The sequence below is a fragment of the Nocardia violaceofusca NBRC 14427 genome, from assembly GCF_963869435.1.
GTDB lineage: Bacteria > Actinomycetota > Actinomycetes > Mycobacteriales > Mycobacteriaceae > Nocardia > Nocardia aobensis.
On the sequence record NZ_CAWMPM010000035.1, the window covers coordinates 1 to 115343 of the forward strand.

Sequence of the window (115343 nt, forward strand, 5' to 3'; positions counted from 1 at the left end):
TCTGGCAAGGTGGTGCCGGATCGACAGCCCGGCTCGGTGTCGGGCAGGATGTACGGCGCGGACAGCTACTGGGAGGAGCCCGAAAGAATGCTGCGGTTGATCATCGGCGTCGCAGCCGGTTACGTGCTGGGGGCCAAGGCGGGGCGGGCTCGCTACGAGCAGATCAGCAAGACCACCCGTGCTGTCGCCGCCAGCCCGGTCACCCGCAAGCTGGTCCAGGCCAGCCGCCAGAAACTGTCGGATCGACTCAATACCCAGCCGCGGCTCGAACCCATGGAGCCGATCGACGAGCGCACCACCGTCCTCGTCCCCCAGGACCAGCTCCGGCGCTGAGCCGCCCGACCGGCCCGCGGCCGGCGTCACCGCCGGACCGCGTGCCACCGACCGCGCCCTACCTACCGGTCGAGCCGATCTCCTCAGGCTTTTCCTCGGTCCGCGCCACCGCGGCGGCGATGTGCCGGGCGAGCAGGTGCGGTGCCTGTGCGTGGGCCAGATGCCCCTGCCCCGGCAGAAGGTCGATGCGGGCCTGCGGCAGTGCATGGGCGATGCGGCCGAAGGCGGTGCCGTAGGGTTCGGCGTTCGCGTTGAGTTCGCCCAGCAGCAGGGTGACCGGAACGGTCAGGGCGCGATATCGCTGTAGGTCCGCCCGACATGCGTTGACGGCCTCGAGTTCGGTCGGCAGCGGCGCGGCCAGCGGCCGCAGCACCGCCCATGTCGGCGATTCCCGCAGCGCGGCAACATATTCCGCGGAGAAGCCCGACACATCGGTGTTGACCAACCGGACGGCGGCGTCCAGATCGCCGCGGTCGACGGCGGCGCGCAGCGCGGGGATCGCGGCGGGGGCGAAGGGCGCCGATACCGGTTCGTAGGCGATCAGCGAGCGCAGATCCGACCGCTCACAAGCCGCCTCCAGGGCGATCAGCCCGCCGTAGCTCCATCCGAACAGCTCCACCGCACCGCCGAGAGTGTCGAGGATATGGTGCAGGTCGTCCACTTCGGTACGTACGGAGTAGTCCGCCCCCAGCGGACCGCTCGGCACCCGCCCGCGGCGATTGATCGTCACCACCGGATTGGGCAAACCGAGCCGCTCCACCACGGGCCGCCAGGCGGCGGCATCGGACATCACCCCCGGAACGATCACCAGCGGCGGGCCGTCACCGTCGACGATCTCGGCGGTCAGTGCGGTCCCGGAACGATGGAAAGACGTCGATCTCATTCCGGTTGGAACGATCAGGCGACGTTGAAATCATCCGAGTTGCCCATGGCCTGGGTGAGCAGGCTCTTGCGGTACTGCTCGAGGGCGACCAGATCGCCGAACAGGGCCATGTAGTCGTCCGGCTGTTCGGTCGACGAGACCCGCTGCAATTTCGACTTGAGCGCGGCGACCTGACGGCCGACCCATGCCTCCTGCACCCGCGCCAGCACGCCGGAGATGAATCGGGGGATGTCGTCCATCGATTTCACCGGAAGCGGCTCGGCGGCCAGTTCGGAGACCAGTGCGCGCAGCATCAGGTCGTCGGTGTGGTCGGCGACGCGCGAAACCCATTCCGCGCCACCGAGTCCCGCCGCGGTGCCACCGGCGGCGGCGAGGGCGGCGCGCACGGCGGTGTAGGCGGGATGGGTGAACGCCTCGGGCTCGAGGCTGTCGAAGATCGGGCCCGCGGTCGCCGGATACTGCAGCGCGGCGGCCAGCACCTGCCGCTGCGGCAGTAGTACCGGGTCACCCGGGTTCGGCCGGGCGGCGGCCGACTCCGCGACCACTGTCTCGGTGGCCGCTTCCCGGCCGGGCACACCCTTCACCGGCTTGCCGCGGCGGGCGTGATCGCCGACCCGGCGCACCACCAGCTGGATGTCGTCCCAGCCGACCCATCCGGCGAGCTTCGTGGCGTACGCCTTGCGCAGCGCGTTGTCCTTGATCTGCGCCACCACGGGCACCGCACGCCGCAGCGCCTCGACCTGCCCCTCGGGGGTGTCGAGGTTGTGGTCGGCGAGCAGACCGCGAATCACGAACTCGTACAACGGGACTCGCCGGGCCACCAGATCGCGGACGGCTCCGTCGCCGGAACGCTGCCGCAGTTCACACGGGTCCTGCCCGTCGGGCGCGACCGCGATATACGTCTGCCCGGCCAGTTTCTGGTCACCGGAGAATGCCTTCAGCGCCGCGGCCTGACCGGCGGCATCGCCGTCGAAGGTGTAGATGATCTCGCCGCGCCAGAAATTGTCGTCCATCAGCAGCCGGCGCAACATCGACAGATGCTCGTCACCGAAGGCGGTGCCACACGAGGCGACCGCGGTCGTCACACCCGCGAGGTGCATGGCCATCACATCGGTGTAGCCCTCGACCACCACCGCCTGATGGCTCTTGGCGATCTCCCGCTTGGCGTGGTCGAGACCGAACAGCACCTGGGACTTCTTGTACAGCACCGTCTCCGGCGTATTGATGTACTTGGCGGTCATCTGGTCGTCGTCGAACAGGCGCCGCGCGCCGAAACCGATGACATCGCCGCTCAGATTCCGGATCGGCCACAGCAGCCGCCGGTGGAACCGGTCGATGGGACCGTGCCGGCCGGGCTTGGACAGCCCCGCCGCCTCCAGCTCCTTGATGTCGAAACCCTTGCGCAGCAGGTATTTCGTCAGCGTGTCCCAGCCTGCCGGGGCGTAACCACAGCCGAACTGCCGCGCCGCGTTGGCGTCGAAATTGCGGTCGGTGAGGTATGTGCGCGCCACCTCCGCACCCGGTTCCCGCAGTTGCGCCTGATAGAACTCGTGCGCGGCCGCATTGGCGGCGACCAGCCGGGAGCGGGTGCCACGGTCGCGCTGCACCGAGGTCCCGCCACCCTCGTAGTTGATCGTGTAGCCGATCCGGTCGGCCAGCTGCTCGACCGCCTCGACGAACCCGACGTGGTCGATCTTCTGCAGGAAGGCGAACACGTCACCGCTCTCACCGCAGCCGAAGCAGTGGAAATGGCTGTGATTCGGCCGCACGTGGAACGACGGCGACTTCTCGTCGTGGAACGGGCACAGCCCCTTCAGCGAATCCGCACCGGCACGCTTGAGCGACACATATTCACCGACGACATCCTCGATGCGTACGCGTTCACGTATTGCCGCGATATCGCGATCCGGAAGTCGACCTGCCACGAAATCCGAGTCTAGCCGCGTGCCGGTCGGCCCACGCCGACGACCGGGGTCATCGGGCCGCGATCCGCTCCAATCTGCTCTCGGTGTAGGAGGCGATCTGGTCGACGATCACGCGTACCCGGGCGGTGTCGTCGGTGGCAGCCTCCCACCACGGCAGCAGGATCGGGTCGAGGCCCTGGGGGGCGCCGGCCAACAGGCGGTCGGCCACGTATCGGATGCGCTCGCGCTGTTCGGCCTGGCGTTCGTGGTGTTGGGGATCGGACATCACATATCGCAGCGCGACCGTTTTCAACAGCGCGACCTCCGCGGCCACCACGGCCGGCACCTCCAGATCGGCCGCGTAGCGGCACAGCGACTGCCCGGTCCACGCCGCGCGGGTCGCCTCCACCGCCGCGGTCGCGAATCGGCCGACCAGATCGCTGGTCAGCCGCTTGAGGGCGACCGAGGCGCGCAGGGTGCCGTCATATCCGGCGGCCTCGGCGATCACCTGCAATTGCGACAGCCGCTGACCGGCCGCGATCAGATCGTCGGCGGACAGGTCGCGGTGCTGGCGTTGGCCCAGTTCGGCGAGGGCGGCCTGTTCGGCCGGATCGGCGAGCGCTCGCAGATCGATCCGGCCCGCGATCACCCCGTCCTCCACGTCGTGCACCGAATACGCCACGTCATCGGACCAGTCCATGACCTGCGATTCCAGCGACTGCCGACGCTCGGGCGCCCCCTTGCGGACCCAGTCCAGCCGGTCCAGATCGGCATCGTAGGCGCCGAACTTCGCACCGGAAGCCGTTCTGCCCCAGGGGTATTTGACGGTGGCGTCGAGGGCGGCGCGGGTCAGGTTGAGGCCGTAGCTCTCCCCCGCCGTGTCGAAGACCTTCGGCTCCAACCGGGTCAGAATCCGCAGGTTCTGGGCGTTGCCCTCGAACCCGCCGTAGGCGTCGGCGAATTCGTCGAGGGCGCGTTCGCCGTTGTGGCCGTACGGCGGATGGCCGATGTCGTGGGCCAGCCCGGCCAGATCGACCAGATCCGCGTCGCAGCCCAGCCCCTCGGCGATGCTGCGCCCGATCTGGGCGACCTCCAGCGAATGGGTGAGCCGGGTGCGTGGCGTATCACCGTCGCGCGGCCCCATCACCTGGGTCTTGTCGGCAAGTCGCCGCAGTGCCGCCGAATGCAGCACCCGGGCCCGGTCCCGCGCGAAGTCACTGCGGCGGGCGGGTGACGGCGACCACCGCAACCCCGCCGTGGGCGAGGTCTCGGACACCATGCGCTCGTGATCGCCGTCGACATACGGGCATTCGGGCATCGCGTCGAAACTCATGAGGGATACCGCCTGATACGTGTCTCACTGCTCCGCGGTGTATTTGAAATCCGCGGAGAAGTGGGTGAGCTGATACCACAGCAGGGCGCCGGTTTCGCGGGCGATGCCGTGGACCTGGGACTCCCGGGTGTAGACCGCCGGGCCGGTGCGGGTCGGCGCGGTCCACGCGTCCAGACCGGCGTCGCGGGCCATGGTGCGGGTGCGCAGCGAATGCCACGGATCGCTGACCAGCACCGCCGACGACAGATCGCGGGCCCGCATCGCGGAGGCGACCGCCTCGATACTCTGCAGCGTGTCCGATCCGGTCTCCACGGCCAGCACCCGGTCGGCGGGCACGCCACGATTCTTCAGATAGTTCTTACCGGAGGCGGCCTCGGTGTAGTTGTCGCCCACCTGTTTGCCGCCGACCGTGATAACCAGCGGCGCAACACCTTTGGTGTACAGGTGGTAGGCCTGTCCGAGCCGGGCCTCGAACACCGAGGACGGCGTGCCGTCGTATTGCGCGGCGCCCAGCACCACGATCGCGTCGGCACGGCTGTAGTCGTCGATCCGTGCCACCTGCCAGACCCGGAAGGCGGTGCCGCCGACGAGGACGACCCCGATGACGACGGTGCCGGCGATCACCCGGCGCACCCACCGCACGACCGCCGATCCGCGCGGACGGCGCGGCGCGGCGGGCGGGCGGGTCGGTGCGGGATGGGTGAGGGCCGAGGGCATTCCCCGAGTTTGCCAGTGCTCGGTCACGCCACGATTGCGGAGCGCCGGATCGTCACGGTCGCAGGGCACCGGAACCGCTCACCAACCGCGTTGCCGCCACTGCTCGAGCTGCGGCCGCTCGGCACCCAGGGTGGTGTCGTCGCCGTGGCCCGGGTAGACGACCGTATCGTCGCCGAAGCGGTCGAACACCTTGCTGGTGACGTCGCTGTAGAGGGAATCGAAATCCTCCGGGGAGGTGGTGCGGCCGACACCACCCGGAAACAGGCAGTCGCCGGTGAACAGATGGGTGCGGCCGGAGCCGTCGGTGAGCGCCAGCGCGACGGATCCCGGGGTGTGTCCGCGCAGGTGGATGACGTCGAACCGCAGGTCGCCGATCGAGACGGTGTCACCGTCGGTGAGCAGCCGATCCGGCGGTACCGGAAGCGGTTCGGCGTCCAGGGCGTGCGCGGCGGTCGGTACGCCGGTGTCGGCGACCACGGCGCTCAGGGCCTGCCAGTGGTCGAAATGCTGATGGGTGGTGACGATCAGCCGCAGCCGCCCCGGCACCTCCTGGTCCAGCAGGGCCTGGATGCGTTCGGATTCGTTGGCGGCGTCGATCAGCACCGCGTCGCCGGTGGCGGCGTCCTGCACCAGATAGACGTTGTTGTCCATACCGCCGACCGACATCTTGACGATCCGGGCGCCCGGCACGTCGCGCTGCTGCGGATTCGTGCCCGGCGCGACGTGGCCCGTATAGGGGATATCCAGCGTGATCACCCTGCCGATCGTAATCATCGGTTCCGACACGGGTCGGCCGGATCAACGCCCCTCGCGCCGTGTCGGCGGATACATTCGTGCTATGCCGCCGCACTCGCGTCCTCGACGATCACAGCCGCCGACGCTGCTCGCGTTGCTGCTGTCGATCGTGTTCGGGTTCGTGCTCGGCTGCTGCGGCCCGGCCGTCGCCGACGAGCCGATGCGGCTCAACGAATACGTCACCGATTCCGCGCAGGTTCTCGACGGTCCGCAGCGCGACACCGTGCGCGCCTCGGTGGACGCGCTCTACACCGCGCATCGGGAGCGGCTGTGGGTGGTCTACGTCCGCGATTTCGGCGGCCTGGACCCGCAGACCTGGGGTCAGCGCACCGCGACCGCGTCCGGATTCGGCGACCGCGATGTGCTGCTGTCGATCGCGACCAGCGACCGCTCCTATTCCTTCACCGGCGCGCTCCCGCCCTCGGTGAGCGACGCGGAACTGAATTCGCTGCTCACCGATCAGGTCGAGCCGCGACTGCACAACGGTCAGTGGGCCGAGGCGGCGGTGGCCGCGGCGGACGGATTGTCCACGGCCATGGGCGATTCCGGTGGTGTCGGGATCTGGCCGCTGATCGTGATCACCCTGATCGTGCTGGGCGTGATCGGTGTGGTGCTGGGTTATTCGCAGTTGCGCCGGCGGGCCCGGGGCCGCGCCGAGACCGACGCCGCCCGCGCGGTCGACCCGACCGACACCGCCGCGCTGGCTCGGCTGCGCCCGGATCTGCTCGAGTCCCGCTCGGCGCAGGTGCTGGTCGACACCGACAACGCGATCCGGGCCAGTGCCGAGGAACTGCGGCTGGCCACCGACGAATTCGGCGCCACCGCGACCGCTCCGTTCGCCGCCGCGCTCGAGTCGGCGAAACGGGCGATGGCACATGCCTTTTCGATCCGCCAGCGGCTCGATGACGACATCCCCGAAACCCCTGATCAGCGCCGCGATCTGCTGGTCGAGCTGATCGCCACCTGCGGGCGGGCCGATGCCGAACTCGACGACAAGGTGGCCGAATTCGACGCGATGCGCAATCTGCTGATCGACGCGCCACAACGGCTGGACACGCTGACCCGCGATGTGGTCGATCTCACCGTGCGGCTGCCGCGCTCGGAGGAGACCCTGCGCCGGCTGCTGGCCGCACAACCGGAATCGGTCACCGCGCCGGTGCGCGACAACGTGGCGATGGCACGGGAGCGAATCGGGTTCGCCGAGAACACGATCGAGCAGGGCCGCCGGGCCGCGGCCGAGCCGGTCGGTCGTCAGGGCGGGGTGGTCGCGGCGATTCGCGGCGCGGAGGCCGCGGTGACCGCCGCCCGCACCCTGCTCGACGCCGTGGACACCGCCGAAACCGATATCACCCAGGCGCGGGCCGGCCTGCCGGCGGCGATCGACGAACTGGGCCGCGACCTCGAGACCGCGCAGGGCCTGACCGAACACGGCGGCCCGGAACTGGCGGCGGCGATGTCGGGCGCCCGCACCGCATGGGAAGCGGCCCGGACCACCGGGGACCGCGATCCGCTCGGCACGTTCCACCGCGCGGTCGCGGCCGATACCGCACTCGATCGCGCGGTCGCCGCGGCCGGTGAGCGCAAACTCGCCGCCGAGCAGCTGCGGCGCCGCCTGGACCAGGCCGTGATCGCCGCGCAGAGCCAGGTCCGCGCGGCCGCCGATTTCATCGACACCCGCCGCGGCGGTATCGACGCCGCGCCCCGTACTCGCCTGGCCGAAGCGCAGCGCAATCTCGATCGGGCGCAGGAGCTTTCGGCCACCGACCCGCAGGCGGCGCTGAGCAGTGCGCAACAGGCCGCCGATCTGGCCACCCGCGCACTGCACGCCGCCGAGGCCGATGTGCGGGAGTGGCAGACCCATCGCCCGGCTTCCGGCACGTCCCAGGCCGGTGCGGTACTGGGCGGCATTCTGATCGACAGCCTGCTGCGCGGCGCGGGGAGTGGCTATCGCGGCCGTTCGATGGGCGGATCCGGGTGGGGTCCGGCCTCTTTCGGCGGCTCCGACAGTTCCCGCCGGATCAGCCGCGGCGGGCGATTCTGATCTGCTCGTCTCACCGCGCCGGTGGCACGGCCTCGCCGGTGCGCGTCGCGAGCCACTGCTGCAGTTCGATCAGGTTGCCCTCGGGGTCGCGCAGATAGGCGCAGCGCACGCGTCCGTCGTATGCGACGGGCTCGCCCGAGATTTCGGCGCCGCGGGCGGTGATCGCGGCGAGATAGTCGCCCAGGTCGTCGACCCGCAACGACACCATCGCCGCGTCGGCGGGCGGGACCGGCGCCACCTCGCCATTTGACGACGAGCGCGAGTCGACCCCGGACCGCAAGGTATCCCCCAGCGCCGCCGCGAGATTCGCGCGCTCGTGCAACGCGAGCGTGCTGCCCAGCTCCGGTTTGAACGCCGCGTAGGGCGGGCGCGGGTCGTCGGTTTGCGGTGTCAGTCCGAGAACGTCGCGATAGAACGCCACGCAGCGGTCGAATTCGGACACGATCAGGCGGATCTGCGTCAGATGCACATCGGCGAATCTACGCCCGCCGCGGCGGGGGCCGCTCACAACCAGCCGAGACGTTCGGCCGCGCGGACGGCCTCGGCACGAGTGCGGGTGCCGGTCTTGCCGATCGCTGCCGAGAGATGGTTGCGGACGGTTCCCTCGGACAGATGCAGCCGCTTCGCGATGACCCCCGCCGTCGACCCGTCCGCCGCCGCGGCGAGCACCTCGCGCTCGCGTGCGGTGAGCGGAGAGGTTCCGGCGGTGAGGGTTTCGGTGGCCAGTGCCGGATCCACCACTCGCAGGCCCATGTGCACGCGCCGCACCGCATCCGCCAATTCCCGTGCGGGCGTGTCCTTCACGACGAATCCGCCGGCTCCGGCGTCGATGGCGCGACGCAGGTAGCCGGGGCGGCCGAATGTGGTCACCATCAGAATTCGGATACGCGGGAATTCGGCGTGCAGCTGCGCCGCCACCGAAATTCCGTCCATTCCGGGCATTTCCACATCGAGCAGCACCACATCCGGCGTGGTGCGCCGCACGGCGTCCAGAACCTCGTCGCCCCGGCCCACCTCGGCCACCACCTCGAGGTCCGCCTCCAGCCCGAGCAGCGCCGCCAGCGCGCCCCGCACCAGCGCCTGATCGTCGGCGAGCAACAACCGGATCACCGGCGTCGCCCCCGTCGCGGTTCACCGATCGACATCATCACACGCACAGCTGCGACCCTAATGCGGCCGGTGGGGTATCCGCCGCCCGACCGGCGAAGGCATCTTCGTCCGCCCGCCCGGGTGCACATCCGCGTGACCTTCGCCGGTCCGAGTTGCCGAATCCCCTCGCCCTGCTCAACTCCGCCTGTCGGCCGTCGGGAACTCCGCGGCGATCAGCGTTCCCCCGCCGGACGGTGTCTCGACCGTCAGGTTGCCGCCCCCGGCGCGCACCCGGTCGCGCAAACCGGTCAGACCGGAACCGAAGGTACTGCCGGACAGCCCTTTTCCGTCATCGCTCACCTCGATCCGCGACTCGCTCACCCACACCCGGCAGTGGCCGGCGCCGCTGTGGCGCACCACATTCGTCACCGCCTCGCGCAGGACCCATCCGAAGATCACCGCATGGCGCGCGGGGAGCTCGGCGGGATCCGGGAGCTCCGCCTCGATACCGGCGGCGCGCAGGGCGGTCCGGGCGTTGACGAGCTCGGTCGAGAGCGACACCTCGCGCAGGCCGCCGACGGTATCGCGCACCCCCGCCAGCGCCTCGCGGGCCAGGCGCTCCACATCGGCCAGCTCCTGCCGGGCGCGGGTGGGATCGGTGTCGAGCAGCCGTTGCGCCAGTTCGGTTTTGACGGTGATGACGGTCAGCGAGTGCCCCAGGATGTCGTGCACGTCGCGCGCCACCCGGTTGCGTTCCTCCACGATCGCCAGCTCGCCCTGCTGGCGGCGAGTCAGTTCCCGCAGCTGTCCGCGCCGCCGGCCGACTTCGCGGCCGGTCCACATCACCACCGGAATGAACGCGAAATACAACGGGGCACTGCCGTAATGCAGCGACAGGCCGATCAACAGCGCGGCTGTCCCGGCCACCACCGCACCGGATTTGGCCGGGGGCAGGACGAATACGGCGCCGGCCGCGACGTAGATGGCGGTGCCCAGACCGGTGACGCCCAGCAGCACCGTCAAACTCGCGGCGAGGGCCGCCAGCCCGCCCACCACCAGCCATCGCGGCCATTCGTAGGAGACCGGCAGCCCAGCGTGCGCGTGTTTCTCCTCCCAGTCAGGTTGCCGGAAGGGACCGAAGCACGAGGCCGTCAGCACCCAGAAGACCGCGAGGCAGACGGCCGCCGCGACGGCCCGCCCGCGATGCCCGTCCTGCCATTGCGAGACGATCGGCGCGATCAGATACAGCAACCAGACCAATGCCAGCACCGCGCCGAAGAGCAGGCGTCGATGCTGGATGGCGGTCTGCGGGGCGGGTTCGTGATCCATTCTGCGGGCGATCCGGTCCAGCGCTCCCGAAATCGGCCGATCGACCGGAGGTACCCGCATCGTCACCCTCCGTCTCCCGCCTCGGCCGGCGCCGCCGGATTTCGACGCTACCGCACCGTCCACCGGGGCGGACGGTGCGGCGCGTCGGTCAGCGAGCGGTATCACGCCGGAACAGAACCGCGGCTCCGAGGGCGAATACCGAGGCCCAGACCACGATGTTCAGCACCGCCAGTGCGGCGGAACCGGCAGTGGTGTCGCCGAGCGGCAACCGGGCCAGCGTCGCGACGCCGTTGGTCGGGAAGAGCTTCGACACCGTTTCGAACCAGCCGTGCAGCGGCATGAACAATCCACCGGCGAACGACAGCAGTGCCAGAACCGGGCCGAGGATCTGCATCACGTTCTCCGAGGGCAGCACATATCCCATGAACAGTCCGAATGCCGCGAAGACCACGGAGGTCAGCCACGCGATCAGGAAGCAGCCCACCCACGCGCCGGTGGTCAGATGCGCGCCGGTCACCGCGCCGGCGACGAAAACGACGACGACCGAACACAATCCGAGCACCATCGCGCCGGCCACTTTGGTGGCGACGTAGGCGGCCGGGCTCAGCGGCGTGAGACGCAACTGACGCACCCAACCGGCGGCGCGTTCCACCGCCACCATGGCGCCGCCGCTGGTGGTGGCCAGCATCGCCCCGTAGACGGCCATCGACACCATCACGTAGGCGGTGACATTCGCCGAGCCGTAGGTCTCGTTGCGGTAGGAGTTCTGGGCGCCGAAGATCACGAAGAACACCACGGGCATCACCAGCGCGAAGATGACGGTGCGCCGGTTGCGCAGCATGCGGCGCAATTCGAGCAGCAGGAATCCCCAGCTGAATCCGCCGGCGCTCGGACGGATGGCGCGGGGCACGGTCGATGTGGTCATCTCAGTTGTCTCCGGTCAGTGCGAGGAAGGCGTCTTCGAGATTGCGGCCGGTGATTTCGATGTCGACGGCCGGTGTCCGGGTCAGCAGATAGCGGGCGACCGCGTCGGAGTCGTTGCCGTGCACCAGCACTCGATCACCGCGCTGCTCGACCCGGTCCACGCCGGCGAGGGCGAGCAGGCTCGCCGGGTCGGCATCGGGCAGCGTCGCCGAGACCGTGCGACCGGAGGCCAGATTCTTCACCGACGCGGCACTGCCGTCGGCCACGACCCGCCCGCCCCGCACCAGCACGATGCGGTCGGCGTAGGCGTCGGCCTCGTCGAGATAGTGGGTGGCGAAGACGACGGTGCGTCCGAGACCGGCGTCGGCGCGGATGGCGTTCCAGAAATCGCGGCGTCCCTCCACATCCATGCCGGTGGTCGGCTCGTCGAGGATCAACAGATCCGGATCGGGCAGCAGCGCGAGAGCGAAGCGCAGGCGCTGCTGCTGACCACCGGAGCATTTACCCACCATGCGGTCGGCGATGCCGTCGATTCCGGCGCGGACGAGCACCTCCCGGGCGGGGCGCGGATGACGATGCAGGGACGCGACGACCCGCACCGTTTCGCCGACGGTGAGATCCGGAAGCAGGCCGCCCGATTGCAGAACCGCCGAAACACGGCCCGCCGCAACCGCTTCCGCCGGTGTTCCGCCCAGAATACGGGCGGTGCCGGCGTCGGGGCGCAGCAGGCCGAGCATCATGTCGATACTGGTGGACTTCCCGGCACCGTTGGGTCCCAGGAAGGCGACCACCTCACCCGCGGTGACGGTCAGATCGAGTCCGTCGACCGCGCGGACGGGCCCGGCGGAGCTGCGGAAGGTTTTGGTCAGTCCGCGAAGCTCGATCACCGGTGCGGCGGCGACCCGTTCCGCCGAACCGGATGTCATTGCTGATGTCATGGTTCCACTGTCGCGTGGAGCCGGGCGTCGTACCTGGCCCGAGCGTCACGACTGTGCCATGACAGATGTCATGGCAGCAGGACGATCTTGCCCCGGGTGTGGCCGCGCTCGAGTTCGGTGAACGCCGCGCGCACCTCGGCGAGCGGATATGTGGCGGCGATCGGAATCCGGACGGCCCCCGCGGCGGCCAGTTCGGCCAGCTGGGCGAGCACGTCGATGGTGTCGGCGGCCGCATTGCCCTCCGCCTTGACGCCGTATTTCTCCACCGCGGCGAAATCGATGATCGTATCGATGCGTTCGGGCTTCACGCCGAGATCGAGGGCGAGTTCGACGTAGCCGTTGCCGTGCGTATCGATGAAGGCGTCGATACCGGCGGGCGCCGCCTCCCGGAGGCGCTCGGCGAGACCGTCACCGTACTCCACCGCGACCGCCCCCAGCTCGCGCAGATAGTCCTGGTTGTCCGGGCCCGCGATGCCGATCACCGTCACCTCGCGGGCCCGAAGCAGTTGCACCACAATGGATCCCACTCCACCGGCGGCGCCGGACACCGCGATGGTGTCACCGGCCTCCGGGCTCACCGCGCGCACGGCGGCGAAGGCGGTGGTGCCCGCGACGTACAGCGATCCGGCGACCTCCCAGGACAGACCCACCGGCTTCGGGGTGACCTGCTGGGCCGGCACCACCACCCGGGTGGCGTGGCTGGAGCGCTTGTCGCTGAATCCGAGCACCTCGTCGCCGACGGCGATCCCGCTCACCCCCTCGCCCAGGGCGACGATGCGCCCGGCGAAATCGGTGCCCTCGCCCTCGGGGAAGGTGGCGGGCCAGCGCTCGTGCAGCGAGCCGTTGCGGATCTTGGCCTCACCCGGGTTGATCCCCGCGGCCACCACCTCGACCGCGACCTGTCCGGGCCCGGGCTGCGGATCCGGTATCTCGCGAACCTCGAGCACATCGATATCGCCGTAACGATCGAACTTGACCGCCTGCGCCATGATCAGGACCTTTCGTCGCACCTGTGGGCCGGGCCCGGCAGCGCCCCGGGGGCGCGCCGGATCTCGGACTGCTCAGTGCTCGGAACGACCCGGACGACGGCGATATTTCCGCCGATCCCACTTCGGCGCGCGATTCGCCCCGATAACGCCCGGGTCTTCGGTTATGTCCGAATACGAATGCGGTATGCCCGTCCGCGCCGCGGTGAACTCAGGCGCCCAGCAGGCGCTGCGCCAGGTAGCCCTCCACCTGGTCGAGCGCGATCCGGTCCTGCGCCATCGAGTCCCGCTCGCGCACGGTGACGGCCTGGTCCTCGAGGGTGTCGAAGTCGACGGTGATGCAGAACGGGGTGCCGATCTCGTCCTGGCGGCGGTAGCGGCGGCCGATCGCGCCGGCGTCGTCGAAGTCGACGTTCCAGTTCCTACGCAGTTGCGCGGCAAGGTCTTTCGCCTTCGGCGACAGATCGGCGTTGCGCGACAACGGAAGTACGGCGGCCTTCACCGGCGCGAGGCGGCGATCCAGGCGCAGTACGGTCCGCTTCTCCATGACGCCCTTGGCGTTGGGCGCCTCGTCCTCGGTGTAGGCGTCGATCAGGAAGGCCATCAGCGAGCGGGTCAGGCCGGCCGCGGGTTCGATCACGTACGGCGTGTAGCGCTCGTTGGTGTTCTGGTCGAAGAAGCTCAGATCGGTGCCGGAATGCTTGGAGTGGGTCGACAGGTCGAAGTCGGTGCGGTTGGCGACACCCTCGAGCTCACCCCATTCGCTGCCCTGGAAGTGGAAGCGGTACTCGATATCGACCGTGCGGGTCGAATAGTGCGAGAGCTTCTCCTTCGGGTGCTCGTAGAGCCGCAGATTCTCCGGGTCGATGCCGAGTTCGGTGTACCAGGCCAGGCGGGTGTCGATCCAGTACTGGTGCCACCGCTCGTCCTCACCCGGCTTGACGAAGAATTCCATCTCCATCTGCTCGAATTCGCGGGTGCGGAAGATGAAGTTGCCGGGGGTGATCTCGTTGCGGAAGCTCTTGCCGATCTGCGCGATACCGAACGGCGGCTTCTTGCGCGCGGTGGTCATCACGTTCGCGAAGTTCACGAAGATGCCCTGCGCGGTCTCCGGACGCAGATAGTGCAGGCCCTCCTCGGACTCGATCGGCCCGAGGTAGGTCTTGAGCATCATGTTGAAGTCGCGCGGTTCGGTCCACTTACCGACGGTGCCGCAGTCCGGGCAGCCGATCAGCTCCATGGACACCGAGTCCGGATCGTCGATCTTGTGCTTCTCGGCGTACGCCTCCTGCAGGTGGTCCTGCCGGTGCCGCTTGTGGCAGTTCAGGCATTCGACCAGCGGGTCGTTGAAGACGCTGACGTGCCCCGAGGCCACCCACACCGGCCGCGGCAGGATGATCGCGGAGTCCAGGCCGACCACATCGTCGCGGCTGGTGACCATGGCCCGCCACCACTGCTTCTTGATGTTCTCCTTGAGCTCCACACCCAGCGGACCGTAATCCCACGCCGACCGGGTCCCTCCGTAGATCTCGCCGCTGGGGTATACCAAACCCCGGCGCTTGGCGAGATTCGCGACGGTGTCGATCTTCGACTTGGGTGCCACGGTGGAAGCTCTCCCTCTGGATGATGGGTCCGAACGATTCGCCCCAGCCTACTGACACCGGATCGAACACCGCGAGGCAGTATCGCCCCGGCAACGACTGATTTCGCATGCACATGGGTAACTCGCCGGGAACGCCCAAAACCCGGCCCGACACAGACCGCCGGCCCGACACGAATGTCGTGGAGCACCCGCGACACGCTGAAGACGCGGAGAGGCGGTACAGCGCGCTTCCTTGACATGCGCACGTGTGCATATCAATAATGGCATCGGTTTCCAATAAGGAGTTGGTTCGATGACCGCCGACAGCGGTGTCCCCGCGCGTCGAAGCCGCGTCGCCGTCGAGGCGCCCACGCCGATCCCGCACGACCCGTATCCCTATCGCGCCCCGACCGCCCCCGCGGTCCCCGCCCGCACCACGCTCGACAACGCCGGCGAACTGCTGCGCGCGCTGGCCGCGCCGGTGCGGATCGCGATCGTGCTGCAGCTGCGCGAATCGCCGCGCTGCGTGCACGAGTTGGTCGATACGCTCGGCGTCACCCAGCCCCTGGTCAGCCAGCACCTGCGCATTCTCAAGTCCGCGGGCGTGGTGCGCGGTGAACGCACCGGCCGTGAGGTGATCTACGAATTGGTCGACGACCATCTGGCACGCATCGTCGTCGACGCCGTCGCACACGCCGAGGAAGGATGACCGTGCCGGAGAAGACGGACACCGCCGAGAAGACCGTCGGAATTCGCAGCACCCGCCAGCGCAGCGCGATCACCGCACTGCTGGGCGATATCGAGGAATTCCGTTCAGCCCAGGAGCTGCACGACGAACTACGCCGCCGCGGTGAGGGCATCGGCCTGACCACCGTCTACCGCACCCTGCAGTCCCTCGCCGACGCCGGCAAGGTCGACGTCCTGCGCACGGACACAGGCGAATCCGTGTACCGGCAGTGCTCCAAGGGCCACCATCACCACCTGGTCTGCCGCCAGTGCGGGCGCACCGTCGAGGTGGAGGGCCCCACCGTCGAGGCCTGGGCCGCGGCGATCGCCGGCGAGCACGGATTCACCGACATCAGCCACACCATGGAGGTGTTCGGCACCTGCCGCGACTGCGCCCACATCGCCCGCTGATTCGATCAGCGGCACACCGGGCCGGTCAGGGCACCAGGCCCTGGCGGGCGCGGCCCGCGCCGGACAGGACGAGCAGCAGCATCGTCGCCAGGGCGTCGTCGTCGAGGCCGGCTGCCGGGAAGGTATAGCGCAGCAGGACGTCGGCGAGCTTCTCGTGGGCGATGATCGTCAGCGAGCCGAACTGCAGGGCGTTGTTGCGATCGGCGACTCGCTTGTGCAGTTGCGGCTTCAAGGGGCGATCCCAGGCGAGCACGCAGGTCAGCGTGAGGACGTCCAGGCCCGGCGCCAGTGTGACGCCGCGCAACGAGCACAGCGCGCCCTCGTATTCGAAGCCGAGGGCGTCACCGTCCTCCTCCCGCACGGCGATATCGCATCGACGCAGGCAGGCGGCGGCTTGGGCCTGCAGTTCCCGGGCGACGGTCAGATCGTTGCTCACTTCACACCACCGAACCGGCGATCGCGCTTGGCGTACTCCACACAGGCCTCCCACAGGTCGCGCCGGTCGAAATCAGGGAACAGGGTGTGCTGGAAGACGAACTCCGCATAGGCGGACTGCCAGATCAGGAAGTTCGAACTGCGCAGCTCGCCGGAGGGGCGCAGGAACAGATCCACATCCGGCATATCCGGCTCGTCGAGATACTTCGCGAAGGTCGATTCGGTGACCTTCTCCGGATCCAGCTGTCCGGCCGCCACCTTCCGCGCGATTTCCCGTGCCGCGTCGGCGATTTCGGCGCGGCCACCGTAGTTGACGCACATCGTCAGCGTCATCACGGTGTTGTCCTTGGTGAGCTCCTCGGCGATCTCCAATTCCTTGATCACGCTGCGCCACAGGCGCGGTCGCCGGCCCGCCCAGCGCACCCGCACGCCCATCTCGTGCATCTCGTCGCGGCGGCGCCGGATCACGTCGCGGTTGAAGCCCATCAGGAATTTGACCTCGTCCGGACTGCGCCGCCAGTTCTCGGTCGAAAAGGCATAGGCGGAAAGCCATTTCACGCCGATCTCGATACACCCCTCGACGGTGTCCATCAGCACCGCCTCGCCGCGCTCGTGCCCGGCGGTGCGCGGCAGCCCCCGATCCTGGGCCCACCGGCCGTTGCCGTCCATCACCAGCGCCACATGCCTGGGCACGAACTCCGGCGGCAGCGCGGGCGGGGTGGCGCCCGACGGGTGCGGTGACGGCGGACGAATCGTGCGGGTGGTCTGGGAGCGGTTACCGATCACGCCACCTATCCTGCATCACCGCGCGCCGCCCGTGACCGGTGCCGTGGGATTTCCGCGCCGACCTGGGCCTACGCATCCGCTCAGGGCTTGACGCCGACCGCGGCCCAGATGCCGAACGCCTCGTCGGCCCACGCGAGCCGTTCCTCCGGGATGTAGAAGTCCGGATTCGGGTGCCAGCGGTGCATCGGAACCACGCCGGGCTCGACGAGCTCCAGCCCGTCGAAGAAGCGGGCGACCTCGCCCTTGTTGCGCAGGGCGACCTTCATCCCGGCCTGGGCGTAGACCGCCGCCACCTTCGCGAGTCGTTCCGGATTCACATCGCTGGAGGCGTGGGTGATGCTGAGGTAGGACCCGGGCGCGAACGCGTCCATATAGGTGCGCACGATGTCGTAGGCGCCCTCTTCGTCGGTGACGAAATGCATGATCGCGGCCAGGTTGAGCGCCACCGGCCGGGACAGATCGATCACCGCGCGGAACTGCTCCGAGCCGAGGATCACGTCCGGATCGCGCACATCCGCGGGAATGTATTCGGTACGCCCCTTCTCCGAGCCGATCATCAGCGCGCGGGCATGCGCCAGCACCAGAGGGTCGTGGTCGACGTACACGACGCGGCAATGCGGATCGACGGCCTGCACGGCGTTGTGCAGATTCGGTTCGGTCGGAATTCCGGTGCCGATGTCGAGAAACTGCCGCACACCATTGCGCGCCGCGAAACGCGCTGCCCGATGGACGAATTCGCGATTGGCCCGCGCGGCCTGCGCGGTCTCCGGAAACGCCTCCATCACCTTCGACGCGGCCTCGCGATCGGCCGGATAGTTGTCCTTGCCGCCGAGGTAGTAGTCGTACATCCGCGCCGAATGCGCCTTCTCCGTATCGAACTCGACAAGCTCGTGAGACATCGAAGCTTTCTCCGTAGGGTTGGTGGGACCTTCAAGTGAAATTACCCCGTCCGAGCCGCACGCAGGGCCCGCATTCCCGGAAACCTCTTGACCTGGAGTGCGCTCCAGGGCATAGCGTTCTCCACGGGAAGTCAGTCACTGACGAGGGAGAACTCCATGGAGCTCGGATTTCACATTCCTATCTTCGATATCGACGGCGGCACCCCCGCGATCGCGGGAGAGCTGGCGCGCGTGGGCCAGGCCGCGGAGGCGGCGGGCGCCACCTGGCTGTCGTTCATGGATCACTACTTCCAGATCGAGCCGACCGGCCTACCGGCCGAGGCGAATATGCTGGAGGGATACACCACGCTGGGATACCTTGCGGCACATACCACCTCGATCGATCTCGGACTGCTGGTCACCGGCGTGACCTATCGGCATCCGGGTCTGCTCGCCAAGATCGTCACCACCCTGGACGTGCTGTCGGGCGGCCGGGCCACGCTGGGGATCGGGGCCGCGTGGTTCGAGCGGGAGCATCGCGGGCTCGGGGTCGAGTTCCCGCCGCTGGCCGAGCGGTTCGAGCGGCTGGAGGAGACACTGCGGATCTGCGCGCAGATGTGGGATCCGCAGAACAACGGGCCGTTCGAGGGCAAGTACTACCAGCTGGCCGAGACGCTGTGCGCACCGCAGCCGATCCATCGCCCGAGTGTGCTGATCGGCGGCGGCGGCGAGAAGAAGACGCTGCGGCTGGTCGCACAGTACGGCGACGCCTGCAATCTGTTCGGGACGTCGCCGGAGGACGTCGCCCACAAACTGGACGTGCTGCGCCGCCACTGCGACGACGTCGGTCGCGATTTCGACACCATCCGCACCACGATCATGGCCAACAATCCGCGCCCGAATCCGGACGTTCGCGACGAATTCGTCCGCAGCATGGCCGATTACGCGAAACTGGGCATCGACGCGGTGCTGATCACCCCGACCACGGGCTCACCCGCCGCGTGGATCGAGGCCATGGCGCCGGCGGTCCCGCAGCTGGCCGACCTCGGGTAGCCGGCCGGTCTATCCCACCCGCGACGCCGGCGGCTCCGCCGCCTCGTGCGGACGAGAGCGCTCGATCAACGGCAACGTCCGCAACTGCCGTTCCAGATGCCATTGCAGATGGGCGGCGGTGAGCCCGCTGGCCTGGCGGCGGACGGACTCGGCAACCACGTCGAGTCCGGTCCAGTCTCCGCGATTGAGCGCACTCATCAATTCCAGGACCCCGACCGCGGGCGTGGCCGAGCCGGGCGGACGGCAGTGCACGCAGACCGCTCCCCCGGCGGCCACGTGGAAGGCGCGGTGCGGGCCGGGGGTGGCACACCGGGCACATTCGTCGAGAGCGGGCGCCCAGCCCGCGAAACCCATGGCGCGCAACAGGAATGCGTCGAGGATCAGTTCGTGCGGGCGCCGGCCGGCGGCGATCGCGCGCAGGGCGCCGGCGGTCAGGGTGTGCAGGCGGGGCGCGGGGGCGCGCTCCTCACCGGCGAGACGTTCGGCGGTCTCCAGCACCGCGCAGGCGGTGGTGTAGCGACCGTAGTCGGCGACGATATCGGCGGCGAACGCCTCCACGGTGTGCACCTGCGTCACGGTGTCGAGGTTGCGTCCGGGATACAGCTGCACGTCGATATAGGCGAACGGTTCCAGCCGGGCGCCGAACTTCGACCGGGTGCGGCGCACACCCTTCGCCACCGCCCGGACCAGCCCGTGCTGACGGGTGAGCAGCGTGACGATGCGATCGGCCTCACCCAGCTTGTGCTGGCGCAGCACAATGGCCTGGTCCCGATACAACAACACGTTCACAGTCTCCCACGCCACCCCGACGTGCCCGCGCCCCCACGCCACTCGACACCGCTCGGGCGCCACGTAACCGCCCCGGCCACCGAGTCGCCGGGCATCCGCCCCCGCGGGTGCGCCAGGCCTTCGTGGCCGCTACACGCTGCGCGGCAGTCCCTCGGCATACAGCTGCGCGATGCGGGGTGCGTGAATTGTGCGCAGCATCAACGTGGTCCAGCCGGTGCGGATCGGGTCGATCGCGCCGCGGTCGGCCTCGACAAGCATGCGCTCGGGCCCCTGCAGTTCCATGGTGACGGCGGGATGACCCAGCCAGACGTCGACCAACGCCTCCTGATTACCCCAGATGACGAGGCGCTTTCTGCTCATCCCGATGGTGCCGCCGACGATGTTCTCCCAACTGGAGGAACCGTAGTGCAGTGGCGTCCGATAATTGCGTCTGGCCAGCGATCCACTCACCGGGCCGAATACGACGATCCCTTCCGATTCCAGATCCGAACGCACTTGTGGCGGCAGCTCTTTCGAGCCGAACGCCCGGGACATCCACTTCACGCCAGGATCGTAGGCCCGTCTCACAATGTGCGTGCGCACACAGTTCGCCCGCTCCTGCGGAAATACCGGAATCGCACATCACAATTCGACTACGGCCCACCTGCGAATCCGATATGGGCGGTTACCCGGATGCGCGCCGCGTTTCGCGCGCGCCCCGAGACGGAGATCACAGAAAGCGACGGCATCGACGCGAGACCTGAGGTCGAACCCCGTAACCGCACCGGCTCGAGGCCGATCCCCGGTGGGAGCATCGATCAGAAGCCCAGCTTGCGCAGCTGCTTGGGATCGCGCTGCCAGTCCTTGGCGACCTTCACGTGCAGGTGCAGATAGATGCGGGTGCCCAGGATGTGCTCGATCTGCTTGCGCGCCGCGGTGCCGACCTCTTTGAGCCGCGCGCCGCGTTTGCCGATGATGATCGCCTTCTGACTCGGCCGCTCCACGTACAGCAGCGCGTGCACGTCGAGCATGTCCTCGTGTTCCTCGCGCGGCATGATCTCCTCGATCACCACCGCCAGCGAATGCGGCAACTCGTCGCGCACACCCTCCAGCGCCGCCTCGCGGATGAGCTCGGCCATGAGGGTTTCCTCGGGCTCGTCGGTCAGCTCACCGTCGGGGTAGAACGCCGGGCCCTCCGGCATCTTGGAGGCGATCACATCGACGAGCAGTTCGACCTGTTCCCCCTTGGCCGCGGAGACCGGAACCACCTCGGCCTCGGGGCCCAGCAGTTGCGAGACCGCGAGCAGTTGCTCGGCGACCTGCGGCTTGTCCACCTTGTCGATCTTGGTGACCACGCCGAGCAGGGTCGTCTTCGGCGCCATCTGCCGGACCTGCTGCACGATCCAGCGGTCACCCGGTCCGATCTTCTCGTCGGCCGGAATGCACAGCGCGATCACGTCGACCTCGGAGTAGGTGTCGCGCACCAGATCGTTGAGGCGCTGCCCCAGCAACGTGCGCGGCCGGTGCAGTCCCGGAGTGTCGACCAGGATCAGCTGAGCGTGGTCGCGATGCACGATGCCGCGGATGGTGTGGCGCGTGGTCTGCGGACGCGAGGACGTGATCGCGATCTTCTGGCCGACCATGGCGTTGGTCAGCGTGGATTTGCCGGTATTGGGCCGGCCGACGAAACAGACGAAGCCGGAACGGAATTCGCCCTCACCGGGCTGCTCGACGCTCATCGTGCCGTCTCGGTTCCGGCGTCGACGGTGCGGTAGGTCGCACCCTTGCGATCGGTGACGATGATCGCGGCCGAGGCGCTCACCTCGCGCACCGCGGCCACGCCCGGATCGGCATCCTGCCCGCCGACCAGCACCGCCGCCTCGAACCCTTCCGCACCGCTGGAGATCGCGGCCGCGACCGCCGCCTGCAGCGCCGACAGCGACAACGCGTTCAGGTCCACCGTGCCGGCGGCGTAGGTGCGGCCGTCGGTATCGCGGATCGCCGCGCCCGCCACCCCGCCGGTGCGTCCCATCGCACCGCGGGCCAGCACCAGCAGTTTGCCGTCCTCGGCGCTCAATTCGCCGGTGTTCGATTCGGCGGTTTCACCCTCGGTCATCGCCATCTCCGTTCTCGTATCTCGACGTCTCTTCCCGCCCCTGACGGTCGCCGCGCACCGCATCCGCGAGCGCGCCCGACAGTTCGCCCGGCTCCCCCGCCCGGCGCGCGACGACGGTGTGCACGCGCACCCGCCCCCTGGTATCGGCGCCGCCCTCGCCCTGCAGCAGCAGCCCGTGCGCGACGACCTCCGATCCCGGCAGCGGCACCCGGCCCAGTGTGTGGGCCAGCATGCCGCCGACGGTGTCGACGTCCTCCTCCTCGATCTCCAAGCCGAACAGCTCGCCCAGATCCTCGACCGGCAGCCGGGTGGAGACGCGGTAGACGCCCTCGCCCAGTTCCTCCACCGGCGCGATCTCGTCGGTGTCGTATTCGTCGGCGATCTCGCCGACGATCTCCTCGAGGACGTCCTCGATGGTGACCAGCCCGGCTATCCCGCCGTATTCGTCCACCAGCAGCGCCATGTGATTGCGGCGACGCTGCATCTCGTCGAGCAGAGCGTCGAGCGGTTTCGAGTCGGGCACGAACACGGCCGGCCGCATCACCGCCCGCACCTGCACACTGCGGCCCCGATCCGCATACGGCACAAGATCTTTCAGATAGACCACGCCGAGGATGTCGTCGACGTTCTCGCCGACCACGGGAATGCGCGAATGCCCGGACCGCACGGCCAGCGACATCGCCTGCGCCACCGTCTTGTCCGCCTCGATCCACACCATCTCGGTGCGCGGCACCATTACCGCGCGGGCCGCGGTGTCGCCGAGTTCGAACACCGACTGGATCATGCGGCGTTCCTCGGAGTCGACCACACCGCTCTGCTGCGCCATATCGACGATCTCGCGCAGTTCCACTTCGGAAGCGAAGGGGCCGTTGCGAAATCCGCGACCCGGGGTGATGGCGTTACCGATCATGATCAGCAACCGGCTCACCGGGCCGAGCAGCGCCCCGATCGCCTGCACCGGCAGCGCGGCCGCCAGCGAGATCGAATACGCGTGCTGGCGGCCCAGCGTGCGCGGGCCGACACCGATGACGACATAGTCGATCACGACCATGATCACCGCGGTCACGGCCAGCGCCCACCCCCAGCTGAGCACCTCGCCGAGTGCGGCCACCAGCAGGACCGTCGCCGCGATCTCACAGGTCAGCCGCAACAACACCATGAGGTTCACATAGCGCGGCCGATCGATCGTGATCCGGGCCAGCCGACGGGCACCCGGCCGGTCGGCGCGGACCAGATCCTCCACCCGCGCCGCCGAAACCGTCATCAACGCGGAATCGATCGCCGCGAAGACACCGCCGACGGGCACCAGCAGAATCGCCAGCAGCAGCGGGATCAGCGCATTCACGCTCTGCCCTCGGCCGCCCGAGCTCGGGCCCGGGTGGTGACGCTCATGCGGGATCCAGGGGATCGCCGGGGGCGGTGAATCCGGTCTTGCCCAGCAGGCGGCGGTCGCGCTCGGCCAGTTCGGCACGGCGGGCGGCCTCGCGCAGGCTTTCGTACCATTCGGCGAGCAGGCGGTTCTGCAGGCCGAACATCACCTTCTCCTCTTCCGGCTCGGCGTGGTCGTAGCCGAGCAGATGCAGCACTCCGTGGACGGTCAGCAGCGCCAGCTCGTGGTCGAGGGAATGACCGGCCTTACCGGCTTGAGCGGCGGCGAATTCGGGGCAGAGCACGATGTCGCCGAGCATCGAGGGGCCCGGTTCGGCGCCGTCGGGGCGGCCACCGGGTTCGAGTTCGTCCATCGGGAACGACATCACATCGGTGGGACCCGGCAGATCCATCCACCGCATGTGCAGGTCGGCCATGGTATCGAGATCGACGAGCACCATCGACAATTCGGCCGCCGGATGCACGTCCATCCGTTCGATCGCGAACCGCGCGACGCTGACCAGATCCGGTTCCGATACGTCGATGCCCGACTCGTTGGCGATCTCGATACTCACCCTGCCAGCCTAATGGGGGCCGCGCGGGGGCTCACCACCACATCAGCGGCGAGCCGCTCCTACAACTCAGCGGCGAGCCGCTCCTACAACTCAGCGGCGCGCCGCCTTGTCGGCCGCGCGGCGCTGGGCGCGGTTGCCGCCCGGGTAATGCCGCGCCACCTGCGGGCGGGCATCGGACTCGTAGCGCTCGTAGGCGTCGACGATGTCCGAGACCAGCCGATGGCGAACCACGTCACTGGAGGTGAGCTCCGCGAAATGGATGTCGTCCACATCGGTGAGGATGTCGCTGACCACCCGCAGTCCGGACCTGGTCCCGCCGGGCAGGTCGACCTGGGTGACGTCGCCGGTGACGACGATCTTCGAGCCGAAGCCGAGCCGGGTCAAAAACATCTTCATCTGTTCCGGCGTGGTGTTCTGCGCCTCGTCCAGGATGATGAACGAATCGTTGAGGCTGCGTCCGCGCATGTACGCCAGCGGCGCGACCTCGATCACGCCGGAGGCCATCAGCTTCGGAATCGCCTCGGGGTCCATCATGTCGTGCAGGGCGTCGTAGAGCGGGCGCAGATACGGGTCGATCTTCTCGTTCAGCGTGCCCGGCAGGAAGCCCAGCCGCTCCCCGGCCTCCACCGCCGGACGGGTGAGGATGATGCGGGTGACCTGCTTGCTCTGCAGCGCCTGCACGGCCTTGGCGACCGCCAGATAGGTCTTACCGGTACCGGCCGGGCCGATGCCGAAGACGATGGTGTGCTCGTCGATGGCGTCGACGTAGCGCTTCTGGTTCAGCGTCTTCGGGCGGATGGTCTTGCCGCGCCGGGCGATGATGTCGAGACTCAGCACCTCGGCGGGGGAATCGGAGGATCCCTCGGTCAGCATGGAGACCGTATGCCGGACCGCTTCCGGGGTGACGACGCGGTTGTGCGCGGTCAGCGCCACGAGCTGCTCGACCACCCGCTCGGCCAGCGCCACATCGGCGGCCTTACCGGTGAGGGTGACCGAATTCCCGCGTACGTGGATGTCGGCGTCGAGCAGACCTTCGAGTTCACGCAGGTTCGCGTCGGCGGAACCGAGGAATCCGAACACGGACTCGGGGGCCAGTTCGATGCTGGAACGCACCGTCCGGGCCGCTGGACCCGAACCGTTACCGTTGCCGGGGGCACCGGCTCCGATGCCGGTCGTGGGTGTTGTCGGGTCGCCGATATCGCCTGATGTTCGCAAAAGGAGCTATGGCCTGCTTTCCGGTCTCGAACGGATCCTCTCCTGTTCTCAAAGTCTATCGCGCGGCTCCGACACCGCCCACTTATTTGATCTCCAGCCGCAGCTCAGAGCCCGCTCACCCGGAAGATGAGGGTCGTCACCGTCCGTTCACCGGCCGCTGCGGCGCGCCCATTCGACGGCGAAGTCACGAAAGGTGCGCACCGCCTCGCCGGGCACGGTGTCGGCCGACCAGATCAGCCCGACCGCGCGGGCGGCGCCCGGATCCGACAGCGGAACCAGCACCGGCCCGGGCTGCGGTCCCCGCACCGCCGGCTCCTCCAACGGCAGCAACGCCACGCCGAGTCCCGCCGCCACCAGGCCCGAAACGGTCACCAGATCACTGGACTCCAGTGCGATCCGCGGGCGGAAATCCGCTGCGGCACACAGCTCGTCGAGAATTCTGCGCATCCCGTATCCGGTCGGCATGGCGATGAATTCGGCCTCGGCGGCCTCCGCCAGCCGGATCTGCCGCCGTCCCGCCAGCCGGTGGTCGACCGGCACGCCCAGGGCGAGGCGCTGCCGGAACAGCGTGCGCCAGCCCAGTCCCGGCAGCGCGGGTTCGGGCGAGGTCAGGCCCAGATCCGCCGTGCCGTCGAGGACCTCGGCGGCCACCACGTTCGCGGGCCCCTGATCGAGCCGGAACGTGATCCGCCCCGACACCCGCCGGAAGCCGGCGATCAACTCCGGCACCACCCGGCCGCCGAAGGAATGGACGAACGCCAGCCGCACCGACCCCCGCGCCGGATTCGCCAGATCCGCGAGCGCCCGGCCCGCGGCGTCCAGTTCGGCCTGGGCGCGGCGGGCGTGTTCGTAGAAGATGCGCCCGGATTCGTTGAGCGTCAGCCGCTTACCGTGCCGGTCGAACAATTGCGTGCCGAGCCGCTGTTCGAGCCGGGCGAGCATGCGCGACAGCGTGGGCTGGGCCAGATGCAGCCGGTCGGCGGCCGCGCCCACGCGCTCGAGTTCGGCGAGGGTCAGAAACCAGTGCAAATCGTCACTCGCCATCGGAAGGCTCCCCGCGCTCAGCTCGCCTAATGCAGCATTTGCATCAACTTACCGATCATTATGCATTTCCTTTTCCAGCCCCGCCGAGCCACGGTGGAGGAATGACCAGCGCGACCGTGACCACCGCTCCCACCCGGACGACCGAGGACGCGCGCCACGAACGCCGGATCACCCTCGCACTCTTCGCGGCCGGACTCACCACCTTCGGGTCGATGTACAGCGCGCAGGCGCTGCTGCCGAGCCTGTCGACGGCCTTCGGCGCGACGCCCGCGCACGCCGCACTGGCGGTCTCGCTGACCACGGGTCTGCTGGCGGTGGCGATCGTGCCGGTGAGCGTGCTGTCGGGGCGGTTCGGCCGCACCCGCGTGATGATCGCGTCCGCGGTGGCGACCAGCGTCATCGGCCTGCTGCTGCCGTTCAGCCCGAATCTGGACGTGCTGCTGGCGGGCCGGGCTGTTCAGGGCATCGCCGTGGCCGGCGTCCCCGCGGTGGCGATGGCCTATCTCGCCGAGGAGATCGGTTCGGCCGGATTGGGCGCGGCGATGGGCATCTACGTCTCGGGCACCACCATCGGCGGTCTGGCCGGTCGGCTGATCCCCGCCTTCACCCTGGAAGTGGCGTCCTGGCGTTGGGGCGCAACGATTTTCGCGGTGGGCGCCGCGCTGTGCACGGTGTGGTTCGTGCGGATGCTGCCGCCCTCGCGCCACTTCGTCGCACGGCCCCTCGGCGTCGGCGCGCTGCTGGGCGATCTCGCCGCACATCTGCGCAACCGCGCGCTGCTACCGCTGTTCGGGTCGGCCTTCCTGCTGATGGGCGGATTCGTCTCGGTGTACAACTTCCTCGGCTACCGGCTCATCCAGTCGCCGTTCGGTCTGTCGGCGGCCACCGCGGGTGCGGTCTTCCTGATGTATCTGTCGGGCACGGTCTCGTCCACCGCGGCGGGCCGATTCGCCGATCGAATCGGCCGTTTCCCGGTAGTGGCGATTTCCATCGTGACGATGGGACTCGGTCTGCTGCTGACCATTCCGGACCAACTCGCGATCCTGCTGCCGGGGCTGTTGCTGTTCACCGCGGGCTTCTTCGGCGCGCACGCGGTGGCCAGCGCCTGGGTGGGCGCCACCGCGACCGGCAATCGCGCGGCCGCCTCCTCGCTGTACCTGTTCGCCTACTACGTGGGCAGTTCGATCGTCGGAGCGCTGGCGGGCCTGGCCTACAGCTGGCACGGGTGGGCCGGATTGGTGCTGTACGTGGGCGTGCTGATCGTCGTCGCGGCCGGCTTGGTCGCGAGCCTCGGATTCCGTCCGCGCACGGACATCGCAGCTCGGCGATCGGCCGGGACGTTCGCCGGCATGCGGCGCGATAGCCCGGTGGAATGACCGCGCCGCCGATGGCACCTGCCATCCCGCCGACGAGATCTACCAGCGCGGAGTCAGGGCCCCCAGCGCACCGAGCGCGACCGCCGCGGCGGTGGACGTGCGCAGCACGGTCGGTCCCAACAGCGCGACGGTGGCACCGGCCGCGGTGAGCGCATCCAGCTCCGACTCGTCGAGGCCGCCTTCGGGGCCCACGATCAACACGATCGGCGCGGTCTGCGGGAACGGCAGCTCGGCGAATCGTGCCGCTGCGGATTCGTGCAGCGCGATCGCGATGCCGTTGTCCGCGATGGTTTTCCGGACCAGCTCGGCCACATCCAGGGTGCGGTGCAGATCGGCGACCTCGGGAATGTAGGGCCGCCGCGACTGCCGGGCCGCCGACCGGGCCGCCGCACGCCATTTGTCGACGCCCTTGCGCGCCTTGGCTTCCCAGTTCGCGACACACCGGGCGGCCTGCCACGGCACGATCACGTCGGCCCCCGCCTCGGTCATCGATTCGACCGCGAGTTCGGAGCGATCCGATTTGGGCAGTGCCTGCACCACTGTCACCGGGGGCGACACGGGCGGGGCGACCACCCGGTCGAGCACCTTCAGGTCCAGTCGATCCCGCCCGGTGGCCACGACCTCGGATTCGGCGAGCAGTCCCGCACCGTCGGAGAGCGTGATCGGCTCGCCGACCCGGATGCGGCGCACGGTCGCGGCGTGCCGTCCCTCGGGGCCGTCGAGCACCGCGACCGCGCCGACCGGCGGAATGTCGTCGAGGTAGAAAACCGTTGCGGCCACGGCGTTGTCAGCGACCGCTGAACGAGGCGCGCAGCCGCGCGAACAATCCGCTGTTGTGTTCGGACTGAGCCGAGAGCACCTCGGTGTGTTCGCCGTTGCGCATCGCCTGATACTTGCGCAGCAGATCGAACTGCTTGTTGTCCAGTTTGGTCGGGATCACGATGTCCAGGTGCGCGACCAGATCGCCGCGCGAGCTCGAGCGCAGCTTCGGCATGCCGTGGGCGCGCAGCACCGACACCTCACCCGGCTGGGTGCCCGGCGGAATGGTCAGTTCGGTGGGCCCGTCCAGGATGGTGTCGATGACCACCGTGGTGCCGAGTGCGGCATCGACCATCGGAACCCGGATCGTGCAGTGCAGATCGTCGCCGTCGCGGACGAAGGTGTCGTGCGGCTGCTCCACGATCTCGACGTAGAGGTCGCCGGCCGGTCCGCCGCCGGGGCCGATCTCACCCTGCGCGGCCAGCCGCACCCGCATGCCGTTGGCCACACCGGCCGGAATCGGCGCGGCGATCTCGCGGCGCGCACGCACCCGGCCGTCGCCACCGCATTTGCGGCAGGGATCGGGGATGGTCTCGCCGGTGCCGCGGCAGGTCGGACACGGCCGGGACGTCATGACCTGCCCCAGGAAGGACCGCTGCACGGTCTGCACCTCACCCGCGCCGCCACAGGTCTCACAGCGCACCGGCTTGGAATTGCCGTTGGTGCCCGAACCCTGACACAGATCACAGAGCACCGCGGTGTCGACGGTGAGGTGCTTGGTGACACCGACCGCGCATTCGGCCAGCGACAGCCGGGTCCGCAGCAGCGAATCCGCGCCCGGTTGCACCCGCCCGCGCGGTTTGCGCGAACTGGTCGCGTTCATACCGCCGAAGAAGGCCTCGAACACATCGCCCAGACCGCCGAAGCCGGCGCCGGAGAAGCCACCGCCCGCGCCCGCCGATTCCATCGGGTCGCCGCCCATATCGACGATGCGGCGCTTCTCGGAGTCGGTGAGAACCTCGTAGGCGGTGGATACCTCGCGGAACCGCTCCTGCGCGTCCGGATCCGGGTTGACGTCGGGGTGCAGTTCCCGGGCCAGCTTGCGGTAGGCGCGTTTGATCTCCTGGTCGGACGCATTGCGCCCGACGCCGAGGATTCCGTAGTAGTCCCGTGCCACTTGAGTCTCTAGTCCTGTTCCGAATGGGTGTCGTCCAGCATCCCTGCTCGCAGCCGATGCTGCCATGTTCACTGTGGCCGACCGGCGAACTCGGTTGCCGGCCGGCGCGGATCCCGGTTACCGGGGCGGGCTCATCGTTCCGCGAGCACCTCACCGATATAACGGGCGACCGCGGCGACCGAGGCGATCGTGCCGGGGTAGTCCATCCGGGTCGGGCCGACCACTCCCATACCTCCCAGCACGGTACCCGGCATACCGTACCCGGTGGATACCACCGAGGTGCCGCGCATCTGCTCGACCCGGGTCTCCTCGCCGATCTGCACCGTCACCGTGCCGGGCTGCTGCGCGGCGGCCAGCAGCTTCAACACCACCACCTGCTCCTCGAGCGCCTCGAGTACGGCACGCAGCGAACCCGGGAAGCCGAAGTCGCCGGCGTTGCGGGTCAGGTTGGCCGTGCCGCCCAGCACCAACCGCTCCTCCGGATGTTCCACCAGCGTTTCGACCAGCACGGTCGACACCCGGACCAGCACATCACGCAGCCTGGCGGGTGCGTTCTCCGGCAACGCCGCGACGGCGCTCGAGGCGGCGGACAGACGCTTACCGTCCATCGCCTTGCCGAGCATGCCGCGCAGTGCGGCGAGATCCTCGTCGTCGATCACCGCCCCCAGGTCGACGAGCCGCTGGTCGACCCGCCCGGTGTCGGTGATCACGACCAGCAGCAGCCGGGCCGGATTGAGGGCCACCACCTCCAGGTGGCGCACCGTCGACGCCGAGACCGTCGGGTACTGCACCATCGCGACCTGCCGGGTCAGCTGCGCCAGCAACCGCACCCCGCGGCGCAGGACGTCGTCGAGGTCCACGCCGCTTTCGAGGAACTCCATGATCGCGCGGCGCTCGGCATTCGACAGCGGCTTGACTTCGGCGATGTTGTCCACGAACTGGCGATAGCCCTTGTCGGTCGGAATGCGACCGGAGCTCGTGTGCGGCTGAGTGATGTAGCCCTCAGCCTCGAGGACCGCCATATCGTTACGCACGGTTGCGCTGGAGACACCCAGATTGTGCTTGTCCACCAGCGTTTTCGACCCGATCGGCTCCTTGGTCGCGATGTAGTCCGCGACGATCGCGCGCAGGACCTCCAGCCGCCGCTTCTCGGTGCTCGACATCGGCCCCACCTCCTCGCTCGCCTTCGGGGTCCACACGGCCGCAGACGGGCAGCGTCGACCGCGCGGATTCCCGGTTGATCCGACACCAGTTTAGTTCCTGTGCGGACAAGTTCCCGCGTGTGAGGTCGCACAGTGGTACCGGACCGGCACCTGGCACCCGGTCGCCCGGCGGAGCGGGGTGGAATCACGGCAGGCGCGGGCGACGACGTCCGATCGTCGCCCGACGCGCGAACTCAGTCCGATTCGGCGACGAGTTTGCCTGCCGCCGCGTCCAATCCGAGCATCGTCAGCAGCGCCTGGCAGTCGTCGACTCCGGTCGAATGACTGGCCACCGCCCGCGCGGCGAGCGCGCCGCGCCGCGCGGCCTCGGCTTTCTCCGCGGCACGCGTTTCGGCGAACTCGCTCTGCTCGTGGACAAGTGTGATGTGGCGTGCCTGTGACATGGATCTCCTCAAGTTGCCTCGAACCCTACGCTGTCCGGGCCCGTGCCCGGGCGGCAGCGCCGAATTCCGGGCGAAATCGGCCGATCCACCGGACCGCTACCAGGTGACGGGTTGCTCCTCGCGCAGGCGGCGCACGGCTCGGTCGATCCAGGTCTCGAAGTGCGCGGCCAGATCTCGGCTCGCCGCCGGGCGAATGGCGATGTGCTCGCGCGACTGCTCCCGCAGATAACGCCCGTCACCTGTGACGTCGAACCATCCGAGGATGTTCCAGGGCTCGGGGCGGCTGTGCAGATAACCGGCCAACAGGCCCGCCATACCGGTGCCGTCGAGGGGCCGGGCGGTGAGGCGGTGGAAACGGTCGCGCGCGGAGTTGCGGGTATAGCCGTCGTCCGGGCCGCGCAGGTCGTCGATGTGGAAGGTGCCCGGCTTCCCGTTTCCCGGAGGGCATCCGGGCACGATGGCGGCCAGGCGGCCGGCGAGCTGGTCGGTGGGGAACAGCCGGCAGCGGACGGGACCGTCGGCGTCGCCGTCGGCGGTCTGGGTCAGCATCACCGCGTGGTAGGGGGTGCGCGCGCCGATCACGCGGTACTCGCGCGGCCTGCCCTTGCCGAGAACCGCAGATTCGCCGTGGATTTCGATGCGGAGTTCGGAGGTGGTGAGCGTGTGCAGCGCCAGATTCAGCTGCTCGAACTCGTCGGTGCCGTATCGGGCGCGCACGGCGGCCCGGTGTGCGGTGACCTCGTCGTTGGTGGCCAGCTTGCTGGTGTAGCGCAGCGGCACCGGTATCCGATCGTTGGCATCGCTGTACCACAGGACCGCGAAATCGTCCGGGTCCCAACTCCATTCGGCCATCGTGGGGAAACGCTCCGATCATGCGAGACAGCACCGCCGGACTCGATGATCACGAGAACGGCGGCGAAACAGACGGATTCGGGTGACAGGGGCGAACCGGTGCGATCAGCCGGAACCGGCCGGCGGCTCGGCATAGTCGCCGCCGATCACGCCGCCCGGAATGGTTCGCGGTGCGGGACCGAGCAACTCCTCGGTGTTCTCCATGTTCCGCAGCCACTCGGGCAGATCGTGGGTCTTCTCCTCGCCCTCGGACTTCCCTTTGGCACCACCCAAGCCGCCCATACCGGGCATACCCGAGGTCCCCGTCTTGCCTCCGAGCGCGCCGCCGGTGGCGGCCGCGTTCGCCGCGGTGCCGGCCGGGCCCCCCGGGACGCTGCGCCCCGGACCGCCGGGTGTCGACCCACCGGGCAGCCCGCCGAGACCACCGCCGGGATAACCGCCACCGGACAGCCCGCCTGCTCCGCCCGACAAGCCGCTGGGCATCGTCGAGGCCCCCAATCCGGACGGGTCCACGGCACTGGGCGTGGTCGGAGAATTCGCCGGCGAACCGAGACCGGAGGCTGTCGTCGACGACGGAGCAGTGGACGACGGATTCGTCGACGGCGTGTTGTCGGTCGGACTTCCCGGCTGCCCGGGACCGGGAGTCCCAGGTCCCGGCCCGGGGCCAGGGCCCGGTCCGGGACCCGTCGGAGGCGGCGCGACAGACGTCCCCGGCGGTTTGTACAGCGGATCGGCCGGATTGTCGGGTACCGGCAGAACCGGGATCTGCCCGTCCGCGGCGACGAACTGCTTCACATAGTGATCCCGCATGGCCTCCCGGGCGGCGTTCTCGCAATCGCCCCGGACCGACGGCGAACTGGGACCGTGCATACCCAGCATCTGCCAACTCGTCGGATTCCACCCCGACGCGTGCGCCGGCGGTTTGTCCACGATGGTTCTCGTCTTGTCCACACCGTCGACCGTCGACGAAACCCGCTGCGCGAGTTGATTCAACGGAGTCACCAGATCCAGCGCCCGTTGCGCATATCTATTGATCGCGTCGCGCGTCGACGTCGCCGCCGGGCCCTCCCACGCCGCCGAACTGGAGTTGTGAATACGGGCCGCGAACAACTCCGCCGCCGAATTCCACCGCCGGGCGATCTCCTCGTATTCACCGCACCCATGGTTCGCCTCGGTGGTGTTCAGGCCGACGAAGGAGTCGTAGATCTTCTGATGGGTCCAGCTGTCGGGGTTCTCGCCGCCGTTGGTGATCCTGGGGTTTTCGTTGCCCGTGGCCACTACGGGGCTCCCACCGCGGGGCTCTGGGGAACGATGCCGGGTTGAATTTGCACGGTGCCGATAGGACTGGGCGCGGTGTTCGCCTTCAGGAGATTGTACTCGGCAGCGAATTCCTCATCGGTCTCCATGTACTTCTGCGCGATCGTGCGATGAAGAGTCTGTATTTGATCGACAATATCGTAATGCTGCTGAAGGATATCGAACACGTTATTGTTCGTGTCCCTCGATGAATCGACGACTTTAGCCTTCCCGCGGAACCAGCTCACCAGAACCCTCGATGACTCCAGACCATCCGTCGACTCGCCGAGCCCCCAATGTTGGCGGTCCGAAATGTTCTGCGCGATTCGTTGCAACTGCGATATTTCATCTTTGAAAGCTTGGCAATCGCGCTCGATGTAGACGAATTCGTCAGCGTTAACCTTGATAGCGTCGCCGAACTTTACGGTCAGTTTCCCGTCCGAGGCATCCGTGATCGAGGTCGACAGCGGACCATTTGCCTGCTGATCACCTGCAGTCATTGCTTGCCCTCCCCTCAATAATACGGCCGATGTCAGAAATCCGCTCAGCACTCAAAGATTGGAAGGAATAATCGGCGCGATGCCCTCTGTGAGACGTTTAGCGATCTCACAAGAGTCCTGTCCTGCAGATTTCCGTCGATTGGCCGGATTGTTGACACTGACTTCCAGGCTGCCGCCCTTGATTTCAGTACTCAGGATGCAGTGCGTCTTCAGATCCTGCCCTGTCTGCGCGTATGTCAAAGCCGGACGCCCAGCAATGGTCAACTCGTCGGCAACCGCGAAGTCTCTATTCGCACGGACCATCGCCAATGAAATGTTCGTCGAGTCGATCGTCACGCTGTAGCCGTCGGATTGAATCCAGCCGCAACCGCGCCACTTGACGCCCCCATCGCCATCCTTGATATCAGGCTCCGGCTTGACGAGTTCCTCGGACTGCACCAGCGACGGCGGCAATTTGCACGCATCGAAACCGGCTGGCACACCCGGCGCGATGGTCGACGTCTGCGAGACGTTCGTGGAAGCGCTGTGCGGGTCATCACCCGAACGGCATGCGCTCACGAGAGCAAGCAACCCGACACCCACAATGACACCGCGCCTTGCCTTCCCCCAGCTGGCCATTTCGTCCTCTCGCGTGCGCCGGTGTCACAACGCCGGGGCCGGACCGGCTCTCCCGCCCCCGTCAAGCTCGTGTAGACGGTACCGGGCGAGACGGTGGTGCGCAAAGGTAACGACTTGCCGGAACTGCGAAGCAGCGCAGGATTATTCGGAAACGCTGCGTACCTTCCGTCGCATCGCCCGAGAGATGGCGACTGTCAGCTCAGCAGATCGCGAACGACTCCATCGGCGAGCAGGCGCCCTCGATCGGTCAAGACGAGCCGACCATCGGCCACCCGGGCCAGTCCCTCGGCGACCACACCCTCGAGTGCCGCACGCCCATCGGCGTCCAATTCCCCGACCGGAAGACCGGAACGCAAGCGCACGCGCAGCATCACCCGTTCGGTGTACTGCTCCGCGTCCGTCAGCGCCTCCCATCCGGCGGCGGGTAGTCCGGCGCCGGAGGCGATGCGCTCGGCGTAGCGGCCCGGATGCTTGACGTTCCACCAGCGCACCCCGCCGAGGTGGCTGTGCGCGCCGGGGCCGGCGCCGAGCCAGTCGCCGCCGTCCCAGTAGCCGAGGTTGTGCCGGCAGCGGGCGGAAGGTGTTGTGGCCCAGTTGGATACCTCGTACCAGTCGAAGCCGGCGGCGGCGAGGCGGGCGTCTATGCGTTCGTAGCGGGCGGCGAGGGTGTCTTCGTCGGGTGCGGGGAGTTCGCCGCGGCGGACCTTGCGGGCCATGGCGGTGCCGTCCTCGACGATCAGGGAGTACGCGGAGACGTGGTCGACCCCGGCGGCGAGGACCGCGTCGAGGCTGGCGTCGAGGTCGGCGTCGGATTCACCGGGTGTGCCGTAGATCAGGTCGAGGTTGACGTGGTCGAAACCGGCGGCTCGCGCCTCGCGAGCGGCGGCCACGGCGCGGCCGGGCGTGTGAGTACGGTCCAGGATGCGCAGGACGTGGCTCGCGGCCGATTGCATGCCGAGCGAGACGCGGGTGTACCCGGCGGTTCGGATGCGCTCGAAGAACTGCGGTGAGGTGGACTCCGGATTGGATTCCGTGGTCACCTCCGCGTCGGCGGCGAGGGAGAATTCGGCGCGAATGGCGGCGAGGACGTCGGCCAGGCCGTCACCGCCCAGCAGCGACGGGGTACCGCCGCCGACGAACACCGTCGAGACCGGCGGTTGCGCGCTCGGCAGTTCCGCGAAAGCCGCTGCCGCCGTGGACAATTCTCCGCGCAACGCCTCGAGCCACGACTCCGGCGAGGCGCTGGAACCCAGCTCGCCCGCCGTATACGTGTTGAAATCGCAGTAACCACAGCGCGTCGCGCAGAACGGAACGTGCACGTAGATCCCGAACGGCCCGCCGCCGAAATCGCGCAGCGTCGGCGCGGCGGTGGTCTGTTCGGGAGCGGATGCGGTCACCCCACCAGTGTGCCCGGTGCGCCGCAGTGACCGGCGGCACACCGGTCAGTCGACCGCTTCCGGCGCCGGTCGCCCACCTTGGGTCCGATGCGAGCGGGCATATCTGCCGGGAGTGGTGCCGACGATCTCGGTGAACGCCGCGATGAAACCGCTGGGGTTCGCCCACCCGCAGGCGTGCGCGGCATATGTGGCGTCGTGTCCTTCGGCGAGCAGCACGAGGGCGTGCGAGATGCGCAGCTGGGTGCGCCATTCGTAGAAGGTCATGCCGAGCTCGTCGTGGAACAGCCGGCTCAGCGTGCGCGCACCTGCACCGACCGCCCGCCCGAGTTCGGCCAGCGGGGTGGTGTCGGCGGGATTGTCGTACAGGATCCGCGCGACGGCCTGCAATCGGTCGTCGCGAGGTTGCGGCAGTTGCAGCGGCTGCTCGTGGGCTTCCCGGAGTTCGTCGACGAGAACGCGATGCAGTCGGGCACGCGCGCCGCGGTCGTGGTCGCGGGGCCCGGTGAGACTGAGGAAGATCTCGCGGGCCAGATCGGTGGCCCCGAAGACGGCGGGGTGATCCGGTAGCAGCCGGGCCGGCGCCGCGGGGAGAAAGACGATCCGCATGTCGGTACGTCCGTGCGCGCGGTGCTGATGCGTGAATCCGGCTGGGGTCCAGCCGATTCGGCTGGCCGGCACGATCGACGTCCCGCGCTCGGTGTGCACCGACAGCACACCGCGGGCGGCGTACACCAGATGTCCGCGCGCATGGGCGTGGACCGAACTCGACGCTCCGGAAGCCCACTGGTGAACGCCACCGGAGGGCCACAGCCGCGACGTCGGACCCGTCTCGGCGGCGTGGCGGCGAACGGGCATAACGTGGCATTCTATCGGTGGTCGGCCGCCTCGGTGGTCCACGACAGTGAACGCATGAGCGAGACGACGATGCGTGCGGCGGTCTGTGTGCGGGCGGGCGGGCCGGAGGTGCTCGAGATCGGAGAGCGCCCGATTCCCCAGGTCCGGCCGGGATGGAGTCTGGTGCGGGTGCGCGGGGCGGGGGTGAATCGGTCGGAACTGCGAACCCGGCAGGGCCATTCCCCGGCGGTGAGGTTCCCGCGCGTACTCGGTATCGAATGCGTGGGCGACGTGGCGGTCTCGACCGATCCCGGCCTGCCGGAGGGGACGACGGTCGCGGCGGTGATGGGCGGGATGGGACGCGAATTCGACGGCGGATACGCGGAATTCGCATTGCTACCGAACACGCTGCTGATGCCGATCCGCACCACATTGCCGTGGCACATACTGGCCGCGCTGCCCGAAATGTATCTGACCGCGCACGGCGCGCTGGCGGCCTCGGGCGTCCTGTCCGCGGGGCGGCACGCGCGGCTGCTGATTCGCGGCGGAACCTCGTCGGTGGGCATGGCCGCGATCTGCCTCGCGGCCGCCGAGGGTATCGACACCGCGGCCACGACCCGCCGGCCCGCGAAGGTGTCGGCGCTGATCGCGGCCGGCGCCGATCATGTCCTGGCCGACGACGGCGGATCCGTGGCCGGGGCCGTGCGGGCGATCTGGCCCGAGGGTCCCGACTACGTCCTGGATCTGGTCGGGGCGCGTACGGCGGTGGATTCGCTTCGTCTGGTTCGCCGCGGCGGCACGGTCTGTATGGCGGGCTCGCTCAGTGGATGGCTGATCCCGGACTTCGAGCCGATCGCGATGATCCCGTCCGGAACCGGGCTCACCGCCTTCCACAGCGACGACTGCGTGGGCAGCACGGCCGTATTGCAGCGCATCGTCGACAGCGTCGAAGCGGGTGTTCTGCCTCCGAACATCGACCAAGTCTTCGCGCTGGACGACATCGCCGCGGCCCACCGCCGGATGGAGAACGACGAGGCGACCGGAAAGCTCGTCGTGCTGCCCTGACCGACCCGCTCGGCACCCCTCCGAACGGACCCGCCGGTACGGCAATCGGCGAATCCGCTTGTTCTATGACGCATCTCACAAATTAGGACGGCCGTCCAGGGAATTTCCCGCTTTTTTGCGGAGAATATGACCCACCCGTCGGAAAGACCCATCTGACATGGCACAATAACTGTCATGACCGGACTTGGAGTACGACTCGTGGCGCGCCGCCATGTCGACTTCAAGCGTGTCTGCAGTGCCAGTTGTCTGCCGGATCGCCTCCGGTAGCTCGGCCTCCCCTCTCCCGGTTCCCGGCATCCGTCGCGATGCCCATCGGTCCGATTCGCTGAACACCGAAGGCGCGAGCCAGCCCCTCCCGCCTGCCGCAAGGCCTGATCCATCTTCTTCAGGAGCGACCCTATGACGTCGAGTACCGACGCCGGTCCCACCCCCGAGTCCGTTCGCGCCGATCGTGAACGCCTCGCCCGCGAGCGTCGTGCCCGGCCCCGTCCGGAGGCCTCCGGGCCGCGCGAACGCACCGGCAAGCCGGTCCGCCGCAAGTCCGAGGGCCAGTGGGCCCTCGGTTACCGGGAGCCGTTGAACGCGAACGAGCAGAGCAAGAAGGACGACAATCCGCTCAACGTCCGCGCGCGCATCGAGAACATCTACGCCAAGGGCGGATTCGACTCGATCGACAAGAGCGATCTGCGCGGCCGCTTCCGCTGGTGGGGCCTCTACACCCAGCGCGAGCAGGGCTACGACGGCACCTGGACCGGTGACGAGAACATCGATCTGCTCGAAGCCAAGTACTTCATGATGCGCATCCGCTGCGACGGTGGCGCGCTGAACGTCGAGCAGGTACGCACCCTCGGTCAGATCTCCACGGAGTTCGGCCGCGACACCGCCGACCTGTCCGATCGCGAGAATCTCCAGTACCACTGGATCGAGATCGAGAACGTCCCGGAGATCTGGCGGCGCATCGAGGCGGTCGGCCTGCAGACCACCGAGGCCTGCGGCGACTGCCCGCGCGTGGTGCTCGGCTCCCCGCTGGCCGGTGAGTCGCTGAACGAGATCATCGACGGCAGTTGGGCGGTCGAGGAGATCACCCGCCGCTACATCGGTAAGAAGGAGTACTCGAACCTTCCCCGCAAGTTCAAGACCGCGATCTCCGGCCAGCAGGATGTGGTCCACGAGATCAACGACGTGGCCTTCATCGGCGTCGAACACCCCGAGCACGGGCCCGGTTTCGATCTGTGGGTCGGCGGCGGCCTGTCCACCAACCCGATGCTCGCTCAGCGCGTCGGCGCCTGGGTGCCGCTCGAGGAGGTGCCCGATGTGTGGGAGGCGGTCGTCTCGCTGTTCCGCGACTACGGCTACCGCCGCCTGCGGACCAAGGCGCGGTTGAAGTTCCTGATCAAGGACTGGGGCGTCGAGAAATTCCGAGAAGTTCTCGAGACCAAGTACCTGCAGCGCAAGCTCATCGACGGCCCGGCGCCGGAGAAGCCCACCCGTCCCATCGACCACGTGGGTGTGCAGAAGCTGCGCAACGGGCTCAACGCGATCGGCTTCTCCCCCATCGCGGGCCGCGTGTCGGGCACGATCCTGACCAAGGTCGCCGACGCGGTCGAGCGGATCGGCGCCGATCGGATCCGGTTCACCCCGTACCAGAAGCTCGTAGTGCTCGATGTTCCCGACGACAAGGTCGAGGAACTGATCGGTGAGCTGGAGCCGCTCGGACTTCAGGCCCGCCCGTCCGCTTGGCGGCGAAACCTGCTGGCCTGCAGCGGTATCGAGTTCTGCAAGTTGTCGTTCGTGGAGACCCGCAAGCGTTCGCAGGTGCTCGCGCCCGAACTCGATCAGCGCCTGGCCGACATCAACGCGCAACTCGATGTGCCGGTCACGATCAACATCAACGGCTGCCCCAACTCCTGCGGCCGCTCGCAGATCGCGGATATCGGCTTCAAGGGCCAGCTGGTCGACGACGGCAACGGGAATCAGGTCGAGGGCTACCAGGTTCATCTGGGCGGCACTCTCGGGCTCGATGCCGCCTTCGGCCGCAAGCTACGCCAGCACAAGGTGACCAGCGAGGAGCTCGGCGACTACATCGAGCGTGTGGTCCGCAATTTCGTCAAGAACCGCAACGACGGCGAGCGGTTCGCGCAATGGGCTGTCCGCGCCGACGAGGCCGACCTTCGGTAACGGGAGATTCAGTATGGCAACCACTTTGGACAAGCTGAGCGAAGCCGAGCTGCGCGGGATCGCCGAGGACGGCGCGGCGCGGCTGGGCCCGGACGCCTCGGCGACCGAACTGCTGCAGTGGACCGAGGACATCTTCGGTTCCGGCTACATCGTCGCCTCGAATATGCAGGACGCCGTGTTGGTGCACTTGGCCGCGCAGGTACGGCCCGGCGTCGACATCCTGTTCCTCGACACCGGCTACCACTTCGCCGAGACCATCGGCACCCGGGACGCGGTCGAGACCGTGTACGGCGTGAACATCGTGAACGTGCAGCCCGAAAATACTGTCGCCGAACAGGATCAGCTGCTCGGCAAGGATCTGTTCGCCCGCGACGCCGGTGAATGCTGCCGGCTGCGCAAGGTGGTGCCGCTGAAGAGATCGCTGGCTCCCTACAACGCGTGGGTGACCGGCATCCGGCGCGTGGAGGCCCCGACCCGGGCCAACGCGCCCCTGATCTCCTTCGACGAGGGCTTCGGCCTGGTGAAGATCAACCCGATCGCCGCCTGGTCCGACGACGAGATGGCCGCGTATATCGACCAGCACGGCATTCTCGTCAACCCTCTCGTCGAGGAGGGATATCCGTCCATCGGTTGCGCTCCGTGCACACGGAAGCCGGAACCGGGATCCGATCCGCGAAGCGGCCGTTGGGCCGGCCTCGCCAAGACCGAATGCGGGTTGCACGCCTCATGACTTCAACGGTGACCGATACACAATTCGATACCCTTGCCGCCCTCGAGAGCGAAGCCATCCACATTTTCCGTGAGGTGGCGGGCGAATTCGAGCGGCCGGTGATCCTGTTCTCCGGCGGTAAGGACTCCACGGTCCTGCTGCACCTGGCGCTGAAAGCCTTCTGGCCCGCGCCGCTGCCGTTCTCGCTGCTGCACGTGGACACCGGCCACAACCTCGACGAGGTGCTGGCCTTCCGCGATCACGTGGTCGAGAAGTACGGGCTGCGGCTGCACGTCGCCAGCGTCGAGGAGTACCTCGCCGACGGCCGGCTCACCGAACGGCCCGACGGTATTCGCAACCCGCTGCAGACCGTGCCGCTGCTGGACGCCATCACCGAGAATCGCTTCGACGCGGTCTTCGGCGGCGGCCGGCGCGACGAGGAGCGTTCGCGGGCCAAGGAGCGGATCTTCTCGCTGCGCGACGCGTTCGGCCGCTGGGACCCGAAGCGGCAGCGCCCGGAACTGTGGAACTTGTACAACGGCCGGCACGCGCCCGGTGAGCACGTGCGGGTGTTCCCGCTGAGCAACTGGACCGAACTCGACATCTGGCGCTACATCGCGCGTGAGAACGTCGAACTCGCGACCATCTACTACGCGCACGAGCGGCCGGTGTACCAGCGTGACGGCATGTGGATGACCCCGGGTTCCTGGGGTGGTCCGCGCGAGGGTGAGGAGCTGGTCGTCAAGTCGGTGCGCTACCGCACCGTCGGTGACGGATCCACCACCGGCGCAATACTTTCCGATGCCGCGACCAACGACGACATCCTCGCCGAGGTCGCCGCGTCGCGACTCACCGAACGTGGCGCGACCCGCGGCGACGACCGCGTCTCCGAGGCCGCCATGGAAGACCGCAAGCGAGAGGGTTATTTCTGATGTCCGACCTACTGAGACTGGCCACCGCCGGCAGTGTCGACGACGGCAAGTCCACACTGGTCGGACGTCTGCTCTACGACACGAAATCGGTGCTGGCCGACCAGATCGACGCCGTCACCCGGGCCTCGGTCGACAAGGGTCTGGCCACTCCCGATCTCTCGCTGCTGGTCGACGGGCTGCGCGCCGAACGCGAACAGGGCATCACGATCGATGTGGCCTACCGGTACTTCGCGACGCCGAAGCGGTCCTTCGTGCTCGCCGACACCCCGGGCCACGTGCAGTACACCCGCAACACCGTCTCGGGCGCGTCGACGGCACAGCTGGTGATCCTGCTGGTCGACGCCCGTAAGGGCGTCATCGAGCAGACCCGGCGCCACGCCGCGGTGATGGCGCTGCTGGGTGTGCCGAAGCTGGTGCTGGCGGTGAACAAGATCGATCTGGTCGACGATGCGGAAGCGGTCTTCGCCCAGATCGTGACCGAGTTCACCGAGCTGACGAGCAAACTCGGCTGGGCCGCCGAGGACGTCGTCGAGATTCCGGTGTCGGCGCTGCACGGTGACAACATCGCGTCGCGGTCGGAGAAAACTCCGTTCTACGACGGTCCGTCGCTGATCGAGCACCTGGAGTCGGTGCCGGTCGATGCCGACAGCACCGGCCGCCATCAGGTGGGTCTGCGCTTCCCCGTCCAGTACGTGATCCGCCCGCGGACGGCGGAGTATCCGGACTATCGCGGATATGCGGGACAGGTCGCCGCGGGCGTGGTGTCCAAGGGCGACGAGGTCGTGGTGCTGCCCTCCGGTATCCGGACCACGGTCGACCGCATCGACACCGCCGACGGCGAACTGCCCTCGGCCCAGCCCGGCCGCAGTGTGACCCTGCTGCTCACCGACGACGTCGACATCTCCCGAGGCGACACCATCGTCGCGGCCGCCGACGCACCCGAACCGATCGATTCGTTCGACGCCACCGTCTGCTGGCTCGGCGACAAGCCGCTGCGGCCCGGCGCCCGCCTGCTGCTCAAGCACGGCACCCGGACCACGCAGGCCATCGTCGGCGCGCTGATCGAGCGGTTCGACGAGCAGAACCTGGCCGCCGATCCGAATCCGGAATCGCTGGCGCTCAACGATATCGGCCGCATCTCGGTGCGCGTCGCGGAGCCGATCGCGGCCGACGACTATCGGGTCAACCGCTACACCGGCAGCTTCCTGCTCATCGACCCGGCGGGCGGTAACACCCTGGCCGCCGGCTTGGTGGGCGACGTGCTGACCTCGGTCGAGGTCGGTAACTGAGATGAGTTCGGCCGGTGGAGCATTCGGGAACGGCGAGCGGTCGCTGCGGCCGTTCGCCGCGCCCGCGATGCCCTCCGGCACCGGACTTGCCGCAGTCGGGAACGGGCGCGCCCCGGCATTCATCGCGGTCGCACACGGGAGCCGTGATCCGCGGTCCGCGGCGACGATGTCGGCCGTAGTCGCCGAGATCGCCCAACAGCGTCCGGATGTCGACGTACGACTGGCATTCCTGGATCTGAACACTCCCTCGGTGGAGCAGGTCATCGATGCCGTTGCGGCACAGGGACATACCGAAGCCATCGTCGTTCCGTTGCTGCTGGGCAGCGCGTTTCACGCCCGGGTGGACCTGCCCGGCATGCTGGCGGCCGCCCGCCACCGGCATCCGTTGCTGCGGATCACGCAGGCCGATGTGCTCGGAACCGACGCACGGCTCGTGGCGGCGTTGCGGGATCGAGCGTTCGACGCCGGCGCCGATCGCGACGACGCCGGCCTGGGTATCGCGGTCGCAGCCGTCGGCTCCTCGTCCGCGGCCGCCAACCGGATCACCGCCGAAGTCGCGGCGGCGCTCACGCACGGCACCGGCTGGCGGTCCGCGATCTGCTTCGCGACCACGCAGCCGTCGCTGACCCGAGCGGCGTCGGAACTGCGCAGCCGGGGAGCCCGCCGGGTGATGGTCGCCCCGTGGTTCCTCGCCCCCGGATTGCTCATCGATCGGCTGGCCGACGCCGAACCCGGCCTCGTACACGCACCCCCGATCGGGCCGCACCGGCTTCTCACGGAGGTCGCGCTCGACCGCTATCACGCCGCCGGGCGGCTGTCCCTCGAACTCTCGGCCTGATTCGGGCTCGGCCTCGCGTCGGTCGCGCGGCTTCGCGCGCCGGGGCTCATCCCCCGAACCAGCGCTCCAGCACCAGGGCCGCCCCGTCCTCGCCGATATCGGCGGTCGTCTCGTCGGCGAGCTCGTGGACCGGGGCCACGGCATTCCCCATGGCGACGGAATGCCCTGCCCAGGTGAGCATTTCGATATCGTTGTACCCGTCACCGATGGCCAGGGTCTGCTCCAGCGGGATGTCGAGGGCCAGGCGTAGTTGTTCCAGCGCCCAGCCTTTGGACACCCCCTGCTTGGACGCGACCAGCCACGGTTCGTCCTCGCCGTGCACCCAGCCGGCGCCGGGGAGATCGAGTTCGCCGACGGCGTCGATCATTTCGTCGAGGCTGCCGCCCGGCCACCAGCCGTTCAGCCGCGTGGTGGGTTCCAGGCTCAACTCCGCATCGTCGACGAAGCGGAATTCGCCGAGCCGGAAACTGCCGGGGTAGTAGCCGGTGGCCCAGGTGCCCACACCCACCTTCTCCACCGACAGCACCATGTCGGGCAGCACTGCACGCAGTGTCGCGACCGCCGGTTCCGGGTCGAAGGTGTGCACAGCCAGCGGCTCCCAGTTCGAAATGTCGACGTGCACAGCGCCGTTCGAGCACAGCGCCTGCCCCTCCTCGAGTCCCAGCTCCTCCATCACGAGACGGGTGGCCAGCAGGGTGCGGCCGGTGGTGATCACCACGTGGGCGCCCGCATCGACCGCGGCGCGCACCGCCGCACGCACCCGCGGACTCATGGGTGCGCCCGCCTGCAGGATGGTCCCGTCCACATCCAGGGCAATCAGTCGAGGACTGTTCACCGAGTCATTGTCACCGATCGTGCATCCGCACTGACAGCTCCGCCTCCGTTACCCGGCGGTATGCCGGCCCGAGCGTTGCATGACGCATCAACTATAGGTCCGAATCCCGCCAGCTTTGCCGGCTCCGCACAACTTGACTGACAGCTGCCGCGAGATCACGTGGCAGACAACGGATGTGGAAACAGCAGATATGGAGACGACGATGGACAACCGGTTCGAATCGAAGGTCGTGCTGATCACCGGCGCGAGCAGCGGGGTCGGTGCGGCCGTGGCCCGGCGCGTGGCGGCCGAGGGAGCCGCGGTGGTGCTGGGCTCTCGCGGTAAGGAGGCCGGGGACCGGATCGCCGCGGACATTCGGGCCGAGGGCGGCCGGGCCGTCTTCGTGCCGACCGACGTCACCGTCGCCGAGGACGTGGAGCGGCTCACCCGCACCGCGATCGACGAATTCGGACGGCTGGACGCGGCATTCAACAACGCCGGGGCGGTCAACGCCTTCGGCCCGGTGCAGGACATCGACGAAAACGGCTGGCGGGCGGATCTGGAACTGAATCTCACCGGCGTGTACTTCGGTCTGCGATCCCAGGTCCCGGCGCTGCTGGCGTCCGGCGGCGGGGCGATTCTCAACAACGCCTCCAACCTCGGCGTGGTCGGCATGGCCTCGGTCGCTCCGTACGTCGCGGCCAAACACGGCGTGGTCGGCCTGACCCGCGCGGTAGCGCTGGAGACAGCCGCCGCGGGCGTGCGGGTCAACGCCCTGGTCTCGGGCGCGGTGGATACTCCCTCCTTCCGCTCGTCGATGGGCGCGACACCCGAAGGCGAGGCAGCGGTCGCGGCGTTGCATCCCCTCGGCCGGATCGCGCGCGCGGAGGAGATCGCATCCCTGTGCGCCTACCTCCTCTCCGACGAGGCGAGCTTCGTCACCGGCGCGGCGGTCGCCGTCGACGGTGGCTTCACCGCTCGCTGAGCCCTCGGATCAGCGATAGATCAGGGTGAGTTCGGCCGCCAGCGCGGCCAGCTCGCGCCGAATCGATTCGGGGGCAACGACTTCGAGGCGTCTCCCGAATCCGGCGAGCTGTTCGGCGATCGCGCGCGGCAGGTGCGCACTGATCCGCAGCCGTACCCGGCCGTCGTCGACCGGACCGTCCTCGACGCAGTGCCGGCCCAGCCGATCACGCAGGACCGGCACGATCCCGGCATCGGCGTGCACGATCGCCGACACGTCGCCGCGGCGGCGTTCCATCTGTTCGACGATTTCCGACCACGCCTGCGCCAGGTCGAAATCCGCCGGGACGACGGTGACGCCGTCTTCGACGGTCACCTCGCTCATCCGATCGACCCGATAGGTCCGGCGCCCTCGATCGGTTCCGGCTATCAGGTACCACACCGCATCCTTGCCGACGACGCCCCACGGCTCGACGACACGGTCGCGACCGGCCGGACCGTAGCGGAAGCGGACAGGTCGCCGCCGGGTGACGGCCTGCTGCAACAGCGCGACCTCCGCCGGCTCGGCGTGCGGCTGCCGGCCCCAGCCGGCCGGATCGATCAGCGTCGCCGCCGAGGCGGCCAACGCCTCCTCCCGAAACGTCTCCGGCAAGGCCCGCAACAGTTTTCGCAGCGCCGAGCGGGTGGCCGGCGATCCCGAGGCGGCCGGACCGAGCAGCAGGAACAGCGCCCGCGCCTCGTCGGCTTTCATTCCGCTGAGATCGGTCCGGGCGCCGCCGACCATCGCCCAGCCCCCGCCGCGACCAGGCTGCGGATAGACCGGAACACCGGCCGACGACAGCGCCTCGAGGTCGCGGCGCGCGGTCGCCACGGAAACCTCGAGCTCCCTGGCGACCTCGGCGGCGGTCACCCGGCCCCTCGCCTGCATCAGGAGCAGCGTGGCAATCAGACGGTCGGCGCGCATGCGGCAATTCTGCCCAACAAAGTGCTCATTCGGTGAGCACTTTGCGCGCGAAGATCGTATGAGACACCGCAACGACCGAGGAGAAACCCATGCTGCGAGGAATGACGACCGTGTCCTACTACGCCGACGACCTGGACGCCGCCAAGCACTGGTACAGCGAATTACTGGATACCGCACCGTATTTCGAAGTTCCGGGCTATATCGAATTCCGCATCGGCGACTACCGGCAGGAACTCGGCATCATCGACCGCCGCTACTGCCCGGACCCCGCCCACCGGACCGGCGGCGCGCTGCTGTACTGGCATGTCGACAATCTGGACGCGTCTCTGCGGCGGCTCCGGGAACTCGGCGCCGCCGAACATCAGCCCGTCACCGAACGCGGTCCGGGCTTCGTCACCGCCTCGGTGATCGACCCGTTCGGCAATCTGCTCGGCATCATGTCCAACCAGCACTACCTCGACGTCCTGGATCAGCACACAGCCTCGTAGTCGCAGGCCCGGCATCGGTGGCCGAACCCGCTCGGTGAGCGGTGTCAGTGACCGAAACCGCCATGGAAACCACCGCCGAGCCCACCGCCCAGTCCACCACCGTGGAAGCCACCACCGGGGGTGGCGCCCAGACCGGGGTGGCTCGGCGCGACGATGCCGGGGCGGACGGGGGCCGCCGGGGCGGGGTTCGTCGCGCCGGGGCGGGTGGCGCCGCCGGGAGGCGTGGCCGTGCTGCCCCCGGGGCCGGGAGTCCGGGCCGTTCCGGCGCCGGGGACGGGATCGGAAGACGATGTGCCGGGGCCGGATTGGGCTCCTGCGGCGGGCGCGGAATCGGTGCCGCCGCCGGCGGGAGCGGGCGGACCGGGCTTCGCGTGGTCCCCCGCGTTCGCCGTACCGTTCGGATTCGTGGCGTCGCCGGTCGTTCCCGCACTACCGGGGTTCGTTCCGGTGCCGGAGTTCGTGGCGTCATCGGAGTGTGCCGCGCCCGAGTTCGCGGCTTCCGAGCTCCGTGTATCGGAGTGGTCCGTACCCGAGTTCTCGGCACCCGAGTTCTCTGCGCCCGAATTCTGCGTTCCCCCGGAGTTCGCGGAGTCGCCACGCGGCCCATGCGATTCGGCGCTGGTCGAACCCGAGCCGTTCGATGATGTACTCGAACCCCCGGCCGAATTCGCGTCGGCCTCCGACGTCGCGCCCGAGCCCGCACCGCTGTCGGCGGTGCCGCCCGAGTGTCCGGACCCCGGAGTGGACGCGGTATCGCCGGAATGCGAATCTCCTGACGTCGCACCGGTGGTCGCGGTCGTATCGCCGTTGGGCGCGGGGTTCGTACCGGGCGCGGGCGTGATGGAACCGTCCGCTGTGCCGGCGGGTTTCGGCGCCGGGTTCCCGGGCTTCGACGAGTTTCCGGGTGTCGAGCCGCCGGCGGGTGGGGTGCCCTGGTCACCGGATCCCGGCTGACCGGGGTGTCCCGTGCCGGGCAGGTTACGGGCCGCGGCGCCGGCGGCCAGGAGCGCCGCCGCACCCGAGTTCACGAACGGCATGGGATTGGTGAAACGCGCCGGGTCGGAGTAGGTCCTCGCGCGGGGCGGCACGCAGGGTGTCACGGCACCGTAGTCGCGCAGCGCGTTCTCCACCCGATCGGTCATGCTGCGCGAAAAGTCGTGCGCCGCACCGGCGTAGCCGCGCAAACCGGACAGCGAGGTGCCCATCAGGGTGTCGGCGCGGGCCGCCAGCGCCGCGAATCCGGCGCCGAATCCCGGCGGCTGCGGCAGCTCACCGACCTGCTCCCGCAACGCGTCCGCCGGACCGGCCAGCGCGGGGGCGAATTCCATGATCGGCCCGTCGGTACCGACCGGGCCACCGCCGATCATGGTCGCCGCCGACATCGCGAGAGCGGAGACGACCGCGGCGGAGGACACGACCGCGGCGCCCCGGGCATACCGCCCGACACTGCTGTTGCTCGCGGCGAATCGGGCCGAGGCGATGGCGGCACCGGTCGCGACCGTATGCGCCGGATCCGGCGGAACGATTACCGGGGGGCCCAATTCGGCCAGCACCTCCGCGACCTCGACCGGCCGCGCGGCGCCCCCGACCAGCAACACGCGGTCGATGTCGTCGATGCTCACCCGCGCACTCTGCAGGCAATCGCGCACCACCCGAAGGGAATTGCGCACATGCCACGTCCGCAGGCGACGGGTGTCCTCGGCCGGCACCACCTTCGACACCGGGACCGGCACGTCCGGAGCCAGGGTCCGTGCGTAGCGTGCCAGGACGGCGCCCAGCGGCCGGCCGCCGTAGGCATCGGATCGCAGCGCCGAGCCGAGCACTCCGCGCTGATTCCATTCGGCCTCGGTCCGGACCACCGCGACGTCCAGACTGTTGGCGCCGAGATCGTAGACGAGCGTGGAACTGCTTGCGGTGACGCCGTATTCGTCGTCGAGCCATTCCACCGCAGCCACCGGTTCGGGCATCAGAATCACATCGAAGGCGCCGCGGCGATGCAGCGCGTACTGCAGCGACGCGATCTGCCGGTCGGTGTAGCAGGCGGGATGGGTGAGGACCGGTCCGGCCTCCGGAGCGCTGGGATCGATCAGGCAGGTCGCCACCGCCGCGACCAGATCGGCCGAGGATCGGATCAGGCCGCCCAGCGACACGGGCTCGCGCGGCTGGGTGAGATCGGCGAAATCCGTGACCACCGGCGCGAATCGAGGCACTCCCCCGACCCGCACCGCGCCGGATCGGTCGACGGTAACCGCCGTGCGGCGCACGCGGACCGCCGGACGGTCGCGATCACCGGCAGTTGCCGCCCACACGGAATTCACTGTGCCGATGCTCATGCCGAAGCCAACCGTCATTGCCATCCCGTCAACGCACCGAGACCACGGCCCCAGTGGTTCAACCATGCGGTCGCGGTCGTTTACCAAATAGCGAACACAGGTTAGCTGGTCGGTCTCGATCACGGAAACCGAATGGGCGGAAAAGCTTTCACACTCACCGGCCGAACACACAAAAGACCTGCTAGAGCACAGTGGAGAACAAGATCGGAAGGCTGAATTCACCTACCGCAGGAGAATAGCTGGCAAAACTGGCCATTTCACAGTTGATCCCATGGAATACCGACCGGTTTTCTATGGAATTGCGACAATGACATTCACGAGACCGAATTCGAGGCGTCATGCCGAATGGCTGGATGGTTGCCGAAACGACAACCGCCCCGATCCGGACGGATCGGGGCGGTCGGTCGAGGTATCCGGCTCAGGAGCGAGCGAGCAGCTTGCGCTTCCACCACGGCTGGGCCGTGGCACCGCCGCGCACCGCGTCGGGGCGGCGGCGCTGGACCAGCCGATCGAAATCGGTGGCGTCTGCGGTGGGCCGGCGCAGGCGGCCGGCGTTGAAGTCGTCGACCAGCTGCCGCACCGTCTGCTGTGCGCAGGATTTGTTGGTGCCGATGAAGCCCGTCGGGCCGCGCTTGATCCAGCCGGTCACGTAGGTTCCCGGAACCACCGCGCCGTCGGCGGATTCGAGCACCCGGCCGTCGGCGTTCGGGATGACACCGGCGCGCTCGTCGAACGGCACCCCGGGCACGGCCACACCGCGGTAACCCACCGAGGCGAGAACCAATGCGGTATCCAGGGTCTCGGTCTCCTCCGTCGCGACGGCCCGGGTGACACCGGCCTCGTCGGTGACGAGTTCGTTGCGCACCAGCTCGATTCCGGTCACCCGGTCGGTACCGACCAGCGCCACCGGCGAAGACAGATAGCGGAAGACGATGCGCTTGCGCGCGCCCACCGGGCGGTCGGCCACACTGCGCAGCAACTTCAGCTTCTGCTCGATCTTCTGCGGCATGTCCGGAGTCGGTTCCGGCACATCACCTTCCACGACGATGTCGAGATCGGAGCCGAGCAGCCCCACGAATTCGGGGACGGTGAAGGCGGATTCGGCCGGGCCGCGGCGACCCACGATCACCACTTCCTCGATCTTGCTGTGCCGCAGTGCGTCCAGCGCCGCCGGCGACACCTCGGTGGCATCGAGCAGTTCGGGATCCATGGTGAGAATCCGGGCCACGTCGAGCGCGACATTGCCGTTGCCGACGATCACCGCGCGCCGCTGCGTCAGATCGAAACTGCGCTGCGCGTAGTCGGGATGGCCGTTGTACCAAGCCACGAACTCGGTCGCGGACAGGCTGCCGGGCAGGCCCTCGCCGGGGATACCGAGTTTGCGGTCGGAGGAGGCGCCCACCGCGTAGATCACCGCGTCGAAGTGGTCGAGCAGTTCGGCGTGCGAGATATCGTCGCCCACCGCCACATTCAGGTACGACCCGAATCCGGGCTGCGCGGAGATCACATCGAACAACCGGCTCACCTGCCGGGTCCGGGTGTGGTCGGGTGCGACACCGTGGCGGGCCAGGCCGTAGGGCACCGGCAGCCGGTCGAACACCGTCACCGTCACCTCCGGCTGGGTGAGCAGCTCGTCGGCGGCATACATCGCCGAGGGGCCCGAACCCACGATCGCGACGCGCATCGCGCCCCGATCGGTGTCGACCTCGGCGGCGGGCACCGGCTTGGCCAGCAGGGGGCGCGGACGCGCCTGACGATAGAAATCGGCGTTGATCTCGATGAACGGCTTCTGCTCCGCGGTGAGCTTCTTCGAGGAGGTGATGGCGTCCACCGGGCAGGCCGTGGCACACGCCCCGCAATCCACGCATGCCGCGGGGTCGACGTACAACATCTCCGCCGTCAGAAAGTCCGGTTCGTCGGGCGTGGGATGAATGCAGTTGACCGGGCATGCGTAGACGCAGGAGGCGTCGCTGCAGCACGACTGGGTGACTACATACGGCACTGTATGGCTACCCTTCAGGCGGCTTTGGTCTTGGCGCGCTGCGGCTCGGAGCGGTACCGGCTGGCCGGACCGTCGATCTTCAGCAGCTTCCAGACGTTCTTCGAGATCGGGTTCATCAGGCCCAGATCCTTGGCCAGCGCCCGCACGTCGATGAAGTAGTCGGCGAAGGTCTGCTGCGCCTCCGCGGAGCCGTAGAACAGTTCCTTGCGGACGTCCTCCGGGATGTCGAACTCCTTGAAGAAGGACTTCGGCGGGGTGGCGATGGACCGGCCGAGGATCCACATCACGATCGGCATGGCCAACGACAGTACGAACTTCGCGGCCGGATTCGACTCCGGCACATGCTTCTTCAGGAATTCGTGCGCGAAGGAGATGTGGCGCGCCTCCTCGGCGACGTGGATCGCCATGACTCCGCGCATGATCGGATGCACTTCCTCGCCGGAGCGCAGGATCTGCTTCTGGATGTGGTCGATCGGCTCCTCACCGGCGAGGACCGCCATGAAGAACAGGTTCGGGAACCGGGCGGCGACCGGTGCGGCGAAGTAGCGGAGCTTGCGGACCAGCGGGCCCATCCCCGGCACGTCGATGCCGATTCGGTTGACCATCTCCTGGAACATCAGGGTGTGGTTGTGCTCCTCGATCATCTCGTGGGAGCAGTACCGGAACTCGGGCGAACCGTTGGGCAGGCTGAAGTTGTGCGTGACCATGCCGCTGATCAGGATCGACTCGAACTGCAGGCCGACCTTGGCGACATTGGCCTGGCGGTACTTGCCGAGGGCGATCTTCTGCTCGTCCGACAGCGCCTTGTACCAGGGGTGACGCCCCAGCGGGTCGGCGGATTCCGGAAGGATCCACCGCTTCTCGCCGGCGGTCGCGGCGAAGTCGGGGTTGTCCCAGTCGATGTCGGTGAACGGATCGAAGTGCTTGTTGACCGACCCCTCGGACAGCAGGAGCAGCTTCTGGGCGTATTCCATGGCCTCGGCGACCACAGGGTCTACTTCCGGCGTCGCGGCAACGGACATCGTCGTCACAGCCTCTCCATCTCGCATGGGTAACTGTTTCCCATAGTTACACCTACAGCGGCGGAGGTCAACACCGACGACCGGCCCTGCCGGAAACGATCGCGCAACCCCGCCGATAGTCGGCCGTATTCCCAGCTCAGCGGCAACCCAAACAGCATTACCGGGCAGTACTGTGCGGGGCGTCACATCGGCTGCGGCCGCCACTACGCACCACGAGGGCAGGTCGGACGTGTCCGCACCCACATGGCAAATCATCCCATGTCCCGACTAAGCTACAACTTGTGTCTAAGACGTATTCAGCCGCTGAGCGCGCCTATCGCGAGATCAAGGAGCGCATTCTGACCGGCGCGCTGCCCGGCGGAGAGCTGATCAGCGAGGGTGAGATCGCGAACGATCTGGGTACCTCCCGCACTCCGGTCCGGGAGGCGTTCCTGCGGTTGGAGACCGAGGGCTGGATGCGGCTGTATCCCAAGCGCGGCGCGCTGGTGGTCCCGATCCCCTCACACGAGGCCGAACACGTCGCACATGCCCGCTATGTCGTGGAGACCGCGGCGGTGCGCGCCCTCACCGCCGACGACCGCCCGCCGCTGCTCGACACACTGCGCGAATCGCTCACCCGCCAGCGCGAACTCGTCGCGAACCTCGATGCCTCCGACGGGCAGGCGCTGTCGCGCTTCGCCACCGAGGACACCGACTTTCATCGCGGCTATGTGGTGGCCGCGGGCAACCCGCTGCTCACCGGGTTCTACGACTCGCTCCGCGAACGCCAGCGGCGGATGAACAGCGCCGCCCTGCACCGCGCGCCGATGAATACCGCCCGCATCGTGGAACAGCACGCGCGGCTGACGGATCTGATCGCCGCCGGAGATCCCGCCGCCTTCGATACCGCACTCGCCGACCATCTGTCGGGTGTGCACCAGCTCGAACTGAGAGGACTGTGATGACCGCACCGGCCGCCGTCGACCTCCGTCCGGCCCGCGTCGCCACCGCCCCTCGCGCCTGGTGGGGCGTGGCCGCGGCGATCTTCGCGATCGCCTGGGGCGGAAACGAATTCACCCCGTTGCTGGTGATGTACAAGAACGACGGCCTGCCGGTCACCACTGTGAATCTGTTGCTGTTCGAGTACGTCCTGGGCATCGTGCCGGCGCTGCTGATCGGTGGACCGCTGTCGGATCGCTACGGCAGGCGGCGGCTGATGCGGCCCGCACCGCTGATCACCGCGATGGGATCGACACTGCTGGCCTTCGGTTCCGGCGTCGTGCCGATGCTGTCGATCGGGCGCGTCCTGTGCGGAGTCGGTCTCGGGCTGGCGATGGCCGTGGGCAGCAGCTGGTTGAAGGAACTCTCGCAACCGCCGTTCGGGCCCGCCTCGGCCCCCGGCACCGGGGCTCGGCGCTCGGCGATGAGTCTCACCGGCGGTTTCGCCATCGGAGCCGGAGTGGCGGGCGTGCTGGCACAGTGGGCGCCGTGGCCCGCGACCCTGGCCTATCTGATCAATGTGGCGCTGTGCCTGATCGCTGCCGTCCGAGTGCTGCGCGCACCGGAAACCGTGGCGCCGCAACCGGTTCGCAAGCCGCTGCGCGACGATCTGCGGATTCCGGCGGCGGGCCATCGGCGGTTCCGCTGCATCGCATTACCCCTGGCGCTGTGGCTGTTCACCTCCGCCGCGGCCGCGTACGCGATCCTGCCGACGCTGGCGTCCGACCGCATCGCCGGAACGCCGATCGCGTTCTCCGCGCTGATCACGGTGATCACGCTCGGATGCGGTTTCGCGATCCAGTCGGGGGCGCGGCGGATCGACCTGCCGGGTACCGCGCGGATCGCGGCGCTGTCGCTGGCGCTGACCACGGCCGGCATGGCCGCGTCGGTGTACGCGGCGGCGACTCTGCAGTTGTGGGCGGTCATCGCGACCGCGGCCGTGCTCGGATTCGGGTTCGGTATCGGCATGGTCGCCGGACTGCAGGAGATCGAGCGGATCGCCCGGCCGGACGATCTCGCCGGGCTGACCGCGGTGTTCTACTCGGTGAGCTACCTCGGATTCGGTTCGCCGGCGCTGCTGTCGCTGCTGCACAACGCGCTGCACATCGGCTATCCGGCGATGTTCGCGGCCGGCGCGGTCATCGCCCTCGGATGTCTCGCGGTGGTGCTCAACAACTATCGCGACCCGGACCGCGCGAGCGCTGTCGAGCAACGGATCGGCCGATAGGCCGGGTCGACCAGGGCGTTGCCGACCCGGCGAAACCCGGTCTGCGCCCGCTGCGGCGGGCGCAGTCGCGGAGTCGGGTTCCGCCCGCGCGGCACGCCGTCAGCGCTGCACGTGCACGATTCCGGCGCCCATGGATTGCGCTCCCGCTTCGTCTCCCACCACCGCCGTCGCCGCGAACAGCGCGCCACCGGCCGCGACCGCGACGGTGACCGCGACCCGGGTCAGGCGGCGGCGCAGCATGCGCGGCGGCTCGGGCCGTTCGGGTGCCTCGGCGTCCTCGCTCTCCCGGACCGATTCGGCGGCGCGGCGCGCGAAAATGGCCGCGCCCTCGGCGATCGTGCGCTCCGGATCCGGGGCGACGATCACCGGCCGCGCCAGCGCCGAGGCCAGGACCGCGGCGACTTCGGGCGGACGGGCGGCGCCGCCGACGACCAGTACACAGTCGACATCGGCCATCGTGACGCGGGCTCGTCCGAGGCATTCGTACACCACATCGAGCGACTCGCGGACGTGCGCGGTACGCAGTGCCGTGATCGCGGAGTCGGCCGCCGACGATTCGCCGACGCGCCAGTCGTCCTGGGCTGCCATCTTCGCGCCGAAGGCGCGGCCACCGAAGGCGGTGGAGCGCAACGGTTCCCCGATCACCGGCCGGGCCGGAGTGCCGGCGCCGATGCGCACCAGGGTCACGGTCAGCCCGGATCCGCCGAGGTCGTAGACCAGCGCCAAGCCCGGCATCAGGGGCCCGTGCGCCACCGACAGCCAGGCCGCGGCCGCCACCGGTTCGGCGACCAGGGCGGCATGGGACAACCCGATCGCGTCGAGGGCCTCACGCAGTTCCAGCACCCGGTCCTCGTCGTAACTCACCGGATGTGTCACCGCGACAGCGGTTTCCGGACTGCGAGCGTCGGCGGTGGCCACCACGTGGGCGGATACGTCCGCGACCACGGTGCGCGCCACGGTCGCCACCAGATCGGCGGCGGACAGCGAACGATGACGCACCCGCGCGGTGCGTCCACGCTCGGTCAGATCGGCGAAATCGGTCACGGCACGGCCGTGGCGCGGGATCCGGCCGACTCGTGCGGCGCCGCTGCTGTCGAAAGTGAGTGTCGTGCGCCAGGTTCCCGGCGCCGTGCGCTGCTGTGGCAGCGCGGATCTCGGGCCGGAGGCCCGTATGCGCCCACCGGATCCGCCGCGCTTGCGACCGCGTGCGTTCTTGCCGCTCTCAGCAGTATCGATGGCGCACACCGTGTTGACCGTGCCGATACTCACTCCGAGCCCAACCGTCATCACAATTCCCCTCGATCGACGAGCGTACGTTCGCTGACATGTCCCGAGCAGGCATCAGGCAATCACTGTGCTGAGAACTTGCCAAGCACCGGACAATCAGTTGTCCGCTCAACCGCCGCACTTCGCGGTGAACCCCTCGATCCCGCAGATATACCTGTTCACCTGCGGTAACAAATCAGGCAATTCATACGCGCAGTGGACATTTCGCGACACCGACCGACCGGTACGGATTTGCCAGCAAACGTCCGAATACCCTCGGACACCGTATACCGGCGGTCCGGCAACCGTGGGCGCATCCGGCGAAACGCTCACTCCCGCAGCGCCGCACGGACGCGGATGCGCATCGGCGAACCGGGGAGGGCGGCTCCGCTCGACGGCGAGTGGCCGTTCGACGAAACACCCGCTCCCCCAGTGCCCCACGAATACGAAGGCGCTTCAGCCGACCCGAAGACGGGTCCGCTCGACAGCGAGCCGGCAGCGCCGGCGGGCGAGATCAGGCCGCCGGCAGTTCCGGGATGCGGGTGGCGCGGGCGAAGACGGTCTCTCCCTCGGCCAGCCGCAACGCCTCCGCATCACCGCGCGTGACCTGCGCGGTGAACAGATCGCCGGTGGCCGCGTTGCGCAGTTCGAGGCGAACCTCGAAACCCAGGCGGACGACCCGCTCGACCGTCGCGCGGGTGACCCCCGCCGATTCCGCGGTGCCCTCGTGTTCGGCCAACGCCATACCGGGATCGCGGCCGATGCGAATATCGTGCGGGCGCACGAGATGTCCGTTCAGCTTGGCCACCGCGCCGAGGAAGGACATGACGAATTCGTTGGCGGGACGGTCGTATACGTCCTCGGGCGTTCCGACCTGTTCGATGCGACCGGCGTTCATCACCGCGATCCGGTCGGCGACGTCGAGCGCCTCCTCCTGATCGTGGGTGACCAGCACCGTGGTCACGTGCACTTCCTCGTGCAGGCGGCGCAGCCACGTGCGCAGATCATGGCGCACCTTGGCGTCGAGGGCGCCGAACGGTTCATCGAGCAGCAGCACCTGCGGGTCCACGGCCAGTGCCCGGGCCAGCGCCATCCGCTGCCGCTGACCACCCGACAGCTGCGCCGGATAGCGATGCTGGAAGCCGTCCAAGCCCACGATGCCGAGCAGTTCGTCGACGCGCTTGCGGATTTCGTTCTTCGGCCGCTTGCGGATCTTCAGCCCGAACGCCACGTTGTCGCGCACGGTCATATGTTTGAACGCCGCGTAGTGCTGGAACACGAAGCCGATATCGCGCTTCTGCGGAGAGACCCGGGTGACGTCGCGGTCGGCGATGGTCACGATGCCCGAATCCAGCGATTCCAGGCCGGCGATCGAGCGCAGCAGCGTCGACTTCCCGGAACCGGAGGGCCCCAGCAGTGCGGTCAGTTCACCGGAGGGAATGTCCAGGCTGACGTTGTCGAGGGCGGCGAACGAACCGTAACGCTTGTTCGCGTCGGTGACGGTAATCATTTGGCAGTGCCCCGCTTGCGTTCGAGAAGAGTCATCAGGATGAGCGTGACGAGCGCCATGGCCATGAGCAGGGTCGCCGCGCAGTAGGCGCCGAAGGTGTTGTGGTCGTTGATGTAGCGACCGTGCACCAGCAGCGTCAGGGTCTGGGAAATGCCGGGCAGTCCGGACGACACCATGATCACCGCGCCGAATTCGCCGAGGGCGCGAGCGACGGTGAGCACGATGCCGTAGGTCAGGCCCCACCGGATGGCCGGCAGGGTGATGCGCCAGAAGGTCTGCCAGCGGTTGGCGCCCAGGGTCGCCGCCGCCTGTTCCTGATCGTCGCCGATCTCGTGCAGGACCGGGACGACCTCGCTGACCACGAAGGGCAGCGTGACGAAGAGGGTGGCGATCACCATGCCCGGCAGGCCGAAGATCACCCGGAACCCGAAGCTGTCGAGACCGCCGAACCAGCCGCCGACACCCCACAGCATGATCAGCGATACGCCGACCACCACCGGCGACACCGCGAACGGCAGATCGACCACACCCTGAATCAGCGTGCGCCCCCGGAAGTTTCCGCGCACCAGCGCGATGGCGGTGATGACTCCGAAGACCACATTGAGCGGCACCACGATCGCGACGATCAACAGCGAGAGATTGAACGCCGAGATCGCGGCGGGTGTGGTGATGGAATCGAGGAAGGCGCCGATGCCGTGCTCGAAGCTGCGCCAGAGAATGATCACCAGCGGAGCCACCAGCAACACGATCAGATACGCGAGCGCGATCACGCGCAGCGAAATCCGGGACGGGGCGGACAGTTTCATCGGCTGGCCTGTTCCTTGCGGGCGGTGCGTTCGGAGAAGACGCGCAGGATCAGCAGGGTGGCGAAGGAAATCGCCAGCAGCGCTACCGAAACGGCCGCCGCGTTCACCGGACGGTCCACCTCGATCTGCTGCTGGATGTACTGCGACGCCACCTGAGTACGGCGCGGGATATTGCCACCGATCAGCACCACCGACCCGTATTCGCCGATGGCGCGCGCGAAGGCGAGGCCACCGCCGGAGATGATGGCCGGCGCGAGCGACGGCAACACCACTCGCCGGAAGATGGTCAGGTTGTTCGCGCCCAGCGAGGCCGCGGCCTGCTCCACTTCCTTGTCCGCTTCGATCAGCACCGGCTGCACCGAGCGCACGACGAACGGCAAGGTCACGAACGCCAGCGCCACCACCAATCCCGGCTGGGTGGCGTTCAGGTGGATACCGACCGGGCTCTGCGGCCCGTACAGCGACAGCAGCACGATGCTCGCCACGATCGTCGGCAGCGCGAACGGCAGATCGATCAGGGCGTTGACGAAGCTCTTACCCGGGAAATCGTCGCGCACCAGCACCCACGCCACCACCGTGCCCATGACGACGTTGATCACGGCGACGACCACCGACACGAGGACGGTCACCCGCAGCGCGTCCAGTGCCGCGGGCGCGGTGACCGCGTCCCAGAATCCGGACCACCCGTCGTCGAAGGAATGGACCGTCAGGGCGGCCAGCGGCAACAAGACGATGAGGCTCAGCCACAGCACCGTGATCGCGAGGCCGAGCGAGCCGGCCGATCCGGTGAGCCGCGACCGCCAGGCCGGACCGGCGGACCGCTTCTGCTGCTGCCCGGAAACGCCGGGACCAGGGGTCCCGGCGTCGGTACTACTGCCGATCTCGGCCTTCGTACTGCTGTCAGTCACAGTTATCCAGTATTCCGTGCGCTCCGGGCCACCGGTTTACTTGGTGGCTTTGTCGTAGAGCACCGCGACGCTGCCGGTGTTGGGGGTGAACAGATCCTTGTCGACCTGCTTCCACCCGCCCAGATCGGCGACCGTCCACAGCTTCTGCGGCGCCGGGAAATCCTTGCTGTACTGCGCGGCGACCTTGGGATCGACGGGACGGAAACCGGCCTCCGCCCATGCCTTCTGACCGGCCTGCGAGTACAGGAAGTCCTTGAACGCCACGGCCGTGGTCGGGTTCTTGGCGTTCTTCGTCACGGCCACCGGATTCTCGATCTTGAAGGTGGTCGGCGGGATGACGTGTTCGATCGGATCTCCGCTGCGCTCGGAGAAGATCGCCTCGTTCTCGTAGCTGAGCAGCACGTCACCGGTGCCCTGCAGGAAGGTCTCGGTCGCCTCCCGGCCGGACTTCGGCTGCACCTTGATGTGGTCCTTGGAGATCAGCTTGCCCAGGTAGTCCAGGCCCGCCTGCGGATTCTTACCGCCGTCGCTCTCCGCGGCATAGGGCGCCAGCAGGTTCCACTTGGCCGAGCCGGAGCTGAACGGGTTCGGGGTCACCACCTCGACGCCGGGCTTGAGCAGGTCGTTCCAGTCGTGGATGCCCTTGGGATTGCCCTTGCGGACGGCGATCACGACGACCGAACCGAACGGCACGCCCTTGTTGGCGTCGGCATTCCAGTTCGAGTCGACCAGTCCGGCGTCCACCAGCCGGGTGATGTCGGGCTCGACCGAGAAGCTGACGACGTCGGCCTGCGCCCCGTCCTTCACCTTGCGGGACTGGTCACCGGAGGCGCCGTAGGACTGCTGGATCTGCGCGCCCTTGCCTGCCTCGGTCTTGTTGAATTCCCCGATCACCTTGTCGTAGCCCGGCTTGGCGACCGAGTAGGCGAACAGCGTCAGCTGCCCGCCACCGCTGCTGGCGTTGCCACCCGCGGTGTCGCTCGAACCACCACTGCAGGCGGCGGTCAGTCCCACGGCCGCCAGCGCGGTGAGCGCTACGGCGATGCGCCCTCGGCGCACCGAGAACCAGGATCTGCTGGACGATCTGCGAGACATGGAAGCGACCTTTCCTGCCGCCCGCCACCGGCACACTACTGCCGGGGCGGATGTAACTGTGATTGAGCGGTAGACCTGCCCCGGTGGATACCGGACAGTGGCGCGTGCGGCAGAGCCGCGGGGGATGGAGACGCTGCGGAAGATATGTGCGCCGGTCCGATGGAGAAGGCGCAGCGTGTCCGATCAGCTATCGACGACAGTGAATGTCCGCGACGACGAGACAGCCGACCGCGATCAACGCCAATTCATGGCGGACCTGCGGAACAACGCTCGATGACACGGGCAGACTCTAACAGAGCGCCCGGAACCGCGCGAATCGGTCGAAGAGGAAATCCGCCCGGCCCGGCGAGTCCGCGAAACCCGCCGATGACCGGCGGGAAGTATTCATGTTTCGGATTCCCGGCGGCCACCCGACGGCCCCGGAAACGAGACCCGGGGCCCGCGCCGACGGTGGTGAAGACCACAGTCACGCGAACCCCGGTGTGGGCACGTCCGGCACGAGCCGATCGGGCCGGCCTATTCCTCGTCGGCGGACTCGGGCGGGCTCTCGTAGAGGTCGAGCACCCACTCCTCGACGGCGATCTCCTCACCGTCCTCGTCGGGCTCGTCGGCGCGGAGCCGGTTCTGCAGCCGCACGCCCAGACCGAGCAGTTGCGCGGCGCGCACCATCTCGATCGCCTCGTCGGCGGTGGTGTAGTGGGTCGCGATCAGTCGGGGGCCGTCCTCGATCTCCAGGAGCTGCTCGAGGTCGACGAATTCCTCATCGGTTGGCATGGGCTGCACAGTACCTGCAACCTCCGACAGCGGGGGATTATCGCGTCAGCAACCAGGCGACGACGATCAGCACGAGCAGCGCGATCAGCGCCAGCTGGACCCGTGAGCGTGGCATCAGATCGCTTCCTTCGGCATCGGACCGGGAGTGTGCATCGAGGCGCCGGCCAGCACCGGCTCGGGCGGCGCGAGGGTCGCCGCATCGGACTCGATCTCGGATGCGGCGCCGGCGGTCGCGAGGTCGGTCTCGGCGGCGGCCGACCGGTCCCGGCCGAGCAGTCGCAGCACGATCCGCAGTCCACGATCGAGCAGGTAGGCGATCAGGAAACTGACCGGCACCGCCCCGACCAGAACCACGACGAACTGCGGGAGGAACGGCAATCCGGCCACCCACAACTCGAAGCCGTCCCACCAGCCCGCGACATGATGCACGTCCACCAGCCTAGTAGGTCACGGGTGCGCCGGCCGCGGGGCATGCCGACCGGCCGATATCGAGCGCCGACAGTCCCGGCGAACGCGGCCGGAATCCACCATGATGGCTGTATGGCGTCCTACGACGAACCGATCACCGAACAACCCCTCATCGAGACGCTCGACGACATGTCTCCGCCGCGCGACGCCCTGGGCGATATCTCCGATGCGGAGATAGGGGCGAACTACCTGCCCATCTCGGCGGGCGTCGTGCACAAGTCGTCGTATCCGCCGATCGACGACTACGCCTTCCTCTCCGATTGCGAAACCTGCTGCCTCATCGCACGCAACGGCGCGGTCGAGTGGATGTGCCTGCCGCGCCCGGATTCGCCCAGCGTGTTCGGCGCCATGCTCGATCGCAGCGCCGGGCATTTCCGGCTGGGTCCCTACGGCGTGAACGTGCCGACGGCGCGGCGCTACCTGCCCGGCGGCATGATCGTGGAGACGACCTGGCAGACCGACACCGGCTGGATCATCGTGCGCGACGCGCTGGTCCTGGGGCCTTGGCACAACAACGACAAGCGCAGCCGCAGCTACCGCCGCACCCCGGAGGACTGGGACGCCGAGCACATCCTGCTGCGCACCGTGAAATGTGTCAGCGGCGTGGTCGAACTGCAGATGAGCTGCGAACCGGCCTTCGACTATCACCGGGCGCCCGCGAACTGGGAATACACCGGTGAGGTCTACGAGCGCGCCACCGCCACCGCCACCTGCGCCCACGACGAATTGCCTTGCGGGGAACTGGTTCTCACCACGGATATGCGGCTGGGCCTGGAGGGGCGCGAGGCGCGCGCCCGCACCCGCATGCGCGAGGGCGATCAGTTGTTCGTGGCGCTGTCCTGGTCGGCGCTGCCGGCCCCCAGCACCTTCGCCGAGGCCGCGCAGAAGATGTGGCAGACCACCGAATGCTGGCGGCAGTGGATCACTCTCGGCAAGTTCCCGGATCATCCGTGGCGCGGCTATCTGCAGCGCAGTGCGCTCACACTCAAGGGCCTGATCTACTCTCCGACCGGCGCCCTGATGGCCGCCGCCACCACCTCCCTGCCGGAAACGCCGGGCGGCGAACGCAACTGGGACTACCGCTACAGCTGGGTACGCGACTCCACCTTCGCGCTGTGGGGCCTCTATACGCTGGGGCTCAACCGGGAGGCCGACGACTTCTTCGCCTTCCTGCACGATGTCGCGACCGCGAAAGACGGTGCGGCGCAACCGCTTCAGGTGATGTACGGCATCGGCGGGGAACGCGATCTCGACGAGTCCGAAATCCCGCATCTGCACGGTTACGACGGCGCCAAACCGGTTCGCATCGGCAACGGCGCGTTTCAGCAACAGCAGCACGACATCTGGGGAACCATCCTGGATTCGGTGTACCTGCACGTGAAATCGCGGCAGCAGGTGCCCGAGACGTTGTGGCCGATGCTGAAGCGTCAGGTCGAGGCGGCCATCGAGAACTGGCGCAAACCCGACCGCGGCATCTGGGAGGTGCGCGGCGAACCGCAGCACTTCACGTCCTCGAAGGTGATGTGCTGGGTCGCGCTGGATCGCGGCGCGAAACTCGCCGAATTGCACGGCGAGGACGACTACGCCGAAAAGTGGGCCGCACTCGCCGAAGAGATCAAGGCCGATGTCCTCACCCATGGTGTGAACGACAAAGGCATCTTCACCCAAACCTACGGCGGCGACACCCTCGACGCCTCGCTGTTGCTGGTCGTCCTCCTGCGCTTCCTGCCGCCCACCGATCCGCGGGTGCGCGCCACGGTCCTGGCGATCGCCTCCGATCTGACCCAGCACGGTCTGGTGTTGCGCTACCGCACCGACACCACCGACGACGGATTGTCCGGCGCGGAGGGCACCTTCACCATCTGCTCGTTCTGGCTGGTGTCGGCGCTCGTGGAGATCGGCGAGGTGCGCCGGGCGCGGCATCTGCTGGAACGGCTGCTCGGCTACGCCAGCCCGCTCAAGCTCTACGCCGAGGAGATCGACCCCTATACCGGACGGCATCTGGGCAATTTCCCGCAGGCGTTCACCCACCTGGCATTGATCAACGCGGTCATGCACGTGATCCGCGCGGAGCAGGCCACCGGTGCGGGAAAATTCCGCCCGGCCCATCCGGCGGGCTGACGAGTTCGGGTGGTCCGGACGGCTCCGGACCACCCGGAAACATCAGGGCACGTCGGCGTTTTCGCGGATCTCCCGCAACCGCACCATCGACCGCTCGATTTCGGTGAGGCGCCGTTCGCGGCTCTCCGGCGAATTGATCGCCGCCGCCTCCTCGGCCGCGCGCAGCGATTCGTCCACCGACCGCAGCGTCTGGTCCGCCAGGTCGGTGAAGTGGTCGCGCAACATGCGTTGCATGGCGCGCAGCCGGTGCCGCGATTCCTTGCCGACCTGGAAGATCACATCGTCCATCAGGCGGGCGACCGCCACCTTGGCCTCGGACTGACGCCGATCCCGGCGCAGCTTGCGGTCCTCCCACAGCGCGTTGATACCCAGCAGGGCGGCGGCCACACCCGAATACCAGTTCACCAGCGGCATTTTCAGCAAGCTGGTGAGCAGACCGACCATGAGCAGGCCACCATAGGAACCGCGCATAACGTTCAGCAGTGACGAGGTGAAACTCACCTTGGCGGTGTCGAGCGGCTCCAGCGAGGCCACGGGTTCGAGCACGTCGCCCGGATCCTCGAGCCGCAGATCGGGCAGCGGCACATCGCGCGAGTCGGCGGGGAATTTCGCGGTCACCTGCTCGGCCAGTTCCACCGCGCGATAGTGGGCGACGACGAAATTCTCCTCGACCGCCTCACAGATCCGGGAGTCCAGATCGGCGCCGAATTCGTCCCAGCTGCGGGCCGGATCGCGCTTGGTGATCTCCGATTCGGCGTGACGGACCAGACTGCGCAACCGGTGCCGCAGATCGTGCTCGATATCGGCCATCAGTTCCGAACAGCCGTCGGCGAGGGTGACCTGCCAGTTGGCGCTGCGGTGACGCAGATCGGCGGCCTCGGCGCGCGCGGTGCGCAACTGATCGGTGATCGCGGTGTAGCGCCGCGGATCACGCAGGGTTTCGGCCTCACTGCGCAACGCCAGCCCCAGCTGGTCGGTGATGGTGCGGATATCACGCAGCGCCGCCTCCCTGGCGACCGCGTCCGCGCGGGCGAGGACGTATCCGCGCAGATGGTCGATCAGTTGCGGCACACCGGATTCGATATCGCGGCGATGATCGTTACCGGCACGCAGATGCAGGTCGGCGGAGATCGGGGCGACCGCGAAACCCAGACCGGCGGCGTCGAGCAGCTCGCGGTTGCGCTGCTGCACCTGGCTCCAGTGGCCGTAGCGATCGATCTTGTTGAGCACGCACACCACGGTCGGGCACACCTGCCGGATCCGCTGCAGCAGCGCCATCTGCTCGGCCGTGTATTCCGCGGCCGCGTCGCTGACGTAGAGCACGGCGTCGGCCGCGGCGATCAGCGACCAGGTGGTCGGCGCGTCGGCGGCGGCGCCGGGCGCGTCCATCACCACGAACCCCTCGGCCAGCAGCGGGCTCGGATCGGTGAACTCGGCCCGGATCACGCCGGCCGCACTCAGGGCCGGGCCGGGATTCAGCGGGTCGACGGGCTGGCGTTCGGTGCGGCCGCCGGGCAGCGAGCGCACCAGTGTGGCGGTCGCCTCCGGACCGTATTCGGCGATCACCGGAACGCTGACCTGGCTCCCGGTCGCGCTGACCGCGCTACCCACCAGACCGTTGACCAGCGTGCTCATCCCGTTCTTGGGTTCGCCGACGACCACCAGCCGCACGCGCGGGTCGGCCACCCGGGCCCGCGACATCCCCAGTCGCGCGGTCAGGTCGGCCCGGCCCGCGGCACGGGTCAGGTCGAGCAGTTCGTCGAGCTGCGCGAGCAGCGGCGCCATCTCGTCGGGATGTTTGGCACCCGGCGACTCCACCGCCGTCACAGCGGAAGCACGTGGAAATCGACGGGATGGTCCACCGGGTGATGCGTCTCGGCGAAGGTGGTCTCGTGCAAACCGCCGGACAATCCGGCGGCGGACACGGTCGCCAGGCCGTGGCCGGGATCGGACCACAGCGACGTATCGTACGAATCCGTCACGGCCGCAACCGGTTTCACCGGAATGTGCGCATTCGGCGCGGGATCGATGGTGGTCGGTGGTTTGATCACGGTCGGCGGCTCCACGGGTGCGGTGTGCTGCGCGGTCGGCACGGTCGGTTCGTGTGTCGGAATGGTCTGGTCGCGGCTCGGCGGCATCGACTGCTGTGTCGGAACCTGCTGCGTCGGAACCGAATCCGGATCATGGGTCGGCAGCTGGGAACCGTGGGTCGGTGCGGTCGAACCGTCGGCGTTGCCGGACGCGGAGGTGTCGGCGCCCGAGGAGGTGCCCGGCGCATGCGTCGCGGTATGTCCCGGCGTCGACGCGTCCGCGCCGGCGGAGGTCGACGGCCCGGAATCGCTGCCGGTATCGGACGGCGTGGTACCGGGGGTGCGGGTGGGATGACCGGAATCGGTGTCGCGGGGCACCGTTACGGTCGGCGTGGGCCGGTCGATGGAATCGTGATCGGCCGAATCCCTGCCGGTCGAGGTGCCCGGACGGGTGGTGGTGTGCTCACCGCCGGGCGTGGTCCCGGGTACATGCGACGTGCTCGGCACGGCGGGCGTCTTCGTCGCATCGGTGCCGTGCGACGTGGTGGTCGGCGTGTGGGTGGTGGTCCGCCCGGCGCCGTCCGAGGGATCGTTCGCACCGCCGCCCGGCAGTACGGCATCGGTATGGCGGGGCCGGTCGTCGAAGAGCGCCGGAACGGCCACCGCGGGGGCGGTCAGCGGAGACGGTCCCGCATGCGTGGTGATCACATTCGCGATCGGATGGGTGGCGGCCTCGGGCTGAATCGTGGTCTGCAGCGGCGTCGCCGAGACCGGTTGGACGAACGCCGGCGCCGGAGCGGGCGCGACCGGAGCCGGTGCCGCGACGACCGGTGCGGTCGAAACAGGTTGCGGTGCCGCGACATTCGTCACCGGCGCGGACGCCTGAGCGGTGGAGAACGACGTCGGGCCGGGAGCGGCCGATGCCGCCATCGGTCCGGATTGCGGCGCGAACGCCGGCGAGCCGGGTGCCGCGGCGCCGGGTCCGGGTGCCGCGGCGCCGGGTCCGGGTGCCGCGGAAGCGGGATGCGCGGCCCCCGACTGTGCGGCCGATGCGGTCGCTCCGGGTACGGGAACAGTCACGCCGTCGGCGGAGGTACCCGCCGCGCGGGTGACATCGGCGGCCGGGCCGACGCTCTGCCCTGCCGCAGCCGTGGCGTCGGGTTGCGTGGTGAACCCGGGGAATTGGTGCGCGCTGTTGCCCAGCCAGTTGCCGTAGTCGTCGATTTGATGTCCGACGTCGCCCACGGCGAAGTCGACCTTCGTCTCGGTCGTGACCCAGATGCCGTCGAAGCCGACGTGGGCGTCCACCTTCATCTCGGTGCCCAGGAAGATTCCCGGACCACCGTCCCCGACTCCGTCGAAGGCGCCGTGTCCGTCCTGAAGTCCGTTGTCGGAGCCGAAACCGCCCGCGCCGAGACCGTTCATACCGGGCAGGTGCAGACCGTTGGTGCCGGGAAGCCCGAGGCCGTGGCCGAGCAACGGCGTAGTGGGGTGCGGGTCGGCACCCGACAGGTCGGAGTCCTCGCGCTGCTCGTCGGTCGCGCGGGCGGCACCGGGCAGGTCGAGTCCGCCCGAACTCGACGCCGGACCCGAATCCTCGGCGCCGAAGCCGAACGGAGCACTCGAGGTGTGCAATCCGGGCATCGAAAGCCCGTGTCCGCCACCGAAATCCGGTGAATCGAAGACACCGTTGCCGCCGAACCCGTGGTTCGACTCGGGGAACGGGAAATGGGAGTCGGGAGATTCACCGCCGGTCGTCCCGGGGAACTCACCGAACGTCAGCGGCGACTGGCTGCCCTGCGGGAACTGCAGACCCGGAAACGCATCCGTGCCGTGGTGTTCCGGCAGTGCGAGTCCCGGTGCCGGTGCCGCCGGGGCGTGCCGCGGCGTGGAGGTCCCGAGATCCGGCGGGACGGAGTCCGGCGACGGATCCGGGTAGGTCACCACCGGGCTCGGCACATCGGGATGCGGATCGGCGGTGGACCAGCCGGTGATGTGGCTGTTGTGCGATTCGTTCTCCGGCGCGGGCGACCCGTTGGAGGCGATCAGCGCACCGCCGGTGACGTACGCACCGGCCCGAGCCACCCGCGCGACACCGGTCGCCACGCGATATGCGGCATCGTTCGCATGATCGCCCGCGTCCGCATCATCGTCGAAGGGCAGCTCACGCGTCATACAAACTCCGCTCTCAGCGTTCGGCTGGCGAAACCGAACGGGGTGTTACCGAATCCGGGTCTTTTTACACCTTATTTCCGGAAAACTTGACTGTCACATCCTTCAGGTTTCTTTCAGGTGGACAGATGACAGGTCACAGCGGCATCTTCCGAGCTTGCCACCGGAGGCCGTCTCCGGAAAGCCCCAAGATCAACCGGCCGCCGACTCGGTCAACGGTCCAACTAATCTCACGGAACCTCGGAGACTACCTCTTCGGCTTGTCCGATGACGAATCGGTGGAGAGCGCGGCCACGAAGGCCTCCTGCGGAACATCGACCCGGCCGATGGTCTTCATCCGCTTCTTGCCCTCCTTCTGCTTCTCGAGCAGCTTGCGCTTGCGCGAGATGTCACCGCCGTAGCACTTGGCCAGCACGTCCTTGCGGATCGCGCGGATGTTCTCGCGCGCGATGACCTTCGAGCCGATCGCCGCCTGGATCGGCACCTCGAACTGCTGCCGCGGAATGAGCTCGCGCAGTTTGGTGGTCATCTTGTGGCCGTAGGCCTGGGCCGCGTCCTTGTGCACGATGGCCGAGAACGCGTCGACAGCCTCGCCCTGCAGCAGGATGTCCACCTTGACCAGCGCGGCCTCCTGCTCGCCCGCCTCCTCGTAATCCAGCGACGCGTAACCGCGCGTGCGCGACTTCAGCGAATCGAAGAAGTCGAAGATGATCTCCGCCATCGGCAGCGTGTACCGCATCTCGACGCGGGTCTCGGACAGATAGTCCATGCCGAGCAGTTCACCGCGGCGCGACTGGCACAGCTCCATGATGGTGCCGACGAACTCGCTCGGCGCGATGATCGTGCACTTGGTCACCGGTTCGAAGATCTGGCGCACCTTGCCCTCGGGCCAGAACGACGGGTTGGTGACGACCTGTTCGGTGCCGTCCTCCATGATCACGCGATAGATCACGTTGGGCGCGGTCGAGATCAGGTCGAGGTTGAATTCGCGCTGCAAACGCTCCCGGGTGATCTCCATGTGCAGCAGTCCGAGGAAACCACAGCGGAAACCGAAGCCCAGCGCGACCGAGGTCTCCGGGACGTAGGTGAGCGCGGCATCGTTGAGCTGCAGTTTGTCCAGCGCGTCCCGCAGATCCGGATAGTCGGAACCGTCGACCGGATACAGGCCGGAGTAGACCATCGGACGCGGCTCGCGATAGCCGGTCAGCGCCTCGGTGGCGCCGTCGCGGGCGGTGGTGACGGTGTCACCGACCTTCGATTGACGGACGTCCTTCACGCCGGTGATGAGATAGCCCACCTCCCCCACGCCGAGGCCCTGGGTGGGCTTGGGCTCGGGCGAGACGATGCCGATCTCCAGCAACTCGTGGGTGGCGCCGGTGGACATCATCTTGATCTTCTGACGCGGGGTGAGCTTGCCGTCCACCACACGCACGTAGGTGACGACACCGCGATAGGTGTCGTAGACCGAGTCGAAGATCAGCGCGCGGGCCGGGGCATCGCCCTCGCCGACCGGCGGCGGAACCGTCTCGATCACCTTGTTGAGCAGTTCGGGCACGCCGACGCCGGTCTTGCCGGATACGCGCAGCACGTCCTCGGGCTCGCAGCCGACGATATGGGCGAGTTCGGCGGCATAGCGGTCCGGATCGGCCGCCGGCAGGTCGATCTTGTTCAGCACCGGGATGACCTCGAGATCCTTGTCCAGTGCCAGATACAGATTGGCCAGCGTCTGCGCCTCGATGCCCTGGGCGGCGTCGACCAGCAGGATCGCGCCCTCACACGCCTCGAGCGCCCGCGAGACCTCGTAGGTGAAGTCGACGTGACCAGGCGTGTCGATCAGATGCAGGACGTAGTCCGTGCCGTCGACATTCCAGGGCAGCCGCACATTCTGGGCCTTGATGGTGATACCGCGCTCGCGCTCGATATCCATCCGGTCCAGATACTGCGCACGCATCTGCCGTTCCTCGACCACCCCGGTCAACTGCAGCATGCGGTCGGCCAGCGTGGACTTGCCGTGGTCGATATGCGCGATGATGCAGAAGTTCCGGATCCGCGAGGGATCGGTGAACGTCGTGTCGGCAAACGTGCTGATGGGACACTCCTACCCGTGAACAAGTCGATAAGTCGCCATGCGGCAGTCTACGTGCGCATACCGCGTGGTCGTGCACGCACCGGCGGCCCGGCATCGGCGGCAACGACCCAGTTCCGAAGGCCGACGGCCCCGGTGTGAGCGGCGGCACACCCGATTCCCGGCCCGGCACAAGCGAATCCGACAGGGATGAGCCGAGCGCGGTTCGCCGTTAAGCTCTGCCGATATGGCCAGCACATGGAGCTCTCTGGGCAAGCAGTTGGGGACCATTGCCAAGGAGCAGGGGCCCAGGATCGTCAAGAAGCAGGCGCCGAAACTCGTCGACCGGATGCAGCGCTCCTCGATGTGGGATCGCGCCCTCGGCGGCCGCCGCAAGGACACCGTCGCGGTGCGGCCGGCGGCCTCGACTCCGGTGCCGACCCGCGAACGTGCCCGCCAGATCGTCTACTGCCCGCAGCTCGACGGGCGCGCCGATCCGGGCGAGATCGTGTGGACCTGGGTGCCGTTCGAGGAGGATCCGGCCAACGGCAAGGATCGCCCGGTACTGGTCGTGGGCCGCGAACGCAAGACCTTGCTGGGTCTGATGCTGTCGTCGAATCCGGCGCGCAGCGCCGAGCACAACTGGGTCGGAATCGGTTCGGGTCCTTGGGATTACGAGGGACGCGACAGCTGGGTCCGGCTGGATCGCGTTCTCGATGTGCCCGAGGCCGGCATCCGGCGCGAGGGGGCCATTCTCCCGCGCAAGACCTTCGATCTCGTCGCGCACCGGCTGTGCGCGGAGTACAACTGGGGCTGAATTCCCGCCGCCGCGGACTCCGGCCCGGACGCCACCGGTAATCCCCGGCGGCGGATCAGTCGGTGAGATGCCGGGTGCGACCGAACAGAGAGCTGTAGATCAGCGCGCCCAGCAGACCGCCGACCAGCGGGAACACCACGAAAACCCAGACCTGCGCGAGGGCGCCGTCCTGATAGGGCGCGACCGCGAGGCTGCGGGCGGGGTTCACGGAGGTGTTGTCGATCGGTATCGAGATCAAGTGGATCACCGCGAGGGTGATACCGATGCCGAGTCCCGACATCGGCACGTGCGAGATCCGGTCGGTCGAGGCCAGGACCACGAAGACCAGCAGCGCGGTGAGAACCACCTCGACAGTGATGGCAGCCGCCAGGCCGTACCCCTCGCGCGTGATCGTCGCCATCGGTCCGCGCATCCGCACGCTCGACGGGCTGTGCGCACCCCAGCCGTTGGCGGCCAGACCGTCGGAGGCGCGGTTGTAGGACGGCAGGCCCTTGGCGATGGCAAAGATCACCGCACCGGCGACGAACCCGCCCACCAGTTGCGCGATCCAATAGCAGCCGGCGGTCAGCCAGCTGATTCTGCCCATCGCCAACTGACCGATGGTCACCGCCGGATTGACATGCGCTCCCGAGATGGGGCCGATCGCGTACACCAGGAACAAAAGACTGAAGCCGAACGCGAGCGCGATACCCAGGGCCCCTACCCGGCTCCCGGCGAAGACAGCGGTACCGACGCCGCCGAAGACCAAGACGAATGTGCCGATCATCTCGGCCCCCAATTTTCGAGCCAGCGGTACTTTCCGCTGCTCGACCACATCTTCCAGCACTTCCTGAGCAGTCGGAGACATCTGCCACCTTCCCTTTGTCGAGCTGTGCTTCGAGCCGGTACTACGCGGAGATTCAGGAATAACGCCGAACAACCGGTACGGTCGTCCAGTTCGGACGCTACGGCAGCGGCCGATGGATCACAACGGCGCCTCTTCGCATGCCGCGGGCGGTCCGCGCAGACTCGGACGGCCTCCGGACCACCGGGCGCAGGTAGAGCGATTTCACTTCGCGGCACCCCAGCTGGTAACCTCGATCGTCGGCGCGGCGCTACCCGTTTCGGTGTAGTGCGCCCAGAGACTTTCCACGAGCATCTAGTGCATATCAACTGACGAGAAGGAATCAGAGGAACAGGCGTGGCCAACATCAAGTCCCAGATGAAGCGGATCCGCACCAACGAGGCGGCGCGGGTGCGCAACCAGTCGGTGAAGTCCTCGCTGCGCACCTCGATCCGCAAGTTCCGCGAGGCCGCCGCGGCGGGCGAGAAGGACAAGGCGCTCGAGCTGCTGCGTTCGGCGAGCCGCAGCCTGGACAAGGCCGCCTCGAAGGGCGTCATCCACGCCAACCAGGCCGCCAACAAGAAGTCCGCCCTCTCGCTGGCTCTCAACAAGCTGGGCTGATCTCCCGGGTTCCGGCCGGGGCCGGAACCGACGCGGCATGTTCTGCCGCACAACAGCATTCGCAACGCCGCCGTGGCAGAGGATCTGCATCGCAGATGACCACGGCGGCTTTTGTCGTTGATTCACGTCGGCTACCGTTGTCCGCGTGTGGGGTGGGGAGATCAGCCGAAGTACGGGCCTTGTTCTTGCGGTAGCGGCGGTGTCGTGCGCGCTGTCGTCCGGATGCGGGCAGTCGGTCCCGGCCGCGCGACCGGTCGCCGCGGCGCAGTCGGCGCCGGCATCCGCCGCCTCCGGCACCGAGTCGGCCGGCATACCCAAGGCCGCCGCCGTCGGCGCGATCGACCATCTCGATTCCGCGAGCAATCCGGACTGGATGGGCGCGCTGCCCGACAGCACACCGCTCGGCGCGATGTCCATCCCCGGCACTCACGACACCCTGTCGATCCACGGCGGTAAGGCCGGGCCGGCCGTGGTCACCCAGGAGAAGTTCGATACCGGTTGCACCGAGCCCACCTGTGCGTCGGAGCGGACCGCGAGCACCCAGCTCGAGGCCGGTATCCGGGCGCTCGACATCCGTGTCCGGCGCGACGAGGCCGGCAATCTCGGCGTACAGCACGGCAGCTTCTATCAGCAGGCCGGCCTCGACGACGTGCTGCGGGTCACCGGACAATTCCTGGACCGGCACCCGCGCGAGACGATCCTGATGCGGGTGAAGGCCGAATGCACGAACGAGGACAAGACGTTCCAGTGCGAGGACGCGGGCGGGCTACCGCCGGACCCACCACTGCTGGACCGATACCTGAACGCGCATCCGCGGGTGTGGCGACCAGCGGCGTACGGCCCCGTCGCGATTCCCCGGCTGGGTGACGTGCGCGGCACCATCGTCGTCATCCGCGCCGACGGGATCGACGACCGGGGCGTGCCGATCGACGCGCAGGATCTGTGGGACAAACCCACTCGCGAGGACAAGTGGGCGGCCGCCGCCACCCATCTCGCGCAGGCACCGGCTATCGGCACCCAGGCATTGCCGATGGACTTCCTGTCGGCCTCCGGCGTGCCCGACCCGGCGAAATTTCCCCACCGCTACGCCGAATACGAGAACCAGCACGCACTCGACTACCTCCGCTCCCGGCCGGGGACGGCGACCGGCGTAGTGATGGCCGACTTCCCGGGCCCCGCGCTCGTCGGGGAGATCATCGCGCACAACCACCGCTGACTCCGGTCGCAACCTCGGTTTCGGTCGATGCGGCGCGGTGAGCAACCGCCGCGCCAGGCCGGTCGGCGCCTCGCCCGCTCGGCGCGGTGCTCTGTCGGCCCGCGGCTCAGTGCGCGGCGGCGTGCAGGTCCAGGATGCTGGCCAAAGCGTGTTCGAGCGCGAAATCCGTATCGGCCGCACCGCCTTTGACGTCGGCGTTGAGGGCGGCAACCACCTGCAGGGCGCTGCCGATGGTGGCGGCGGTCCAGCCGCGGGCCTGGGTCTGCGCCTTCTTCACCTTCCAGGGCGGCATGCCGAGCTGGGAGGCCAGCGCGAACGGGTCACCGCGACCGGCGGATCCGACCCTCGCGATGGTGTGCACGGAGTCGGCGAGCGCGTCGGCGAGCAGAACGGCCGGGACGCCGCGGTCGGTCGCCCAGCGCAATGCCTCCATGGCCGCGGGCCGGTCACCGGCGACGGCCAGATCGGCGACCTCGAATCCGGTGACCTCGGCGCGACCGGAGTAGTACCGGCGCACCGCGTCGACATCGACCTTGCCGCCGGTATCTGCGGCCAGCTGGGAACAGGCCGCGGCCAGCTCGCGCAGATCGGATCCGATGGCCTCCACCACCGCCTGCACCACGTCACCCGAGACGCGGACGCCGGCTGTGCGGAATTCGTTGCGTACGAATTCGTTTCGTTCGTTCGCCTTACTGATCTTGGCGCAGGTATGCACCTCGGCGCCCTGCTTCTGCAGTGCCGGCGCCAGCGCCTTGGCCCGGCCGCCGCCAGAGTGCAGGACCACGAGCACGACTCCCTCGGGCAGATCACCGGCGGCCGCGGTGACCAGCGCCACCGCATCCTTACCGGCCTCCGCGGCGGCCTCGAGGACGATCACCCGATCCTCCGCGAACAGCGAGGGGCTCAGTAGTTCGGCCAGTTCGGCGGAGCTCGCATCGCCCGCCCGCAGCCGATCCACCGGCATCGCGTCGGGATCGTTGGTCGCGGCCCGCGCCTGCGCCACGATCGAGGCGACCGCCCGTTCGATGAGCAGTTCCTCCTCACCGAGTACCAGATGTAAGGCAGCCAGGTGATCGGTCACGGGACGATCCTACGGGTGGCCGGTGACAGGTTCACCGACCCGTCGCCGGGTGCCGGTGGCGGCGCCGGACCCGCGGGCGTGCGGGTGTGGCGCGCGCCCACGCGCCCGAGCACCGCGACACCACCGCCGATGAGCGCACCGGCCAGTACCGCACCCCGCACTCCGGCGGGCATCGGCAACGAAATGCCCAGTGCCGCCGCGTGTTCGGCGACGAAGAGCAACCACCACATCGGCGGCTCGGCCAGATTCAGCACCCAGATCGCGGCCGGTTGCCAGCAGCAGGACAGGGCGGCCGCGCCGACCCCGAGCAGCGTGATCGGCGCGACGACGGGTTCGACCAGCACATTCGCCACGATCGCCACCCCGCTGACATGTCCGGTGAGTGCGGCGATGATCGGCGTGGTGACCGCGAAGGCGGCCGCCGCGACACCGAACGCCTCGGCGGCCGGCGCGGGCCAGCCGCGCCGTTCGAGCCATTGCGACCAGCTCGGCGCCAGCAGGATCAGGCCCGCGGTCGCCAGCACCGAGAGGGCGAAGCCGATATCGACCGCCAGTTGCGGTGAGAGCGCGATCAGTACGATCACCGCGGCACACAGGGCCGGCAGCGCCTCTTTCCGGCGTCCCGTCACCATCGCCAGCACCGCGATCGCGCCCATCACGGCCGCCCGCAGTACCGACGGCGACGGCCGCGCCAGAACGACGAATCCGATGAGCGCCAGCGCGGCGAGTACCGCACCCCAGCGCGGGTCGAGCGTCAGAGCTCGGGCCGCGAGCAGGACACCGGCGAGCACGATGGAGACGTTCGTCCCCGACACGGCGACCAGATGCGTGAGATCGACAGCCCGGAAGTCCTCGCGGACGTGATCCGGAAGCCCGGAGATATCACCGTCGATCAGCCCCGGTAGCACTCCGGCCGCGTCCGGTGGCAATGCGCGTTCGGCCGCCTCGGACAGATTCCCGCGCACCGCCGCGGCCGCCGACTGCCACCACGGCCGCGTCCCGACCCGGATCGGCGGTCCCTGCGCCCGCAGCACGGCGACCGTCAGATCACGTCGCCACGGATGATCGAGCCGAGCCCGGACGGTGACGTGCTGCCCCGGCACCAGATCCGACCAGACCCGCTCGGGCATGATCACCGTCACCGCCGCATCGCCGTGTACGGATGTTGCGCCGTAACGGAATTCGCGAATCGTCGCGCGCATCGTCCATTGCCGCCCACCGAAGGAGTGGGCCGGGAGGGGTTTCGGATCTCCGGCCACCATCTCGGCCGTCACCACACTGCCCGCCGCCAGCCGCCCGAGGGGATGGGCGCTCACCCGGTAGGCCTGCCACGACGCCGCCACCCCGAACCCCGCCGACGCCAGCAGCGCGGCCAGCACCACCCACCATGCCGCTCGATGCGAAGCACGGAATCGGCTCCGCGCCAGAATGATTCCCGTTCCGGCCACCGAGAGCCCCAGCCCCGCGCACACCCACATCCCGGCTCGCCACCCCAGCGTGATGCCCGCGATGGTCACGGCCCAGCACCCCAGCGCGGCGGGGAGCAGCCGCGCGTCCAACGGAGTGCCGGCCGCCCCGACCGTCATGCGTTCGACGCCGCCGTGGCCGGAGTTCGCGACGTGTTCGTGCCGGTGCCGAGCGTGCGTCGATTCGCCGCGGTTCACAGGGTGACCTGGTCGCGGAGGCGGTTGAGCTTGGCAGGGCCGATGCCGGTGACTTCGGCGAGCTGGTCGATGCTGGTGAAACGGCCGTGCCGGTTGCGCCAGCCGATGATGGCCGCGGCGGTGGTGGGACCCACCCCGGTCAGGGAGTCGAGATCCTGTTCCGTCGCCGTGTTGAGGTTGACCTTGTGCCCCGGTGGGGAGGCGGCGCCCGACGTCGCAGCCGGATGCGAGGCGCCCGCAACGACCATGCTGCCGAGGCGCGGACCGCTCGCGGGGCCCGGCTCGCCGACGACGATCTGGTCGCCGTCGGCGAGCCGCTGGGCGAGGTTCAGCCCGGCGAGGTCCGCCCCCTCCCGCGCGACGGCCACCGCGACGGCGTCGGCGACCCGTGTTCCTGGTGCGAGATGCAGCAGACCGGGATGTTCGACCAAACCGATGACGCTGACCACCAGATCGCCGCCGGAAGCCGGCGACGGCGTCGCCCGGCCCGGCGGATCGGACCGCACAGCCAGTCCGGGGCCGTCCACCGCCGCGGGGACAGCCGAGGTTTCGGCAGCCTCCGTGCGCACTGCCGGTAGCGGCGCCACCGGCGCCGCGACCGGATCGTCTCGGTGCGCGGCGGCCGCCGCCACGATCACCGCCGCCACACCGGCACCGGCCAGCACCCACACTCCTTTGCGCCCGGGATCCACGCGAACTCCCCGGAATCGCTCCGGAACGAGCCGCTGCCAGATCGTCACCGATCCCACCGGTTCGCTGAGCCACTGCGGAATTCGCGGACTCTCCGGCGCCTCGGGGAATACCACCCCCGCGCCGTTCGCCGCGGGACCTTCGTCGCCGTCCCGACCGTCGCCGTCCCGACCGTCACCGTCGTGTCGCTCGAGGGCTCCCGCACTCGAAGGATGCGACGCGGCGTCGTCGTGCCGCTGCCGGATACGGTTCGGCGAATACGGGCGCCTCGGCCACGTCCCGCCGTGGTCGCCGGCCCGCACATCGGCGGACGGCCCCGATTCGCTACCGCGCATCCGGAAATCACGGCTTCCGGAGGGGCTGCCCGAGGGGTCGCGGCGCTGCTCCGCCGAGTCCGCGGGTGATCGGGCGAGGTCCCACAGCCCGTCGTGGGTCGGGTCACCCGGGCCGGGGGCCAGGGTGCCGAGCGTTGCCGTTCCGGGTGATACGTCGTGCAGTCGCTGCCGCAGTAGGGTCCGATCCTCGTGTCGCGCCATGACGGTGACCGTAAGTGCGCGGCGGGGCGTGACTCGGTGCGCGAACTGGGGTTTCGGAATGTCTGGGGACAGCGGCTGAGCTGTGGACAACCTCCGGCGCGGCGACGAAGTTCGTCGGCCGGCGATGGTAGACGCTCAGCCGCAGCCGCCGGGGACCACCAGAACGCCGACTGCCCCGGTGCCCACGTGCACGCCGAGCGTGGGACCGAATTCGGCGGTCACGAGTTCCCGCATGCCGGGGATGAGTTCGCCGAGCTGTCCGGCGATGGTCGCCGCCGCGGAGGCGGCACCGAGATGCTGCACGGCCACCGCCGCCCCGTCGTCACCGGCCGCATCCACCGCTGCCGCAACGAGTTTCGCGTATGCCTTGGACCGGGTGCGGGCCTTCTCCCGCAGCTCCAGTTTGCCGTCGACGATCTGGAGTATCGGCTTGGTCACCAGTTCGGTGCCGAAGAACATGGCCGCGGTGCTGAGCCGTCCGCCGCGACGCAGCTGCTCGGTCCGATTGACGACGATGAACGTGCGCGATCGCCCGGCGGCGGCGACCGCGGTGTCGTAGACGACGTCCAGCGCCGCACCCGATCGCGCGCGGCGGGCGGCGGCGAGTACGGGCAGCCCGGTGCCCAGGCCCGCGCTCAGCGAATCCACCAGGCGCACCCGGTCGGCGGCATCCATATCCTGCACGGCTTGGCGGCCGGCTTCCCAGGTCGCCGACAGCTGTCGCGAAATATGCACGGCCACGACACCGTCGCCCGCGCTGAGCTCCAGAGCGCGCTCGTAGGCGGCGCGCAATTCACCGGGAGAGGCGGACGAGGTCGTCACCGTGGACGCGCCGTAGTCGATCTCGCAGTCGTCGACGCCCTCGGCGATCGCCCGATCGTCGACCAGCACATGCAGCGGCACCACCACGATGCCCAATTCCGATACCAGTGCGGCGGGTACGCTCGCCGCCGAATCCGTGACCACCACGACGGTCATCGGCTATCCGAACCGATTCATGCACCGGCCTCGACCGAACGCACCTCCGACAGCACCTTCACCATGGCTCGCGCCACCGCCGCATGCCCCTCCCAGCCCCAGTGGATCCCGTCCGGATTCGCCTCGCCCGAGAAGATGTCGTCGCGCACGGCATCACCCAGATCCACCAGCGGCACACCGGTTTTCGCCGACCACTCCTGTAGCGCGCGCACCGCGGGGGCACGCCCCGAGTGCACCTTGCCGTAGGCCTCGCAGTCGTGGACGGAAGGCAGCACCGAGACCACGGGCAGATCCGGCCGCAACTGGGCCAGCGCATGCCGTGACTGTTCCAGGTAGTCGATGCTCACGTGCGGCGGAAGTGCCACGGGGCGACCGAGTTTCGACAGCCGCGGTTGCAGCCACTGATATCCGGTGCGCACCTGCCGGCGCAGCACCGGCGGGCGCAGATACCGGATCATCTCGCGCAGCGCCGTGGGCAGCGGCGAGGGCAGCGTGTCCATGCCGCCCGTGGCGAGGACCACCGCTCCCGCGCGCGGCACCGCGGCCCATACGCGCGGATCGCCGATGAGCGCCCAATAGGCGTCGCGACAGGTCCAGCCGATCCGCGCCACCAATTCGACATCCCAATCGAGTTCCGCGGCAACCAGATTCGGCCAGATGCGCGGATGATCGGCGGGCAGGCCGCCCTTCGGGCCGAAGTACGACAGCGAATCCGCGATCACGACCAGAACCGGTCGCGCCGAAGCCTCGGGTGCGCCGGCCGTATCGCCGATGCTCGGCTGCGCATCCGCGGAGACCGCGTCGGCGTCATCAGCTACCGCCGCACCGCCGGAATCTGAATCGTGCGTAGCGGTGGACGGTGTCGTCTCGGAACCGCCGGGCACGCTGTCTTCCCGTGCGCCCGCGGCCGGTTCCGGATTCTCCTCTGTCTCGGTGGGCGCATCCGCGAGAACGTCCGGCGGACCGGTCGAGCCACCGTCGTCGTCCGCATCACCCGACTCGGAGGCGGCGTCGGATTCCCCGGCCGGGTCGACCGGCGTGACCGGACCGCCGAACAGCGCGTCCGGCAGCCGCCGGACCGGCCCTTCGGATGCCTTGCGCAACAGTTCGTCGGATACCTGCCGGACCGGTTCGTCCCGGTCGTCGGAGGAGCGTTCAGAGGACATCAGGTGCTACCTTCGCCGCCGCATTCCACACATCCAGCCGCCAACCCGGCTGCTCGATGCCCGGACCGTGGCTGCTCAGCTGCACCCAGCTGGTATTGGCCAATCCGCCCAGGATCGGCCATTTGTGCTCGGGCAGTTCCAGCAGCGCGGCGGTCAGGGCTGCGATCAGCCCGCCGTGCGCGACCAGGATGATGGTACGGCCGGGCCAGTCCGCACGCTCGGCGAACAGCTCGCGAACCACCGGCAGCGCCCGCGCGCCGACCTCGAGTTTGCTCTCCCCGCCCGGCGGCGTGACCGTGGGATCCAGCCGCCACGCCTTGCGCGCGCCCGGATACCGAGCGTCCACCTCCAGGTGGTCGAGACCTTCCCAGTCGCCGAGGCTGGTCTCCCGCAGCCGCGCATCCCGCACGACCTCGAGTCCGCTGTGCTCGGCCAGTGCGAGCGCGGTGTCGTAGGCGCGGCGTAGATCCGAGGAGACGATCGCGACGGCGTCCTGGGAAACGAGCTCGCGCGCAGCGTCTTTCGCCTGGCTCCGGCCCAATTCGCTGAGCTCGGTGTCGATCTGGCCCTGCATGCGGTCGGCGGCATTCCATTCCGTCTGCCCGTGTCGCAGCAGGATCAGCCGGCGCACGCCCGGATATTTCGACGCCCGCGAACCCGCTGCCGGCGCAACACTTTCGGACGCGTCGCTCACATCGGAGTCGACGGCGCGTTCCCCGGTCACCTCGGGATCACGCGCGGTCCCTCCTTCGGGTCCGCGGCTCACTCGGGGTCCCCGCTACCACTCGCCTGGGCCCGCGCGGGAGCCTCGAGACCCGGCACCTCGACCTTCGGGCAGTCCTTCCACAACCGTTCCAGCGCATAGAAATTGCGTTCGTCGCTGTGCTGGATGTGCACCACGACGTCGACGTAGTCCAGCAGCACCCACCGACCTTCGCGAGTGCCCTCGCGGCGGACCGGCTTGTGCCCGGCCAGACGCAACTTCTCCTCGACGTTGTCGACGATCGCGTTGACCTGACGCTCGTTCGGCGCGGAGGCGATGACGAAGCAGTCGGTGATCACCAGCTGATCGGAGACGTCGAGGACGACGACGTCGGTCGCCAGCTTCTCGTCGGCGGCCCGCGCGGCGACCCGCGCCATCTCCACCGCCTGTGCCGATGCCGTCATTGACTCACCCTTCCGTTCCCTCCCGGCACGTACAGGTGCCGTTTCGATATGTACTGCACGACGCCGTCGGGAACGAGGTACCACACCGGGCGCCCCTCGGCGGCACGGCGACGGCATTCGCTCGACGAGATCGCCAGGGCCGGGATCTCGATGACGGTGACCGCATCGGCCGGCTGATTTCGCAGATGTCCCTCGAGGTGGTCGACATTCAATTCGTACCCCGGACGGCTCACCCCGACGAACTTCGCCAGCTCGAACAGTTCCGCCCAATCCTGCCATGTCAGGATGCTGGCCAGCGCGTCCGCACCCGTGATGAAGTACAGATCCGCGTCCGGATGCTGATTCTGCAGGTCACGAAGGGTATCGACGGTGTAGGTGGCCTTTTCCCGGTCGATGTCGGCACGGCTGACCGAGAACCGGGGATTGGACGCGGTGGCGATGACCGTCATCAGATAGCGGTCCTCCGCCGGTGAAACCTGCCGCGAGGACTTCTGCCACGGCTGCCCGGTGGGTACGAAGATCACTTCATCGAGGTCGAAGCGGTTGGCGACCTCACTGGCGGCAACCAGGTGCCCGTGATGGATCGGATCGAACGTACCGCCCATCACGCCCAGTTTGCGCCGGCCTGTGTTTTGCACGAATGCCGAGCTTACTGGGCGGGCCCGCGCGGGGTCGGGTCTCGTCGGCCGATCCGGCTCCGGAGTACTCGGGAGATGCCGATTCCGGACCGGTTCAAAGGCGCCGAGACGAGGCCCGTCGCCGCGGCGAGGGAAACGGCGGCGACCCGGGGGTGCTCACCGTGCTCGCCGCGACGAAAGATACGCCCGGACCATCGCGACCGGATTGCGCGCCGAGTGCCGGGAACGCGACGCCGCGTCGACCAGGTCGCCGTGCAGTTCCTCCCACCGGGGTCTACCGGCGACGGCGGCCGCCCCCGCCGCGTAGGCCCGTGCCGCGGCACGGTGGCGGTAACACTGTCCCAAGCACCGCCCGAGCTGCTCGTACAGCACCGCGACCTCTTCCGGCGGATAGGGCAGCGCATCGCAGCCGAGGGCAGCGGCGAACAGGGTGGCCGCGAGGCGATGGTGACCGCTGCGATAGTGGACGCGGGCGGCGAGCAGGGTGTGATGGGCCGCGTCGGCGGCGGAGATGCCGGTCCAGCTCTCGGCCGCAGCGACCGCCGCGGCCGCCAGGTCGTGCTCCCGGCCCGGCTGATTGGCGACCGCCGTCACCACCAGCGAGGACAGCCGCGCGAGTTGTTCACCGGACAGCACACCGCTGCCACAGTCCAAGGCCTGCAGCAACATTCGTTCGGCGGCGGCTGGGCTGGTAGCGAGCAGGGCGGTCGCGGCCTCCGCCAGTTCCCCCGCTCGCAGCCGCATATCGCCCCGCCTCGGCTCCTCCGTCGCGGGCGTCGGTGCCGGGCATGGGGCGGCCGATTCGTAGCCGGAGCGCTCCGAGTCGTGCGGCGGCCCGGAGTCGCGGGGCTCGGTGTCGAGAGGCTCGGCGTCCACGTGGCGGGACATTCGTCGCGCCGCAGGGGCGCTCGGCTGGTCGGCGGGGATTTCGTCGGCGAACTCCCCCGATGGGCACGGCACGCGCGAATGATCGACGGCCCTGCTTGGAAAGCGCTTAACAGCCGCTGACGATGCCGGGCAAACGGCGTGCTATCCCGTCGGCCGCTTGGATTTCGGCAGTTTCGCGACGACCTCGGCGTAGGACTGATCGATCAGTTCGCGCACTTCCGCATCCGACACCGAGCCACCCAGCCGGACCGTGTTCCAGCCGTATCGCCCGATATAGGCGGAGGCGGTGACGTCGTCGGGATGGATATGCACCAGTTCGTCGGCTTCGAGACGGCTGCGCCCACATTTGAGCGTCACCGTCTCCGGGCTGACGAAGGCGAAGATCTTGTCGCCGACCTTCGCGACGACGTCGCCCTCCCAGGGTTCGTCGCGCCACGCTCCCGGCTTGCGGAGGCAGTACCGCAGGATATCGCTCATCGCCGTCCTCGATGTCTAGACCGGAAGCAGTCTGCTCACCACACCGGTCAGCTGGCGCGCCGACCGGCATTCGTGCATCTCGACGACCTCGGCGTAGCGGTTGGCCGCCGAATCACCGGTGCCCCACATCTTTTCGGCCTCCGGATTCAACCAGTGCGCGTGCTTGGCCACCTGGACGAGTTCGCGCAGCGTGTGCAGCGCCGGATCCCGATAGTTGGTGCGGGCGTCGCCGAGAATCAGCAGGGAGGTGCGGCTGGTCACCACGTCGGGCCAATCCTGCGCGAAACCGCGCAGTGCCGCACCGTAATCCGAGTGCCCTTCGAATCCGACCACCTCGGTCTCGGTGAAGATGCGCCGGGTCACCTGGTCCAGCGGCGTGACCTGGTCGAAGATGTGGGTCACCTCGTCCACCTGGTCGACGAACGCGAAGATCCGCACCCGCGAGAATTGCTCGCGCAGCGAATCCACCAGCAGCATGGTGAAACTGGAGAATCCGGCCACCGAACCCGAGATGTCGCACAGCAGCACCAGATCCGGGCGGCCGGGCCGCGGTTTGCGGGTTTGCAGCGTGATCGGCACCCCGCCGGTCGACATGGACTTGCGCAGCGTCTTGCGCAGATCGATTTCGCCGCGCCGGGAACGGCGCCGGCGAGCGGCCAGGCGAGACGCCAGGACGCGTGCCAGCCGTTGCGAACCGCGCCGCAGTTCGGCCAGTTCGTTCTCCGAGATGCGCAGGAAGTCGGCGTCCTCGGCTTGGCGCTGGACACCGTAGGTCGCGACTCGCTCGCGGCCCAGCCGCTCGGCCACCCGCCGCCGGGTCTCGGCCTCGACGGTGCCGCGGAAGGCCTTGACCCGTTCGCGGGCGGCGCGGCGGGCGACTTCGGTGCCGAACTCCGAATTGTTCTGCCCGGCGGCCAATCCCGCGAGGATCTTGCTGATCAGCACCTCGGGCTGCACATCTTTGAGCGTTTGATACGCCGAGAACGACGGCCCGTTCGCCGACTGGTACTGCCCCATCTGCTCGACCATCTGCGCGGCCAGGTTCTGCAACTGCCGGGTCTGGTCACCCGTAGGTTCGGCGGCCAGCATCTCGGCCAGCATCCGCCGCAGTTCGAACAGGTCGATCTCCCCGTCGTCGCGCCGCGGCAGTTCGATATCGTCGGCGCCCGCGCGCTCCCCCAGCGCGGCCGGGAACCACAGCTCGAACAATCCGTCGAAGGTAGCGCGCTGCGTGGGCCGGCGCAGCAGCGCACAGGCCAGGCCCTCGCGCAGCATCTCGCGATCCATCAGATCGACCACGGTGAGCACCCGGCCGGCATCCACCGTTTCCGACGGTCCGACCGGAATTCCCCTGGCGCGCAAGGCCTCCACGAAGCCGACCACATGTCCGGAGAGTCCGTGCGGCGCGGTCTGCCCGGGTGGCGGCGCACCCTGCGCCGCGGACGCGGACCCGCCACGCAATGCCGCGGAGACCAGCGTGCGGGGGGTGGTGCGCTTACCGGACACGGCTCAGGCCAATTTCAGCTCGGCCAGGGCGCGCTGATGGTCGCTCTGGTGTTTGAGCACCACACCGAGCGTCGCACGCACGGTCTTGTCGTCGAGATCCTTCAGGCCCAGGGCCAGCAGCGTCCGGGCCCAGTCGATGGATTCGGCGACCGACGGCAACTTCTTCAGCTGCATCCCGCGCAGCACGTGCACCACGCGGACCAGCTGGGCGGCCACGGCCGGTTTCAGCTCCGGCACCCGGCTGGCGAGGATGCGGCGTTCGAGTTCCTCGTCCGGGAAATCGATGTGCAGGTAGAGGCAGCGGCGCTTCAACGCCTCCGACAGTTCGCGGGTCGCGTTCGAGGTGAGTACCACGAACGGGCGGCGGGTAGCGGTGATCGTGCCGAGTTCCGGGACGGTGACGGCGAAGTCGCTCAGCACCTCCAACATCAGGCCCTCGATCTCGACGTCCGCCTTGTCCGCCTCGTCGATCAGCAGCACGGTCGGGTCGGTGCGCCGGATCGCGGTCAGCAGCGGGCGCTGCAGCAGGAATTCCTCGCTGAACACATCTGCTTTGGTGTCGGCCCAGGCGTTACCCGAATCCGACCCACCGGAAGTCGCCGACTGGATGCGCAGAATCTGCTTGGCGTGATTCCACTCGTACAGCGCACGCGCCTCGTCGATCCCCTCGTAGCACTGCAGGCGAACCAGTTCGGCATCGGCGACCTGGGCAACCGCTCGCGACAATTCGGTCTTGCCGACGCCGGCGGGTCCCTCGATCAGCAACGGCTTGCCGAGCCGGTCGGCCAGGAACACCGAGGTGGCGGTGGCCTTGTCGGCCAGGTAGCCGGTGGTGGCCAGACGGTCGATCACATCGTCGACCGAGGCGAAAATCGGCTCGTGCACGGTCGTCTGCACAGTTGGGCCCTCCTTCGGGAACAGCGCAGCCCACTGCAGGTATGCACCGTAAAGAACAGCTGATCACGACGGTACACACCCGCGGGCCGGGTTCGATACTCCGGTGTCGGCGAGACCACAGGCCGGACCGGGCAGCGACGGGCCGGCCCGGACGGGTTCAGCTCGGCCGAATCTGGCCGTCGCCCCAGACGATCCACTTGGTGGAGGTCAGCTCCGGCAGCGCCATCGGACCGCGGGCGTGCAACTTCTGCGTGGAGATGCCGATCTCCGCGCCGAATCCGAACTGCTCGCCGTCGGTGAACGCGGTGGAGGCGTTCACCATCACCGCGGCCGCGTCCACCCGGGCGGTGAATTCGCGGGCCGCCTTCAGATCGGCGGTCACGATGGCCTCGGTGTGGCCGGTGCCCCACTCGTTGATGTGGTCGACCGCGGCATCGAGATCGTCGACGACCTTGAGCGCGATATCCAGCGACAGATATTCGTCGGCCCAATCCTCGTCGGTCGCGGGAACCAGGCCGGGCAGATCGCCGTGGATGGTGACCTGCGCCTGTTCCAGCGCGCCGATCAGACGCGGGACCGCGGTCTCGGCGATCGCGCGATCGATGAGCACGGTCTCGGCGGTATTGCACACGCTGGGACGGCGGGTCTTGGAGTTCAGCAGAATCGATTCCGCCATCTCGAGATCGGCGGCGGCGTGCACATAGACGTGACAGTTGCCGGTGCCGGTTTCGATGGTCGGGACCCGCGCGTCGCGCACCACCGCGTTGATCAGTCCGGCGCCACCGCGCGGGATCACCACGTCCACCAGGCCGCGGGCCTGGATCAGATGGGTGACGCTGGAGCGATCCTCACTCGGCAGCAGTTGCACCGCGTCGGCCGGAAGGCCCTGGGCCACAAGGGCTTCCCGCATGACCTCGACCAGAGCCGCATTCGACCGCGCCGCCGAGGACGACCCGCGCAGCAGGGCCGCGTTACCGGACTTCAACGCCAGGCCGAAGGCATCGACGGTGACGTTCGGACGGGCCTCGTAGACCATGCCGACCACGCCCAGCGGCACGCGCACCTGCCGGATCTCGAGTCCGTTGGCCAGCGTCGAACCGCGCAGTACCTCTCCGACCGGATCCGGCAGACCGGCGACCTGACGCAATCCGGAGGCGATGCCGTCGATGCGCGGCTCGGTCAGCCGCAGGCGATCCAGCAGCGAGGCCGCGGTTCCGCCCGCCTCCGCGGTCGCGATGTCTTCGGCGTTGGCGGCCAGGACGGCATCCTTGTGCGCGAGCAGCGCATCGGCCGCGGCGTGCAGGGCCGCATCCTTCTGCGCGGTCGTCAGCTGTGCCAGCGTCCGCGACGCCACCCGAGCCCGCCGCGCCGCCTCGTGCACCGCTTCGCGCACGGTATCCACTTCGCCGACAGTTCCAGCAGTCATGGTGAACAGCCTACTGACCGGGTCGCGGACGCCGTCGGCGGATAACCGCCGAACGCGCGCTTGCGTCGGTGCCCACCGCTACCGTGTCCTCATGGTCGCCACCATCCGGTTGTCCTCGGGTTCGGGTCGTTGGGTGCTGCTGGCCACGGTGCTGGGTTCGGGAATGGCGATGCTGGACGCGACCGTGGTCAATGTCGCACTCCCCCGCATCGGTGCGGAATTCGGCGCCTCGATGGCGGGTCTGCAGTGGACGGTGAACGCGTACACGCTCACGCTGGCCGGGCTGATTCTGCTCGGCGGATCGCTGGGTGACCGGTTCGGGCGGCGGCGGATCTTCGTCGTCGGCGTGGTGTGGTTCGCGTTGGCCTCGGCGCTCTGCGGTGCGGCACAAGGTATTCCGATGCTCATCGCGGCCCGCGCGCTGCAGGGGGTGGGCGGTGCGCTGCTGACCCCCGGTTCGCTGGCGATCATCCAGGCGTCGTTCGCGAAATCGGATCGCGCCCGCGCGGTCGGCGCGTGGTCCGGGCTCGGCGGGGTAGCGGGCGCGATCGGGCCCTTCCTGGGCGGATGGCTGGTCGGCGCGGCCGGGTGGCGCTGGGTGTTCCTGCTGAACATTCCGCTGGCCGCGGTGGTGGTGCTGGTCGCGGTGCGGCACGTGCCGGAGACCTACGGTTCCGGCGCGGCCGACGGCTCGGCATCCACCCGCCCGGCTCCCGAATCCGGCGGCCCGGCACACGAGGGGTTCGACGTGCTGGGGGCATTCCTCGCGGCACTGTGCCTGGCAGGCATCACCTATGCGCTGACCATGGCCCCCGAACACGGGAGCAGCCGGACGGCCGTGGTGGCGACGGCGGCGATCGGCGTGCTCGCCGGGGTGGCCTTCGTCGTCGTCGAGCGGCGGCGGTCGGCACGGTACGAGGCGCCCGGGCACCACGGCGGGCCGCCGCCGATGCTGCCGGTCGAGATCTTCGCCTCGCGGCAGTTCAGCGCGATCAACGCCGTCACCTTCGTGATGTACGGCGCGATGGGCGTGGTGTTCTTCCTGCTGGTGCTGACCCTGCAGGTGGTGGCCGGTTTCAGTCCGATGGCGGCCGGGACCGCGATGCTGCCCTCGACCGTGCTGATGCTGCTGTTCTCCGCGCGCTCGGGCGATCTGGCGCAGCGCATCGGACCGCGCATCCCGATCACCGCGGGTGTCCTGCTGGCGGCCGCCGGGATGCTGCTGATGATGCGGATCGGCCCCGACGCCTCCTATGTCGCCGACGTGCTGCCCGCCGCCCTCGTCTTCGGCCTCGGTCTCACCCTGGCCGTCGCACCGCTGACCGCGACCGTGCTGGCGACCGCCGACGAACGGCACGCGGGGGTGGCCAGCGGCGTCAACAACGCTGTCGCCCGAGCGGCCGGACTGCTCGCGGTGGCGGCGATCCCGCCGCTCACCGGCCTCACCGGCGCCGCCTACACCGACCCCGCCGCCTTCGAACACGGATTCCGCGAGGCGATGCTCATCTGCGCGATCGTCATGGCCGCGGCCGCGGCGCTGACCGTGGTCACCGTCCGCGACGACGCGCTGCGGGACGCGAGTCCCGAGGCCACGCCGCAATGCAAGATCAACTGCCCGGTGACCGGCCCGCCCCTGGAGCCCTGGCACGCCGAAGCGACGTCCGGCCCGGTCGGCGACCAGGAATAGGACGCGCACACCGAAAGGGCTGTGCGCGAACGATAGTCGTGGTCGCGTTGTCGACGCTGCCGGTGAATGATTCGATGGTCGCATGGCAGATATCGACAGGGTGGTGTCGGCGGAGCGCGAAGTCGCCGCGCCGGCCGGGCACATCTTCGAACTGATCGCCGATCCGGCGCAGCAGCCGCGATGGGACGGGAACGACAATCTCGACCGGGCGGAGACCGGGCAGCGCGTGCGGAGTGTGGGCGAGGTCTTCGCGATGACACTCACCAACGGGAGCGTGCGCGAGAATCACGTGGTGGAGTTCGAGGAGGGGCGCCGGATCGCCTGGCTGCCCGCGGAACCCGGGCAGCGCCCGCCGGGACATCTGTGGCGCTGGGAACTGGAACCCGTCGACGAGAGCCGGACGCTCGTGCGGCACACCTACGACTGGACCCGGCTGACCGACGAGGTCCGGCTGCCCCGAGCCCGCGCGACGACGTCCGACAAACTGCTCGGGTCCATCGACCGGCTGGCCGCGCTGGCATCGGCGGCCGACCGCGCCTGATCACGGCGACGTTCGGTCCGTCCGCACCGCGGCGGGTTACGGTGCGTGCATGGCACGGATCGCAGTGGTCGGCAGCATCAACATGGATCTGGTGACGCGCACGCCGCGGCGGCCGCAGGCCGGTGAGACCGTCCTCGGCACCACCTTCGCCACGGTGCCCGGCGGCAAGGGCGCGAACCAGGCGATCGCCGCCCGGCGCGCGGGCGCGGCGGTCGATTTCGTCGGCGCGATCGGCACCGACGTCTTCGGCGCCGAACTGCGGAAAGTGCTCGAGGACAACCAGGTCGGGACCGCGGGACTGCGCACCGTCGAGGGGTCCAGCGGAACTGCCACCATCGTGGTCGACGAGACCGGCGAGAATACGATCATCGTGGTCGGCGGAGCCAACGCGGCGCTCTCGGACCTCACCGACGGGGACCGCACCCTCATCGCCGATGCGGATATCATGCTGTGCCAGTTGGAGATTCCGGTCGACACCGTCCTCGGCGCCGCCCGCTGCGCCCGCGACCACGGCACTCTCGTCCTGCTCAATCCGTCCCCCGCGCGATCACTGCCACCGGAGCTGTGGGAGGCGGTCGACATCGCGGTGGTCAACGAGGGCGAAGCGGCGCACTGGAATTCGCAACTCCGGGTGGTCCCGCACGTGCTGATCACCCGGGGCGGCGACGGCGCGACCTATCGCGGACCCGAGGGCGAGCTGACCCACCCCGGCGTCCGGGTCGACGTGGTCGACACGACCGGTGCCGGGGACACGTTCACCGGCGCACTCGCCGCACACTGGCACGAGGGCCCCGCCACCGCTCTGGCCTGGGCCTGCACCGCCGGCGCCCTGGCCACCACCGTCGTCGGCGCCACCGCGTCCATCCCCACCGCCGCGGCGATCGAGCGGGCACTGGCCGAATAACCGCCGGTGACGCCGGGGCTGTGCGGAGCCCGGCTGCCGTGCCCGCGCCGGCCCACGACGTCGATCCACCGCCGCCGCGCACAACCGGTGTGCGCTCCGAAGACCTGCGACGAAACTACGGCGCGGCGGTGTGGCGAGCGATGAGTTCCGACATCTGGGCGCCCACGCGTTCCAGCGGCGCCATCGAACGGGTCGCCAGGGACAGGATCACCGCCCCCTCGAGCGCCGCTACCACCGTGGTGGCCAGCGATATCGCGAGATCCGGTGCGACGTCCTCGGTTTCGAGGCGTTCGGCGAGAATGGTCTCCCATTCGGTGAAGGTCGCCCCGGCGGCGTCGGCTGCCTCGGGCGCCTCCGACCGGCCCAGCGCGGCCGCGACGATCGGACATCCGGCGGTGAAGTCGCTGGTCGCGAGTTTTTCGCGCCAGAGGGCCGGGAAGGCGCCGACACACGAGGCCACGTCGGCCCCGGCGGTGATCGTGCGCAGCAGAGCGCTGTAGGCGGCGCCGGCGGCGCGGGTCGCCTCGGCGATCAGTTCCGATTTGCCGCCGGGGAAGTTGAGATACACCGAGCGGCGCGAGATGCCGCTGTGGTCGAGCAGCTGCGCGATACCGGTGCCGGCCACACCGTTACTGCGCATCAGATCCACGGCGCTGTCGATGAGCCGGTCGCGGGCTCCCATGATGCGACCCCTTTCCTCACGCACCTTGTCCGGTCCAGCCTACCGTTGCCCTAGACCGATCGGTGTACTACTCTGCCGACTATACCGATCGGTATACCTCATTTCCGATCCGCGCCCTGGAGGATAGGCATGACCGGACTGCACGACCCCCTTCCCCTGCCCTGCGGCCAGGTGCTTCCCAACCGGATCATGAAGTCGGCGCTCAGCGAGGGGCTCGGCACCGCGGCGCACGCGCCCGACGAGCGGCTGGTCCGGCTGTATCGCCGCTGGGGAGCGGGCGGCTACGGCCTGATCGTCACCGGCAACGTGATGATCGACCGCACCCAGCTCGGCGAGCCGGGCAATGTCGTCGTCGACGACGATCGCGATCTCGCGGCGCTGACGCGGTGGGCGAAGGCCGCCAAGGACGGCGGCACCCCGATCTGGATGCAGCTGAATCATCCCGGCCGCCAAGCCAATCCGCTGGCCACCCGGCAGCGGCCGGTGGCGCCCTCGGCGATCGCGTCGGGAGTGCCGGGACTGCCCACGCCGCGCGCGCTCACCGAGGCCGACATCCACGATCTGATCCGGCGCTTCGCCGACGCGGCGCGAATCGCGGAATCGGCCGGTTTCGACGGAGTCCAGATCCACGGCGCCCACGGCTACCTGGTGTCGCAGTTCCTGTCGCCGCTGGCCAATCAGCGCACCGACGACTGGGGCGGTGACGCGCCACGCCGGGCGCGCTTCCTGCTCGAGGTGGTCGGCGCCGTCCGCGCGGCGGTCCAGCCGGGCTTCGCGGTGGCCGTCAAACTGAATTCGGCGGATTTCCAGCGCGGCGGTTTCACCGAGGACGAATCGCGGGCGGTGGTCCAGCAGTTGGCCGCGCAACCGCTGGATCTGATCGAAATCAGCGGCGGCAGTTACGAATCCCCGGCGATGATGGGCCGGTCCCGCGATGCGGCGGCGAGTACCCGGGCACGCGAGGCCTACTTCCTCGAATACGCGGAGACGGTACGCCGGCTCGCGGCCGCGGTGCCGATGGCGGTCACCGGCGGCTTCCGCAGCCGGGCGGCGATGGCCGGTGCGGTCGATTCCGGCGCCTGCGATGTGGCCGGACTGGGCCGCCCCACCACGGTGTACCCCACCGCCGCCGCCGATCTGCTCACCGGCGGCACGGAAGAGCTTCGGCCGCCGTCGATTTCGCTCGGCCTGCGCGGCCGCGTCGCCCGCAGCGGTATTCTGCGCGCCGTCGACGGCGCCCTGGATCTGCAATGGCATACCGATCAGCTGCATCGCCTCGGCGCCGGGCTCGATCCGGATCCGGCTCGCTCACCGTGGTCGACGGCGCTGACCATGCTGCGCCGCAACGGGTTCGACGCGTTCCGGTCGCGGCGCGGCACGACCGGGGGCGACCGGAAGTCGACGAAGTTCCGGATCGAGCGCGCGGTCGGCCGCTACCTGGTCAATCCCGGATTCGCCGCACTGGACCGGATCGGTGTGCGGTCCACCTTCGCGACCGAACTGGAGACCGTCGGCCGCAAATCCGGTCAGCCACGGCGGGTTCCGGTATCGGTGCTGTTCGACGACGACGGCGCCTGGATCATCTGCCAGCACGGGATGCGGTCGGGCTGGGGCAACAATGTCCGCGCCAATCCCTCGGTGCGATTGCGGCACAACGGAACCTGGCGTGCGGCCACGGCCGAGCTGCGCCCGGACGACGATGTGGTCGCCCGGGCCCGCGCCTTCGCCCCGCATCCGGCGCTCGCACCGCTGACCGCCGCCGGATTCGCCGCCCTGCAGACCGATCCGATCTCCGTGCGGGTCACCTTCACCGACGCGTAGGACCCCGCGACGGCCGGTTCGCGTCACCGCGTGCCGGCCGCCGGGCGGTGGTGACGGCCGCTCAGCCGCGCGCCCATTCGTGGCCCCAGTAGCTGTCGGCCGTCATCTCCTCCGCGACATAGTCCTCGCCCACGAGCATTCCCTCGCAACCGAATTCGAGGTCCCAGCCGCCCGGGGTGCGGACGTAGAAGGAGATCATCTTGTCGTTGGTGTGGCGGCCGAGTGTCGAGGACAGGTGGTAGCCCGCCTTGGTCACCCGGTCGAGCGCCCGGCCGACATCGTCGAGCGCATCGACCTCCACCATCACGTGCACGATGCCCGGGCCGTCGCCGCGGCCGCCGGGAATCAGCGCCAGGCTGTGGTGGCGGGGATTGACACCCATGAACCGGATCCAGATCGGATGTTCGGGCGGACCGACCCGGAACGAACCGCGCGAGGCGAAGTCCAGCACCTCGGTGTAGAACTGCCGCGCCGCCTCGATATCGGGCACCGGCAGCACGACGTGGCCGAGCCCCAGATCGCCGGAGACGAAACGGTGTCCGTACTTGCCGACCACCGGGCTGTGGTCGAGCAGGGGGCCGTGGAAGACCTCGACGGTGAATCCGGCGGGATCGGTGAAGCTGATCGCCTCCTCGACGTGGCGTGCGGCGGATTCGGCGAGGGTCAGCTCGGTGACCTCGATCCCGGCCGCGGCGAGGGTTTCGCGCACCAGCGTCAGCGAACGCCGGTCGGCGACCTGCCAGCCGACGGCGATCACCTCGTCGCGATCGCCCGGAACCAGTTCGAGGCGGTAGGTGTGCTCGTCCGTCCGCAGGTAGATCGATTCCGGGTTGGGGCCCGACCCTTCGGCGAATCCGATGGTGTCGAAGGCGAATTCACGCCACGCGGCGACATCGGCGATCTGCGCCCGGACATAACCGAGCGAGCTGACGGCGGCCATTTGCACTCCTTGCAAGGGGTCGGGTGGTTCAGGAATAACTGATCGAAACGTCGTCGGTGACCGGTACCGCCTGACAGGCCAGCACATAGCCCTCGGCGAGATCCTCCTCCTCGAGGACCTCGTTGCGGCGCATGGACACCTCGCCGGACACCACCCGGCACACGCAGGCGCTGCATGCGCCCTCGCGGCAGGAATACGGCGCCTCGAGGCCCGCGGCCAGCAAGGTGTCCAACAGGACCTGGCGTCGCGGCCAGGCCATACGGTGATTCTCGCCGTCCAGTTCGACCTCGACGTGCGCCGAGTCGGCGGGATCTGCGGGGTCGGCGGGGTCACTCACGGGAGCCGTCGCCTCGAACGGATTGCCGTTCAGGGAGACGAACTTCTCCATGTGCACGCGCCGGCGGTCGGCGCCGTGCGCGGCCATGGCCGCGCCGACGGCATCCATGAACGGCCCCGGACCGCAGACGAACGTCTCGCGGTCGGCCCAGTGCCGCACCAGCGCGGACAGCTGCGCCACACTCGGCAGGCCCTGCACCGATTCCAGCCAGTGCAGCACCTGCAGCCGATCCGGATGCGCCGCAGCGAGTTCGGCGAGTTCCGCGGCGAAGATCACCGACGATTCGTCGCGATTGGCGTAGACGAGGGTGCAGTGCCCACCCCCCTGTGCCAGCGCCGATTTCAGGATCGACAACACCGGGGTGATGCCGCTGCCCCCGGCGAACAGCAGCAGATCGGTGTCCAGCGAGGCCGGGGTGAACAATCCGGCGGGCGGCAGCACCTGCAAACTTTCTCCGGCGACGGCGTTGTCGCACAACCAGTTCGACGCGTATCCCTGCGCCGTTCGTTTGACGGTGACCTTCAGCGGACCGTCCTCGTGCGGTGCGCTCGACAGCGAGTAGCACCGGCTCACCGAACCGGTGCGATCGCTGGGGATGCGCAGGGTGAGGAACTGTCCGGGCCGGTAGCCGAACCGCTGCGCGTGTTCGGGCCGTGGAGCCAGCTCCAGCGACACCGCGTCCGCGGTCTCGCGCACCACGCGGACGATCTCGACGACGACCGGATCGGCCGCCGCGTCGCGCGGGCCGGCGTCCTCGGGCACCTCGCCCGGCTCACGCACGTCGAGTTCGATCGCCGTATCCATCGAGCACCACCACATCCGTTTCTCTGCCGTTCATTCAGCTTCCTGCCCCGCCGTCAGGCCACGGTCCGGCCGCGGGTGCGCACATCGACATCACGGGTACTCACGCTCACCTGCCCGGACTCCACCGCCGCATCGATGCTGTCGCGCAGGGCGGCACAGGTGTGCGTGCCCGGCGCCGACAGTTCGGTGCACGCGCGCATCGCCGCCCGGCTCCACTGCACGCTCGTGTGCTGCGGGCTGAACTTCTCCACCAGCACGCACGTTCCGCATGATCGGCACGAAACCTCGTCCATCGCGATGACTCTCAGCCCGCCACGGCCTGCTCGGCCCGCTTGGCGAGGTTCTCCGCGACCTCGGCCTCCCAGGCGGTGACCGCGCGGGTGGTGTCGACCTCGAATTCGAAGCGCGCGGTCATCTCCTCGGAGATGTCGGCGACATCGGTGTAGAACTGCTCGTACCAGCGCCGCAGCTGATAGACCGGCCCGTCCTCCTCGCACAGCAGCGGATTGTTGATGCGCGACTTACGCTTCCAGATCGCCGCATCCTGTTCGAACCCCTTGCCGAGACCGCCGACGAAGGCCGCCGCGATCTGCTCGGCCCGCTCCGGCGACACGCCCTCCGGCTTCTTCGCGATGGCGCCGTACTGCAGGACGAACCGGTTCTCGGTGATCGGATAGTGGCAGTTGATCAGATAGCCCTCGACCGTGAGACCGGCACTCTCGCTGCGCAGATAGTCGATCATGTAGGAGGGGCCGTAGTACGACGCCTCCGAATGCAGAGTGTTCTTGCCGCCCAATGCCTTCGCGGTCGCGCCCATCATGTCCTCGCGTGAGATCGAGGTCATGTACTGGCTGGCGATATGACCCTCGAACACGTTCTTGAAAAAGGTCGGGAAGCCGTAGTGCACGTAGAAGAAGTGCGCCATGTCCACGACGTTGTCGACCACCTCGCGGCAGTTGGCCTCGACGATCATCGAGTTCCAGGTCCACTCGGTCCAGCCGTCGTCGAAGGCGGCGTCGACGCGCGGGATGGTGACGTCGGCCGGCGGCTGCTTGCCCTCGGGATCGTTCCAGACGAACAGCTGCTTGTTCTGCTCCAGCGTCGGCCACGCCTTGGTGCGGGCCAGCGGAGGCACCCGGCGCGCGTACGGGATTCCGGTGCACTTGCCCTTGCCGTTCCACCGCCAGTCGTGGAAGGGGCAGGCCAGCGAATCGCCCTTGACGGTGCCGTCGGCGAGATTGCCGCCCATATGCGGGCAGTAGGCGTTGAGGACGTTGAGCGTGCCGTCCTCGCCGGCGAAGACGACCAGTTCGGTGCCGAAGGCCGCGACGGTGTGCGGCTTGCCGTCGCGGAAGGAGTCCGCCAGGCCCAGGCAGTGCCAGCCGCGGGCGAACCGGGTGGGCGGTGCGCCGGCGTCGATGACCCGCACTTCGCTGTCGCTGTTCATGATTCCTCCGTCTCGATTGCGTTCGGCCTCGATCGCGATCGGCCTCGACTACCCGCCGGCCCAACCCGCCCCGGGTGATGACTCGATGCTCGCCATCGGAACGGGGGCCCGGCATGCGAAGTCCCACTGGCCGGGAGATCCACTCCGCTTATCGGCAACCACGGGACGCCTCGGCGGTGTGGGCAGGTACGCACCCTGCCGGTCACCCGCACGCCAGCAGACGCTCGCGTCGGTACCCGTGCAGACGCTCGCGTCAGTACCCGTGAAGACGCTCGCGTCAGTGTCCGTGCAGACGTTCGAACGCGGAGCGGTAGAACAGCAGCGGCGCCTGGTCCGAATGTTCGGCCAGCGCGGTGACCCGGGCGATCACGATGGTGTGGTCACCGCCGTCGACCTCGCGATCCAGCTCGCAGTCGATACTGGCCAGCGCGCCGCTCAGCCGCGGCGACCCGTTTCCGGACAACTCCCAGTCCACACCCGCGAATTTGTCGGTGCCGCGGCGGGCCAGCGCGCGGCAGATCTCGTCCTGGTCGTGGGCCAGGATGTTCACGCAGAATCGGCCCACCTCACGGATGCGGGGCCACGACGTCGAGGTCCGCGCGGGGAAGAAGCAGACCCGGGGCGGGTCGAGGGACAACGACGAGAAGGACTGGCAGCTGAATCCGACCGGCTCGTCACCGGACAGCGCGGTGATCACCGTGACCCCGGAGCAGAACCTGCTCAGCACGGATTTGAAGGTCGCCTCCGAGATCTCGTCCACCTGTACTACCGGCTCCACGGCCACTCCTTGTTTCGGACAGACATATAGCTGTAAGTCATGACACCAGGTCGAGGGGCGCCCCCGTCAACAGCGAGGTCCAGTGAACGGGAGAGATTTCGGTAGCACTTACGTAGTTCCACCGATTCGCGATCGGTGTGGTGGCAGCCACTGTGATAGGTGACACAAATGCCGAAACCGAACATGCCTAGTCGAAATACTTCTAGACTGCATATGAGCCAACGGAGGTACATATGACCGTCACCGTGCTGCCCTCCGCGGAACGCACCACCACGGCCGCGCATCACGCGACGACGGGCGCCAGGGCTCATCGAGCCGGCGCGCCGATTCCGGTGTCGATGATCGAGCGGATGACGCTGATCCTGGATGCCTTCGACGCGAACACCCCGACGCTGACACTGCTGGAACTGGTTGAGCGAACCGGACTTCCGCGCTCGACGGTCCACCGCATCCTGGATCAGATGATCCGGCTGCGCTGGCTGGCGCATTCCGCCGGCGGCTACCGCCTCGGCATGCGCACGCTGGAACTGGGCGGATTGACCGCGGACCACAACGAGATTCGTGACGCGGTGAGCCCGCTGCTGCACGAGTTGTCGCAGCGGACGGGCATGGTGGGCCATCTGGCGGTGCTCGACGGTCGCGAGGTCGTCTATCTGGACAAGGCCGGCGGTCGCTTCGGCGCGGCGCTGCCGACCCGCCTCGGGGGCCGGATGCCCGCGCACGCAACGGCTTTGGGCAAAGCGATGCTGGCGGCGCTGGAACCCACCATCGCCGAGGCCGCCTTCCGCGGCCGGCTGCCGCGCCTCACTCCGCGCACCCTGGCCGAACCCGATGCGCTGCATCGCGAACTCGGGCAGATCCGGTTGCGCCAAGGCGTGGCGATCGACCGCGAGGAGGCCATGGTCGGCATCGCCTGTGTGGCCGCGCCGCTGCGTGGCCGCGGCGCCCCGCCGGCCGCGCTCTCGCTGTCGGGACGTGCCGAGGCGATGAGTTACGACCGGCTGGCCCGGGTCGTTCTCGAGGTCGTACACGAGGCCGGGCGGGCACTGTTCCCGCACCGCACCCGCTGGCGCTGATTTCGGATCCGCATATGACTGGGCGGTATAGTTCGGCGATGACATCTGGCACCGATCTGCCGACCACCTCGTGGGCCGTGCTCGGGATGCTGTCGCATGCGGACGAGTTGTCCGGATACGACCTGAAGAAGTGGGCGGACTGGAGTTTGCAGTTCTTCTACTGGAGCCCGTCGTTCAGCCAGATCTACGCCGAACTCAAACGCCTCGAGAAGCACGGGTACGTCACCTCGCGCACCGTGACCTCCGAGGACGGCGTGCGTGGCAAGCGGATGTACGCGATCACCACCAGCGGCCGGGATGCCGTGGCGCACTGGGTCAACCACTCACCGGTCGAAGCGCCGGTACTGAAACACAGTGTGCTGCTGCGGGCGTGGCTCGGACATCTGGCCGAGCCGGAGCGGTTGCGCGAAATCCTCACCGCGCATATCGATTACGCGGAGAAGATGCGCCGCCGCGCCGCCGCCGACGCCGAGGGGTCCGACGCCAACCCGGATTGGGCCTTCCCCAGCGCGGTGTTGCGCTGGTGCATCCGGCACTACGAGGCGGAACGCCAACTGGCCGAGGATCTGCTCGACGACCTGGAGGCGTTGAACAAGCGCGGACGGCTGCCCCGCAATCGCGAGGCGCCGCTCGCACCACCGAAGCCGAAGGCACGGCCGCGATAGAGCACAGGACCGGGGCACCCGGTCCGCACCGGATCCGTCGCTACCCTCGCCGGATCCGGGCCAGCCAGGCGGCGGTATCCACGGTCCCGTCCTCGGCCACGTTCAGCCCGGCGACCTGATCGGCGACCACCGGGGTGACCCGGCCGCGATAGGACGCGGGTCGCAGATCCTCCAATTCCCAACCCGCACCGAATGATTCACGCAGCAGCCGATCGCTGATGCGCGGCCCGAAACCCGGATCGGCATCGGAGAGTGCCAGCACATGCACCAGACCACCCGGAGCACACAGGGTGTGCAGCGACCGGACGTAGTCGGCGCGGGTCCCGGGATCCTCGCGGAAGATGTGGAACAGGGCACTGTCGACGATCGTGTCGAAGACGCCGAGTTCGGCGGCCGCCGCATCGGTGCCGAGCCGGACCGCATCCGCTACCCGGAAGCGTGCCGCGGGCACCCCCTTCGCGGCCGCGTTGCGCCGCGCGTATTCGACGGCGCTGGGCGACAGGTCGATACCCAGCACGTCGTAGCCGAGGGCGGTGAGGGCGATGGTGTGCTCTCCCGCACCCGTTCCGACGTCGAGCACCCGCCCTCGGATCAACCCCTCGCGCTCCACTTCCACGATCGCCGGCTGCGGCTCACCGATCACCCAGGGAGCGGTGTCGTCGTCGTAGACGGTGTTCCAGAACTCTGCGGCCTGTGTCATGACCCCAGCGTGCACCCTCAACCGCACTCGAGGTCAACGCCGGCAGTGGGTCCCCGGAATTCGTCGTCCCCAGAATCTCACTGAGCGGAACCCTTCCTAGCGAGGAGCGTTTCGGAATATTTCTATTAGGCATACAGGAGGTGCACGATGACCGGTGAACTCGATTCCATCCAGAACGCACTCGACGCCCTGGCCGCCGGCCGGCCCGTCGTGGTGGTCGACGACGAGGATCGGGAGAACGAAGGCGATCTCGTCCTGGCCGCGGAATTCGCGACCGCGCAGACCATCGGATTCCTGATCCGCCACACCAGCGGCGTGCTGTGCGTGCCGATGCCCGGCGCCGACCTCGACCGGCTCTCGCTGCCCCCGATGACCGCGGTCAACGAGGACCCCAAGGGCACCGCCTACACCGTATCGGTCGACGCGGCCGCCGGCGTCAGCACGGGTATCTCGGCGGCCGACCGCGCCCACACCATGCGACTGCTGGCCGATCCGCGCACCACCCCGGCCGACCTCACCCGACCCGGGCACGTCTTCCCGCTGCGGGCGCATCCACGCGGCGTGCTGGGCCGGGCCGGGCACACCGAGGCGACCGTCGACCTGCTGCGCGCGGCCGGATTGCGGCCGGCGGGAGTGATCGCGGAGGTCGTCAACGACGACGGGTCGATGGCACGGTTGCCACAGCTGCTGGTCTTCGCACGAGAGCACGGGCTGCCGATCATCTCCATCGCCGACCTCATCGAATATCGAAAGCATCGCGAGCACACCGTCACCCGGCTCGCGCAGACCCGGCTGCCCACGCGCTACGGCGATTTCCAGGTCTTCGGCTACCGCGACGCCGACTCCGGAACCCAGCCGGTCGAACATCTCGCCCTGGTTTTCGGCGATCCGTCCGGAACCGACGTCCTGGCCCGGCTGCATTCGGAATGCCTGACCGGCGACGCGTTCGGCTCGCTGCGCTGCGATTGCGGTGAACAGCTCGACGCCGCACTGCGGGCGGTGGCCGCCGAGGGGCGCGGCGTCGTGGTGTATCTACGAGGCCAGGAGGGACGCGGCATCGGCCTGCTGAACAAATTGCGCGCCTACGAACTACAGGACGCCGGCGCCGACACCGTGGACGCGAATCTGCGCCTCGGGCTGCCGATCGATGCCCGCCGCTACGGCGCGGGCGCGCAGATCCTGAGCGATCTGGGTGTCGAATCGGTGCGGTTGCTCAGCAACAATCCGGATAAGCAAGCGGGCCTGCAGGCGCACGGCATCGCGGTCACCCGCCGGATTCCGCTGCAGACCGACCCGACCGAGCACAACGTCCGCTACCTGCGGACCAAGCGGGAGCGGATGCGTCACCAACTGGCCGGACTCGACGTCGCCTCCGCTGCGGCGAACTGAAAATCCTTGTGCTGCAACGGTTTCAGTGAGATTCAGAGCCGATGTTCGGCCAGCCAGCGCCGGGCCCGCGTCGGCGAGGCCCGCGAGAGCCAGGCGTCCTGGACGACCTCGCGCAGTTCGTCGAGATCGAGTTCACCGATGTGGGCCCCACGCAGCAGTACCGATAGATGCCCGTCGAAATGAGTGGTGGTGAAGAACGGCGAGTCCGGGTCCTGGACGAGCGCACGCTTGTCCGATTCCGACGGCACCCAGAAGACGATCACATCGGGATACCGTTCGCCGGTGTCCGGATCGACGGCGTCCGGGCGCGGGGTGCGGAAGAAGATGAACGACTTGGCCCCGACCTGGTAGACCGGATTGCCGCTCGATCCCCGCACCACCGCGACGTGCGGCATCGCGAGGGCGAGCTCTTCCACGTCCTCGATCCGCGCCCGGCGCGCCACGCTCGCTCAGTCCGCCAGCTGGGTGAGCAGCTTGCGGGTGCGCTCGGCGGCCTGCCCGCCCACGAACGGGGCGGCCACGAATTCCGTGGCGCCGGCGGCGAACACCTTCTCGATGCGGGCGGCGACCTGCTCCTCGGTGCCGATGATCGCCAGATCGGCCGGTCCCTCCGCGCCCTCGCGATCCATCATGGCCCGATAGGAGGGCAGCGAACCGTAGGCGGCGAAGACGGTGGCGGCCCGCTCCCGGCCGCGCTCCACGTCGTCGGTGACCAGCACCGGCAGCGAGCAGACCACTCGCGGCGCCGGCCGGCCGGCCTCGGCGGCCGCCGCGGTGATGGTGGGTGCGATGTGGTCGGCGATGGTCGCGGGGCCGGTCATCCACAGCACGGTGCCGTCGGTGCGCCGCGCCGCGAGTTTCAGCATCTGGGTTCCCATGGCGGCCACGAGCACCGGAATCCGGCCGGTCTCCCCCGCGGTCAGGCCGAGGTTAGCGCTCAGGGTCTCGCCCTGATACGACACCGGCTGCCCGTCGAGCAGCGGCCCGAGAATCGACAGATATTCCTTCATGTGCCGGGCCGGGCGGCCGAAGTCGTAGCCGAACATGTTCTCGATGACGATCTGGTGCGACAGCCCGATCCCCAGGGTGAGCCGGCCGCGGCCGACGGCGAGCGCGGTGGTGGCCGCCTGCTGGGCCAGGGCGCCCGGGTGCCGCGGATAGGTCGGCACCACGGCCGTGCCGAGTTCGATGTTCGCCACCTTGCTGCCGGCGACGGCGAGCGCGGTCAGCGCGTCGAGACCGAAGATGTGCGACAGCCACGCCGATTCGAAACCCTCGCCGGCCACCTGCTGCAGTTCGTCGGTCAGGCGCACCAGCGCATCCGGTCCGGTCTGTTCGCTGAGCATGATGCCGATCCGCACGGGAAGCCTCCTGGGGGCGAGGGGTCTGTGGGTTCGCGGCCCCGAGGGACCGCGGCGCGAGTCTCGGTTCGCGGTCTCAGCCTATTCCCGTTCTCACCGTCCGCGGGCACGCGGGACCGACATCGCCGATGTGGTCCGAACGCGTTTCGATCACGATAGGGTTGGCGATCATGGCGCGGCGTGTCACCGGGAATCTTCCCGCCGAGGTCACCAGTTTCGTCGGCCGCCGCGACGAACTGGCCACCGCGAAACGGCTGCTGCCCGCGACCCGGGTGCTGACTCTGCTCGGTCCGGGCGGCGTGGGTAAGACGCGGCTGTCCCGGCAGGTCGGCGCGGCGATGGCGCGCGCCTTCCCGGACGGGGTGTGGCTGGTCGAACTGGCCGATGTGCACGATCCCGACCTGGTCACCCTCAGCGTCGCCGAGGCGTTGAATCTGCGCGACGACACCACCGCGCCGCTGGACCGCCTCACCGAATTCCTCGCCAGCAAACGGCTCCTGCTGATCCTGGACAACTGCGAACATCTCATCGACGCGTGCGCGGCGCTGGTCGCCCATCTCGTCGCCGCCACCCCGGAGGTGCGGGTGCTGGCGACCAGCCGCGAGGTGCTGGGCATACCCGGTGAGCAGGTGATGCCGATTCCACCGCTTCCGGTCGCCGAACACGACAGCGACGCGCTGCTGCTGCTGGTGGAGCGGGCCACCGCGGCGAATCCGGATTTCACCTTCACCCCCGCCAACCGCGACACCCTCGCCGCGATCTGCCAGCGTCTCGACGGCATTCCGCTGGCGCTGGAACTGGCGGCGCTGCGGTTCCGGGTGTTCACCCCCGAGCAGATCCGCGACCGGCTCGACGACACCATGGACCTGCTCAGCGCCGGACCGCGCACCGCACCGCAGCGTCAGCAGACCATCGAGGGCGCGATCCGCTGGAGTTACGAACTGTGCACCCCCGCGGAACAGCGGCTGTGGCAACAGCTGTCGGTCTTCGCCGGTGGTTTCGACATCGAGGCCGCCGAGGCGGTGTGCCGGCTGCCACCGGGGCCGCAGGGATTGCTCGACGCGCTGACCGGCCTGGTCGACAAGTCGGTGCTGCGGTTGCGCTACGACGCGGTGGCGCCGCGCTATTCGATGCTGGAGCCGATCCGGCAATTCGGCCACGACCGCCTCGTCGAACACGGTGACGAACGCCGGGTGCGGGCGCGCCACCGCGACCACTACCGTGGGCTGGCCCTGCGCGGGCAGACGGCGTACTGGAGTGCCGACGATCTCGCGTGGTTCCGTGAATTGGCGCGCGAACACGCCAATCTGCGCTCGGCCCTGCAGTTCTCGATGCTCGACGCACCGCAGCTGGCGATGGAGACCGCGACCGTGCTGCGGCCGTTCTGGGAGCATTACCGGTTCCTGTCCGAGGGGTATCGGTGGCTGACCGACGCCCTGGCCCGGAATCCGGAACCGAGCTGGGAGCGAGCGCGGGCGCTGTCGTCGGCGGCCTCGCTGGCGGCACTGCTGTCGGATCGGGAGTCGGCGGCGCGGCTGGCGAGCGAATGCGTCACCGTGGCCACCGATCTGGGCGCCACCGACATCCTCGCCGAGGCGGAACTGGATGCGGCATTGATCGATTTCACCGACGCCGATACCGCCGGTGCGCTGCGCCGCTCCGAGGAGGCGATCCGGCTGGCGCGGGCCGACGACCATCATGCCACCGAAATGGACAGTCTCGCTTTCGGTTTCATGTGCGCGACCCTGCTGGAGAACCCGCGCGCCACCGAGATGGCCCAGGAGTTCCGTGCGCTCACGCAGCGCTACGGGCCGCATCTGCTGGGTGGGCTCGCGCTGTGGACGCTCGGTATCGATCAGTGGCGGCTGGGTGATCAGGACGCCGCCGACGACTATCTAGGACGCGCGATCGAGGAGTTCGCGCTGTTCGACCGATGTGTATGGCTGGCTTCGGGATTCGACGGTATGGCGTGGTCGGCCGCCGCCCGCGGTGATATGGAGCGGTCGGCCCGGCTGATGGGTGCGGCCGAGACGCTGCAGCGCAGTACGGTGCGGCTGGCCCATACGATCACCAGCGCGGTGGGTGAAAAGGTCCGCGACGAGGTCCGCAACGCTCTGGGCGACAGCGGTTTCCGCACCGCCTACGACACCGGTGCGGCAATGACGCTCCCGGCGGCGATCGATTTCGCGCTGGGCCGCGGGCCCGCCGCCGAGGAATCACCGGCCCCGCCGGCGCGCCCCACGCCCGTCGACACCGCGGCGCTGTCGCTGCTCACCCGCCGGGAGAAGGATGTGGCCCGGCTGGTCGCCGCCGGGCACAGCAACAAACGCATCGCGGCCGATCTGGTGATCTCGGTGCGCACGGCCGAGACCCATGTCGAGCACATCCTGACCAAACTCGGCTTCACCTCGCGTACCCAGATCGCGGGATGGGCCCGCGACCACGGACTGTAGCGGACAGGGTGTAGCGAACGCGGGCTGTAGCGGGCAGGAGCCGACGCCGGCACGCCCCGGAAACGACGGTGGCCGCCGCACCCTCGTGAGGTGCGGCGGCCACCGCGTCGGCGCGAAAAGGTCAGCGCGCGTTCATAATCCGTTGTGCAGGAAGTCGATCACGGCACGCTCGAACGCGTCCTTGCGCTCGACCTGAACCCAATGCCCGCAGCGGGAGAAGATCCGCAGATCGGCGCGCGGCAGCTGGCGGGCGGGCAGCAGTGCGCCTTCCACCGGTGTCACCCGGTCGTCGCGGCCCCACAGCATCAGCACCTCGTGCTGGATAGCCCGCAGACGCGCCCACAGCGGAACCGGATCGGCGAAGGCCGGGTTGTAGAAGGTGGCGTAGGCATCGGCGAGCGCCTTGGTCTGGCGCGGATCCGAGGCCGCGGCGGTGCGGGCCGCGATCAGCTCCTCGGTGAGCACCGCCTGATCGAAGACCATCGTCTTCAACCAGTCCACCGCCCGCTCCGGAGTGGGATCGGCGTTGAAGTCCAGCAGGCGCCGAATCCCTTCCGACGGTTCGGGTCCCAGAATGTTGACGCCCACACCGCCCGGCGCCATCAGCACCAGCCGGTCCGCGCGCTCGGGATGTTCGGCGGCCAGCAGGGTCGCCACCGCGCCGCCCATCGAATTTCCCAGCAGATGAGCGCTGCCGATGCCGAGCTCGTCCAGCAGACCGAGGACCGCGTCGACGGCGATCCGCAGATAGTTGCGGTCGTAGGTTTCGGGCCGTTCGCTGGCGCCGAACCCGGGCTGGTCGAGGACCAGGCAGCGGAAGTGCGGAGCCAGCGCCTCGAGGTTGGCGCCGAAATTGGCCCAGCCCGAGACTCCGGCGCCGGAACCGTGCAACAGCACCAGCGGCGCACCGGAACCCGCCTCGTGATAGCGCAGTTTCACGCCGTCGACGGTGACCCAGCGGGTGGTGTCCTCGGCAGTGAAACCCATCAGACCATCCGTTCTGTGACCTCGACGCCCATCTCACCCTGACCGTACATCGCCAGCGCGCGCTCGACGTCGTTGATCACATGCGCGTTGCCGGCGTGGGCGTCGCGCCAGTTGCGTTCGATCACATTGGGTTTGCGGATCGAGTGGCCGCCGGAGTTCTCGAACAGCAGATCGATCGCGTAGATCGCGCGTTCGGTACCGCGCACCTGGTCGCGGCGGGTCCGCAGGCGCAGCTCGTACGGAATCTCCTCGCCCGCTTCGGCGTAGCGCAGCTGCTCGCTGATATTGCGTTCCTGCTGCAGGATGGCGGCGTCGATCTCCGAGGCCGCCCGCGCGATCCGCACCTGCGCGAACGGATCATCGGCCACCTTCTGCCCGCCGTAGGACAGCCGGACGCGCTCACGCTGGCGCTGCAGATGCGATTCGTAGGCGCCCTGCGCGGCGCCGATGATCGGCGCGGTGATGGTGTTGGAGAACACGCTGGCGAACGAGATCCGGTACAGCGCAGCGGTGTTCACCTCCTGGCCGGGCCCCACCAGCGCGGACTGATCGGCGGCGCTGTACGCGCGATAGGCGGGGATGAACGCCTTCTCGACGATGATGTCGTTACTTCCGGTGCCCGACAGGCCCGACACGTGCCAGACATCCTCGATGCGGTAGTCGGTGCGCGGAACCAGCACCGTCAGGTAATCGGCTCCCCCCTTGTCGTTCGGCACCACCGCGCCGAGGAACGCCCAGTCGGCGTGGTCGCAGCCGGAGGAGAAGCTCCACCGGCCGCTCATCTCGAAGCCGCCGTCGACGGGGGTCAACTTGCCGGTGGGTGCGTACGACGAGGAGACCAGGGTGTCGGGATCCGCACCCCACACATCCTGCTGAGCCCGCGGGTCGAACAACGCCAGCTGCCACGGATGCGCACCCAGCACCGAGGACACCCACGCCGTCGACGGGCAGACGGTCGCGATCGCGCGAATCACCTCGTAGAAGGCGACCGGCGACTCCTCCGCACCACCGAAGCGGCTCGGCTGCAACATCCGGAACACGCCCGCCTCGGTCAGCTCGCGGATCGTCTCGGCGGGCACCCGCCGCTCCTGCTCGGCCGTCACCGCCCGTTCCCCGATCGCCGGGAGCAGGTCCCGCACCCGATCGAGCACCTTGTTCGCCATTGCCGGTGTTCCTCCCTGCCTCTGCGCTGTCACGCACTGGGTCGATGCCTCGACGGTAGGGGCGGGCGGAAGTACCGGCCCCGAGAAGTCCCGATCATCGGAATGCGGGGGCCGGGACTCCGCCGAGGCGAAGCGTGGGCCGAAACCCAACTCCACTCAGCGAAACGCCGCGCCCGCTGACCGGGACTTCGCGCGGGCACCCCGCAATCCACTCGTCATGGTGTGTGAACGGCGTCACGTTCTTGGGTGGCGCACGCGAGGAGGAAGAGTCGATGCGGGTCCTGATCACCGGAGTCACCACACCCACCGGTCGCGCGGTGGCGCGCATGCTGGCGGCCGCCGGGCACGACGTCGTCGGAGCCGACCGGATTCGGCACCGGTATGTGGATCCGCGGATCGAGGTGCATATCGCCGATCCGGGCAGTGCCGGCGCCTACCGCGGCATCGTCGACGGCTGCGACGTGGTGCTGGACGTGTCGGACGGACCGGTCGCGGCGGTGGCCGCCGCGGCGCAGGAGGCCGGCGCCCGGCTGGTCGTGCTCGCCTCGCCCGAGCGGGAGAACCTGGCGCGCACGGCGGTCGCGGGTACCGGCGCGCGGGCGTTGCTGGTTCGTCCCGCACCGGTGGCCGGCCGGCGCACCGAGGGCACCCGCCCGGTGGTCCGGACCCTGCTGAATGCGGGCGGCTCGCAGCGCATTCCGCTGGTGCACACCGACGATGTGGAACGCTTCCTGGTGCTCGCGGCGACCTCCGACCGCACTGGCGTGGTGGATCTCGTTGCGCCCGAGCTCGTTTCCGGCTCGCAGGCGCGGGCGATGCTGCGGAAGGCCGGTCTGCGGATTCCGCCTCGCGTCCCCGGCACCGGCGGCGTTCACCTTCCCGATCTCGATCCCGCCGCCGCACAGGGTGATTGGGATTTCCGCTACGGCTGGACCGGTCCCGAAGTGGTCGAGGACATCGTGCGCGGACTGGTCGGCCGCCGCCCGCACGGCACCGGCTTCCGCGCCCGCCGCGGCGCGATCCCGTTGACCGACTACGTGATTCCCGCGCGCGCGAAGACGTCCGACGGGCATCCGCTGGAGGTCGCCGCCCCGGAGGGCCTGGAAGGCGAATTCGACGACCGCGTCGATCCGCGCATCCCGGTGCACACCGCCACCAACACCTCCGAGGCGCTGCCGGGCCCGATGAGCCCGCTCACCATCGACCTGCAGGCCGGGGCGATCCGGCTCGCCAACGCCGCGATGGGCCACATGATCGCCCTGGACGGCATCGCCCTCGAGCACTGGACCAGCCGCGTCACCTCGGTGCTCGGCCACCACATCTTCATCAACGCCTCGATCGGCGTCCTCGCCGCGGACAATATGCCGGGCTGGGACGAGGACAGCATCCGCCGCGACGTGTACGGCGCCATCCCGCCCGAGGTCCCGTTGCAGCCCAAGGGCCGTCCGCCGATGCCGACCGGACCGGGTAGCACGTGGGGTACGGCCAAGGCCACCGGCCGGGTGCTCGCGACGGCACTGCGCTTCGGCGCCACCACCGAAACGATCAACGCCGCCTCACATCGAGAGGCGCTGTCCCGCACCGACATCGAGAAGCTGTCCGAAGCGCAGCTGCACGCGAGGGCACTGCTGTGGCGGGATCGGCTCAATCAGTCCTGGGCGGCGGCCTCGATCGGCGTCATGCTGGTCGGCGCCGCGACGGCCATGCACGCACGGGGCAAGGACGACCCGGACGTGCCGATCGACGTGAACCGCCTCGAATCGGCGCGACCGATGCTGGCGGTGGAACGGCTGGCCGCGGTCTGCCGCGAGGAGCCCGCCGTTCACGAGGCCGCCCGGGCGGGCGATGTCGCCCTGGCGCGCAGCCGCTCGGCCCGCTTCGCGCAGGCCCTGGATGCCGAGCTGGCGGTGGTCGGCCACCGCGGCCCGGGAGAATGCGAATTCCTCAACCCGACCTTCGGCGATCGCCCCGAACTGCTGGTCACCGCCGCCGCCCGGGCCGCCGAACTCCCGGCGCCGAAGCGCGACGCGGTTCCCGAGCCGACCGCGCGCTCCGCGCGGATGGCCGTCGGCGCCACGGTCTCGCGGGAACGCGTCCGCGATGCGGTGGTGCGCTACACGAACTGCCTGCGCATGGCGGCCCGCGAGCTCGCGGCGCGACTGGTCGATCGGCACGAACTCAACAATGTCGACGATGCCTGGTTCCTCACGCTCGACGAATTGCTCTGGGCCCCGGCGGATCTGAAGGAACGGGTGGCACGCCGGCGCGAGGAGCGGGTGCGACTGCAGGCGGTGCGGATGCCGGATCTGGTGGTCGGCCGCTGGGAACCGCAGCCGATTTCGGGGGCGCTCGCGGTCGGCGAGAGCCTCACCGGAACCGGAGTGAGCGCCGGGGTCGTGGAGGGCACCGTGAAATTGGTGCTGAGCTCCGACGACGATATCGAGCCCGGCGACATCCTGGTCGCCTCGGTCACCGACACCGGCCACACCGCGATGTTCGCCTACGCCGCCGCGGTGGTCACCGATATCGGCGGCTCGGCCTCGCATGCGGCGATCGTGGCCCGCGAGTTCGGCATTCCGTGCGTGGTGGACACCAAGACCGCCAGCACCGGGCTGTCCGACGGCCAGCGGGTGCGGGTCGACGGCGCCGCCGGAACCATCACGCTGCTGGCCGACGCGCAGGCCTGAGGCTCGCCGATTCGACGCCGCGCGAAGGTATCCGCGGCTCAGACGTGGTCCGTCGTCGATCCGGCAGACCTCGAGGAAAGGAACACCACCCGTGCCGATTTCGCATGTCCTGCGGGGGTCGGTGGCCGGTCTGGCCGCCGCGCTCATCGCCGTCCTGCCCGCCGCGACCACCCCGGCATTCGCCGCACCACCACTGGCCCATACCGCGCCGGCCACGTCGGATCAGCAACAGTCCCTGGGTATTTCCGCTCCCAACGCCCGCGATATCGGTGGCTATCCGACGCAGCACGGGGGCGGGAAGATCCGGTTCGGCCTGGTCTACCGCTCCGATGCGCTCAACCGGCTCACCCCCGCCGATCAGCAGAAGCTGGCCTCGCTGCAGATCGGCAAGGCCATCGACTTCCGGAGCCCGAACGAGATGAAGGCCGCCCCGGATCAACTGCCCTCGTCGATTCCCTACAGCGCGCAGTCGATCTGGGATCCGAACAACGACTTCTATGTCATGGTGTCGAGCACCATCGCCGGCGGACCGCAGGCGCAGCAGGACAAACTCGGTGACGGGAAGGCCGCGCAGATCATGCGCGACTACTACCGCTGGCTGGTCACCGACGGTGCGGCGCGGGCCCAGTTCGCCGCGGCGCTGAAGGAGATCGCGAGCTCCCCGAATGCGGTGCTCTATCACTGCACCTCGGGTAAGGACCGCACCGGCTGGATGACGGCGATCCTGATGTCGGCCCTGGATGTGCCCAAGGGGCAGATCTACAAGGATTATCTGGCGTCCAACGACTATCTGGCCGCGAGCAACAAGGCACAGATGGATGCGCTGGTGCAGCGCGGCCTGGTCACCGATCCGTCGCTGTTCGCGCCGATTCTGGGCGTGCAGGCCGATTATCTGGACGCTTCCTTCGACCAGGTCCAGCAGTCGTACGGATCCTTCGATCGGTTCCTGTCGGACGGCCTGGGTGTGGACTCCGCGACGGTCGACGCCCTGAAGGCCAAGTTGCTGGACAAGCCGGGCCGCTGAGCCCACCCGCACCCGACCACCGGCACGCCGCGCTCACCGTCGAGCGCGGCGTGCCGCCGAGGAGAGGCAGACCATGCCGGTTCATTCGGTGACGCCGCGCCCGTCGACCGAGATCACCCGCTACGACCTGGATACCGACGTACTGGTCGTCGGCTACGGATGTGCCGGGGCCGCAGCGGCATTCGAGGCCGCGCGCACGGGCGCCCGGGTGCTGGTGCTCGATCGCGCGGGCGGTCCGGGCGGCTCGTCGGCGATGTCGGGCGGTGAGATCTACCTCGGCGGCGGCACCCCGATCCAAACCGCCTGCGGATTCGACGACACCCCCGCCGACATGGCCGCCTACCTGACCGCCGCCCTCGGCCCCGGCGCCGACTCCGCGAAGATCACCGACTACTGCGAGCACAGCGTCGAGCATTTCCACTGGCTGGTCGACCGCGGCGTGCCGTTCAAACCGTCGCTCTGGGATGCCCCGGCCTGGGTGCCGCCCACCGACGACGGCCTGATGTGGCTCGGCGAGAACAGCTGGCCCTTCACCGAGATCGCCCGCCCCGCCCCGCGCGGACATCGGCCCACCGCCAACGACTTCGGCGGCCGGCTGCTGATGCAGTGCCTCACCGCCGCGACCGAATCGGCCGGCGTGACAACGCTTTTCGACACCGCCGCCACCGCGCTGATCCTCGCCGGTGACGGCGCCGTCACCGGCGTCGTCGCCCGGCAGTACGGCAGGGAGCTGACGATTCGAGTCCGGCGCGGCTGCGTCCTCACCACGGGCGGGTTCGTCGACAACGACGAGATGCTCGCCGCGCACGCCCCGCTGCTGCTCGGCCATACCAAGGTCAGCGCCGGTACCGACGACGGCAGCGGCATCCGGATGGCGCAGGCTGCGGGTGCGGCGGTGCGGCACATGGCGACGGGGCAGGTGGGAATCTCCCTGATTCCCGGATTGGCCGCGCGCGGAATTCTGGTGAACGACAAGGGACAGCGCTTCGTCAACGAGGACACCTACCCGGGCCGCATCGGCCAGGCGGCGCTGTTCACGCAGGGCATGCGGGTGTGGGTGGTGGTCGACGAGGAAGCGTTCGAGGCCGTACCGGAAGAACAACGCTGGGGTGTGCAGCCGACCCATATGGCCGAAACGGCCGACGAACTCGGCGCGGCGATGGACCTGCCGCCGGGCGCGCTGGCCGCGACGCTGCACCGCTACAACGAATTCGCCGCCGCCGGAACGGATCCCGACCGGCACAAGGCGGCGCGGTGGTTACGGGCGCTGCGTACCCCGCTGGCGGCCATCGATGTGCGCGCCGGGATTCGCCCGCCCGCCGAAGCCGGCGACCGCCGCGGCACCGGCGCGTCGGTGTTCACGCTCGGCGGACTGCACACCGACGCGCACGGCCGGGTCCTGGATATCGACGGCGCCGCCATGCCCGGACTGTTCGCCGCCGGTCGCGCGGCGGTCAATCTGCACGGGCAGGGCTATATCAGCGGGACGTCGCTCGGTGACGGAACGTTCTTCGGCCGGCGCGCGGGAATCGCTGCGGCACAGGGTTAGTCGCAGGCGACGGACCGACACCGGCCGCCGCACCGGTCTACGCGTGTTCCGCCGCGACGATCACCTCGTGCCGATTGCTCCGGTGCGAGCGACGGTATTCGCTCGGTGACACACCCACTTCCCGGCCGAAGTGGGCGCGCAGATTCGCCGCACTGCCCAGTCCACAGCGTTCGGCCACCACGTCGACGGCGAAGTCGGTGGTTTCCAGCAACTCCCGGGCCCGGATGATGCGCTGGGTGAGCAGCCAGCGCAGTGGCGTCGTCCCCAGTTCGGCATGGAACCGCCGCGCCAGCGTCCGCTCGCTGAGCCCGCTGTGCCGGGCCAGGTCGCCGACGGTCAGCACGGTATCGAGGCGGGTGAGCGCCCACTGCAGGGTCGCGGCCACGCCCGGATCGGCGGCGTCGAGCGGCACCGGATTCCGCAGATACTGCGCCTGCCCGCCCGCGCGGTGCGGCGGCACCACCAGTCCGCGCGCCGCGGCATTGGCGACGTGGGAGCCGAGGTCCTTGCGGATCAGGTGGATACACAGATCCATCCCGGCCATGGTTCCCGCACTGGTGAGAATCCGCCCGTCGTCGATGTAGAGCACGCTCGCATCGACATCGAGGTGTGGATACCGTTCCAGCAGCGCCGGGACATGTTTCCAATGCGTGGTCATGCGGCGGCCGTCGAGCAGGCCGGCCGCCGCGAGAACGAAGGCGCCCGAACACAATGCGGCGATGCGCGCTCCCGACTCGTAGGCCGCGCGCACCGCCGCCACCAGTTCGGCGGGCGGATCCTCGCGCACATTCGGGGTCGCGGGTACGACGACGGTGTCGGCGGCGATCAGATCGTCGTAGTCGTAATCGGTCAACGTGACGAACGGATCGCGCAGCGTCGCGTGCCGGGTGCCGCGAGGGCCACACAGCCGCAACCGATACCAGTGCTCGGCATCGACGCCGGGCGGCGGTTCGAAGAACACCTGGTACGGGATCGCGACCTCGAACACCGGCTGGCCCGGCGCCACCGCGACCGCCACCGTTCCGGGTTGTCCGGATTCGCACACCATGTCCGCAGTCATGTCAGAAATCTAGCGCATATTGGCTCTTCTGCCACTCGATCCCGCGATCCGGCGGCTGAATAGTTGCATTCATGACTCTTACGGCCAATGCTCGCGCGGATACGCCGCTCACCGAATCGCCGCGGCGGTGGCGGATTCTGGCGGTGGCGAGCGTCGCGCAATTCCTCGCGATCCTCGACCTCTTCGCGGTCACCGTCGCCTTCCCGACCCTGCAGACCTCGTTCGCCGGCGCAGCCCCGAACACGGTGTCCTGGGTGCTCAACGCCTACACGATCGTGATGGCCGCGCTGCTGGTACCCGCGGGCCGTCTCGCCGACGACACCGGCCGCCGGCGTGGATTCCTCATCGGCATCACGCTTTTCGGCGTGGCCTCGATCGGCTGCGCGGTCGCGCCGACACTGATCGTGTTGATCGCCGCGCGGGTCGTGCAGGCCGCGGCGGCGGCGCTGCTGGTTCCCACCGGCCTCGGACTGGTGCTGCCCTCCTTCGACGTGCGAGAACATCCGACGGTGATGGGCATCTGGACCGCGATCGCCGCGGCGGGCGCCAGCAGCGGCCCGGTGATCGGCGGCCTGCTGCTCGAGTGGGGCTGGCGCTGGATCTTCTGGCTGAACGTACCGATCACGCTGGCGGCGCTCGCCTTCGGATCGCGGGTACTGCCCGACATCCGGGCGCGCGTGCGGCGCCGGCTCGATCTGCTCGGCGCCGCACTGATTCTCGGCGCCACCGCGGCGTTGACCACCGTCTTCGTCCAGGGCGCGGCGTGGGGATACGGGTCGGCGGCCACGCTGGGCACACTGGCCGCGGCGATCGCGCTCGCGGCGGCATTCACCTACCACGTGCGCCACCACCCCGATCCGGTGGTGAGTCCGGCGGTGCTGCGGCACACGATGTTTCGCATCGCCACCCTCGGCGTGTTCTGCTACTACCTGGCCTTCGCGGCCCTCTTGCTCTCGGGCACCCTGTATCTCACCGCGCAATGGCACTACTCCGAGTTGCGGGCCAGCCTCGGTATCGCACCGATTCCGATCAGCTGCCTGCTGGTGTCACCACTGTCCGGCCGCGTGGTCGCTCGTATCGGCGCCCGTGCCTCGGCCGCGCTGGGCGGGTTCGCCATCGCGGCGGGCGCGGGGTGGTGGATCGCCCTGAGCGGTTGCGGCGCATCGTATCCGCTGGTTTTCCTGCCAGGAGCCGTGCTCGCGGGCGTCAGTACGGCCCTGCTGCAACCGCCGCTGTTCGGCGCATCGTCGCTGCTGCCGCCGGATCAGTTGTCTCTGGGCTCGGGGACGCTGATGATGGCGCGTCAGACCGCGTCGGCACTCGGCGTCGCCGTGCTGACCGCGATCCTCAGCCGCACCGCGGGCTACGACCTCGCCGATTTCCGCGCCGGCTGGCTCTATATGGCGGCTATGGGATTGCTGGCGGCGGTCGCCGGATGGGCGTTCCGTCCGCGGGCATGACCGGATCCGACAGTGATCCGTCGTTGCGGTCGCTACCCGGTAACCCAGAGGATGGGAGGCATGTCATCGAAGCATCGTGTGGTTATCGCGGCCTTTCCGGACGTGGATCTGCTCGACGTCACCGGGCCGGCGGAGGTGTTCGCACTAGCCAATCGGGAGAGCGGCGGTAGCGCCGACTACGAGGTGTTACTAGCCGGACCGGATCGAGGTGTGGTGCGCACCTCGGCCGGTATCCGGATACTCACCGATCTGGCCTTCGACGACATCGGCACGGGCATAGACACTCTCATCGTGCCGGGCGCGGTGGATCCGGCCCCGTCCGGCCCGGTCGCGCGAATCGACGAGGATGTGGTGCGCTGGCTGCGCGAGGTCGCGCCGCGCACCGGCCGGATCGCGTCGGTGTGTGTGGGTGCGCATCTGCTGGCCGCCGCCGGACTGCTGGACGGGAGGACGGCCACCACCCATTGGTCGACGGCCGGTCAACTGGCCGCGGACCATCCCCGGGTCGTGGTGGATCCGGATCCGATCTTCGTGCGGTCGGGCCGGGTGTGGACCGGCGCGGGAATCAGCGCCTGCCTGGACCTCGCCATGGCACTGGTCGCCGACGACCACGGGGAGGACCTGGCGTTGTCGGTCGCCCGGCAACTCGTCGTCTATCTGCGCCGGCAGGGCGGCCAGAGTCAGTTCAGCGTGCCGCTGAGCCGTCCGGCACCGGCCCGCCGCGATATCGAACAGCTGCGCACCTACATCGCGGAGAATCTCGACGCCGATCTGTCCGCCGCCGCCCTGGCGAACCGAATGTGCCTGAGCGAACGGCATTTCGCGCGCGTCTTCCGGCAGGAGATGGGGCTCACCGTGGCCGCCTACGTCGAAGCCGCGCGCGTCGAGTCGGCGCGACGGTTGCTGGAAACCAGCGACTTCCCGCTCTCGCGCGTCGCCCGGTCCGCCGGACTGGGCTCGGTGGAGACCCTGCACCGGGCGTTCCTGCGGCGGCTGGGCACCAACCCCGGCGCGTACCGCCGGCGGTTCCGCACCTCCGCCTGATCTCACCCGCCACGACCGGACCGGGCGCCTGCCCGGTCCGGCGCTCACTCCTGCCCGAAACACCCTGTCCCCCAGAGAAAGAAGGTAACCATGTCCGCCGTCGCCACTCCCCTGCGCCAGGTCGTAGGCCTCGACGACGAGCTGCCCCGCCTGGCCGATGCCACCGTTGTCATGATCGACTTCCAGAACACCTACCGCGAGGGGGTGATGCGGCTTCCCGAGGCCGATGCGGCACTCGCGGCCGGCGCCCGGCTGCTGGCCGCGGCCCGTGCACTGCACCGCCCCGTCGTGCACATCGTCAACGACGGCGGCCCCGGCACCCCCTACGATGCCGGCTCCGATATCGGGGCGATCATCGCCGAGGTCGCTCCCGTCGCGGGAGAACCGGTGGTGGTCAAGAACTTTCCCGATGCCTTCCACGAGACGGACCTGCACGACATCCTGCGGCGCACGACTACCGGACCGGATCTGGTCCTGGCCGGATTCATGACCCACATGTGCGTCGCGTTCACCGCGCAGGGCGCGTTCAAC

110 protein-coding genes (1 of these 110 running past the window's edge) are annotated in these 115343 nt (G+C 68.9%); 35 read left to right on the forward strand and 75 right to left on the reverse strand.

The window, feature by feature from the left end; all coding sequences use genetic code 11:
• The first annotated feature begins 87 nt into the window (after positions 1-87).
• The gene (locus tag AC5592_RS26675) at positions 88-333 is read left to right on the forward strand and encodes a hypothetical protein (RefSeq protein ID WP_036499775.1); all 246 of its coding nucleotides are present in this window, start codon (positions 88-90) and stop codon (positions 331-333) included.
• A 58-nt stretch (positions 334-391) separates the two neighbouring features.
• Here the strand turns inward: AC5592_RS26675 and AC5592_RS26680 are convergent, their stop codons facing one another.
• The 5 genes from AC5592_RS26680 to AC5592_RS26700 all read right to left on the reverse strand — a co-directional run bounded on the left by AC5592_RS26680 (position 392) and on the right by AC5592_RS26700 (position 5944).
• The gene (locus AC5592_RS26680) at positions 392-1216 is read right to left on the reverse strand and encodes an alpha/beta fold hydrolase (RefSeq protein WP_036499734.1); all 825 of its coding nucleotides are present in this window, start codon (positions 1214-1216) and stop codon (positions 392-394) included.
• A gap of 14 nt (positions 1217-1230) precedes the next feature.
• The gene (gene dnaG / locus AC5592_RS26685; RefSeq protein WP_036499732.1) at positions 1231-3141 is read right to left on the reverse strand and encodes a DNA primase; all 1911 of its coding nucleotides are present in this window, start codon (positions 3139-3141) and stop codon (positions 1231-1233) included.
• Positions 3142-3190: 49 nt separating this feature from the next.
• A complete protein-coding gene (locus AC5592_RS26690) occupies positions 3191-4453 on the reverse strand; it encodes a deoxyguanosinetriphosphate triphosphohydrolase (RefSeq protein ID WP_269750212.1) in 1263 nt (420 codons plus the stop codon).
• A 24-nt stretch (positions 4454-4477) separates the two neighbouring features.
• On the reverse strand, positions 4478-5170 hold the full coding sequence (locus AC5592_RS26695; RefSeq protein WP_063065838.1) for a YdcF family protein: 693 nt from the start codon (positions 5168-5170) through the stop codon (positions 4478-4480).
• Between the two features lie 78 nt (positions 5171-5248).
• The gene (locus AC5592_RS26700; RefSeq protein WP_063065887.1) at positions 5249-5944 is read right to left on the reverse strand and encodes an MBL fold metallo-hydrolase; all 696 of its coding nucleotides are present in this window, start codon (positions 5942-5944) and stop codon (positions 5249-5251) included.
• A 64-nt stretch (positions 5945-6008) separates the two neighbouring features.
• Between AC5592_RS26700 and AC5592_RS26705 the strand changes: the two genes are divergently transcribed.
• Complete coding sequence (locus tag AC5592_RS26705) at positions 6009-8006, forward strand: TPM domain-containing protein (protein ID WP_063065839.1); 1998 nt, start codon at positions 6009-6011, stop codon at positions 8004-8006.
• Between the two features lie 10 nt (positions 8007-8016).
• On the opposite strand, the gene AC5592_RS26710 is transcribed toward AC5592_RS26705, so the two are convergent.
• The 7 genes from AC5592_RS26710 to AC5592_RS26740 all read right to left on the reverse strand — a co-directional run bounded on the left by AC5592_RS26710 (position 8017) and on the right by AC5592_RS26740 (position 14875).
• Complete coding sequence (locus AC5592_RS26710; protein WP_063065840.1) at positions 8017-8475, reverse strand: VOC family protein; 459 nt, start codon at positions 8473-8475, stop codon at positions 8017-8019.
• A gap of 35 nt (positions 8476-8510) precedes the next feature.
• Positions 8511-9116, reverse strand: a complete 606-nt coding sequence (locus tag AC5592_RS26715; protein WP_036499723.1) for a response regulator transcription factor — start codon at positions 9114-9116, stop codon at positions 8511-8513.
• 174 nt (positions 9117-9290) lie between these two features.
• Entirely contained in the window at positions 9291-10484 is a 1194-nt protein-coding gene (locus tag AC5592_RS26720; RefSeq protein WP_157122246.1) for a sensor histidine kinase, read from the reverse strand.
• Positions 10485-10572: 88 nt separating this feature from the next.
• On the reverse strand, positions 10573-11349 hold the full coding sequence (locus AC5592_RS26725) for an ABC transporter permease (RefSeq protein WP_036499721.1): 777 nt from the start codon (positions 11347-11349) through the stop codon (positions 10573-10575).
• 1 nt (position 11350) lies between these two features.
• The gene (locus AC5592_RS26730; RefSeq protein WP_036499718.1) at positions 11351-12286 is read right to left on the reverse strand and encodes an ABC transporter ATP-binding protein; all 936 of its coding nucleotides are present in this window, start codon (positions 12284-12286) and stop codon (positions 11351-11353) included.
• A gap of 68 nt (positions 12287-12354) precedes the next feature.
• Positions 12355-13275, reverse strand: coding sequence for an NADP-dependent oxidoreductase (locus AC5592_RS26735; RefSeq protein ID WP_036499768.1), 921 nt, complete (start codon positions 13273-13275; stop codon positions 12355-12357).
• A 208-nt stretch (positions 13276-13483) separates the two neighbouring features.
• Positions 13484-14875, reverse strand: a complete 1392-nt coding sequence (locus AC5592_RS26740; RefSeq protein ID WP_063065842.1) for a glycine--tRNA ligase — start codon at positions 14873-14875, stop codon at positions 13484-13486.
• A gap of 292 nt (positions 14876-15167) precedes the next feature.
• On the opposite strand from AC5592_RS26740, the gene AC5592_RS26745 reads away from it, so the two are divergent.
• Both AC5592_RS26745 and AC5592_RS26750 read left to right on the forward strand, forming a co-directional pair.
• Positions 15168-15563 carry an ArsR/SmtB family transcription factor gene (locus tag AC5592_RS26745; RefSeq protein ID WP_025351935.1) on the forward strand — a complete coding sequence of 132 codons (396 nt, stop codon included), beginning with the start codon at positions 15168-15170 and terminating at the stop codon, positions 15561-15563.
• On the forward strand, positions 15560-15991 hold the full coding sequence (locus AC5592_RS26750; protein ID WP_051024455.1) for a Fur family transcriptional regulator: 432 nt from the start codon (positions 15560-15562) through the stop codon (positions 15989-15991). Before AC5592_RS26745 ends, AC5592_RS26750 begins: the two co-directional genes overlap by 4 nt.
• A gap of 25 nt (positions 15992-16016) precedes the next feature.
• Here the strand turns inward: AC5592_RS26750 and AC5592_RS26755 are convergent, their stop codons facing one another.
• The 3 genes from AC5592_RS26755 to AC5592_RS26765 all read right to left on the reverse strand — a co-directional run bounded on the left by AC5592_RS26755 (position 16017) and on the right by AC5592_RS26765 (position 18111).
• Positions 16017-16415: a hypothetical protein gene (locus AC5592_RS26755; RefSeq protein WP_036499762.1), complete on the reverse strand. Its 399-nt coding sequence runs from the start codon at positions 16413-16415 to the stop codon at positions 16017-16019.
• Between the two features lie 8 nt (positions 16416-16423).
• A complete protein-coding gene (locus AC5592_RS26760; RefSeq protein ID WP_036499713.1) occupies positions 16424-17212 on the reverse strand; it encodes an isoprenyl transferase in 789 nt (262 codons plus the stop codon).
• Positions 17213-17292: 80 nt separating this feature from the next.
• Entirely contained in the window at positions 17293-18111 is an 819-nt protein-coding gene (locus tag AC5592_RS26765) for an SAM-dependent methyltransferase (RefSeq protein ID WP_036499711.1), read from the reverse strand.
• A 156-nt stretch (positions 18112-18267) separates the two neighbouring features.
• On the opposite strand from AC5592_RS26765, the gene AC5592_RS26770 reads away from it, so the two are divergent.
• Positions 18268-19143: an LLM class F420-dependent oxidoreductase gene (locus AC5592_RS26770; protein ID WP_063065843.1), complete on the forward strand. Its 876-nt coding sequence runs from the start codon at positions 18268-18270 to the stop codon at positions 19141-19143.
• 9 nt (positions 19144-19152) lie between these two features.
• Here the strand turns inward: AC5592_RS26770 and recO are convergent, their stop codons facing one another.
• The 8 genes from recO to AC5592_RS26810 form a co-directional block, all read right to left on the reverse strand.
• Entirely contained in the window at positions 19153-19926 is a 774-nt protein-coding gene (gene recO, locus AC5592_RS26775) for a DNA repair protein RecO (protein WP_036499760.1), read from the reverse strand.
• 135 nt (positions 19927-20061) lie between these two features.
• On the reverse strand, positions 20062-20475 hold the full coding sequence (locus AC5592_RS26780; protein ID WP_143859879.1) for a hypothetical protein: 414 nt from the start codon (positions 20473-20475) through the stop codon (positions 20062-20064).
• Positions 20476-20729: 254 nt separating this feature from the next.
• Complete coding sequence (gene era / locus AC5592_RS26785; RefSeq protein WP_036499702.1) at positions 20730-21650, reverse strand: GTPase Era; 921 nt, start codon at positions 21648-21650, stop codon at positions 20730-20732.
• Positions 21647-22027, reverse strand: a complete 381-nt coding sequence (locus AC5592_RS26790) for a cytidine deaminase-like protein (protein WP_051024453.1) — start codon at positions 22025-22027, stop codon at positions 21647-21649. The genes era and AC5592_RS26790 overlap by 4 nt, the downstream gene beginning before the upstream one ends.
• Positions 22014-23372 carry a hemolysin family protein gene (locus AC5592_RS26795; RefSeq protein ID WP_051024452.1) on the reverse strand — a complete coding sequence of 453 codons (1359 nt, stop codon included), beginning with the start codon at positions 23370-23372 and terminating at the stop codon, positions 22014-22016. The genes AC5592_RS26790 and AC5592_RS26795 overlap by 14 nt, the downstream gene beginning before the upstream one ends.
• A gap of 43 nt (positions 23373-23415) precedes the next feature.
• Positions 23416-23970, reverse strand: coding sequence for an rRNA maturation RNase YbeY (gene ybeY, locus AC5592_RS26800; protein ID WP_030512859.1), 555 nt, complete (start codon positions 23968-23970; stop codon positions 23416-23418).
• A 90-nt stretch (positions 23971-24060) separates the two neighbouring features.
• The gene (locus AC5592_RS26805; RefSeq protein ID WP_036499755.1) at positions 24061-25137 is read right to left on the reverse strand and encodes a PhoH family protein; all 1077 of its coding nucleotides are present in this window, start codon (positions 25135-25137) and stop codon (positions 24061-24063) included.
• 195 nt (positions 25138-25332) lie between these two features.
• Complete coding sequence (locus tag AC5592_RS26810) at positions 25333-26229, reverse strand: LysR family transcriptional regulator (protein ID WP_036499700.1); 897 nt, start codon at positions 26227-26229, stop codon at positions 25333-25335.
• Positions 26230-26330: 101 nt separating this feature from the next.
• On the opposite strand from AC5592_RS26810, the gene AC5592_RS26815 reads away from it, so the two are divergent.
• Positions 26331-27605, forward strand: coding sequence for an MFS transporter (locus tag AC5592_RS26815; RefSeq protein ID WP_063065845.1), 1275 nt, complete (start codon positions 26331-26333; stop codon positions 27603-27605).
• A 39-nt stretch (positions 27606-27644) separates the two neighbouring features.
• Here AC5592_RS26815 and AC5592_RS26820 read toward each other — a convergent pair whose 3' ends face one another.
• From AC5592_RS26820 to AC5592_RS26865, 10 genes are all read right to left on the reverse strand, one after another.
• Positions 27645-28385 carry a 16S rRNA (uracil(1498)-N(3))-methyltransferase gene (locus AC5592_RS26820; RefSeq protein WP_063065846.1) on the reverse strand — a complete coding sequence of 247 codons (741 nt, stop codon included), beginning with the start codon at positions 28383-28385 and terminating at the stop codon, positions 27645-27647.
• Positions 28386-28392: 7 nt separating this feature from the next.
• Positions 28393-29541: a molecular chaperone DnaJ gene (gene dnaJ, locus AC5592_RS26825; protein WP_036499695.1), complete on the reverse strand. Its 1149-nt coding sequence runs from the start codon at positions 29539-29541 to the stop codon at positions 28393-28395.
• A gap of 131 nt (positions 29542-29672) precedes the next feature.
• Complete coding sequence (gene hrcA / locus AC5592_RS26830) at positions 29673-30704, reverse strand: heat-inducible transcriptional repressor HrcA (RefSeq protein ID WP_036499751.1); 1032 nt, start codon at positions 30702-30704, stop codon at positions 29673-29675.
• A gap of 233 nt (positions 30705-30937) precedes the next feature.
• Positions 30938-31147: a hypothetical protein gene (locus tag AC5592_RS26835; protein ID WP_036499694.1), complete on the reverse strand. Its 210-nt coding sequence runs from the start codon at positions 31145-31147 to the stop codon at positions 30938-30940.
• Positions 31148-31243: 96 nt separating this feature from the next.
• Complete coding sequence (locus AC5592_RS26840) at positions 31244-31999, reverse strand: ESX secretion-associated protein EspG (RefSeq protein ID WP_063065847.1); 756 nt, start codon at positions 31997-31999, stop codon at positions 31244-31246.
• Between the two features lie 105 nt (positions 32000-32104).
• Positions 32105-33277: a WXG100 family type VII secretion target gene (locus AC5592_RS26845; protein WP_063065848.1), complete on the reverse strand. Its 1173-nt coding sequence runs from the start codon at positions 33275-33277 to the stop codon at positions 32105-32107.
• On the reverse strand, positions 33277-33795 hold the full coding sequence (locus AC5592_RS26850; RefSeq protein WP_063065849.1) for a hypothetical protein: 519 nt from the start codon (positions 33793-33795) through the stop codon (positions 33277-33279). Before AC5592_RS26850 ends, AC5592_RS26845 begins: the two co-directional genes overlap by 1 nt.
• A gap of 51 nt (positions 33796-33846) precedes the next feature.
• Positions 33847-34413 (reverse strand): DUF3558 domain-containing protein, encoded by a 567-nt coding sequence (locus AC5592_RS26855; protein ID WP_084507264.1) that lies wholly within the window; start codon positions 34411-34413, stop codon positions 33847-33849.
• A 194-nt stretch (positions 34414-34607) separates the two neighbouring features.
• On the reverse strand, positions 34608-35810 hold the full coding sequence (hemW, locus tag AC5592_RS26860) for a radical SAM family heme chaperone HemW (RefSeq protein WP_083870666.1): 1203 nt from the start codon (positions 35808-35810) through the stop codon (positions 34608-34610).
• Positions 35811-35855: 45 nt separating this feature from the next.
• A complete protein-coding gene (locus AC5592_RS26865; RefSeq protein ID WP_083870665.1) occupies positions 35856-36665 on the reverse strand; it encodes a helix-turn-helix domain-containing protein in 810 nt (269 codons plus the stop codon).
• Between the two features lie 54 nt (positions 36666-36719).
• Here AC5592_RS26865 and AC5592_RS26870 point away from each other — a divergent pair, with 54 nt between their 5' ends.
• The 7 genes from AC5592_RS26870 (at position 36720) to AC5592_RS26900 (ending at position 43655) form a co-directional block, all read left to right on the forward strand.
• A complete protein-coding gene (locus AC5592_RS26870; protein ID WP_063065888.1) occupies positions 36720-37709 on the forward strand; it encodes a zinc-binding dehydrogenase in 990 nt (329 codons plus the stop codon).
• 174 nt (positions 37710-37883) lie between these two features.
• Positions 37884-37976 (forward strand): Ms4527A family Cys-rich leader peptide, encoded by a 93-nt coding sequence (locus AC5592_RS26875; protein ID WP_368854180.1) that lies wholly within the window; start codon positions 37884-37886, stop codon positions 37974-37976.
• Between the two features lie 132 nt (positions 37977-38108).
• Complete coding sequence (locus AC5592_RS26880; protein ID WP_036499687.1) at positions 38109-39887, forward strand: nitrite/sulfite reductase; 1779 nt, start codon at positions 38109-38111, stop codon at positions 39885-39887.
• Positions 39888-39900: 13 nt separating this feature from the next.
• The gene (locus AC5592_RS26885; protein WP_036499685.1) at positions 39901-40617 is read left to right on the forward strand and encodes a phosphoadenylyl-sulfate reductase; all 717 of its coding nucleotides are present in this window, start codon (positions 39901-39903) and stop codon (positions 40615-40617) included.
• Positions 40596-41528: a sulfate adenylyltransferase subunit CysD gene (gene cysD / locus AC5592_RS26890; RefSeq protein ID WP_086007204.1), complete on the forward strand. Its 933-nt coding sequence runs from the start codon at positions 40596-40598 to the stop codon at positions 41526-41528. Before AC5592_RS26885 ends, cysD begins: the two co-directional genes overlap by 22 nt.
• Positions 41528-42817, forward strand: a complete 1290-nt coding sequence (locus AC5592_RS26895; RefSeq protein ID WP_063065851.1) for a sulfate adenylyltransferase subunit 1 — start codon at positions 41528-41530, stop codon at positions 42815-42817. The genes cysD and AC5592_RS26895 overlap by 1 nt, the downstream gene beginning before the upstream one ends.
• A gap of 67 nt (positions 42818-42884) precedes the next feature.
• Complete coding sequence (locus AC5592_RS26900) at positions 42885-43655, forward strand: sirohydrochlorin chelatase (protein ID WP_063065889.1); 771 nt, start codon at positions 42885-42887, stop codon at positions 43653-43655.
• A gap of 46 nt (positions 43656-43701) precedes the next feature.
• Here the strand turns inward: AC5592_RS26900 and AC5592_RS26905 are convergent, their stop codons facing one another.
• Positions 43702-44490, reverse strand: a complete 789-nt coding sequence (locus AC5592_RS26905) for an HAD family hydrolase (RefSeq protein ID WP_036499679.1) — start codon at positions 44488-44490, stop codon at positions 43702-43704.
• 175 nt (positions 44491-44665) lie between these two features.
• Between AC5592_RS26905 and AC5592_RS26910 the strand changes: the two genes are divergently transcribed.
• Entirely contained in the window at positions 44666-45454 is a 789-nt protein-coding gene (locus tag AC5592_RS26910) for an SDR family NAD(P)-dependent oxidoreductase (protein WP_232329573.1), read from the forward strand.
• Positions 45455-45463: 9 nt separating this feature from the next.
• Here AC5592_RS26910 and AC5592_RS26915 read toward each other — a convergent pair whose 3' ends face one another.
• Complete coding sequence (locus AC5592_RS26915; protein WP_063065852.1) at positions 45464-46396, reverse strand: helix-turn-helix transcriptional regulator; 933 nt, start codon at positions 46394-46396, stop codon at positions 45464-45466.
• A gap of 89 nt (positions 46397-46485) precedes the next feature.
• Between AC5592_RS26915 and AC5592_RS26920 the strand changes: the two genes are divergently transcribed.
• Positions 46486-46884: a VOC family protein gene (locus tag AC5592_RS26920; protein ID WP_036499676.1), complete on the forward strand. Its 399-nt coding sequence runs from the start codon at positions 46486-46488 to the stop codon at positions 46882-46884.
• Positions 46885-46928: 44 nt separating this feature from the next.
• Here the strand turns inward: AC5592_RS26920 and AC5592_RS26925 are convergent, their stop codons facing one another.
• The 3 genes from AC5592_RS26925 to AC5592_RS26935 form a co-directional block, all read right to left on the reverse strand.
• The gene (locus AC5592_RS26925; protein ID WP_063065853.1) at positions 46929-49217 is read right to left on the reverse strand and encodes an Hsp70 family protein; all 2289 of its coding nucleotides are present in this window, start codon (positions 49215-49217) and stop codon (positions 46929-46931) included.
• A gap of 418 nt (positions 49218-49635) precedes the next feature.
• The gene (locus AC5592_RS26930) at positions 49636-51219 is read right to left on the reverse strand and encodes an FAD-dependent oxidoreductase (protein WP_063065854.1); all 1584 of its coding nucleotides are present in this window, start codon (positions 51217-51219) and stop codon (positions 49636-49638) included.
• A 14-nt stretch (positions 51220-51233) separates the two neighbouring features.
• Complete coding sequence (locus AC5592_RS26935) at positions 51234-52241, reverse strand: AurF N-oxygenase family protein (RefSeq protein WP_036499660.1); 1008 nt, start codon at positions 52239-52241, stop codon at positions 51234-51236.
• A gap of 281 nt (positions 52242-52522) precedes the next feature.
• Here AC5592_RS26935 and AC5592_RS26940 point away from each other — a divergent pair, with 281 nt between their 5' ends.
• Entirely contained in the window at positions 52523-53182 is a 660-nt protein-coding gene (locus AC5592_RS26940) for a GntR family transcriptional regulator (RefSeq protein ID WP_063065855.1), read from the forward strand.
• Positions 53182-54447, forward strand: coding sequence for an MFS transporter (locus AC5592_RS26945; RefSeq protein ID WP_063065856.1), 1266 nt, complete (start codon positions 53182-53184; stop codon positions 54445-54447). The genes AC5592_RS26940 and AC5592_RS26945 overlap by 1 nt, the downstream gene beginning before the upstream one ends.
• A 99-nt stretch (positions 54448-54546) precedes the next feature.
• Here the strand turns inward: AC5592_RS26945 and AC5592_RS26950 are convergent, their stop codons facing one another.
• From AC5592_RS26950 to AC5592_RS26985, 8 genes are all read right to left on the reverse strand, one after another.
• Complete coding sequence (locus AC5592_RS26950) at positions 54547-55734, reverse strand: Hsp70 family protein (protein WP_198163949.1); 1188 nt, start codon at positions 55732-55734, stop codon at positions 54547-54549.
• A 493-nt stretch (positions 55735-56227) separates the two neighbouring features.
• Positions 56228-57223 carry a sulfate/molybdate ABC transporter ATP-binding protein gene (locus AC5592_RS26955; protein WP_030512833.1) on the reverse strand — a complete coding sequence of 332 codons (996 nt, stop codon included), beginning with the start codon at positions 57221-57223 and terminating at the stop codon, positions 56228-56230.
• Complete coding sequence (gene cysW, locus AC5592_RS26960; RefSeq protein WP_036499655.1) at positions 57220-58029, reverse strand: sulfate ABC transporter permease subunit CysW; 810 nt, start codon at positions 58027-58029, stop codon at positions 57220-57222. Before cysW ends, AC5592_RS26955 begins: the two co-directional genes overlap by 4 nt.
• Positions 58026-58937 (reverse strand): sulfate ABC transporter permease subunit CysT, encoded by a 912-nt coding sequence (gene cysT, locus AC5592_RS26965; protein ID WP_255420462.1) that lies wholly within the window; start codon positions 58935-58937, stop codon positions 58026-58028. Before cysT ends, cysW begins: the two co-directional genes overlap by 4 nt.
• A 36-nt stretch (positions 58938-58973) precedes the next feature.
• Entirely contained in the window at positions 58974-60032 is a 1059-nt protein-coding gene (locus tag AC5592_RS26970) for a sulfate ABC transporter substrate-binding protein (RefSeq protein ID WP_051024445.1), read from the reverse strand.
• 187 nt (positions 60033-60219) lie between these two features.
• Positions 60220-60312, reverse strand: coding sequence for an Ms4533A family Cys-rich leader peptide (locus AC5592_RS26975; RefSeq protein ID WP_310400397.1), 93 nt, complete (start codon positions 60310-60312; stop codon positions 60220-60222).
• A gap of 236 nt (positions 60313-60548) precedes the next feature.
• On the reverse strand, positions 60549-60806 hold the full coding sequence (locus tag AC5592_RS26980; protein WP_051024444.1) for a hypothetical protein: 258 nt from the start codon (positions 60804-60806) through the stop codon (positions 60549-60551).
• Between the two features lie 114 nt (positions 60807-60920).
• Positions 60921-61235 (reverse strand): hypothetical protein, encoded by a 315-nt coding sequence (locus AC5592_RS26985; protein WP_157122250.1) that lies wholly within the window; start codon positions 61233-61235, stop codon positions 60921-60923.
• Between the two features lie 111 nt (positions 61236-61346).
• Here AC5592_RS26985 and AC5592_RS26990 point away from each other — a divergent pair, with 111 nt between their 5' ends.
• Complete coding sequence (locus tag AC5592_RS26990) at positions 61347-63395, forward strand: glycoside hydrolase family 15 protein (protein WP_036499647.1); 2049 nt, start codon at positions 61347-61349, stop codon at positions 63393-63395.
• Between the two features lie 42 nt (positions 63396-63437).
• Here the strand turns inward: AC5592_RS26990 and AC5592_RS26995 are convergent, their stop codons facing one another.
• From AC5592_RS26995 to lepA, 3 genes are all read right to left on the reverse strand, one after another.
• A complete protein-coding gene (locus tag AC5592_RS26995; protein WP_232329574.1) occupies positions 63438-65222 on the reverse strand; it encodes a P-loop NTPase family protein in 1785 nt (594 codons plus the stop codon).
• A complete protein-coding gene (locus AC5592_RS27000; RefSeq protein WP_063065859.1) occupies positions 65219-67600 on the reverse strand; it encodes a hypothetical protein in 2382 nt (793 codons plus the stop codon). Before AC5592_RS27000 ends, AC5592_RS26995 begins: the two co-directional genes overlap by 4 nt.
• Positions 67601-67844: 244 nt before the next feature.
• Positions 67845-69686: a translation elongation factor 4 gene (lepA, locus tag AC5592_RS27005; protein WP_083870661.1), complete on the reverse strand. Its 1842-nt coding sequence runs from the start codon at positions 69684-69686 to the stop codon at positions 67845-67847.
• A gap of 223 nt (positions 69687-69909) precedes the next feature.
• Here lepA and AC5592_RS27010 point away from each other — a divergent pair, with 223 nt between their 5' ends.
• Entirely contained in the window at positions 69910-70479 is a 570-nt protein-coding gene (locus tag AC5592_RS27010; RefSeq protein WP_063065860.1) for a type II toxin-antitoxin system PemK/MazF family toxin, read from the forward strand.
• Positions 70480-70534: 55 nt separating this feature from the next.
• On the opposite strand, the gene AC5592_RS27015 is transcribed toward AC5592_RS27010, so the two are convergent.
• Positions 70535-71326 (reverse strand): aquaporin, encoded by a 792-nt coding sequence (locus AC5592_RS27015; RefSeq protein WP_063065861.1) that lies wholly within the window; start codon positions 71324-71326, stop codon positions 70535-70537.
• 333 nt (positions 71327-71659) lie between these two features.
• Here AC5592_RS27015 and rpsT point away from each other — a divergent pair, with 333 nt between their 5' ends.
• Positions 71660-71923, forward strand: coding sequence for a 30S ribosomal protein S20 (rpsT, locus tag AC5592_RS27020; RefSeq protein WP_036499626.1), 264 nt, complete (start codon positions 71660-71662; stop codon positions 71921-71923).
• A 199-nt stretch (positions 71924-72122) separates the two neighbouring features.
• Positions 72123-73139 carry a phosphatidylinositol-specific phospholipase C domain-containing protein gene (locus AC5592_RS27025; protein ID WP_063065862.1) on the forward strand — a complete coding sequence of 339 codons (1017 nt, stop codon included), beginning with the start codon at positions 72123-72125 and terminating at the stop codon, positions 73137-73139.
• A gap of 106 nt (positions 73140-73245) precedes the next feature.
• Here the strand turns inward: AC5592_RS27025 and holA are convergent, their stop codons facing one another.
• From holA to AC5592_RS27090, 13 genes are all read right to left on the reverse strand, one after another.
• A complete protein-coding gene (gene holA, locus AC5592_RS27030) occupies positions 73246-74220 on the reverse strand; it encodes a DNA polymerase III subunit delta (RefSeq protein ID WP_036499624.1) in 975 nt (324 codons plus the stop codon).
• Positions 74217-75884 carry a ComEC/Rec2 family competence protein gene (locus tag AC5592_RS27035; protein ID WP_232329575.1) on the reverse strand — a complete coding sequence of 556 codons (1668 nt, stop codon included), beginning with the start codon at positions 75882-75884 and terminating at the stop codon, positions 74217-74219. The genes holA and AC5592_RS27035 overlap by 4 nt, the downstream gene beginning before the upstream one ends.
• Positions 75881-77110, reverse strand: a complete 1230-nt coding sequence (locus AC5592_RS27040; protein WP_198163950.1) for a ComEA family DNA-binding protein — start codon at positions 77108-77110, stop codon at positions 75881-75883. Before AC5592_RS27040 ends, AC5592_RS27035 begins: the two co-directional genes overlap by 4 nt.
• A gap of 135 nt (positions 77111-77245) precedes the next feature.
• The gene (locus AC5592_RS27045) at positions 77246-78088 is read right to left on the reverse strand and encodes a DegV family protein (protein WP_063000587.1); all 843 of its coding nucleotides are present in this window, start codon (positions 78086-78088) and stop codon (positions 77246-77248) included.
• Between the two features lie 17 nt (positions 78089-78105).
• Entirely contained in the window at positions 78106-78861 is a 756-nt protein-coding gene (gene octT / locus AC5592_RS27050; RefSeq protein ID WP_063065894.1) for a diglucosylglycerate octanoyltransferase, read from the reverse strand.
• 382 nt (positions 78862-79243) lie between these two features.
• Positions 79244-79885, reverse strand: a complete 642-nt coding sequence (locus tag AC5592_RS27055; protein ID WP_036499638.1) for a histidine phosphatase family protein — start codon at positions 79883-79885, stop codon at positions 79244-79246.
• 131 nt (positions 79886-80016) lie between these two features.
• Positions 80017-80421, reverse strand: coding sequence for a ribosome silencing factor (rsfS, locus tag AC5592_RS27060; protein ID WP_063065863.1), 405 nt, complete (start codon positions 80419-80421; stop codon positions 80017-80019).
• On the reverse strand, positions 80418-81059 hold the full coding sequence (nadD, locus tag AC5592_RS27065) for a nicotinate-nucleotide adenylyltransferase (protein WP_083870660.1): 642 nt from the start codon (positions 81057-81059) through the stop codon (positions 80418-80420). The genes rsfS and nadD overlap by 4 nt, the downstream gene beginning before the upstream one ends.
• Before the next feature lie 156 nt (positions 81060-81215).
• Entirely contained in the window at positions 81216-81803 is a 588-nt protein-coding gene (locus tag AC5592_RS27070) for a hypothetical protein (RefSeq protein WP_157122253.1), read from the reverse strand.
• Between the two features lie 285 nt (positions 81804-82088).
• Positions 82089-82424 (reverse strand): MmcQ/YjbR family DNA-binding protein, encoded by a 336-nt coding sequence (locus tag AC5592_RS27075; RefSeq protein ID WP_063065865.1) that lies wholly within the window; start codon positions 82422-82424, stop codon positions 82089-82091.
• Positions 82425-82439: 15 nt separating this feature from the next.
• Positions 82440-83885, reverse strand: a complete 1446-nt coding sequence (locus AC5592_RS27080) for a vWA domain-containing protein (RefSeq protein ID WP_063065895.1) — start codon at positions 83883-83885, stop codon at positions 82440-82442.
• Between the two features lie 48 nt (positions 83886-83933).
• Complete coding sequence (locus tag AC5592_RS27085) at positions 83934-84827, reverse strand: AAA family ATPase (protein ID WP_036499607.1); 894 nt, start codon at positions 84825-84827, stop codon at positions 83934-83936.
• 157 nt (positions 84828-84984) lie between these two features.
• Positions 84985-86253 carry a glutamate-5-semialdehyde dehydrogenase gene (locus tag AC5592_RS27090; RefSeq protein WP_063065866.1) on the reverse strand — a complete coding sequence of 423 codons (1269 nt, stop codon included), beginning with the start codon at positions 86251-86253 and terminating at the stop codon, positions 84985-84987.
• A gap of 91 nt (positions 86254-86344) precedes the next feature.
• Here AC5592_RS27090 and AC5592_RS27095 point away from each other — a divergent pair, with 91 nt between their 5' ends.
• The 3 genes from AC5592_RS27095 (at position 86345) to AC5592_RS27105 (ending at position 89385) form a co-directional block, all read left to right on the forward strand.
• The gene (locus AC5592_RS27095; RefSeq protein ID WP_063065867.1) at positions 86345-87940 is read left to right on the forward strand and encodes an MFS transporter; all 1596 of its coding nucleotides are present in this window, start codon (positions 86345-86347) and stop codon (positions 87938-87940) included.
• 82 nt (positions 87941-88022) lie between these two features.
• The gene (locus AC5592_RS27100) at positions 88023-88481 is read left to right on the forward strand and encodes an SRPBCC family protein (protein WP_063065868.1); all 459 of its coding nucleotides are present in this window, start codon (positions 88023-88025) and stop codon (positions 88479-88481) included.
• A 49-nt stretch (positions 88482-88530) separates the two neighbouring features.
• The gene (locus AC5592_RS27105; RefSeq protein WP_063065869.1) at positions 88531-89385 is read left to right on the forward strand and encodes a ribokinase; all 855 of its coding nucleotides are present in this window, start codon (positions 88531-88533) and stop codon (positions 89383-89385) included.
• 115 nt (positions 89386-89500) lie between these two features.
• On the opposite strand, the gene AC5592_RS27110 is transcribed toward AC5592_RS27105, so the two are convergent.
• Positions 89501-90067: a TetR/AcrR family transcriptional regulator gene (locus tag AC5592_RS27110; RefSeq protein WP_063065870.1), complete on the reverse strand. Its 567-nt coding sequence runs from the start codon at positions 90065-90067 to the stop codon at positions 89501-89503.
• A gap of 129 nt (positions 90068-90196) precedes the next feature.
• On the opposite strand from AC5592_RS27110, the gene AC5592_RS27115 reads away from it, so the two are divergent.
• Positions 90197-91888, forward strand: coding sequence for a nitroreductase family deazaflavin-dependent oxidoreductase (locus AC5592_RS27115; RefSeq protein ID WP_063065871.1), 1692 nt, complete (start codon positions 90197-90199; stop codon positions 91886-91888).
• 61 nt (positions 91889-91949) lie between these two features.
• Here AC5592_RS27115 and AC5592_RS27120 read toward each other — a convergent pair whose 3' ends face one another.
• The 5 genes from AC5592_RS27120 to AC5592_RS27140 form a co-directional block, all read right to left on the reverse strand.
• Positions 91950-92828 (reverse strand): VOC family protein, encoded by an 879-nt coding sequence (locus tag AC5592_RS27120; RefSeq protein ID WP_036499591.1) that lies wholly within the window; start codon positions 92826-92828, stop codon positions 91950-91952.
• A 28-nt stretch (positions 92829-92856) separates the two neighbouring features.
• A complete protein-coding gene (locus AC5592_RS27125) occupies positions 92857-93969 on the reverse strand; it encodes a ferredoxin--NADP reductase (protein ID WP_084507267.1) in 1113 nt (370 codons plus the stop codon).
• A 53-nt stretch (positions 93970-94022) separates the two neighbouring features.
• A complete protein-coding gene (locus AC5592_RS27130; RefSeq protein ID WP_232329576.1) occupies positions 94023-94226 on the reverse strand; it encodes a hypothetical protein in 204 nt (67 codons plus the stop codon).
• A 47-nt stretch (positions 94227-94273) separates the two neighbouring features.
• Positions 94274-95416: a 3-ketosteroid-9-alpha-monooxygenase, oxygenase component gene (locus AC5592_RS27135; RefSeq protein ID WP_036497584.1), complete on the reverse strand. Its 1143-nt coding sequence runs from the start codon at positions 95414-95416 to the stop codon at positions 94274-94276.
• Positions 95417-95693: 277 nt separating this feature from the next.
• The gene (locus AC5592_RS27140) at positions 95694-96194 is read right to left on the reverse strand and encodes a flavin reductase family protein (protein ID WP_063920405.1); all 501 of its coding nucleotides are present in this window, start codon (positions 96192-96194) and stop codon (positions 95694-95696) included.
• Positions 96195-96427: 233 nt separating this feature from the next.
• Between AC5592_RS27140 and AC5592_RS27145 the strand changes: the two genes are divergently transcribed.
• Together AC5592_RS27145 and AC5592_RS27150 are read left to right on the forward strand one after the other, a co-directional pair.
• The gene (locus AC5592_RS27145; RefSeq protein ID WP_036501211.1) at positions 96428-97270 is read left to right on the forward strand and encodes an IclR family transcriptional regulator; all 843 of its coding nucleotides are present in this window, start codon (positions 96428-96430) and stop codon (positions 97268-97270) included.
• Positions 97271-97308: 38 nt separating this feature from the next.
• Positions 97309-97935, forward strand: coding sequence for a PadR family transcriptional regulator (locus tag AC5592_RS27150; protein WP_063000618.1), 627 nt, complete (start codon positions 97309-97311; stop codon positions 97933-97935).
• A gap of 40 nt (positions 97936-97975) precedes the next feature.
• On the opposite strand, the gene AC5592_RS27155 is transcribed toward AC5592_RS27150, so the two are convergent.
• Positions 97976-98635, reverse strand: coding sequence for a class I SAM-dependent methyltransferase (locus AC5592_RS27155; RefSeq protein WP_036501213.1), 660 nt, complete (start codon positions 98633-98635; stop codon positions 97976-97978).
• A 147-nt stretch (positions 98636-98782) separates the two neighbouring features.
• Between AC5592_RS27155 and AC5592_RS27160 the strand changes: the two genes are divergently transcribed.
• A complete protein-coding gene (locus AC5592_RS27160; protein ID WP_036501214.1) occupies positions 98783-100024 on the forward strand; it encodes a bifunctional 3,4-dihydroxy-2-butanone-4-phosphate synthase/GTP cyclohydrolase II in 1242 nt (413 codons plus the stop codon).
• A gap of 32 nt (positions 100025-100056) precedes the next feature.
• Here AC5592_RS27160 and AC5592_RS27165 read toward each other — a convergent pair whose 3' ends face one another.
• Positions 100057-100419 (reverse strand): MmcQ/YjbR family DNA-binding protein, encoded by a 363-nt coding sequence (locus AC5592_RS27165; RefSeq protein ID WP_051024587.1) that lies wholly within the window; start codon positions 100417-100419, stop codon positions 100057-100059.
• Positions 100420-100473: 54 nt separating this feature from the next.
• The gene (locus AC5592_RS27170) at positions 100474-101385 is read right to left on the reverse strand and encodes a TIGR03564 family F420-dependent LLM class oxidoreductase (RefSeq protein WP_036501215.1); all 912 of its coding nucleotides are present in this window, start codon (positions 101383-101385) and stop codon (positions 100474-100476) included.
• 170 nt (positions 101386-101555) lie between these two features.
• On the opposite strand from AC5592_RS27170, the gene AC5592_RS27175 reads away from it, so the two are divergent.
• Positions 101556-103838 carry a LuxR C-terminal-related transcriptional regulator gene (locus tag AC5592_RS27175; protein ID WP_063065897.1) on the forward strand — a complete coding sequence of 761 codons (2283 nt, stop codon included), beginning with the start codon at positions 101556-101558 and terminating at the stop codon, positions 103836-103838.
• Positions 103839-103970: 132 nt separating this feature from the next.
• Here AC5592_RS27175 and AC5592_RS27180 read toward each other — a convergent pair whose 3' ends face one another.
• Together AC5592_RS27180 and hsaA are read right to left on the reverse strand one after the other, a co-directional pair.
• Entirely contained in the window at positions 103971-104825 is an 855-nt protein-coding gene (locus AC5592_RS27180) for an alpha/beta fold hydrolase (protein WP_063065873.1), read from the reverse strand.
• On the reverse strand, positions 104825-105988 hold the full coding sequence (gene hsaA / locus AC5592_RS27185; RefSeq protein WP_063065874.1) for a 3-hydroxy-9,10-secoandrosta-1,3,5(10)-triene-9,17-dione monooxygenase oxygenase subunit: 1164 nt from the start codon (positions 105986-105988) through the stop codon (positions 104825-104827). The genes AC5592_RS27180 and hsaA overlap by 1 nt, the downstream gene beginning before the upstream one ends.
• Positions 105989-106260: 272 nt before the next feature.
• Between hsaA and AC5592_RS27190 the strand changes: the two genes are divergently transcribed.
• The 3 genes from AC5592_RS27190 (at position 106261) to AC5592_RS27200 (ending at position 111248) form a co-directional block, all read left to right on the forward strand.
• Positions 106261-108675, forward strand: a complete 2415-nt coding sequence (locus tag AC5592_RS27190) for a PEP-utilizing enzyme (protein ID WP_157122255.1) — start codon at positions 106261-106263, stop codon at positions 108673-108675.
• Between the two features lie 91 nt (positions 108676-108766).
• On the forward strand, positions 108767-109699 hold the full coding sequence (locus AC5592_RS27195; protein ID WP_232329577.1) for a tyrosine-protein phosphatase: 933 nt from the start codon (positions 108767-108769) through the stop codon (positions 109697-109699).
• A 73-nt stretch (positions 109700-109772) separates the two neighbouring features.
• Complete coding sequence (locus AC5592_RS27200; RefSeq protein WP_063065876.1) at positions 109773-111248, forward strand: FAD-dependent oxidoreductase; 1476 nt, start codon at positions 109773-109775, stop codon at positions 111246-111248.
• Positions 111249-111285: 37 nt separating this feature from the next.
• On the opposite strand, the gene AC5592_RS27205 is transcribed toward AC5592_RS27200, so the two are convergent.
• Positions 111286-112308 (reverse strand): GlxA family transcriptional regulator, encoded by a 1023-nt coding sequence (locus AC5592_RS27205; RefSeq protein WP_232329578.1) that lies wholly within the window; start codon positions 112306-112308, stop codon positions 111286-111288.
• A 71-nt stretch (positions 112309-112379) separates the two neighbouring features.
• Here AC5592_RS27205 and AC5592_RS27210 point away from each other — a divergent pair, with 71 nt between their 5' ends.
• From AC5592_RS27210 to AC5592_RS27220, 3 genes are all read left to right on the forward strand, one after another.
• Complete coding sequence (locus AC5592_RS27210; RefSeq protein WP_063065877.1) at positions 112380-113768, forward strand: MFS transporter; 1389 nt, start codon at positions 112380-112382, stop codon at positions 113766-113768.
• A 60-nt stretch (positions 113769-113828) separates the two neighbouring features.
• The gene (locus tag AC5592_RS27215; RefSeq protein ID WP_036499563.1) at positions 113829-114812 is read left to right on the forward strand and encodes a GlxA family transcriptional regulator; all 984 of its coding nucleotides are present in this window, start codon (positions 113829-113831) and stop codon (positions 114810-114812) included.
• A 90-nt stretch (positions 114813-114902) separates the two neighbouring features.
• Positions 114903-115343, forward strand: partial view of an isochorismatase family protein gene (locus tag AC5592_RS27220; protein ID WP_063065878.1) — the 5' portion only. Its footprint extends 165 nt past the window's final position; only the first 441 of its 606 coding nucleotides appear in the window; it begins with the start codon at positions 114903-114905; the stop codon falls past the right edge of the window.

Bases quoted from the DNA above. Each gene is read 5' to 3' on its own strand.
- AC5592_RS26675 (WP_036499775.1), top strand. From the start codon at position 88: ATGCTGCGGTTGATCATCGGCGTCGCAGCCGGTTACGTGCTGGGGGCC.
- AC5592_RS27180 (WP_063065873.1), bottom strand. From the start codon at position 104,825: ATGGGTTTCACTGCCGAGGACACCACCCGCTGGGTCACCGTCGACGGC.
- AC5592_RS26790 (WP_051024453.1), bottom strand. From the start codon at position 22,027: ATGACCGAGGGTGAAACCGCCGAATCGAACACCGGCGAATTGAGCGCC.
- AC5592_RS27075 (WP_063065865.1), bottom strand. From the start codon at position 82,424: ATGAGCGATATCCTGCGGTACTGCCTCCGCAAGCCGGGAGCGTGGCGC.
- AC5592_RS26730 (WP_036499718.1), bottom strand. From the start codon at position 12,286: ATGACATCAGCAATGACATCCGGTTCGGCGGAACGGGTCGCCGCCGCA.
- AC5592_RS26735 (WP_036499768.1), bottom strand. From the start codon at position 13,275: ATGGCGCAGGCGGTCAAGTTCGATCGTTACGGCGATATCGATGTGCTC.
- AC5592_RS27150 (WP_063000618.1), top strand. From the start codon at position 97,309: ATGACATCTGGCACCGATCTGCCGACCACCTCGTGGGCCGTGCTCGGG.
- AC5592_RS27105 (WP_063065869.1), top strand. From the start codon at position 88,531: ATGGCACGGATCGCAGTGGTCGGCAGCATCAACATGGATCTGGTGACG.
- hsaA (WP_063065874.1), bottom strand. From the start codon at position 105,988: ATGGCGAACAAGGTGCTCGATCGGGTGCGGGACCTGCTCCCGGCGATC.
- AC5592_RS27100 (WP_063065868.1), top strand. From the start codon at position 88,023: ATGGCAGATATCGACAGGGTGGTGTCGGCGGAGCGCGAAGTCGCCGCG.
- hrcA (WP_036499751.1), bottom strand. From the start codon at position 30,704: ATGTCGAGCACCGAGAAGCGGCGGCTGGAGGTCCTGCGCGCGATCGTC.
- cysD (WP_086007204.1), top strand. From the start codon at position 40,596: ATGCGGGTTGCACGCCTCATGACTTCAACGGTGACCGATACACAATTC.
- AC5592_RS26705 (WP_063065839.1), top strand. From the start codon at position 6,009: ATGCCGCCGCACTCGCGTCCTCGACGATCACAGCCGCCGACGCTGCTC.
- AC5592_RS27175 (WP_063065897.1), top strand. From the start codon at position 101,556: ATGGCGCGGCGTGTCACCGGGAATCTTCCCGCCGAGGTCACCAGTTTC.
- AC5592_RS26885 (WP_036499685.1), top strand. From the start codon at position 39,901: ATGGCAACCACTTTGGACAAGCTGAGCGAAGCCGAGCTGCGCGGGATC.
- AC5592_RS26900 (WP_063065889.1), top strand. From the start codon at position 42,885: ATGCCCTCCGGCACCGGACTTGCCGCAGTCGGGAACGGGCGCGCCCCG.
- AC5592_RS27160 (WP_036501214.1), top strand. From the start codon at position 98,783: ATGACCGGTGAACTCGATTCCATCCAGAACGCACTCGACGCCCTGGCC.
- AC5592_RS27000 (WP_063065859.1), bottom strand. From the start codon at position 67,600: ATGACGCGTGAGCTGCCCTTCGACGATGATGCGGACGCGGGCGATCAT.
- rsfS (WP_063065863.1), bottom strand. From the start codon at position 80,421: ATGACGGCATCGGCACAGGCGGTGGAGATGGCGCGGGTCGCCGCGCGG.
- AC5592_RS27040 (WP_198163950.1), bottom strand. From the start codon at position 77,110: ATGGCGCGACACGAGGATCGGACCCTACTGCGGCAGCGACTGCACGAC.
- AC5592_RS27095 (WP_063065867.1), top strand. From the start codon at position 86,345: ATGGTCGCCACCATCCGGTTGTCCTCGGGTTCGGGTCGTTGGGTGCTG.
- AC5592_RS26945 (WP_063065856.1), top strand. From the start codon at position 53,182: ATGACCGCACCGGCCGCCGTCGACCTCCGTCCGGCCCGCGTCGCCACC.
- AC5592_RS26840 (WP_063065847.1), bottom strand. From the start codon at position 31,999: ATGGCCGAATGGAGTTGGGACCCGGACGATTTCGCGGTCCTGTGGTAC.
- AC5592_RS26970 (WP_051024445.1), bottom strand. From the start codon at position 60,032: ATGTCTCGCAGATCGTCCAGCAGATCCTGGTTCTCGGTGCGCCGAGGG.
- AC5592_RS27110 (WP_063065870.1), bottom strand. From the start codon at position 90,067: ATGGGAGCCCGCGACCGGCTCATCGACAGCGCCGTGGATCTGATGCGC.
- AC5592_RS26835 (WP_036499694.1), bottom strand. From the start codon at position 31,147: ATGTCACAGGCACGCCACATCACACTTGTCCACGAGCAGAGCGAGTTC.
- AC5592_RS26875 (WP_368854180.1), top strand. From the start codon at position 37,884: ATGACCGGACTTGGAGTACGACTCGTGGCGCGCCGCCATGTCGACTTC.
- AC5592_RS27015 (WP_063065861.1), bottom strand. From the start codon at position 71,326: ATGTCTCCGACTGCTCAGGAAGTGCTGGAAGATGTGGTCGAGCAGCGG.
- AC5592_RS26865 (WP_083870665.1), bottom strand. From the start codon at position 36,665: ATGCCCGTTCGCCGCCACGCCGCCGAGACGGGTCCGACGTCGCGGCTG.
- AC5592_RS27070 (WP_157122253.1), bottom strand. From the start codon at position 81,803: ATGCGGCTGCGAGCGGGGGAACTGGCGGAGGCCGCGACCGCCCTGCTC.
- AC5592_RS27125 (WP_084507267.1), bottom strand. From the start codon at position 93,969: ATGGATACGGCGATCGAACTCGACGTGCGTGAGCCGGGCGAGGTGCCC.
- AC5592_RS26870 (WP_063065888.1), top strand. From the start codon at position 36,720: ATGAGCGAGACGACGATGCGTGCGGCGGTCTGTGTGCGGGCGGGCGGG.
- AC5592_RS26855 (WP_084507264.1), bottom strand. From the start codon at position 34,413: ATGGCCAGCTGGGGGAAGGCAAGGCGCGGTGTCATTGTGGGTGTCGGG.
- AC5592_RS27165 (WP_051024587.1), bottom strand. From the start codon at position 100,419: ATGCCGCACGTCGCGGTGGTGCGGGGATCGAGCGGCAATCCGGTCTAC.
- AC5592_RS26745 (WP_025351935.1), top strand. From the start codon at position 15,168: ATGACCGCCGACAGCGGTGTCCCCGCGCGTCGAAGCCGCGTCGCCGTC.
- AC5592_RS26950 (WP_198163949.1), bottom strand. From the start codon at position 55,734: ATGACGGTTGGGCTCGGAGTGAGTATCGGCACGGTCAACACGGTGTGC.
- AC5592_RS26850 (WP_063065849.1), bottom strand. From the start codon at position 33,795: ATGACTGCAGGTGATCAGCAGGCAAATGGTCCGCTGTCGACCTCGATC.
- AC5592_RS27135 (WP_036497584.1), bottom strand. From the start codon at position 95,416: ATGAACAGCGACAGCGAAGTGCGGGTCATCGACGCCGGCGCACCGCCC.
- AC5592_RS26990 (WP_036499647.1), top strand. From the start codon at position 61,347: ATGGCGTCCTACGACGAACCGATCACCGAACAACCCCTCATCGAGACG.
- AC5592_RS26880 (WP_036499687.1), top strand. From the start codon at position 38,109: ATGACGTCGAGTACCGACGCCGGTCCCACCCCCGAGTCCGTTCGCGCC.
- AC5592_RS27190 (WP_157122255.1), top strand. From the start codon at position 106,261: ATGCGGGTCCTGATCACCGGAGTCACCACACCCACCGGTCGCGCGGTG.
- AC5592_RS27145 (WP_036501211.1), top strand. From the start codon at position 96,428: ATGACCGTCACCGTGCTGCCCTCCGCGGAACGCACCACCACGGCCGCG.
- AC5592_RS27200 (WP_063065876.1), top strand. From the start codon at position 109,773: ATGCCGGTTCATTCGGTGACGCCGCGCCCGTCGACCGAGATCACCCGC.
- AC5592_RS26955 (WP_030512833.1), bottom strand. From the start codon at position 57,223: ATGATTACCGTCACCGACGCGAACAAGCGTTACGGTTCGTTCGCCGCC.
- AC5592_RS27215 (WP_036499563.1), top strand. From the start codon at position 113,829: ATGTCATCGAAGCATCGTGTGGTTATCGCGGCCTTTCCGGACGTGGAT.
- AC5592_RS26770 (WP_063065843.1), top strand. From the start codon at position 18,268: ATGGAGCTCGGATTTCACATTCCTATCTTCGATATCGACGGCGGCACC.
- AC5592_RS26750 (WP_051024455.1), top strand. From the start codon at position 15,560: ATGACCGTGCCGGAGAAGACGGACACCGCCGAGAAGACCGTCGGAATT.
- AC5592_RS27115 (WP_063065871.1), top strand. From the start codon at position 90,197: ATGACCGGACTGCACGACCCCCTTCCCCTGCCCTGCGGCCAGGTGCTT.
- AC5592_RS26915 (WP_063065852.1), bottom strand. From the start codon at position 46,396: ATGCGCGCCGACCGTCTGATTGCCACGCTGCTCCTGATGCAGGCGAGG.
- AC5592_RS26720 (WP_157122246.1), bottom strand. From the start codon at position 10,484: ATGCGGGTACCTCCGGTCGATCGGCCGATTTCGGGAGCGCTGGACCGG.
- AC5592_RS27010 (WP_063065860.1), top strand. From the start codon at position 69,910: ATGGCCAGCACATGGAGCTCTCTGGGCAAGCAGTTGGGGACCATTGCC.
- AC5592_RS26925 (WP_063065853.1), bottom strand. From the start codon at position 49,217: ATGAGCATCGGCACAGTGAATTCCGTGTGGGCGGCAACTGCCGGTGAT.
- AC5592_RS27205 (WP_232329578.1), bottom strand. From the start codon at position 112,308: ATGACTGCGGACATGGTGTGCGAATCCGGACAACCCGGAACGGTGGCG.
- AC5592_RS26765 (WP_036499711.1), bottom strand. From the start codon at position 18,111: ATGTCTCACGAGCTTGTCGAGTTCGATACGGAGAAGGCGCATTCGGCG.
- AC5592_RS26815 (WP_063065845.1), top strand. From the start codon at position 26,331: ATGACCAGCGCGACCGTGACCACCGCTCCCACCCGGACGACCGAGGAC.
- AC5592_RS26895 (WP_063065851.1), top strand. From the start codon at position 41,528: ATGTCCGACCTACTGAGACTGGCCACCGCCGGCAGTGTCGACGACGGC.
- AC5592_RS26695 (WP_063065838.1), bottom strand. From the start codon at position 5,170: ATGCCCTCGGCCCTCACCCATCCCGCACCGACCCGCCCGCCCGCCGCG.
- AC5592_RS26700 (WP_063065887.1), bottom strand. From the start codon at position 5,944: ATGATTACGATCGGCAGGGTGATCACGCTGGATATCCCCTATACGGGC.
- AC5592_RS26935 (WP_036499660.1), bottom strand. From the start codon at position 52,241: ATGTCCGTTGCCGCGACGCCGGAAGTAGACCCTGTGGTCGCCGAGGCC.
- cysW (WP_036499655.1), bottom strand. From the start codon at position 58,029: ATGAAACTGTCCGCCCCGTCCCGGATTTCGCTGCGCGTGATCGCGCTC.
- AC5592_RS26980 (WP_051024444.1), bottom strand. From the start codon at position 60,806: ATGCCAACCGATGAGGAATTCGTCGACCTCGAGCAGCTCCTGGAGATC.
- AC5592_RS27155 (WP_036501213.1), bottom strand. From the start codon at position 98,635: ATGACACAGGCCGCAGAGTTCTGGAACACCGTCTACGACGACGACACC.
- AC5592_RS26680 (WP_036499734.1), bottom strand. From the start codon at position 1,216: ATGAGATCGACGTCTTTCCATCGTTCCGGGACCGCACTGACCGCCGAG.
- AC5592_RS26810 (WP_036499700.1), bottom strand. From the start codon at position 26,229: ATGGCGAGTGACGATTTGCACTGGTTTCTGACCCTCGCCGAACTCGAG.
- AC5592_RS26725 (WP_036499721.1), bottom strand. From the start codon at position 11,349: ATGACCACATCGACCGTGCCCCGCGCCATCCGTCCGAGCGCCGGCGGA.
- AC5592_RS27045 (WP_063000587.1), bottom strand. From the start codon at position 78,088: ATGACCGTCGTGGTGGTCACGGATTCGGCGGCGAGCGTACCCGCCGCA.
- AC5592_RS26690 (WP_269750212.1), bottom strand. From the start codon at position 4,453: ATGAGTTTCGACGCGATGCCCGAATGCCCGTATGTCGACGGCGATCAC.
- AC5592_RS27210 (WP_063065877.1), top strand. From the start codon at position 112,380: ATGACTCTTACGGCCAATGCTCGCGCGGATACGCCGCTCACCGAATCG.
- era (WP_036499702.1), bottom strand. From the start codon at position 21,650: ATGAGCGTCGAGCAGCCCGGTGAGGGCGAATTCCGTTCCGGCTTCGTC.
- AC5592_RS27120 (WP_036499591.1), bottom strand. From the start codon at position 92,828: ATGGCCGCCGTCAGCTCGCTCGGTTATGTCCGGGCGCAGATCGCCGAT.
- AC5592_RS26920 (WP_036499676.1), top strand. From the start codon at position 46,486: ATGCTGCGAGGAATGACGACCGTGTCCTACTACGCCGACGACCTGGAC.
- AC5592_RS27090 (WP_063065866.1), bottom strand. From the start codon at position 86,253: ATGACTGCTGGAACTGTCGGCGAAGTGGATACCGTGCGCGAAGCGGTG.